Below are 112,138 nucleotides of genomic sequence, written 5' to 3' on the forward strand. Positions count from 1 at the left end.
TATCGCCCAGATAGGCGTTGCCGGCGACGATGACGAAGCGCGCCTTCACCTGGCCATTGGCGGTGCTGATGAGCGCCGGTTCGCCGTGGCGAATGTTCGTCACCGCCGATTGCTCGAAGATGCGCCCGCCCTGCAGGCGAATCGCCTCGGCCTCGCCCAGCGCCAGATTGAGCGGATGGATGTGGCCGCCGCTGTGATCGAGCAGCGCGCCGACGTAACGATCGCTGGCGATCTCCTGGCGCACCCGGTCCGCGTCGAGCAGCTCAAGCTGGGTATTGCCGTAGCGCTCCCAGTTGCGTTTTTGCTCGATCAGTGCATGGAACTGCTTGTTGTTCAGGGCGGCGAAGATGCCGCCGGGGCGGTAGTCGCAGTCGATGGCGTAGCGGCTGATGCGGCTGCGAATGATCTCCGCGCCTTCGAACATCATGCTGCCGAGCAGGCGGGCGCTTTCCGCGCCGTAACGCTCTTCAATCACATCGATGTCGCGGCTGTAAGAGTTGACCAACTGGCCGCCGTTGCGGCCGCTGGCGCCGAAACCGATGCGCGCCGCTTCCAACACCACCACGTCGTAACCGGCTTCCACCAGGAACAGCGCGGAGGAGAGGCCGGTATAGCCGCCGCCGATCACGCAGACGTCGCATTCGATCGATTCATTCAGTTGTGGATAGGGCTGATGTGCGTTGGCCGTGGCCGCATAATAGCTTTTTACGTGTTCAGTCATGATGTAAGCCCTTATTCCAGCGAGATCCAGGTGGTTTTTAATTCGGTGAATTTGTCCAGCGCATGCAGCGATTTGTCGCGGCCGTTGCCGCTTTGCTTGTAACCGCCGAACGGCACGGTCATATCGCCGTCGTTGTAGTTGTTGACGAACACCGTACCGGCCTTCAGTTGGCGCGCCATGCGGCGCGCGCGCGCCAGATCGCGGGTCCAGACCGCGGCACCGAGGCCGTAGTCGCTGTCGTTGGCCAGCTGCAGCGCCTGTTGCTCGTCGTCGAACGCCGTCACCGCCAGCACCGGGCCGAAGATTTCATCGCGCGCCACGCTCATGGCATTGTCCACCCGGGTGAGGATGGTCGGCCCCAGATAGCCGGCGTGGTCGCCCTGCGGATGGTCGCGCCCGTCGAGGAACAGCGCGGCGCCCTGGCTCAGCCCCCGATCGATATAGCCGGCCACTTTCTCGCAGTGGCCGCTGTCGATCAGCGTGCCCATCACCGTGTCGGGATCGAGCGGATCGCCGGGCACGAAAGCCGCCGCGTGTTTGCGCAGCGCCTGCAGGAACGCTTGCTCAATGCTCGCTTCGACCAGCAGGCGAGTGCCGGCGATGCACACCTGCCCCTGATTGTAGAAGATGCCGGCGGCGGCGCTGCGGGCGGCCTGATCCAGATCCGGGCAGTCGGCGAAGACGATGTTGGCGCTTTTGCCGCCGGCCTCCAGCCAGACACGCTTCATGTTCGATTCGCCGGCGCAAATCATCAGCTGTTTCGCCACCAGCGTAGAGCCGGTAAAGGTGAGGGCGTCGACGTCGCGGTGCAGCGCCAGCGCCTTGCCGGCGTCGTGGCCGTAGCCGGGCACCACGTTCAGTACGCCGTCCGGCAGCCCGGCCTGTTGCGCCAGTTTGCCGAGCAGGATGGCGCTCAGCGGTGACTTTTCGGAGGGTTTGAGCACCACGCTGTTGCCGGCGGCCAGCGCCGGGCCGAGCTTCCAGCAGGCCAGCAGCAACGGGAAGTTCCAGGGCACGATGGCGCCGACCACGCCGATCGGCTCGCGTTCGATCAGCGCCAGCGCCTCGCGACCGGTAGGGGCGATTTCGCCGTACACCTTATCGATCGCTTCGGCGTACCAGCGGATGCAGCGGATAGCGCCCGGCACGTCGTCGCGCAGGCTGTGACGAATCGGTTTGCCGGTGTCCAGCGTTTCCAGCAGCGCCAGCTCTTCGTGATGCTGTTCCATCAGCTCGGCGAAGCGCAGCAGCGTGGCTTTGCGCTGCGCCGGCGCGGCCTGGGCCCAGTCGCCGCGTTCAAAGGCGGCGCGCGCCGCGCTGACCGCCCGATCGATGTCGGCGGCTTCGCCGCGCGCGACCTGCGCCAGCTCACGGCGACCGGCGGGATCTTCGACGGCGAAACGTTTCCCCGCGGCGGCCGGCTGGTAGCGGCCGTCGATAAACAACTGGTGCTCAATCTTCAGGGCCTGCGCCCGTTGTTGCCAATACTGCAAATGGTGAAAGTTCATGCCTGGCTCCGTTGATCAGAATGTCGTCGGCGTATGGGCGCTGATAATCCGGCAAATGCGCGCCGACGTGTTGCTGAAACTGTGGGGAATGCCGGTATTGATGGCGTAGCTCTGCCCGGCCTGCAGGTGATAGCTCTGGCCGTTGACCTGCAGCACCACTTCGCCTTCCAGCAGCGTGCCGATCTCTTCCCCTTGGTGTTTGATGCGCTCGCCGGTGGTGGTGCCCGGTTCGTAGGTCTCGATCATCATTGCCAGCGTGCGATTCGGATCGCCGTTATGGATCAGCTTCATCGATACGCCCTGGCTGCCGATCTCGATCAGGTCGTCGCTGTCTATCACGATCTGCGGCTCAGCCGGTTTTTCCGGTTCGGCGAAAAACGCCGACAGCGACAGACCGTATACCGTCAGCAGCTTTTGCAGCGTGCTGATGGCCGGGCTGACCTTGTCTTGCTCGATAGTACTGATGGCGCTGTGGGTTAACCCAGACAGTTCGGCGACCCGGCGCTGCGACAACCCCAATTGTTGACGGATTTGCGACAGACGTTTTCCCGGTGCCAAGCTGACGTCGCTCATGGGCGTTTTTCCTTTTGATAGTTCCGACAGGCGGTAATGAAACCATCAAACAACAGGCGCGACAGGGCGTACTCGTCGCTGTTCCACTCCGGGTGCCACTGCACGCCGAGCGCGAAAGGCTGATCGCGCACGCTGATCGCCTCCACCAGCCCGTCGGCGGCGTGCGCCTCGATGCGAACGCTCGCGCCCAGGGTTTTGGCGCCCTGGCCGTGCAGCGAGTTCACCCAGAATCTGTTGCAATCCGGTATCAGTTGCGAAAGCAGCCCCCCTTCCTGAACGATGACCTCGTGGGCGGGGGCGTATTGCTGTTCCAGCGGCAGGTCGTGATCTTCACGATGCTCCAGCAGCTCGGGCAGTTCGTACAGGCGGCGATGCAGGGTGCCTTGAGTGGCGACCACCATTTCCTGCATGCCGCGGCAAATGGCGAAAAGGGGAATGCGCCTGTCGAATGCCTGGCGGATCAGCGCCAGGCTCAACGCGTCTCGGCCAGGATCGGCGTCAGGCTCATCGCCGTTTTCACCATAAAGGTGCGGCTGCACATTACTGGGGCTGCCGGGCAACAGAATGCCGTCGAGGCGCGGCAACAGTTCCGCCAGCATCTCAGGCTCCGCCAGCGCGTGCGGCAGGGCGATCGGTAAACCGCCGGCGGTGATAACGGCATTCAGGTACTTTTCTTGCAAGGTCTGCGTAAGGTGCCCGTTTAACCTATACCTGCACATGACGACGCCGATGACTGGTCTGTTAAATATATTGTCCATGCTATCCCCTTGGTACGTTCGAAATTATGAACGATAAGCTTCTCCACCGCCGATTTCGTTCAATATTCTATAAATCTAGCAGTCGATTGGCCAATATTCAAACCAAAAGTAACACTTGCAAAACAAATTTGTTTCATCTACGTTTCAATTGTGGGCATTATATTGAACAAGACGGTCAATAAACATCGACGACAGCAAAACACAAACGGCGGGTGAACCATGCAGACCAACATCGTAGAAGTGGAAAACTTTGTTCAGCACAGTGAAGAGAGACGAAGTAGCGCGTTCCAGCGCGAAGTGAAGAAGTACCTGGAACGTTATCCGTTAACCCAACATGTCGACGTCCTGTTGACCGATCTGAACGGCAGCTTCCGCGGCAAACGCATCCCGGTCGGCGGTCTGAATAAGCTGGAGAAAGGCTGTTACTTCCCGGCGTCGGTATTTGCGATGGATATTCTCGGCAACGTGGTGGAAGAAGCCGGGTTGGGGCAGGAGCTGGGCGAGCCGGATCACGTGTGCGTGCCGGTACCGGGCACGCTGACGCCGTCGGCGGCGGATCCGCAATATATCGCGCAGGTGCTGCTCACCATGTTGGATGAAGATGGCACTCCCTTTGACGTTGAACCGCGCAATGTGCTGAACCGAGTGTGGCAGCGTTTGCGTCAGCGCGGGCTCTCCCCCGTGGTAGCGGTAGAGTTGGAGTTCTATCTCATCGATCGTCAACGCGATGCGGAGGGGTATCTGCAGCCGCCGTGCGCACCGGGGACCCAGGAGCGCAACACCCAAAGCCAGGTGTACTCCGTCGATAACCTGAATCATTTCGCCGACGTGCTGAGCGAGATCGACGAACTGGCGCGCTTGCAGGGCATTCCGGCGGACGGCGCGGTGGCGGAGGCGTCGCCGGGGCAGTTCGAGGTCAACCTGCACCATACCGATGATGTGCTGCAGGCCTGCGACCATGCGCTGGCACTGAAGCGCTTGGTGCGCATGGTGGCCGAGAACCACAATATGCAGGCGACCTTTATGGCCAAGCCGTATGAAGAGCACGCCGGCAGCGGCATGCACGTGCACATCAGCATGCTGAATGCGCAAGGCGACAACGTGTTCGCCGATGACGACGGCGAAGATTCGGCGCTGCTGAAACAGGCGCTGGCGGGCATGATCGCCCTGATGCCGTCCTCGATGGCGCTGCTGGCGCCGAACGTCAACGCCTACCGCCGCTTCCAGCCCGGCATGTATGTGCCGACCCAGGCCTCCTGGGGGCATAACAACCGCACCGTGGCGCTGCGCATTCCCTGCGGCGATCGCGATAACCACCGGGTGGAGTATCGCGTGGCGGGCGCCGACGCCAACCCGTATCTGGTGATGGCGACCATTCTGGCCGGCATCGTCTACGGCCTGGAAACCGCATTGCCGCTGCCTGAGCCGGTGACCGGCAATGGGCTGGAGCAGGACGGGCTGCCGTTCCCGATCCGCCAGAGCGACGCGCTGTACGAGTTCGAACATCAGCCGGTGCTCAATGCATTGTTGGGCGAACGCTTCAGCCATGTCTACCTGGCCTGCAAAACCGATGAGCTGGTGCAGTTTGAGCGCCTGATCACCGAAACCGAGATCGAGTGGATGCTGAAAAACGCCTGAACCCGCTCACCCAACCATGACCGCGCGCGTCCGGCGCATTTCATCGGCTCTCCTGTGGCCGGTGAGGCTGCGCGCTGCGGTACAGAATTTCTTCTATCACGGCGTACAGGACGCCGACGAGGAAATAACCATGACTCAGTCATCTCCCTGCGCAGACGTTCGCCTGTGCCGCAGTGCCGACGGGCCGGTCGCCGGCCGCCCGACAGCGATCCCAACCCGTTTTTACCGCCGCCTGAGCAGCAGTTTCCCCGCGGCCTCTCTGAATGACGTTGCACGGTTGACAGCAGAGGACCAAAAGGGGAAATGCCATGACGACTAAAGCCATCGACGGCGGCCAGGCGGGCAAACCGCAGCTGCGCAAATCCCTCAAGCTGTGGCAAGTGGTGATGATGGGCCTGGCCTATCTGACGCCGATGACGGTGTTTGACACCTTCGGCATCGTCTCCGGCCTCACCGACGGCCATGTGCCGACCTCCTACCTGCTGGCGCTGGCCGGCGTGCTGTTCACCGCCATCAGCTACGGCAAACTGGTGCGCCAGTTTCCCACCGCCGGCTCTGCCTATACCTATGCGCAGAAGGCGATCAACCCGCACGTCGGTTTCCTGGTGGGGTGGTCGTCGCTGCTGGACTATCTGTTCTTGCCGATGATCAACACGCTGCTGGCCAAGATCTACCTGACCGCGCTGTTCCCGGAGGTGCCGCCCTGGGTATGGGTGGTGGGCTTCGTGATTCTGATCACCGCCATCAACCTGAAAAGCGTCAATCTGGTGGCCAACTTCAATACCCTGTTCGTACTGGCGCAGGTGGCGATCATTTTGGTGTTCATCTATCTGGTGGTGCGCGGCCTGCACAACGGCGAGGGGATGGGCACGGTGTGGAGCCTGCGGCCGTTCCTCAGCGAGAATGCGCATCTGCTGCCGATCATTACCGGCGCGACTATCCTGTGCTTCTCGTTCCTCGGCTTTGACGCAGTCACCACGCTGTGTGAAGAGACGCCCGACGCCGCCAAGGTGATCCCGCGCGCCATCTTCCTGACCGCGCTGTACGGCGGGGTGATCTTTATCAGTGTGTCGTTCTTCATTCAGCTGTTTTTCCCGTCCATTCAACGTTTTCACCAGCCCGACGCCGCGCTGCCGGAGATTGCGCTGTACGTCGGCGGCAAACTGTTCCAGTCGATCTTCCTGTGCGTGACCTTTATCAATACGCTGGCCTCCGGCCTGGCGTCGCACGCCAGCGTGTCGCGCTTGCTGTACGTGATGGGGCGCGACAACGTGTTCCCGGAGAAATTCTTCGGCTATATCCATCCCAAATGGCGCACGCCGGCGCTGAACGTGCTGATGGTTGGGCTGGTGGCGTTGTCGGCGCTGTCGTTCGATCTGGTGACCGCCACGGCGCTGATCAACTTTGGCGCGCTGGTGGCCTTTACCTTCGTTAACCTGTCGGTGATCAGCCACTTCTTTATTCGCGAAGGGCGCAACAAAAGCTGGAAGGATCGTTTCAACTTCCTGTTCCTGCCGTTGGTGGGGGCGCTGACGGTGGGCGTGCTGTGGCTGAATCTGGAGAAGAGCTCGCTGACCATGGGATTGATCTGGGCGACGCTGGGCTTCGGCTACTTGGCCTGGCTGACCCGGCGTTTTCGCCAGCCGCCGCCGCAGCTGGAGCGGCAACCGCAGCAATAAATTCACAGGCGGGAGTTTCCCGCCTTTCTTTTTGGCGCGTGCGGCAGTAGAGTGAAAAACCTGATAAAAAATAACCTATTGGACCTGCCTTATGCCCGCTTTGCCCTCGCGTACCCGCGCCACGCTGTTCGGTTTGTTGGCCATCGTGCTGTGGAGCAGCGTCGTCGGCCTGATCAGAAGCGTCAGCGAAGGGCTGGGGCCTGTCGGCGGCGCGGCGATGATCTACAGCGTCAGCGCGGCGTTCTTGCTGGTGGCGCTCGGCGTGCCGAAATGGCGCAGCTTTCCGCGGCCTTACCTGATCGTCGGCAGCCTGCTGTTCGTCAGCTACGAGATCTGCCTGTCGCTGTCGCTCGGCTACGCCAATACCCGCCTGCAGGCGATAGAAGTGGGCATGATCAACTACCTGTGGCCCTGTTTCACCGTGCTGATGGCGCTGGCGCTCAACGGCCAAAAGGCGAAATGGTGGCTGCTGCCGGGGCTGTTGCTGTCGCTGTTCGGCATCGGCTGGATCATGAGCGGCGAGGGCGGCTGGTCACCGGCGCAGATGCTGGCCAACGTGCGCAGCAATCCGCTCAGCTATACGCTGGCGTTCAGCGGCGCGGTGATCTGGGCGCTGTATTGCAACCTGACCAAGAAGATCGCCCAGGGCAGCAACGGCGTGGTGCTGTTTATCGCGCTGACCGCGCTGGCGCTGTGGCTGAAGTACGCCTTCAGCGCGGAAAGCGGCATGCAGTTCAGCGTCGGCGTGACCGTGACGCTGCTGTGCGCCGGGGTGGCGATGGGGGCGGGATATGCCGCCTGGAACGTCGGCATTCTGCACGGCAACATGACGCTGCTGGCGACCGTCTCCTATTTTACCCCGGTGCTGTCGGCGGTGTTCGCCGCGCTGGTGCTGCACACCTCGCTGACCGTCAATTTCTGGCAGGGCGTGGCGATGGTTACCCTGGGTTCGCTGATATGTTGGCGGGCAACTCGCGGAAATTAACGGAAAATATCCGCCATCGCCGCAATGTTGAACTAGAATTTAACTAGCCATGTTGCCTGAAGGAACGACGACAATGAGAAGTGACATTCAATTTATTCAGCAGCCTGAAATCGACGGGCATCATTATGAGCGCGGCGATACCGTGCGCCTGACCACGGCGAATTTGCGGCATGAATATCAGCTCGATGTTTATATTTTGCGCCGCGATGACAAGCTGATTTACGGTTCGGTCGTCGCGGCGGCGCCCAAAACCGATATTCCGGTCGCCAGCTGGGAGGTCAAAAACGGTGAAGAGGTGGCGTTCCGCCAGGAAAACATCGCCAAAGCGGTGCCGGCGGTAAGCTGATTTCACGTTCCGCACTTTCTCCTGATGCTGATGAAGGCCGACGCTCGCGCGTCGGCTTTTTCTTTTCCACCTCGTGATGACGCCCTGATGTCATTTGGCTTAAAAACTGCGCTAAAAAACGCGACACATGACAAAAATCACAGCGAATGTGAATTTGCATGAAACATAATTTGACAAATGTGAACGCAATCGATTACCTATTCGCGAAATGCGTAACTGGATCACAGATTCTTACAGTCAGTGGTTTCTATAATGCGCGCGTCATCCGAGTTTCTGTGTGAAGACAACGCCAGGTGTCGGCAGACTCATTGTCATCTTTTCTAAACGGGCAGGAAATGGCCCTTTAAGCATGTGGTAATAAAATGAAAAAAATAGCTCTCGCAGCAGGTGTACTGCTCGCAGCGTCTTACAGTGCATCATCAATGGCTGATAGCAAAGACAGTCAATATGTCTCCGACTGGTGGCACCAGAGCGTTAACGTGGTGGGCAGCTACCACACCCGTTTCGGGCCGCAACTGAATAACGACGTGTATCTCGAATACGAAGCCTTCGCCAAGAAAGACTGGTTCGATTTCTACGGCTACGTTGACGTGCCAAAGTTCTTCGGCGTGGGCAACACCCCGGACCGCGGCATCTGGGACAAAGGCTCCCCGCTGTTTATGGAGATTGAACCGCGCTTCTCCATCGACAAGCTGACCGGCACCGATCTGAGCTTCGGTCCGTTCAAAGAGTGGTACTTCGCCAACAACTACATCTATGACCTGGGCCACAACGCCGACGGCCGTCAGAACACCTGGTACATGGGCCTGGGTACCGATATCGACACCGGTCTACCGATGAGCCTGTCGATGAACATCTATGCCAAATACCAGTGGGAAAACTACCAGGCCGCCAACGAGAACAGCTGGGACGGTTACCGCTTCAAGGTGAAATACTTTGTGCCGCTGACCCAAGTGTGGGGCGGCAATCTGAGCTACATCGGCTTCACCAACTTCGACTTCGGTTCCGATCTGGGCAAGGACAGCCACTGGGTTGACGGCACCGGCAAACAGGTGCGCACCGGCAACTCGATCGCCTCTAGTCATATTTTGGCGCTGAACTACGATCACTGGCATTATTCTTTCGTGGCACGTTACTTCCATAACGGCGGCCAGTGGCAGGATGGCGCGGAGATCGGCACGCCGCAGGGCCCGATCAAGTCTACCGGTTGGGGTTACTACCTGGTGGTCGGCTATAACTTCTGATTTTCCGTGTTATCAGAAACAGAAAACCCCGCCTGGCGGGGTTTTTTTTCGTCATCACTGGGCTTGTTCTACCGGGAGATGCCTCACCGGCATAAACAGCCTGCCTTTGATCACGTGACATTCATTATTTATCCAACTAATGATTTGTTCACGGCTGACGCCTTCCGACTGCGCGTAACGATGAAGATCGCCGTTAAAGTGCCGAGTGATGTATTCCATGAGGGTCATTTGCACGTCTTTTGCTCCTGAACGCCCACCCGTTGCCAGCCTGGCCACCGCGGGAGGTTAAGGTTTCTCAGACAGCGAATGTAAATTATCGGCAACGAAATCTCAACATAAAGCACCAAATAGGGGCGACGTCGGTGGGAAAAAGAATCCCGCACGGAAAGGCGGGAAGTGTTCGATATTATCATTCTGGATGATAAGAATAAGATTTGAGGTGCGACGAAAAAGAGCACGCTAACTCTTTTTTGTTACCGTCCCACGCTAGCGGAAGGCTTATTTTTCTTCAAGAAAAATCGGGGGTAGATTTCGGAATTCTCGAGGCGTTTTGCGTTAAAACAAGAGAGTGGCGCGAATGCCGTAAAACCGCACTGTCATCTCGGAGTTTTCCTTATACTTTGCCCGGAAAAGGCCAACTATAGTAAACAGAGTCCCCCACGCAGGAATACACAAAATGAACAAACGTCGTACGACTCTCACGGTGTTGGCACTGATTGCATCGCTGGGGTTGTCATCCGCCCCGGCCATGGCCGACAAAGGCGGCAATGGTAACGGCAACGGCAACGGGCATGGCAACAGCGGCAATCACGGCAATAACGGTAACCACGGCAACAACGGCAATCACGGCAACAAAGATAAAGGCGACTATAGAGACTATAGAAACGACGACAATCTGGTTTCCGTCAGCCTCTCGCGCGACCGCGCCCGTTCGCTGGCGCACACCTACGGGCTGACCGGCTACCGCTCGTTGCCGCCGGGTATCGCCAAGAATCTGGCGCGCGGCAAACCGCTGCCGCCGGGCATCGCCAAAAAAATGGTGCCGTCTTCGATGCTGCGTGAACTGCCGCAGTATCCGGGTTATGAATGGCGCATCGCCGGCGACGATCTGGTGCTGGTCGCGCTCAGCACCGCGATTGTGGCTTCCGTCATCAACGGCGTGTTCGACTAACGCCGGTTGGGTCTCATCGGGCCTCGCTGCGGCGGGGCCTTTTTTATTTGCCGGCGCGGGGCTGACGTGGTGAACTTGGCGCCTGACCTTTTCACTGCATCATAAGGGAGGCGCCATGTTCAGGGCGTTATTGATAGCGTGTTGCCTGACCAGTTTTCCGGCGTTGGCGGACGGTGGCGCCGCTATCGGCGAGCTGGTGAACCAACGGCTGTCGTTGATGAAAGACGTGGCCGGTTACAAGGCGCAGCAGCATTTGCCGATCGAAGATCTGGCGCAGGAGGCGAAGGTGTTGGCCAACGCGCAGGCGGAAGCGGGGCGTTTGGGGCTGGAGCCGGCGTCGGTACGGCCTTTTATCACCGCGCAGATGAACGCCGCCAAGGCGATTCAGTACCGCTATCGCGCCGACTGGTTGGCGAGCCCGGAAAGCGATTGGCAGCCGCGTCCGCTGGCGCAGGTGCGGGTGCAGATCGGGCAATTGAGCAGCCGGATACTGCAGCGTTTGGCGGCGCGGCTGCGCGCCGGACCGCTCGACGCGGCGGATCGGGCGGCGTTTATGGCGTCCGTGGAACAGGTGAATCTCAGCGCCGCCGACAAACGGCGGCTGGCGGATGCGCTGCTGGCGGTCAAAGCCGACAGCGCGCGCTGATCGTCAGTCGCGGCCGACGGTGCTGCGGCGGAAGGTCAGCATCCGGCTGCGGTTGGCGATGAGATCCACGTTGTAACCGCGGAAATAGAGGCAAAAGCGTTTCAACCACGGGCCGTCCTGGCACTCCACCAGCATGCGGCCCTGGCCCAGCGGGCTGAGCGTGCCGGTCTGCGCCGCCGGGCCGACGCCGATATGCACCCGATTGCCGCTAATTTCAAAGGCGGTGCGATAGTGCGGGTGGTACCACAGCCCCTGCACATGCTTCAGGCAGTCGCCGTTGGCCGTGACCGGCAGGAAACGGCGCGCCACGTGTCCAACCTCGCCCTCTACCGCTTCGCCGGTCCACTTCAGCCTGATGGGCATATGAGCGGATAGCGACACCGCGTACCCGTCCTCCCCTTGATACAGCGGTTCATCGCAGCCCAGATAGGCCAGGTTGCCGTCTTTGACCTCCAGCCAGTGCGGCTCCGCCAGCGTGGCGTAGAGACCGTCGGGGATCGCCGTGCTGCGCTGCGGCAAAGGTTCGCCCAGCAGCGCTGCCATCACCTGCAAAGCCATGCCGAAACTGTCGCAATCTTCGCGGTTGGCCACCAGCGCGACGCCGGCCTGACGGTCGGGCGCCAGCAGGAAATAGGTTTTGTAACCGGCGTGGGAGCCGCCGTGGCCCAGCAGGCTGCGGCGGCCCAGCGGCGTGCGCGCCAGCCCCAGGCCATAGGCGCTGAGTTGGCCCTGATTGAGGCGGCGCGGTGCGCTGAGTTGCGCCAGCACGCCCTGACCGGGGCCGTGGTCTGCCAACAGCGTTTGCAGCCAGCGGGTGAGGGCGTTGACGCTGCCGGTCAGGCAGCCGGAGGCGGAAAGGTGCAGGCCGGCGCTGGCGTGTTGCCAGCCCTGCGGCGCCCGCCAGTAACCCGGCACCAACCCCGGCACCACGTCGAACCAGCTTTCCGGCGCCCGCATCTGCACCTGCAGCGGCTGGGCGATATGCCGTTGCACCAACTGGTCGAAATCATACCCTTTGCTGCGCAGCGCGGCCTCCAGCAGCCGATAACCGGTATTGCTGTAGGCGATCTCGCTGCCGGCCTCATAGTTCAACCTTTCCAGCCCCTCGACAAACTGCATCACCGGCTGCGCCTCGCTGACGGCGTGCAGCGATATGCCCAGCAAGCCGAGTGTTTCGCGCACGTCAGGCAGGCCGCCGGTCATGTCCAGCGCCTGGCCGACGGTAACGTCCGCCAACGCGGGCTGCAGGGCGGGAAGCAGTTCACCCAGGCGTTGCTCCAGCCGAACAGCGCGATCGGTGGCGTTCAGCGCCAGCGCGGCGAAGATATGCTTGGTCACTGAGGCGTAGCGCACCACGCTGTCGGCGGTGAAGGGGGTGTTCTGCGCCAGATCGGCCAGGCCGGCGCAGGCGGTGGCGCGGAGTTGTTCGGCGTCAAACAGGGTGATGGCGCCGCCGGGTTCGCCACGCCGTTGCCAGCCGGCCAGCAGTTGTTCGGCGACGGCGCCGGCAGCGCGCCAGTTTAACGGTGTTACAGACATAGGGCCTCCAGAGAGATATTCGAAACGGGCCAGTTGGCCACAGGCCGCCCGGTGCTGACGATGAACACGGGCTTTTGGGCTGATTGTGGCGCAGTGCGTTTTTCGTCGGCCGCTGTTTTGTGCGCTGTTTGGACCAGTTAGCGGGGAATCACGCGAAACTTTGATATAGCGCGCAGATTGCTGCTGGCGTTGCGGTTAAAGGCAGGAGAAAAACAGGCGCCCGGCGGCGCCTGTAAAGGGGGATCAGTTCAGCCTGGCGGCACCGTCCAACAGGCTTTCAACCATCTGCTTGAGCAGGCGCTGCAGCGAGGCGGCGCGCTGCGGTTCGAACGCGAAAGGATACTGTTCGGACATGTAGTTGACCTGCGCCAGCTCGAGCTGGATCGCATGCTGTTGCTGCTGCGGTTGACCGTAGGCGCGGGTGATGTAACCGCCCTTGAAGCGGCCGTTCAGCACGTGGGTGTACTGCTGTTGCTGCTCGCAGCAGGCGACCAGCCGATCGCTCAGCGCCTGGGCGCAGCTTTCGCCGCCGTTGGTGCCGAGGTTGAGATCCGGCAGTTTGCCGTCGAACAGCCGCGGGATCACCGAGGCGATGGAGTGCGCGTCGAACAGCAACGCATAGCCGTGCCGCGCTTTGAGGCGCGCCAGCTCGTTCTGCAGCTGCTGATGATAAGGTTGCCAAATCTGCTGCAGATAGCCGGCGCGTTCTGTGTCCGTCGGCGCTTTGCCCGGCAGGAAGCTAGGGCGGCCGTCGAACAGCACGTCGGGATACAGACCGGTGGTGGCGGTGGTGTACAGCGGTTTGTCATCCGCCGGGCGGTTCAGATCGATGACGAAGCGCGAATAGTTGCCGACCAGCACGCTGGCGCCCATCGCCCGGGCGAAGTCGTACAGCTGCGGAATGTGCCAGTCGGTATCGGGCAGCGGGCGGGCGTCGTCGGTCAGCCCGGCCTCGACCGCCGGCGTCAGTTGCGTGCCGGCGTGCGGGATGCTGATCAGCAGCGGCAGGCTGCCGGTCTGGAAGCTAAAAGGATCGCGAATGGTCATTGACGTACTTCTCCTCGGAAAATCACCGTACAGGGCAGCTGGCCGCCCAACCAATAAGCCAGTTCCGCCGGCCGCGACAGCGGCCAGTGAACGAAGTTCGCCACCTTGCCGGTTTCCAGCGTGCCGTGGCTGTGTTGCAGCCCCAACGCTTTGGCGGCGTGGGTCGTGACGCCCGCCAGCGCTTCTTCCGGCGTCAGGCGGAACAGCGTGCAGGCCATGTTGATCATCAGGCGCAGCGACAGCGCCGGCGACGTGCCGGGATTGGCGTCGCTGGCGAGCGCCATCGCCACGTTGTGTTTGCGGAACAGCTCTACCGGCGGGCATTGGGTTTCACGCAGCAGGTGGTAGGCGCCCGGCAGCAGCACCGCCACGGTGCCGGCGTCGCCCATGGCGCGGGCATCTTGCTCGGTGGCGTATTCGAGATGGTCGGCGGAGAGCGCGTGATGGCGCGCCGCCAGCGTGCTGCCGCCGAGGGCGGAGAGCTGTTCGGCGTGCAGTTTGACCGGCAAACCGGCGGCTTCGGCGGCGGCGAAGACTCGCTCCACCTGCGCCGGTGAGAACGCCAGATGTTCGCAGAAGGCGTCAACCGCATCCGCCAGGCCGGCGGCGGCGGCCTGCGGGATGATGGTATCGCAGACCAGATTGATGTAGTCGTCGGCGCGGTTGGCGTATTCCGGCGGCAGCGCATGGGCCGCCAGACAGGTGGTTTTCACCTCGACCGGCAGCAGCTCGCCCAGTTTGCGCGCCACCCGCAGCATTTTCAGCTCGCTTTCCGGGCTGAGACCGTAGCCGGATTTGATTTCCACGCAGGTGACGCCTTCCGCCAGCAGTGGACGCAGGCGGAACAGCGCCTGTTCCAGCAGCAGCGCTTCGTCGGCTTCGCGGGTGGCTTTCACGGTGGAGATGATGCCGCCGCCCTGCGCGGCGATGTCGGCATAGCTTACGCCGTTCAGCCGCTGTTCGAACTCGCCGCTGCGGTTGCCGCCGAACACCAGGTGCGTGTGGCAATCAACAAAGCCGGGGGTGATGATGCCGCCGTCGAATTTCACCGTTTCGTCCGCGATCAGGCCGGGCGGCAACGCCGCATGTTCGCCAATCCAGACGATCTTGCCGTCGCGTACGGCGATCGCGCCGTCGGTCAGGGTGTGATAGTTGCCGTCGCGCATGGTGACGATATCGGCGCCGTGCCACAGGCTGTCACAGTGAATTTCAGACGTCATTGCTTTCCTCCGCCGGAGCCGCAGCTCCCACATGGTTGTATATACAATTAAAAACAACCTAACGCATTCATCGGGATGTCACAAGAGGCGGGAGAGATTTTGTTATCAGGATGTGATCGACCGCGGAGATGCGGGCGCAGGGGCGCCCGCCGGGGATCAGACTTCGCTGGTGAAGCGGCCGAACAGCTGGTAACGGCTGCCGGGGTACAGCAGCCGGGCCGATGTCACCACGGTTTTGCCGGACCAGGTGCGACGGTGGATCAGCAGGCCGGGTTCGTGGTCCTCCAGCTGCAGCAGCTCGCGTTCGCGCCGGGTGGGGATCACCGCTTCGACGATGTGCTCGCCGGCGGTCAGCGGCGCGGCCTGTGTCAGATAGGCGTATGGCGTGACGCGGTCGAAATCCTGCTTCAGGTAATCCGGCGCCACCAGCGGGTTGACGCAGCGGTCTTCCACCTGCACCGGCACATCGTTTTCGTAATGCACGATCTGCGAATAGAACAGCCGTTGGCCGGGCTGAATGCCGAGCGCCGCCGCCTCTTCCTCGCTGGCCGGGCGGGCCTTCAGCTCGAGGATTTTGCTGCTGTGGCGATGACCGCGCGCGGCTATCTCATCGGCGATGTTGTGCACTTCCAGCAGCGCGGTGTGCGCCTTGGCTTCGGCGACGAAGGTGCCGACGCCTTGCATGCGGATCAGAAAACCTTCGCTGGTCAGCTCGCGCAGCGCGCGGTTGATGGTCATGCGGCTGACGCCCAGTTCCGCCACCAGTTCACTTTCGGAGGGCACGCGCTGGTGCGGTTGCCAGTGCCCCGCACGGATTTGATTCACGATCGCCTGTTTGACCCGTTGGTAGATCGGGGCGGGGGCATCGCTCATTGCAGCCGCCAGTTGTAACACGGTCTGTTGTTCAGCCACGACGTTAACCTCGTCAAATAAAAAAATAATAACACCAGTTTACTGTTGATGTCGGCGTATGTATATGTATATACAACTAGTGGCCGTCGCGCCAGAAACTTGCCGGCGACCGCCAAAAATTCCTGAAGACGCGCCATCGCCGCGCCTTATTCGCCGTTACATTAACCGTGGAATACTGCCATGCCTGCTTATTTTGCCCCACGCGCTTTGCTCCCTGAGGGCTGGGCGCATAACGTCCGGCTGGACGTCGATGCGCAAGGTTATCTGACTCAAGTTACCGCCAACGCTGAACCGCAAGGCTGCACCCGGCTGCACGGCGATGCGGTGCCGGGCATGCCGAACCTGCACTCCCACGCCTTTCAGCGCGCGATGGCCGGGTTGGCGGAAGTGGCGGGCAACCCGCAGGACAGCTTCTGGACCTGGCGCGATCTGATGTATCGGCTGGTGCAGCGCCTGACGCCGGAGCAGGTGGAGGTGGTCGCCCGTCAACTGTATATCGAAATGCTCAAGGGCGGATATACCCAGGTGGCCGAATTCCACTACCTGCATCACGACGCCGACGGCAAGCCTTACGCCGATCGCGGTGAGATGACCGGCCGCCTCAGCGAGGCCGCGCATCAGGCCGGCATCGGCATGACGATGCTGCCGGTACTGTACAGCTACGCCGGTTTCGGCGCCCAGCCGGCCCAGCCGGGGCAGAAACGGTTTATCCAGGATGCCGAAAGCTATCTGCAACAGCAGCAGGTGATTGCTCGCCAACTGGCGGATCGCCCGTTGCAGAATCACGGTCTGTGTTTCCATTCGCTGCGCGCGGTGGAACTTGGCCAGATGCAACAGATTTTGGCCGCGTCGGATCGCACCCTGCCGGTGCATATTCATATCGCCGAGCAGCAAAAAGAGGTGAACGACTGCCTGGCGTGGAGCGGGCAGCGACCGGTGGCCTGGCTGTATGACCATCTGCCGGTGGATCAGCGCTGGTGCCTGGTGCACGCCACCCATCTGGATCGCGATGAGCTGGAAGCGCTGGCGCGCAGTCGCGCGGTGGCCGGCCTGTGCCCGACCACCGAAGCCAACCTCGGCGACGGCATTTTCCCCGGCGACGCCTATCTGCAGCAGCAGGGGCGTTGGGGCATCGGCTCCGACAGCCACGTTTCGCTCAACGTGGTGGAAGAGCTGCGCTGGTTTGAATACGGCCAGCGGCTGCGCGATCAGCGCCGCAATCGCCTGACGACACCGCAGCAATCGGCGGTGGGCGATGTGCTGTATCACCAGGCGCTGCAAGGCGGCGCGCAGGCGTGCGGCGCGCCGATCGGCCGCTTGCAGAGCGGCTATCGCGCCGACTGGCTGGTGCTGGACGGCGACGATCCGTATTTGGCGGCGGCGCCGGATGCCTCGATCCTCAACCGCTGGCTGTTCGCCGGCGGCAAAGAGCAAATTCGCGACGTGTTCGTCGGCGGCCGACAGGTGATCGAGCAGGGGCGGCACGCGCTGCAGCAGCAGAGCAGCGCCGAGTTCCTGCAGGTGCTGAAAACCTTTCAGCAGGAGGCGTGATGAGCCTGACCCGTTTTAATTTCGCTGGGTTGCCGGTCAGCCCGTGGCGCAACGGCGGCGGGGAAACCCGTGAAATCGTCAGTTGGCCGCCGGGCGAGCCGGATTTCGACTGGCGCGCCAGCATCGCCACCATCGCACAGGACGGGCCGTTTTCCGCCTTCGCGGGCATCGATCGTTCGATCACGCTGCTGGAAGGCGACGGCGTGCGGCTGTTCAGCGCCGGGCATATCGACCATCAGTTGGCGCGTATCGGGGAGCCGTTCGCCTTTTCCGGCGACGTGGCGCTGGAAGCGACGCTGCTGGGCGGCGCCAGTCAGGATTTCAACATCATGACGCGCCGCGGCCGGCTAGCGGCGCAGGTGCAACGCAGCGCCGAGCCGCTAACCTTGCCGCCGGGGCGGGCGGGGGTGCTGTATGTGCTGAGCGGGCTCTGGTCGCTGCCGGGGGGCGGCGAACTGAGCGCGCGCGAGGGCGTCTGGTGGACGGCATCGGCGGCGGGGGGCGACGTGGCACCGTTAAGGGCCGGCAGCGCTATCCTGTGGGCGGACATCACACCCCGTTAACGCAGAGTAGAGTCCTGCGCCCGGTTATGGGATTATTCACTTTTTCCCATTAATCATAAAGAAGGGCGCATGGCTTCGCTGAAAGACGTCGCAAAACTTGCCGGAGTCTCGTTAATGACGGTGTCCCGCGCCATCAATGATCCCGGCAAGCTGCGGCCGGAAACCTACCGCCGCGTCAAACAAGCTATCGATCGGTTGGACTATGTGCCGGATCTGTCGGCGCGGCGTATTCGCGGTGACGGAAATCGCGTGCAGACGCTCGGCGTGCTGGCGCTGGACACCGCCACGACGCCGTTCTCGGTGGAAATGATCCTGTCGATTGAGAAAACCGCGCGCGAGCGCGGCTGGAACAGCTTCGTCGTCAACCTGTTCGCCGACGACAACGCCGAACAGACCGTCGATCTGCTGCTGGCGCATCGGCCGGATGGGGTGATCTTCACCACGATGGGACTGCGTGAGGTGACGCTGCCGGCCAAACTGCTGGACAAAAAGCTGGTGTTGGCCAACTGCGTCAGCCCGGCGCATTCGATCGCCAGCTACATTCCTGATGATGAGCAAGGGCAGTATGACGCGGCGCGCACGCTGATCGCCAAAGGCTATCGCGCGCCTTTGTGCATTCATTTACCGGCGGATACGCTGGCGGCGGGGCTGCGCCGCCGCGGTCTGGAACGCGCCTGGCGCGAAGCGGGGCGCGATGTTGAACAGCTGCGGCAGTATCATCTCGATCTGAGCGCCGGCGATCAAAGCTATCGCGACTGCGTAGCGTTGCTGGAGCGGCATTTTTCCGCCGGCCGGCGCGATTGCGATGTCGTGGTGTGTGGGAACGATCGGATAGCGTTTCTGGCGTATCAGGTATTGCTGGCGCAAGGTTGGCGGATACCGCAGCAGGTGGCGGTGCTGGGCTACGACAATATGGTCGGCACCGGCGAGCTGTTCCTGCCGGCATTGACGACGGTGCAGCTGCCGCATTATGAACTGGGTCGCCTTGCGGCGCTGCATGTGATTGAGCGGCGGGAACAGCGTGATACGGTGAAAGTGCCTTGCCCGCTGCTGGAACGTGGTTCGCTGTAAACGCACCGGGGGCGTCGCTGCGCGCCCGGTGCTCATTCCCATTACCCCCAGATGCTTGCCAACTGCCATCCCGTGATGGGCTCGAACAGCGCCTGGCCGCCTTCGGCGAACAGGCTGAGGCGGCGATCGCCCGCCGTCGGATAGATGCGGCTGGTCAGGCAGGCCTGCCCCTGATTAACGAAGATCTCCAGCGAGGAGCGATCGATAAAGATCCGCAGCGACAGAATGTCACCCTCCGGCAGCGGCACACTGCGGCAGGTGCACAGCGCCGGGTGTTCATTAAAACGCTCCAGCACCAATCGGTGTGACTGATTGTCGACGAACAGCCGCGCCGCACTCCCAATGGCCAGCCCGTACCGCTCGGCGTCGCTGTCGGCCGGTCTCAACGTCATGATGAGCTCCTGCATATCGTTCGCCAGCGGCAAATGCTGATTGGTCAGCGTCTGCGCCGACAACGTCTGCGATCCTCGGCGCAACGCCGCCAGTTCACGCGCCGGATTCATGCGGACGCTGCCGTCGGCGGCCAGCGTCAGCTCGCGTGGCAGGGTGAGGGCGCCGGCCCAGCGGTGCGCTTTGCTGGGCATCGGTGATTCCCACATATCCATCCAGGCAAACAGCAGCCGACGGCCGTCGGCGGCGGTGAAGGTCTGCGGCGCATAGAAATCGTGGCCGGCATCCAGCTCGCAGAAGGGCTGCGTTACCGTAAAGTCGCCGTCCGGCCGCCAATGGCCGAGCAGATAGCCGCTCTGGAAGCGATTGCGGTAGCGGTAGCCCTGCGCCGCCAGCCCCTGCGGCGAAAACAGCAGCAGGTGTTGCTCCCCCAGCGGAAAGAAATCCGGGCATTCCCACATATAGCCCTGATGCGCCGTTTGCGCGCCGGCCAGCACCCGATCGAAGCGCCAGGCGCGCAGGTCGGCAGAGCGGTACAGGCGCACCTGGCCCAGGCCGTTTTCTTTGGCGCCGACCACCAGCCACCATTCGCCGTTCTCGCACCAGACTTTCGGATCGCGAAAATGTTGAATGCCGTCCGGCGGGGCCAGCACCGGCCCGTGTTTGACGAAGCGTATGCCGTCTTCGCTGGTGGCCAGACATTGCACTTCCCGCACCTGGCTGTCGTCACCGGGTTCGCCCAACCACACGTGGCCGGTGTAAAGCAGCGTCAGCACGCCGTTGTCATCCACGGCGCAGCCGGAAAAACAACCGTCTTTGTCATAGGGCGCATCGGGCGCCAGGGCGATGGGCTGGTGCTGCCAGCGTATCAGATCGCGGCTGGTCGCATGCCCCCAGTGCATGGGCCCCCAGTGCTCGCTATGGGGATGATGTTGGAAGAACGCATGATAGACGCCGTCAATACAGATCAGGCCGTTGGGATCGTTGATCCAGCCGGCGGCCGGTGCGAGATGGAACTGCGGATAATAATCGTCTCGGCGCTCTGCGCACAGGGCTTCGACCGCATGGTCGGCTTGAGCTAAAGCAGTGTTCATTGGACAGACTCACTTGATTTAATGGCGGATGGAAAGGGCGTTGCCGTGGCGGAGCGTTCGCCGCGCAGCAAGAAACAGGAGACAAGCGTGGTGGCGGCGACCGCGCAGCCCATCAGCAGATAGGTGTCGGCAAAGCCGATGCGGTCATAACCGTAGCCCGCCAGCGGCGACAGGAAGCTGGCCATCACCTGGGTGATGAACTGGAAGCCTACCAGGTACAGCGTGGAGGAGAGTCGGCTGTCGAAGCGGCTGGCGATGTATTTGAAGATAGCGATCAGCAGGATTGGCAACTCTACGGCGTGCAGCAGTTTCATGGCGGAGATCATCAGGGCGCCGGTGACCAACCCGGAACCGAACATGCGCAGCGCCATCACGCTGCCCGCCAGCAACAGCCCCTGCTTGGCGCCGATACGGTTCACCAGCAGCGGGGCCAGGAACATGCCGCCGGCTTCGAGGAAGACCTGCAGCGAGTTGAGAAAACCGTACATCTCGTTGCCCTGTGCGCGAGAAGCGAACTGTGAAGCGAAGTAGACAGAAAATTGCTGATCGAAAACGTTGTATACGCTGATCCCCAGCACAAACACTACCAGCGCCCAGAAGCCCGGCATGCGCAGCAGCGCCAGCGCGTCCTGCAGCCGCAGGTTCTCCGGTTTGCCGAACGCCAGGCCGGCCATGGCGTTCGGCTTCAGCTCGCGTACCTGACTGAGCAGCAACAGGAACACCACGGCGGCGGCGGAGGCCAGCCAGAAATTGATGTTCGGATTGATATTGAAGATAAAACCGGCCACAAAGGTGGCGCTGGCCCAGCCGAGCGAGCCCCACATGCGGGCGCGGCCGAACTCGAAACCGCTGATGCGGCTGACGCGCTCGGTATAAGACTCCAGCGCGCCGATGCCGGCGAAGAAGGTCGCGCCGATGAACACCCCGCCGACCAAAGCGCCGAGCGGCAGGCTGCTCGCCAGCAGCGGGGCATAAACGTAGATAAAGAACGGGCCGGTCAGCAGCAGCATCACGCCGAGAAACTGCAGCAGGTGTTTGCGCAGCCCAAGTTTGTCCTGAATAAAGCCGTACAACGGCTGTGCGCACAGCGCCACCAGCGAGATGGCGGAGAAGATCAGGCCGGTCTCGGCGCCTTTCAGCCCGATCTTTTGATTCAGCCACAGCGAGATCAGCGAAAAGCTGGAAGACCAGGTGAAGAAAAAGAAGAACAGCAGGCCGCTGAGCAGCACGTAATATTTTTTAGTTTCGCGGTTCATGGGTAGGGCCCCGGTGAGTGAAGTTAGCTCTATTGTTAACGTTAACTCGCGGATGGATGAAGCTGTCAGTTATCACTCATGCGATGTTAATCACAAAAGTTAACGTTAACATTATTGCGTTGTGATCATTATCACGAGTTGGAATGGGGGCGCCGTCGCCCCTGTGGCGAGATTAACGTTCGTTCAGCGAGCGCAGATGATCGTCGCGGCGCAGCGTCATCAGCGCAAACAGGCTGACCACCGACGTGGCGACCACATAGTAGGCGGGAATGTCGATATTGCCGGTCTGTTTGATGAGGCCGGTGATAATCAGCCCGGCCGAGCCGGAAAACACCGCATTGGACAGCGAGTAAGCCAGCCCCAGGCCGGTATAGCGCACCCGGGTCGGGAACATCTCCGCCAGCATCGCCGGGCCGGGACCGGCCAGCAGGCCGACCACGGCGCCGGCGATCATGACTGCCAGCCCTTTGATCCACAGTAAGCTCTGCGCATCCTGCAACAGGTGCAGCAGCGGGAAGGTGAACAGGATCACCGCCGCCACCGCCGTCAGCATCACCGTTTTTCGTCCCAGCCTGTCGCTGATGATGCCCGCCGGCAGGATGGTCAGGGCGAAACCGACGTTGGCCAGCACCGTCGCCACTAGCGCTTGCTGGAAGGTGGCGTGCAGCGAGGTTTGCAAATAGGAAGGCATCACCACCAGGAAGGTATAGCCGGCGGCCGACCAGCCCATCATGCGGCCGATGCCGACCAGAATGGTTTTCACCACGCCGCCCAGCTTCACTTCCGGTGGGGTGATAGCGTGTTCCGCATGTTGCTGCGCCTGAGTAAACGTCGGCGTTTCCTCAAGCTTGAGCCGCAGCCACAGCGCCACGGCGCCCATCGGCAGCGCCAGCAGGAAGGGAATGCGCCAGCCCCAGTCATGCAACTGCTGCACGCTCAGCAGCGCGGCCAGCAGCGCCACCAGCCCGGCGCCGGCCAACAGGCCGAGCGCGACGGTCAGCGATTGCCATGCGCCGAACAGCCCACGCTTGCCCTTTGGGGCGAACTCGGTCATCAGCGACACGGCGCCGCCGAATTCGCCGCCGGCGAACAGCCCCTGGAACATACGCAGCAGCGTCAGCAGCAGCGGGGCGGCGACGCCGATCGAGGCATAAGTCGGCATGACGCCGATCAACGCCGTCGCCAGCGTCATCAGCAGCAGGACCGCAATCAGCGTCGGACGACGGCCGATGCGATCGCCGATACGGCCGAAGATCACCGCGCCGATCGGCCGGCAGAAAAACGCCAGCGCGAAGGCGGCGTAGGTGAGGATCAGGCTGGTGATTTCATTTTCACCCTGCAGCGTGAAAAAATTGGCGGCGATGACGGTGGCCAGAAAACCGTATACCCCGAACTCATACCATTCGATAAAGTTGCCGACCGAGCCGGCCAGCAACGCCTGACGCGACCGGCGCGCGTCGAAAGTCTGTTGATTCATCCCCGTTCCCATACATTTGAATTATTGTTCGTCAGTTCTAAATTTATACGACAAAACAATCAATTGATTTCAGCGGGAACTGTGAGGCGCTCAGCGCATGCCGTCGATACGCCACCATTCGGGGCAAACATCGGCGAACGCATGTGAGGTCGGGCGCAGCTCCGGCAGATTGGCCCGATCGAAGCTGCCGGTGGCCAGCGCCACCGCCGGCTCGTCGTCGATCGCCCCCAGCGTGCTGCCGCAGCGCGGGCAAAAGGCGCGGCTGGAATAGGGTGAAGAACGGTAGAGTGTGGGCATGCCGCCCGGGCCGTTCCACTCGATGGCCTGACGCGGAAATTCGACCCAGCAGAGCGTCGGCGCGCCGGAGTGGCGGCGGCAAAAATCGCAGGAACAGCTGTGCGGATTGCCAGGCAGGCCGCGTGCCTGAAAGCGAATATGCCCGCACAGGCAGCCGCCGCTATAGCAGGGATTTTCCATGATGTCTCCGTCATGAGCGCAGGGGAAAACGATGAAAATCACTATAGCGATATCGCGAAAAATTAACAGGTCCCCGCTGATGCATTACCAGAGCAACGGCGCCCGCTCGCGGCCGTTTTCGGCGTAGTACAGCGACGGCAGGAACTGCGCCAGATAGCTGAACTCGTTGTAGCAGTGGCGCATCAGGTTAAACCCAATGTCGTCCGACAGTTCGTCGTGGGCGTTGGCGCAGGCTTTACCCAGCAGGAAACGGCTGCGCAGCACGCACCCGTAGGGCGTATCGCGCGCCAGATGCAGCATCTCGCCGTCGCAGGGATCGCCGTTGTCATCCAACGCCACCTGGTCGCCGAAGCCGATGCGCGCGCACACGGCGGCGGAGAGCGCCTGCGCGTCACGCGCCTGGCGCAGCGGTTGCGGCGCGAAGAAGTCCTCGGCGGCGTGGAATTTGAGGCGCGCCGCGACCGGTGGCAGCTCCGCCAGCCATTCGACCGCTTCGATGCTGGCGCCGACGTAGCTTTCCCCTTTTTTCCAATGGCGGTCCCAGCCGCGATGTTCAACGTGATCGTGCGGGTGCCACCAGTTGATGTGCTGCGTGTTCTCAAAGAAGGTGAACCACCAGTCCAGCATGCGCCCCTTGCAGCCGTGCAGATCGGTACGGACCGCGACGGTCAGCAAACCGTCGGCGCTGCGACTCAGCCCCATCTCCAGCCGCAGCGGTTCAGGTTTGAGCAACTCGTTGATATCGTTAACGCCCCACGGCGCCAGCAGGGAAGGATGTGTCATAATGGGTTCCTGTTTTATTTTGGAAACGAATTGTGTTTCCAAAATAAAACTATGCCGTTATGCTGAGTCTGTCAATGCTTGTGAGGAATAAATATGGCGAACCCGAATGAAGAACCGCTGCGTGCTCGCGGCCGGCCGGCCACGCCGGAAACGGCGCTGCGCGCCGCGTTGGCGCAGGCGACGCTGGCGCTGTTGCTCGACGGCGGCTATGCCGCAGCAACGGTGGATGCGGTGGCGAAACGCGCCGGGGTGGCTAAAAAAACCCTGTATCGCTTTGCGGCCAATCGCGACGAACTGGTGGCGCAGGCGGTGAGCGGCTGGACCGAGGCGTTTCAGCCGGCCTTCGCCCAGGATGCCGGGCGGCGGGAGGCGGTGGCGCCGCTGTTGGAAAAAGGGCTGACGGCGGTGGCGCAGCAGGTATTGAGCGCCGAAGCGGTGGGGATATTTCGGCTGCTGCAAAGCGAGTTTCCGGGGCGCGAGGCGCTGCTGGACAGCTATCAGCGCAACGGCATTCTGCGCGGACGGGCGACGTTGGCGAACTGGCTGCGGCGCCAGCAGCAGTACGGCTGGCTGCGTGAGCGTGACTGGGCGCAAACCAGCGATCTGCTGTTGGCGATGACCATCGCCGAACCGCTGCGGCAGATGACGCTGGGGCTGTTGCCGCCCGGCAGCGCGATCGACGAGCGCATCGCGGCGGCGGTGGCGCTGGTGATGCCGGGTTTGCTGGCGGAAGGATGAAAACAAGAAAGGGCCGAAAGTTCGGCCCTTAAACAGCAGGATGCAAAACGTCTGCGTTACAGCTTCGGCCCGGCGTTCACCAGCTTTTCGCCCGCCTGGGTGACGGTATATTTGGCGAAGTTATCGATAAAGCGCTGCGCCAGATCCTGCGCTTTCTCCTGCCACAGCGATTCGTCGGCGTAGGTTTTGCGCGGATCGAGGATCGACGGATCGACGCCCGGCAGCGCGGTCGGCACTGCCAGCCCGAAGATCGGCAGCGTGAAGGTGTCGGCCTGCTCAATGTCGCCATTCAAGATGGCGTCGATGATGCCGCGCGTATCTTTGATCGAGATACGCTTGCCGCTGCCGTTCCAGCCGGTGTTGACCAGGTAAGCCTGGGCGCCGGCGGCCTCCATGCGTTTCACCAGCACTTCAGCGTATTGCGTCGGGTGCAGCGTCAGGAACGCGGCGCCGAAGCAGGCGGAGAAGGTCGGCGTCGGCGCGGTGATGCCGCGCTCGGTGCCGGCCAGCTTGGCGGTGAAGCCGGACAGGAAGTGGTATTGGGTCTGCTCCGGCGTCAGGCGCGACACCGGCGGCAGCACGCCGAAGGCGTCGGCGGTCAAGAAGATGATCTTGCGCGCGTGGCCGGCTTTGGACACCGGTTTGACGATGTTCTCGATGTGATAAATCGGGTAAGAGACGCGGGTGTTCTCGGTTTTGCTGGCGTCGTCGAAGTCGATGCTGCCGTCGGCCCGCACGGTGACGTTTTCGAGCAGCGCATCGCGGCGGATCGCCTGATAGATTTCCGGCTCCGCCTGCGGCGACAGCTTGATGGTTTTGGCGTAGCAGCCGCCTTCGAAGTTGAACACGCCGTCGTCGTCCCAGCCGTGCTCGTCATCGCCGATCAGCTGGCGTTTCGGATCGGTGGAGAGGGTAGTTTTGCCGGTGCCGGACAGGCCAAAGAACACCGCGACGTCGCCTTGCTCGCCGACGTTGGCCGAGCAGTGCATCGAGGCGATGCCCTTCAGCGGCAGCAGATAGTTCATGATCGAGAACAGGCCTTTCTTCATCTCGCCGCCGTACCAGGTGCCGCCGATCAGCTGCATGCGCTCGGTCAGGTTGAAAGCGACGAAGTTTTCCGAGTGCAGCCCTTGCTGCTGCCAGTCCGGGTTGGTGCATTTGGCGCCGTTCAACACCACGAAGTCCGGCTCAAAGTCCGCCAGCTCGGCGTCGCTTGGGCGGATGAACATGTTTTTCACGAAGTGCGCCTGCCAGGCCACCTCGGTGATGAAGCGCACCTTCAGGCGCGTATCGGCGTTGGCGCCGCAGAAGGCATCCACCACGAACAGACGCTTGCCGGAGAGCTGGTTGCCCACCAGCGTCTTCAGATGCTGCCAGACTTCCGGTGACAGCGGCTGGTTGTCGTTCTTGCCGGTACCGTTGTCGGACCACCAGACGGTGTCGCGCGTGGTGTCGTCGCGCACGATGTATTTGTCTTTCGGCGAACGGCCGGTAAATTCGCCGGTCGCGACGTTGACCGCCCCCAGTTGGGTGAGGGTGCCGCGTTCCAGCGGCGGCAGGTCGGCGCGGGTCTCTTCGGCGAACAGCAATTCATAGCTGGGGTTATAGACGATGTCGGCGGCCTGATGGATGCCGTAGCGAGCGAGGGTTTGTGGGGTAACAGCGCGTGAAGACATATTCTACTTCCTTATGAGTCATATTATGCCTTTTTCCCGTGCGGTGCCGCGCGCAGGATTAAGGTTCGGATCAAGCTGACCGGATTCAGCTAATGGCGTTTCCGGTTCTTTATTAATAAAGCAGGGGGCTTTTTCGCCCTCCTATAGCATAGCAGCGAATTTAAGCCTGATTACTTTAATTACAAAATGCTGACGATAATTAATTAAAACCAACCTTGGCGGAGGGTCACAATATTGAATTCCCTCAGCGTAATTTAGTTTTGCATTTTTATTTTTTATCATATTGTCAGTGCTGTCTACTGTTTTATTTCTTATTAGAAAAAGCGAAATCCGCAATAGGATTTTTGTAATTAGTTGTTTTCACTTGGCTATGGCGGGATTGTTGCGCCAGGTGGATCTAACCGTACTGTACGCTTGTCAGCAGGGTGAATAATGAAACAGATAAATGCAGAAATAGCCTGTGATAAAAATACGGCATCGTCCGAATCATCAGGATTAATTAATCAACTTCGTCAAATAGATATCGGTGCGGTGCCGATCGCGTTGTTTATCACGATTTGCGCCATCGTGGCGATTTCCGCCTATGCTAACTTCCTGCCGAAGAATATGATCGGCGGCCTGGCGGTGATAATGACGCTGGGCTTTGCGTTGGCGCAGTTGGGTAAAAGCATTCCCGTGCTGCGCGATATCGGCGGGCCGGCCATTCTGTGTTTGATGGTGCCGTCGGTGCTGGTCTACTTCAACGTGTTCCAGCCCAACGTCATGGGCACCGTCCATCTGTTGATGAAAGACGCCAACCTGCTTTATTTCGTCATCGCCAGTCTGGTGGTCGGCAGCATTCTCGGCATGAACCGGGTGATCCTGATCCAGGGGATGATTCGCATGTTCGTGCCGCTGGTGGTGGGCACGGTCACGGCGGTGATCACCGGGCTACTGGTGGGGAAACTGTTCGGCTTCACCTTCTATCACACCTTCTTCTTTATCATCGTGCCGATCATCGGCGGCGGCATCGGCGAGGGCATTTTACCGCTGTCGCTGGCCTATTCGGCGATCCTGGGATCGACGCCGGACGTCTACGTCGCGCAGCTGGCGCCGGCGGCGGTGCTGGGTAATATCTTCGCCATCGTGACCGCCGGGGTGCTGGCGCGCATCGGCATGCAGCGCAAGGCGCTGAGCGGCGACGGCATGCTGATCCGTTCGGCGCAGGAGAACGCGATGTTCGCCATCAAGGAACAAAGCGGCAACGTCGATTTCCAACTGATGGGCGGCGGGCTGCTGGTGATCTGCGCCTTCTTTATCGTCGGCGGCCTGTTCGAGCATATCGTGCATATCCCTGGCCCGGTGCTGATGATCCTGTTCGCGGTGCTGTGCAAATACTGCCGGGTGATCCCGGCTTCGATGGAGACCGGCGCGCACAGTTTTTATAAGTTCGTCTCCACCGCGTTGGTATGGCCGCTGATGATCGGTCTGGGCATGCTGTACGTGCCGCTGGAAAGCGTGGTTGCGGTGTTCTCGGTCGGCTATGTGGTGGTCTGCGGCTCGGTGGTGCTGTCGATGGGGTTGGTCAGTTTCCTGATTGCGCCTTACCTGAAGATGTTCCCGGTGGAAGCGGCGATCGTCACCTGCTGTCACAGCGGCCTGGGCGGCACCGGCGACGTGGCGATCCTGTCGGCGTCCAACCGCATGGGGCTGATGCCGTTCGCCCAAATCGCTACGCGCATCGGCGGCGCTTCCACGGTCATTGGCGCGACGCTGTTGCTCGGTTGGTTAGTCTGAGTCCAGAGTGTGTTATGGATAGCCGGGGTTGGATTGCCCCGGTTTTTTTATACTTTTTTCGACATCGTGATAATGCTGATTATTACCTTGAAAATCATTCGCATGGCGGAAAATCCCTGTCACACTTTTGATAAGAAAAATCTGTTCTCGGTAAAATGTGTCTATTCTCTTCTCTTAAGGGATTATCGTTCTCATTCAGAGTGCCGATGGAAGGCGCCAGCGCATTACCGATATCCCCGTATTGATTCAACACCGGGCCGCTGCCGTTCAGGCAATCCGCCAGTTGGGGCATCACCCCGATTGAATTGACGAATATGGAGATAAGGTTATGTCATCAAGCAATGCTTCCGTTAAGGCCGAAGGCGTATTAGCCCTGCTGGGCGCTTATAAACCCGATGAAGACGACACCATTACCGTGCTTCATCCGTCGAAAACGTTCGAGAATGCCGGCCTGGAACTGGTGCGCGGCGATCGCAGTTGGCACGACAAGGGCGTGACCGAAAAGCCGGTCTCCCTGACCTACAGCTTCTGGGAAAAGGCGCCGGGCAATATGTCGAGCATGAGCATCAGCGGCTTCAGCAGCTTTAACGCGGAACAGCGCGAGCAGGCCAAACTGTCGCTGCAGTCATGGTCCGACGTGGCCAACATCACCTTCACCGAGACCAGCAACACCGCCGCCGCCAATATCAAATTCGGTCTGTTCGATTACAGCTCGCGCGGCTCCTATGCCTTTGCATATAACCCGGATTCATCGCCTTCGGTCGCCGGTCAAACCTGGTATAACGCCAAGAACCACACCTTCGTCAACAACCAGATCCATGAAAACGAGTACGGCCGCCAGACCTTCACCCATGAGATCGGTCATGCGCTGGGGTTGCAGCACCCGGGCGACTATAACGCCGCGCCGGGCGTCAGTATCACCTACGCTAAAGACGCGACCTACTTCGAAGACAGCCGCGCCCACAGCCTGATGAGCTATTTCAGCGAAAGCAACACCGGGCAGGACTTTAAAGGCGCGTACTCTTCCGGACCGTTGCTCAATGACATCACGGCGATCCAGCATTTCTACGGCGCCAACATGAACACCCGCACCGGCGACACGGTTTACGGTTTCAATTCCAACACCGATCGCGACTTCCTCACCGCCACCGGCGCGCAGGACAAGATAATCTTCACCGCCTGGGATGCCGGCGGCAACGACACCTTCGACTTCTCCGGCTTTGGCCAAAATCAGCGCATCAACCTGAATGAAAAGGCGTTCTCGGACGTCGGCGGCCTGAAAGGCAACGTGTCGATCGCGGCGGGCGTAACGATTGAAAACGCCATCGGCGGGTCGGGTAACGATGTGCTGGTCGGGAACGCCGCCGATAACGTGCTCAAGGGCGGCGCGGGCGATGATGTGTTGTACGGCGGCAAAGGGGCGGATCAGCTGTGGGGCGGCGCCGGCAAGGACACCTTCGTCTACTTCGCGGCGGATGAGTCGACGGCGGCGGCGCCGGATTGGATCCGCGACTTCGTGCGCGGCGAGGACAAGATCGATCTGACGCTGTTCAACACCGGCAGCGCCGACGGCATCCGCTTCGTCGATCAGTTCAGCGGCAAGGCGGGCGAGGCGAAGCTGAGCTACGATGCGCAAAATCACGTCAGCGATGTGGCGATCAACCTGGGCGGCGCCTTTGACGGCAACGATTTCCTGGTGAAAGTGGTGGGGCAGCCGCTGGATGCCGGCGATTTCGTGTTGGCGTAATGCAGGCAACAAAAATAGGGCGTTTTGGGCAAAAACCCGACAATTCCTATTAATTACGTCATATTAGCGTGACATAGTAGCGCGCAGAAGGCCGGGCTTGCATACCTCGGGCTTCTGTCGGATCGCCAACCTTTTCGGTTGGCGATTCATTTTCCGCCTTTCAGCATGTTGATGGCGGCGCCGAGCAGGATACGCCGTTCGATGTCGTTGCTCTCGGCCAGCTGCCGCGCCAGATGTTTCTCCAGCGTTTCCACCGACAGCGCCTCGCCGCGATGGCGCAGCTGCATCACGCTGTCGCCGATCAGGCGCGCGACTTCATCCCATACGGGTTTAATCTCCTGTTCCGAGAACGTCATGGCCTACACCTCGGTGGGTTGATTTTCGCCCAATGTAGCAGTTGAACTGCGGCTTCGCTACCGACGGCAAAAAACAGGAAGCATAAAAAACAAGCCATCAGTATTTCTTCTGGTTTTTGCGCTCAATACTGGCAATGTCGAAAAGCAGGAGAACACATCATGAACTGGGTCGAAACCTTCGCGGAGTACTACCGCCTCAGCCGCACGGGTGAAACGCAACATTGGCTGTGCCGTCGCTGGTTGCCACAGGGGGAAGCGCGTCTGGCCTATTTGCGCGAGTTACTGGAGCCGACCGCGGCGCCGCGGCGGTGAGCAGGGCGCCGGCGGTTGGCCGGCGTCGTTTTATGGGATTAACCGAACGCTATCGCCGCCCAACGCAACAGCAGCAACGCCAGGCAGATCAGCAGCAGCACCACCACCATTTTACTGAGCTTGTTGCCCATGCGTTTTGTCGCCACGTCGCCCTCTCTTAACTGAAATACCATCCGCCGGCGATGGCGATGAGCAACAGCGTCGCCAACGCGACGCTGTTGAGTAAATCGCTGAAGGTATCGTCAGCATCGAAATCGTCTTGCCGCATGTTGCCGCCTGGCGTTGCCATTGAGTGAATAATGTTCACAGTATGCGCCCCGTAGCGCTGAAGGCACAGCGAAGAACGGTAAAAACTCGTAAAGACGGCGCTGGCATAACGCGCAGTCGCGCTTGTGACGGATGCAGACGGCCGCCAATACGTTGTACTATCCTGTCTGCATTGAGGCATTTTTCCAAAAGGTATAATCATGGCGACGGCAATTCCACAGAAATACGAGCACCTTGAGCGCTGGGCGTTCGGCGATACCGAACAGCAGGCCGATGAAGTGGTGCAATTGATTTTGAACGGCACCAAAACGGCGACCTGCTCCAACCTGGACGGCGAGGGCATCCCACAGGCCGGCGATCGGTTCCTGGTGGTGGACGGCAAGGGAGAGCCGGTCTGCGCGGTTGAGCTGACCGCGGTGGAAATGAAAACGTACGATCAGGTCGATGAAGCGCACGCCTTTGCCGAAGGCGAGGGCGATCGTTCGCTGGCGCATTGGCGCAAAGAGCTGCAACGCTTCTTCGAAGAGTACGATCTGTTCTCGCCGGACATGACGCTGGTGCTGATGAATTTCAAAGTCGTCGACAAGTTCTAAACGGATGCGCGCCGTTCCCTACGAGTGCCAGTGGGCGAGCCCGGAGATGGCCGCCGATCTGATCGCCGGCCGCGCGACGCTGGCGCAAGACGAGAATTGGGCGCGCAGCGGCGCCCGCGATCGGGCGGAGTACGTCGAGTGGGCCAACCACGTGTGCGGCATGGCCTGCCTGAAAATGGTGCTGGGCCACCGCGATGGCGCAGCGCCGCCGCTGTTGGAACTGGCGCGCCGCAGCCTGCCTTATGGTGCCTATGTGCGTGAGAACGAGCGGATAAAAGGGCTGATTTACGCGCCGTTCGTCGAGTATGTGCGCGAGCAGTTCGCGCTGCAGGCGGAGGTGAAGGTGGGGTTGGCGGCCGCCGATGTGCCGGCGCTGCTTCATGAATGCCGCTACTTTATCGCCTCGGTGCATCCCGCCATTCGCCGGCCCGAGAGCATACCGCCGCAGCGGGGCGGGCATCTGGTGTTGATCACCGCCGCCGATGCGCAAAGCGTGACCTTCCATAATCCTTCGGGCGACAGCCCGGCGACGCGCGAGCGAGTACAGCTGTCACTCAACCGCTTCGCCCACTTCTTTGCCGGCCGCGGCATCGCCATCGCATAAAAAACGCGCTGTTTCTGATGAAAGCAGCGCGTCGTCAACCTACTGGATATATTTTCATGCCACCCGCATCACCCAGGCGTCCGTCTGTCGGTCGTAGTGTTGCTTGTACAGCAGCGACTGCTTGCCGTTGAGGATGGCCGGAATGCTGGTGTGTTCATCCCAGCCGTCGAGCTGCATGCACAGATCCGGATCGGACTTGCAGGGGATGCTCAGGGTGCCTGCACGGTCGGCGGTGGCGTGAAGATGCGCGTCATCGACCTCGAAGCTGCCAATTTTTACGACGGTTTTGCTCATGGGAACTCCTTGCTCAATGATGTGGTAGGAGGTTAGACCAGTCAGGTCATCGGTATGAGCATAGCCAAATGAGCAAAAAATGCCACATAAAAAATACACTCTGGCAACATTCGGCCGGGCGGCTAGCGGCTGCGCTAGTAAGTCACGACATAGCTGACGTTATCCTGATAGGTGCCGACCGGCACTTCGGTCTGCGCCGGATTGACGGCGGCGGTAAAGGGGATGCTTTGCGCCAGGCCAGTGCCGGTGCCGCTTTGCGCGTTGGTGCTGCTCCACACGGTGCTGGTATTGGGCAAATAGATCTGATACTGCAGGAAGTTGCTGGTGCCGCTGAGCATTCGCCGCCAGCCGGTGATCGGGTTGTTGCCGTTGGTGAAGTAGGAGCTGTAAGACTGGGATTTGGTGCAGGTCAGCGTGATGCTTTGGTTGATCGGATTGAATTGCCCCACTAAGGCCATGCTGCCGAAGTTGACGTTGTTGGCGGTGTTGATCAGGCAACTCTTGGTGATGACCGCGGTGACGGTCACGGTGCTGGGTTGATTGGTGCCGTCCCACCAGATGCAAAGCCCTATCAGGCCCAGGCCGCAGATATGGTAGTTCCACACCAGGTTGATGGTATCGGTATAGGTGCCGGCGCTGACGTTCGCGCCGACGACGGTTTTGATATACACCGGAAAGTTGACGTTGGAAGAGATCAGGATCAGCGACAGCAGATTCAGCGAGCTGTAATCGATGGTCTGGCCGACGCTATACGGGTACTGGTAGTTCGAATCCGGGTAGATCAAATAAGAAATTTTATCGCCTGAGCCGTTGCCGTTCAGCAGAGCCATGTTGTTGGTGGTGGAAGCGATCTTGACCGTGACGGTGTTTTGCGTCAGCAAATTGAGCCCGAGCCCGGTGCAGTTCAGCCCCGCAGTGCCCTGGGCGCTTATCTGGCCGTTGTAGACGGCGAAGGAGTTGCTGCTGGGCAGGGTAACCGTGCCGTTGGTGGTGGCGCAGTCCGCCAGCGCGTGTTGTCCACACATCAACAGCAGCGCCGCCAAAAAGATTTTCACTTGCCGAGACATCATTCTTCTTCTCCGTGTGTTACTGGCAGACGAGAGGGCCGACGCGTTGCAGCCCCTGCGGGTTGGCCAGGCTGAAACTGACCTGGCACGGCGGGCCGCCGTCGGCCGGGATTACGCTTAATCGGTTGTATTGCTGCACCGGATCGATATAGGTCATGCCATCCCACCCGACGTAGCTTTGTTGATTGCCGCCGAGCACCGCCACCTGGCTGCCGTTGGCCAGCGGTTTGCCTTGCGCATCGACCAGCTCCACGTCGGCGGCGGACAGGCGCTGGACGGGGAATTCGACCAGGTAGCCGCTGTGATCGCGGATGGCGACGGTTTTTTCGACCGCCGGCAGGTTAACGTCCGCCGGTAAATTGAGCGGGTCGATTTGGAACTTGGCGTGGTAATACGAGGTGACGGTGGGCACCAGCAGATAACCTTTGTCGTTGGTGACGCCGATGCGCTGGTTCTCGTAGCTGACCGGAATGCCGGCGTAGCCGTCGGTCGATACCAGCGCGAAGGCATCGTTGATGGTGTTGGTGGCATAAACGCCGCCGTTCATCGCCACCAGAGAACCGCTGACTTCGCCCCAGCGGGTGTAGTCGTTACGGTTGCCATACAGCCCGGCGCGGGTTTCCAACAGCGAGGTGCGCCAGGTCACATCCGCCTGACGATAATCGCTGTTGCTGCCCTGGCCGCCGGCATAGGCCAGATTCCAACCGAAACCGCCGTCGGTCGGCGCGGCGCGGCTGTAAGCCACGCGTTCGCTCCAGCGGTTGCCGGCGTCGCGGGCGGTGCTGACGTTGGCGGTGCCCCAGGTATCGAACGGAATGCTGATCTGCAGCTGAGAGCTGTAACCGTCACCGCCAATCTCGCGGTTTGCCGAGGCGTACAGGCTGATGTTGCGCCACAGCGTCAGGCTGTACGACAGGTTGACCAGGCGAGTGCGCTGGCCGATGGAGTCGCGCACGTCGAAATAACCGGCGCCCAGGCTGCCGAAGCGGCTTAGGCCGATGCTGCCGGTCAGCTGATCGGTGCGGCGGCTCAGCCGATAGCTGCTCTTGTAGGTGGAAAGATCGCCAAAGTCCGCGCTGCGCAGCACCCGTTGAGCGTTGAGGCTGAAATACTGATTGCTGTAGGTGTAACTCAGGCTGGTTTGATCGCCGTGGCGGCCGGCGTACTGATACACCGGACCGGCATCCGGTTGCTGCACCGGTTGGCCGGTGACCGGATCGTAATACCGCGGCGTGACCGGAGGGGCGTTGAAAGCGTCGCGGCCCGCCTGGCTGTAGCTGTAGGAGGCGTTGAGCACCCCTAGCTGCCCGATGCGCACGCCGGCGCCGGCGCCGGTGACCGCCAACTCCGCCGCACCTTCCGCCCGCCCTTCGATCGTGAGCCAGTCCGTGACGCCGTAACGCCCGCTGCCGCTGGCCACCCACTGGCCGTAGTCCGCGGATCGGTAACCGTAGTTTTGGCGCAGCGCGCCTGCCGACAGGCTGAAATCGCTCAACCCGGCCTGCAGCAGCGAACTGGCGACATAGAACGGCACCGTCGTGCTGATCTGGCGGCCGAGCGCATCGGTCGTCACCACCGTCGCCTGACCGGCGCCGTTGATGTAGGGCACGGTATTCAGGGTGAACGGGCCGGGATTCACGTTGGCGGAGGTGTTTTTATAGCTGTTGATGTACAGATCGACGCTGCTCGGCACGGCGGCCTGGCCGGAGAACTGCGGCAGCGGGTAGGTAATGAGATCCGGCCGCGTGGCGAAATTACGCGCTACCTGCAGACCGCCGATGCGCACCGAACTGGTCCAGGGCAGCGAGCCGGTCGTGAGATCGCCGGCGGTATAGCTGAGCATGGTGTCGTCGTCGCTGTAGCGCCAGCTGCTGTCGTAGCGGATATAGCGATTGTTCTGCTGCGTGGCGGTCTCGCCGTTGAAGCTGCTGCGGAAAATGCCGGTGTTGGCGATAACGCCGAAGCCGTCGAACAGGCGCTGTTCGCTCCAGGCGGAAAAATAGCCCGGATTGCCGCGCCCACCGCTTTGGCTGATGTAGGCGTCGTAATTCAGCAAGAAGCCCAGGCTGCTTTGCGCCGGCAGCCGCTGCTCCGGGTTGGCGTCGCCGAGGGTTTGCCTGGGGAGCCAATCGTTGGGCACCGAGATCAGCAACTGCTGCGTTTCGCCGCTGTAGGTGACGTCGACCTTATCCAGTTGATCGACGGCGATCTCTTTCACCTGTTTGTCCGTCACCGGCAGGCCGGCATCGATCAGCTGCTGAGGCGTTAAATAGTAATGGCCGCCGCGGTAGGCGACCGGCACGACTTTGCCGGTCGGGCGGCCATTCACCACCGGCTCCAGATACAGCGTGGTATCCGGCATGCTGACGGCGCGGGGCGGCGGTGGCAAATCGTCGGCGGCGGCAGGCGGCGGGCACAGTTCTACCGCCATACAGAGTACGGCCAGGGCCAGCGGCTTGAGCTGCATGCCGCGTGAGGGCGATGGCGACATCCGCATCACCTGCGCCTCGGGCTCAGTAAGACGGGAGGGTTACGGGCTGTTTATTGTCGTTGACCATCGCCTGCAGCTTGCCGGCGGCAAAACTGCCCGACGGCGGCAGGGCGAAACGCATTTGCGAACCCGGCAGCACATAGCCCAGCAGCCCGTTGTTGAGCGGCTTGCCCTGAATGCTGACCTGCGACAGACGAGCATGCACGATGCCGTCATTGCGCACGTCGAGCCAGCGCTGGCTGTTTTGTTGCAGCAGCCGGTAGCTGAGCTTCGGCTGGTTGGCGGTGGCGTAGTCGCGCGGGTGTTCGAAGTCTTGCTTGGTCCAGACGCCTTTGCCGCTGACGAACAGCGGCACCGAATAACGCATCTGGAATTTCAGCCCCATCTGCGCGCCTTTGTCGGGCGCTGCGCCATCTTTATCTTTGATCGGCACTTCATCGACCAGGATGCGGTAAGCCCGCTCTTGTCCGGCGGCGGCCGGCGTCTGCTTGATCAGGCGAATCAGTTGGCGTTTGCCGGGGAGAATGGTGGCGACCGGCGGGCTGGCGAGCACCTCGCTCTGGTTGCGGTAATCGTCCTTACCGCCGGTTTGTTGCCAGCCCAGCACGCGAATTTGCATGTAAACCGGCTTGCTGTCGCGGTTTTCCAGCCACAGGGCTGTCGCCTGCTGGTTGTCTTCAATAACCGGATCGATGGGCCAAATCAGAATGGAGGCGGCGGCGAAGGCCTGCGGCTGGCCGGCTAACAACAATCCTGCCAGCAGAGGCAGGCGAAGCAGAGTAGTACGCATAATGTGATCCTTTTAAAAGCTCAATAACTCACCGTCACTAAGACCGTATCGTTGTAGGTGCCGCTGGTGGGCAAGGTGCTGCTCGCCATTAAACTGGCGTAGATTTTTATTTCCTGCGTACTGCCGGTGGAGGAGACGGTTTGGGCGGCGCCGCCGTTGCCGCCGTCTCCCCACAAAACGGCGTAGTTGGCATCCTGGTAGAGCTGGTAAATCAGCGTTTCCGAGGTGACCGAGTTCAACAGCTTGCGCCCGCCGGCGATGGAGCCGGACACGTTATTGCCGACGTTCAATCCCAGGGTGACGCTGAGCCCGGGGTTGCAGCGGATCAGGATCGAGCCGGCGCCGGCGCTCGAGACAATTTTTATCGGGCTGCTTAAAGACGCCACCTGGCCGAAGCTCATGCTGCCGAACGAGGTAACGTTGGTGACGCCGCTGCCGAGCACGCAGCCTTTGATGATCGAAGCATTGACCGTGAAGCCCTGGCTGACGGTATCGGCATGTGCCGCCGGAGCGCCAAGCAGCGCCGTCAGCAGCAGGGTGCGCAGCGTTCCGTTAATCACCAATTTATCGTCACCTGTACCGTGTCCGTATAAGTGCCCGTCGCCGGCGTCGCCTGCACCGGGATCATGCCGTACACCGGCAGCCAGACGCTTTGACCGGTGGCGGTCTGCGTCACGCCGGTGACGTTATCCCAGACGGTGGCGTAGCTGGCGCTGGTATACAGGTTGTAGTTCACGCGGGCGCCCGCCGCGCTTTGCAGATAGCGCGAAGCGGTATTGCCGCTCTGTCCGCCGCTGAGCAGCACCGTGTAACTGGTGCCGTTGTTGCAGTTGATCTGCAGTGCGCCGGCGTTCGCCTGGCCGGTCACTTTTATCGCCGTATTGAGGAAATAGACCGTGCCGAAGTTAAAGGTGCCGAACGTGGTGTTGCCGCCGCTGGTGGTGCCTGCGACACAGGATTTGACCAAGGTGGCGCTGACGCCGACCGTCGCAGTGCTGACGTCGGCGCGGCAAGCGCCTGCCAACGACAGCAGCATGCAGGTGACGGCCAGGCGCGTCATGCTTACCAGGTGACGGTCATGGTGACGGTATCGCTGTACGCGCCTGCCGCCGGGGTGGTGCCCGCGGCGGGCACCAGACCATAGACGATCAACGGGACCGCCGAGCCGGTGCCGGTGCCGGTCAGCACACCGGTGGTGCTGTTCCACGGCACGGCGTGGGCGCTGTCCTGGTAGAGGTTATAGCTGATGTAAGCGGGCACGCTGCTGGCCATGCGCCGCTGGCTGCCGGAGGCGTTGAGGCCGTTGTCCAGCGCCACGGTGTAGTTGGTGCCGGTGGTGCAGTTCAGCCCCAAGGTGCCGGTGCCGCCGCTGCCGGTGGCGCTGGCGGTGATGACGTTAGCCAGCGACGAGTAGGTGCCGAAGCTGATGGAGCCGAAGTTGTTGGTGGTGCCGGAGCTGTTGCCGCCGGTAACGACGCAGCCGGCGCCGATGGTTAAAGTGACGCCCAGCGTGCCCTGAATGGTGCCTGCCGCAAAGGCGGCGCCAGAGGTGCACAGCAGGGCCGCTGCCGAGGTTAATGCCGCCAGAGTCTTTTTCATCATGGTTCCTTGCCGTAGTAGAGAAGCCTGCCAAAAAGCCCGAAAAATGAGTCAAATGCATTAATCTATTTACAGATTAATTAATTAATAGAATAAGAACGGGAGAATGTCTTGCCGAAAGATTAAAAACTTTATTTATTTTTAAGCGAGATCGCAGGTTGAGTGCAGCGTAAACACATCAGGGGGAATTGTGTTTGAGATAACGAAAGGGTGGATAGGAATATTATTATATTGATGAATAACGGAGCGCCGTGGTGGCGCCCCGTGTCGGCAGGCATCACCAGGTCACGGTCATGGTGACGGTATCGTTGTACACGCCGGCGGCCGGGGTGGTGCCCGCGGCGGGCACCAGACCGTAGACGATCAGCGGGACCGCCGAGCCGGTGCCGGTGCCGGTCAGCACGCCGGTAGTGCTGTTCCACGGCACGGCGTGGGCGCTGTCCTGGTAGAGATTATAGCTGATGTAGGCGGGCACGCCGCTGGCCATGCGCCGCTGGCTGCCGGAGGCGTTGAGGCCGTTGTCCAGCGCCACGGTGTAGTTGGTGCCGGTGGTGCAGTTCAGCCCCAAGGTGCCGGTGCCGCCGCTGCCGGTGGCGCTGGCGGTGATGACGTTAGCCAGCGACGAGTAGGTGCCGAAACTGATGGAACCAAAGTCGTTAGTGGTGCCGGAACTGTTGCCGCCGGTGACCACGCACCCGGCGCCGATGGTCATTGTCACGCCCAGCGTGCCCTGAATGGTGCCCGCTGCGTTGGCTGCGCCACTGATGCACAGCAGAGGTGTTAACGAGAGCAAAACCAGCAGAGTTTTTTTCATCATGATTCCTTGCCATGTCAGAGAAAGTCCGCAAAAACGCCACCCAGAGCTGAGTTGCACGCATTTATTTACTTACATTTAAATTAATAGGATAAGAACGTGAAATTGTCTTTATCAAAGGTCAAAACTTTTTAATTGGCACAGGGCAAGCGTGCGCGGGTGAAATAACGTGATGGTGAAATGATTAGAATAATAACGAATGGCGATGGGAATATTGTTATCTTTATTTATCGCCGGGGAAAGCGGCTCCCCGGCGCCAGGGTGATTACAGGTGAAAATCCAGCGCGCCGTCGCGCACCAGCTCGCGCGGCAGGTTGTTCTTGATGCGGCTGCCGATGCGTTTGGCGATGCCCAGCGGTTGCCCCTGATAGGTGACGATGCACTCGTCACCCGCCGGCGGCTGCTCAGGGTAGAGATCGCGGCCGTGATACCACTCCTGGGCCAGCGCGGCGTCCAGCTCGAAATGCTGTTTGCCGTCGGCGCCCGCGAGGGCGATCGCCGCTTCGTGCTGCCAACGGAAACCTTTCGGGAAGCGCTCCGCCAGCTTGAGGCCGATACGCGAGAAGCGCACTTTGCCGAACAGCGGCTCCAGCTCGGCCGGGAAGAGCCAGATTTCCTTGTCGCGCTCCCACAGCCGGCTGTCATCGCCCCAGGTTAAGCCGGATGCGGCGGCGGCTTGGGCGATCAGCGCCGCCTCTTTGCCGGACAGCGGGCTGAACGGGAATTTACCGACTTTATAGGTCGGCTTCGCCAACGGCGCCACGGCGTGTTTTTTACGCAGGCGGGCGACGAAAAACCCTTCGCTGTCGTAAATCTGCGGGAAGACGTGCAGAAAGCCCTCGGCGGTCAACGCCTTGTCGGCGCCGGGGAACAGCTCACCCAGCGGCTCGATGCTGACCGCGTCGCCATAGGTGTCCAGCAGCCAGCGCACCACCTGCTGATTTTCCTGCGCATTGAGGGTGCAGGTGGAATAAACCATCACGCCGCCCGGCGCCAGCGCATGAAACGCGCTGTCGATCAGCTCGCGCTGGGTGGCGGCGATCTCGGCGACGCTTTCCGGCGACCAGTTGCTCATGGCGTCCGGATCTTTGCGCACCACGCCTTCGCCGGAGCAGGGGGCGTCGAGCAGAATGGCGTCAAAACTCTCCGGCAGCGCGGCGCCGAACACCCGGCCATCGAAGTGGGTCAGCGCCGTATTCTTCACGCCGCAGCGGCTGATATTGGCGTGCAGCACTTTCACCCGGCTGGCGGAGTATTCGTTGGCGACGATGCCGCCCTGATTATCCATCAACGCGGCTATCTGGGTGGTTTTGGAACCCGGCGCGGCCGCCACGTCCAGCACCCGATGGGGCGCTGCGCCGCCGGCGAACAGCGCGCTGACCGGCAGCATCGAGCTGGCCTCCTGAATGTAGAACAGGCCGCTCAAATGTTCGGCGGCGCTGCCCAATCGCAGCTCTTCATCGTCGCGCTCGATCCAGAAACCTTCCGCGCACCAGGGAATGGGTTCCAATCGCCAGTCGTAGTCCCGCACCAGCGCCAGGAAGTCGGTGACGCTGATTTTCAGCGTGTTGACGCGCAGGCTGCGGCGCAGCGGGCGTTGACAGGCGGCGATAAAATCGTCCATCGCCAGCTCGGCGGGCATGATGGCGCGGGTGGCGTCAAGGAAAGCGGGGGGCAGAAAAACGGCGGTGGATTTGGCCACGGGGCGAACTCTCAGGGTGCAATAAAGACAAGGGCGAGAGTTTATCACAAAGCGAAAAAAAACAGGGCCCGGCATTGCCGGGCCCTGAGGAAAACGCGAAAGTTAATCGCGCGGAATGGCGGTGCCCCAGGTTTTCCAGTCCTTCGGCTCTTCCGGATTCAGCAGAAAGTGCTTGTTCGGCGTCGCTTTCGGCGCCAGCGGAATAGTCGGCGGGGTGGCGAAGGCGATACCGCCGCGAATGAACTGCTGGAAGGTGCCGCTCTTGATCACGCCGCCGGTCAGGCCGAACTGCAGGTTGTAACCCGACGCCAGCCAGAACACGCTGTTGTTGCGCACCAGATGCTGGTACTTCTTGCTGATGCGCAGCGCGACGTGCACCCGATCGGACATGGCGCCGAGGTAGAAACCGGTGATGGTGCCGACCTCCACGCCGCGGAACAGCACCGGCGTGCCGATCTGCAGCGAGCCGGTTTCGGCCGCGTCGAGCACGACGCTCAGGCCATCGAGATAGCGCGAGTCGGTGATGCTGGCCTGCTGCAGCTCGAAGGTGCGCAGCTCGCGGCCGCGCCCCGGCTCCACGTTGATATAAGGTTGAAGCAGGGTATCGAGATTGCTGACGCCGGCGGCGGAGATCTCCGGCGACACGATCGAGAAGCGGCTGCCGAGGCGCGCGAAGGTCTGCACGTATTCCGGATACAGCACCGCTTTGGCCAACACTTCGTTGCGCTCCGGCGCCAGCTGCAGCGACTCTACCTGTCCGACGTCGATGCCGAGGTAGCGCAGCGGCATACCCGCCGACAGCTTGCTGGCGTCATAGGTTTTCAGCGTGATTTGGCTGCCCACCGCGCGGGCGGCGGTTTCGCTGGCGTACAGTACGCGGTTGGCGCCTTTGTTCAGCGTCACGCCCTGCAGGTTGTCGAAGCTGATGGCGCCTTTCAGCGCGCGGTTGAGCGGTGAAGCCTGCACCGTCAGGCCGCTGCCGTTGAGCTGCACCTTGGCGCCGCCTTCGGCCCAGAAGATGCTTTCACGGGTCAGCAACTTACGGTATTCCGGGCTGATGTAGACGTCCACCTCAAACTCGTTGGCCTTCGGCCGAACGTTAACGATCTCGCCCACCTGGAATTTACGATACAGCACCACTGAGCCGGCCTGCACGTCCGGCAGGCTGGTGGCGCTGAGGGTCAGGGTGGTGGAAGGGGCGTTGCCGACGATGCCTTCCTCGGCTTTTTCGCTGTTGGCGTACAGCGGGTACTGGCTGCCAGGCTCCCCTTTGCTGCCGGGGATAATGCGCACGCCGCCGTCTACCCACTCCTGCGCGCTGGCGCCGAGCACTTCCATGCCGTCTATCCCCAGCTTGACGTCGAGGCGGCTGTTGACCACGAATTTGCTGTCTTTGTGCAGCAGGCCGCGATATTGCGCATCAATGGCGGCGGTGAACACCACGCCGCTGGCGGTCAAGGTGCGGCTCAGGATTTGGCCGACTTTCACGCCGTGCACCACCAGCGGTTGCCCGACGTCGATGCCGTAGCTTTGCGGCGCCGTCAGCGTGACGGTCAACACGCCCGGCTGTTGCAACAGCGTTTCGCTGCTGTCCAGCACGTTGAAGCGCTGCTGCGGTTCGCCTTCACCCGGCACCAGTTCCAGCGTGGTGCCGGTCAGCAGTTGGCTGAGCTTGGCGTCGTTGAGGCTGATGCGCGGGCTGCGCATCACGATGCGGGTGCCGCTGCGCATCAGATCGACCACCGAAGGATCGATGGTCAGTTCACCGATGACTTTGCTGTCCTGTTGCAACGTCAGCTTGGTCAGGGTGCCGACCTGCAGCCCCTGGTACATCAGCGGCGTGCGGTTTTCACTCAAATTGTTGCCGCTCGGCAGATCCAGCAGAATATTGACGCCGCGCTGGCTGTGGGCCAGGTCCGGGTAAAGGGTATAGTTCTGATCGCCCTTGGCCTGCTGGCCATCGGCCGGCGAATCGAAGGCGATGGCGCCGTTGACCAGCGCCGCCAGGCTCTCCATCTGCACCGTGGCGCCGGACAGGCTGAAATCGCCCTTGAAGCCGGAGACATTCCAGAAGCGGCTGTTGCTCTTCACCAGGTTGGCGAAGCGGCGGTCGATCAGCACGTCGATGGTTACGCCCTTGTTGCCTTCGCTGATGGTGTAGTCATACACCTTGCCGACCGGGATTTTACGGTAATAGACCAGCGAGCCGCTGTTGAGCGAACCCAGGTCGTCGGCGTGCAGGTGAATCATCAGCTCGCCGGTGTTCAGGCGGTACTTCGGCTGGGTATCGAGCGCGGTGAAGTGGGTTTGCTCCTTGCCGCTGCCGGGCATCATGCCGATATAGTTGCCGCCGACCAGCGCATCGAGCCCGGATACCCCGGCCAGCGAGGCCTTGGGCGTCACCAGCCAGAACTGGGTGCCTTCGCGCAGCGAGTCTTCCAGATCGCTTTTGATGCTGGCTTCCACCACGATGCTGCGCAGATCTTTGCTCAGGCTGATTTTTTGCACCGTGCCGACCTCAACGCCCTGGTAGCGCACCGGCGTGCGGCCGGCGACGATGCCCGCCGCCGATTGGAAATCGATGGTGACGGTGGTGCCGCGCTCCTGGAAATTGTTATAGACCAGCCACCCGGCGATCAGCAGGGCGATGAACGGCAGTAACCAGAACGGTGAAATGCGGCGTTTGTTCTTGACCCGCGCTTCAGTCGGTGTAGTCGGCGTTTCCTGTTGCATGTGCATCCCAAATCAATCGGCTATCGAGCCATTCAACGGCAAGAATAGTCAAAATGACCGCCGAGCCAAAGTAAAACGCGGCCGGTCCCATAGTAAAAGATAACAGTTGATCGCGATTTACCAGCGACATCATCAAGGCGATAACGAACAGATCGAGCATCGACCAACGGCCGATCCAGGTGACCAGGCGCAGCAGACGGATGCGCGTCTTCAGGCTGTGCGAGGTTTTGAAGTGGATGCTCAGCAACAGCACGATCAGCACGATCACCTTGGTGAAGGGCACCAGTACGCTGGCGATGAACACGATGGCGGCGATCGGCACGTTGCCGGAGGTGGCCAATGAGACCACGCCGGAGAAAATGGTGTCTTCCAGCCGTGTGCCGTTGGCGTAAATGATGGAAATCGGCAGCAGGTTGGCCGGTATCAGCAGGATCATCGCGGCGATCAGCGCCGCCCAGGTTTTCTGCAGGCTGTAGGGCTGGCGATGGCACATCGGCACATGGCAACGCGGGCAGCGGCCGCGCGCGTCGGGATAGCCGGTATAGTGGCAGGACAGACAAATGTGCAGCGCCGTCGGCGGGCCTTCCGGCTGTTCCTGCGGATAGTAGCGCTCCCACAGCTGCTCCAGGTTGACGTGGATCAGCGTCAGGATGCTCAGCACCGTGAGTGACAGGTAAGCGATCAGCGCGCTGCCGGGCTGGATGTCGGCGTAATCCTGCACTTTGATCGCCGCCACCGCCATGCCGATCAGATAAATGTCCAGCATCACCCACTCTTTGAGTCGCTCCAGCATCAGCAGCACCGGGCGCAGGTTCATGCCGAGCGCATGGCCGAAACGCAGGTACAGCAGCGACAGCACCAGCGTCAGCGGGGCGCCGATGGTGCAAAACGCCACCATGCTGGCGGTGAGCGGATCGCCCTGGCGGCTCATCTGCCAGATGCCCTCCAGCAAACTGGCGTCGATGCGCGTGCCGAGCAGGCGGATGCTGATCAGCGGCTCGGTGAAGGCGAACGGCATCAGCAGCAGCATGGCGATCGCCATGGCGGTCAGGCGCGTCATCGACCAGTCGCGGCCGCTCACCACCTTGGCGTTGCAGCGCGGGCAATAGGCGGCCTGATTGCCGCTGAGCGGCGGCAGCACGAACAGCAGGTCGCACTCGCAGCAGCGTTGGTGGCGCGCTTTGGAAAGGGGGGCGGTGATCGCGTGTATTTTCATTTTTGACAAGTAGCTGCCCTTGAGCCCGCCGGAACTGTCAGCGTAGCTGAAAAATAAACCGGCCGCGTCACCGGCGATCGGGCGCCGGACGGTAAAACGAGGTAAACCGGGATTCTGAGCGGCAAACATACCCCGAGCGACGGGGTTTTGTGAAGCAACAGATGATTAACCTTGTGGCTATACGCATTTAATGCTTATTTTATAGGGCCTAAGCTTTGGGCTTCTGGCCATCTTCACTGTTTTAATGGTTAACACATGACAAAAGAACAATTCTACGCGGAATTAAAACGTGACCTGAGCGCGTTGCTCGGCGGGGAAACCAACTTTATCGCGGCGCTGTCCAACGCCAGCGCGTTGCTCAACGAGCGTCTGGATGACGTGAACTGGGTCGGTTTCTATCTGATGGATGGCGACCAACTGGTGCTGGGGCCGTTCCAGGGCAAGATCGCCTGTGTGCGCATTCCGGTGGGCAAGGGCGTGTGCGGCACGGCGGTGGCGGAAAATCGCGTGCAGCGCGTCGGTGACGTGCATGCGTTTCCGGGCCATATCGCCTGCGATGCGGCCAGCAACGCGGAAATCGTGCTGCCGCTGGCGGTTGGCGGCCGAGCGATCGGCGTTTTGGATATCGATAGCACGGTTTATCAACGCTTCGACGAACAGGACGAAGTGGGCCTGAAAGCAGTGGTGGCGGGGCTTTGTGAGCAACTGGAACAGTGTGACAGTGCGAAATATGTGACTGTGGCGGCAAGTTGATCGACGGTTAACGTGGCAATTACCGATGGCGTCATTATAATGACGCCTGTTCATGCCTGTGGCTTGTTGGCAATACCGTTGTAATCAGGAAATTTCATGGAAAATCAACCTAAGTTGAACTCTAGTAAAGAAGTCATTGCTTTTCTTGCCGAGCGTTTTCCGCTCTGCTTTAGCGCCGAAGGCGAAGCTCGTCCGCTGAAAATCGGTATTTTTCAGGATTTGGTAGAGCGCGTGCAGGGGGAAGAGAATCTCAGCAAAACGCAATTGCGTTCTGCCCTGCGCCTATACACCTCAAGCTGGCGTTACCTGTACGGCGTCAAGGTTGGCGCGCAGCGCGTCGATCTGGACGGCAATCCGTGCGGTGAACTGGAGCAGCAGCATGTCGATCATGCTCGCCAGCAGCTTGAAGAAGCCAAAGCGCGCGTTCAGGCACAGCGTGCCGAACAAAACGCCAAAAAACGTGAAGCCGCCGGCGAATCCGCCGATGCCGCTCCGCGCCGTCCGCGTCCAGCCGGTAAAAAGCCCGCTGCGCGTCGCGAAGGCGGAGCCGCGCCGGAAAACCGCAAGCCGCGCCCACAAACTCGCCCACAGCCCGCTCGCCAACCTCGTGCAGCCAAAGAGGAAAGCCAGCCGCGTTATGCGCCAGTCACGGATATCTCTAAACTGCAAATTGGCCAGGAAATCAAAGTCAGAGCAGGCAAGAGCGCGATGAATGCTACCGTACTCGAAATCGCTAAAGATGGCGTACGTGTGCAGCTCTCTTCCGGTCTGGCGATGATTGTGCGCGCAGAACACTTGCAGTTCTGATACGGAGGCCAACCCAGGCATGAACAAATTCGTCAGATTAACAGCGATTGCAGGGCTGCTGTGGGCGGGTGTCAGTTACGGCGCGGAAACAGCCAACATCCGCATCGGCCAACTGCCCCAACTGCAACAGGAACCCCAGCACGCTACGGTGAGTGAGCGCGTCACCTCGCGCTTCACTCGCTCTCATTACCGCCAGTTCGCCCTCGATGCGGAATTTTCAGGCAAGATCTTCGATCGCTACCTGAACATGCTGGACTACAACCATAACGTGTTGCTGGCCTCCGACGTGGCGCAGTTCGCCGGCAAACGCAATCAGGTTGGCGAAGAGCTGAAAACCGGCAAGCTGGACACCTTCTACGCGCTGTTCAATCTGGCGCAGAAACGCCGCTTTGAGCGTTATACCTATGCGTTGTCGTTGCTGGACAAGCCGATGAACTTCACCGGCAACGGCACTATCGATCTCGACCGCAGCAAAGCGCCGTGGCCGAAAGACAAGGCCGAGCTGGATAGCCTGTGGGATGCGAAAGTCACGTATGACGAGCTGAACCTCAAGCTGACCGGCAAGACCGACAAAGAAATCCGCGACACGCTGACCAAGCGCTATCAGTTCGCCATCAAGCGGCTGACGCAAAGCAACAGCGAAGACGTCTTCCAGCTGGCGATGAATGCCTTTGCGCATGAAATCGACCCGCACACCAACTATCTGTCTCCGCGCAACACCGAGCAATTCAACACCGAGATGAGTCTGTCGCTGGAAGGCATCGGCGCGGTGCTGCAGATGGATGACGACTACACCCTGATCAACTCGATGGTGCCGGGCGGTCCGGCGGCGAAGAGCAAGGCGATCACCGTGGGCGATCGCATCGTCGGCGTCGGCCAGGCCGGCAAACCGATGGTGGACGTGATCGGCTGGCGCCTGGACGACGTAGTGTCGTTGATCAAAGGGCCGAAGGGCAGCAAGGTGCGTCTTGAGATCCTGCCGGCCGGCAAGGGCACCAAAACCCGCGTGGTCACCTTGACCCGCGAGCGCATCCGTCTGGAAGACCGCGCGGTGAAAATGACCATCAAGACCGTCGGCAAAGAGAAGGTGGCGGTGTTCGACATCCCCGGGTTCTATGTCGGTCTGACCGATGACGTGAAAGTGCAGCTGCAGAAGATGGCCAAGCAGAACGTCAAGAGCGTGGTCATCGATCTGCGCACCAACGGCGGCGGCGCGCTGACCGAAGCGGTGTCGCTGTCCGGCCTGTTCATTCCGAGCGGCCCGGTGGTGCAGGTGCGCGACAACAACGGCAAAGTGCGCGAAGACGCCGACACCGACGGCGTGACCTACTATAAAGGCCCGCTGGTGGTGCTGGTCGATCGCTTCAGCGCCTCCGCCTCCGAAATTTTCGCGGCGGCGATGCAGGATTACGGCCGCGCGCTGATTGTCGGCGAGCCGACCTTCGGTAAAGGCACCGTGCAGCAGTACCGTTCGCTGAACCGTATCTACGATCAGATGCTGCGCCCTGAGTGGCCGGCGCTCGGTTCCGTGCAGTACACCATTCAGAAGTTCTACCGCGTCAATGGCGGCAGCACCCAGCGCAAGGGCGTGACGCCGGACATTCTGATGCCGACCGGCGTCGATCCGGCGGAAACCGGCGAAGCGTTTGAAGACAACGCCATGCCGTGGGACAGCATCAATGCGGCGACCTACAGCAAGACCGGCGATATGGCGCCGTTCGAGCCGGAGCTGCTGAAAGATCACCAGCAGCGCATCGCGCAAAATCCGGAGTTCCAGTACATCGCGCAGGATATCGCGCATTACAAGGCGCTGAAGGATAAACGCAACATCGTGTCCCTCAATCTGGCGGTACGCGAGAAAGAGAATCACGATGACGACGCGACCCGTTTGAAACGCATCAACGAGCGTCTGGAACGTGCGGGCAAGAAGCCGCTGAAATCGCTCGACGATCTGCCGAAGGATTACCAGGAGCCGGATCCGTACCTGGATGAAACCGTGCATATCGCGCTGGACCTGGCTCATCTGGAAAAGGATCAGCCCGCTCAGCAGCCGACGCCGGCCAAATAAGGCCACGGCTTTGCCTGTGAAAAACGCACCCTTGGGTGCGTTTTTTTTTGGTTGCGGCAAGCCCGGCTTAAGCCGGTTTCTTGCGGTGACGCAGCCCGAGCTGAATGCAGGAAACCACCACCAGCAGACAGCCGAACAGCGACAGCAGCAGCGGGATCTCATGCCAGAACAGCCAACCCCAGGCGATGTTGAACACGATGCCGATATAGCGCACCACCGAGACCACGATCAGGTTATCGGAAGAGAAGGCCTGGGTTAAGACGACCTGCCCCAACAGCGACACCAGGGCGATGGCGAGCAGAATGGCGAACTGATAGGCGTTGGGCCAAACGAACGCGTTCCACATCAGCGGCAGCGAGATCAGCGTTGCGATGAACAGGAAGTAGAACACGATCTCGTAGTTGTGGTGGCGCTTGCTGAGTTTGTTGACCGACAGATAGGCGATCGAGGCGAACACCGCGCTCATCACGCCGACCAGCGACGCCAGGGTATAGGCCGAGAAGTGCCACGGCCGCACCAGCAGCACGGCGCCGATGATGACCATCGCCAGCCAAAACGCGGTGCAGGCGCTGACCCGTTCACGCAGCACCAGCAAGGAGAGCAAAATGGAGAAAAACGGCGACAGATAGGCCAGCATGCTGGCGTCGGCCAGCGTCAGATGGGCGATGCTGTAAAAATAACAAATGAGATACAGCCCGCCCATGGTGCCGCGCAACACCAGCAGCGGCCGGTCTACGCGGCTGAAGGCGATGCGGTGGCGGTACATCAGCAGCAGAACCAGCACACAGCCGATGCTGCTGCGAAAGAACACGATTTCACCGGTGGGAATAGCATCGGAGATGGTTTTAACCAGCGCGTTCATGACGCTGAAAATCAATGAGGCAAAAATGGCCAGTAGCGCACCCTGATTCATGCTTGCCTCCGCCATTGTCGGTAAATGATGTCCGCCTGCTCGTCGCAGGTATCGTCCAGCAACGAGCGATGGCAATGCTCGGCGCCGATCCGGGTGACGAAGCGCTGCAGCGCCTGCTGAAAGCGGGCCAACAGACGCTGGGCGGCGGGCATCTCGACGTCAAGCCGCTGCGCCAGCAAGACCAGGACGCGCAGTTTGCGCACGTCCTCTTGCGGCACGCGCGGCAGGCGCCAGCGCCCCTGGACATCCTGGAAGACGCGGGCGACCCTGACGGCGGAAAAATCATAGTAGCGGCCCTGCGCATCCGGCTCGGAATAGGGGTCGACCAGCAGCGCGGTATAACGCGTAAACAGCGCATAGCATTGCTCCGTCGGCGCGAGCTGCGGGAATTGGTCAATCCAGCGGCGGCTCACCATACGGGGCGGAACCGGGTAGTTGTCGTCATTCAAAAAGCGCAGCAGGTTAATGGCCTCGATGCCGAGCCGGTTGAGCAACTGCTGGTAATCCTGCGAGAGCGCCAGCATGTCGGCGATCGCCTCGGGACAGATGGGGCCCTCGGGGTGGGTTTTATACAGGTACTGGATCGGCGCCTGCGGCTGGAATATCGCCTGCAGCGTGGTTTCGGCCAGCGCCAGCGGAGGATGAACATAATTGGTGATGCTGAAGCGCTCGGCGGCGAGCAGGCTGTTGCAGCGTTGGGCGTCAATGCCGTGACGCGCCAGCAGCGAGCAAAGCCAGTCGAGTTCGGCGCAGTCTGACCTTGCGCCTGCGCCGGCTAGATAAATCCGCTGCTTGAACGCCTTGGTGTAGGCGCGGTAAGGCTGTTCGGCGTTCTGGTATTTGGTGTCGGCGTAGTAGCTCGACAGGCTGATAACCTCGACGTGGGATTGCCCGGCCTCCTGCAGCAGGCTTTGCGCCATCAAGCCGGAGCCGATGGAGGGAGAGAGCAGGATCAGTGAGCGCAGTTGGGGCAACGCCGCCCATGGCACCTGTCGCAGCACGTCATGGTATTGATCGGCGGGGACGGCAAGGATCAGTCTGCGCCAGTCGCCGCCGACGAGCGCCAGATCATCGCAATAGCGGTCAATCGTCACCTGCGCATCGTCTTGGGTGCGCTGCGCCTTACCGGCGCCCGTCAGCCACAGGCTGGGTGTGTGCGCCAGATGTTGCTTCAGGCGGCGCCCTTTTTCGCTGGTGCGGTTGTACAGGCCGATGCGCGCATTGCCCGCGGTCTTGATGTCCGCAGCCAGTTGGATCGCCGCCGGGCCGGCGCCGAGGATCAGGGTGGGAAAGGCATTATTCATGGCGGTGAGGCTCCAAAATCAACAGATCGTACAGTGGGGTGGTGAGCGGTTTACCGCTGACGCGCCAGGGCGAGCCGGCGGCCTGGTGGTGGTAAGGGCAGTTGAAGATCGACTTGAGGCCATTGCCATAGCGCACCAGCAATTTGCCGCACTGGGGCAGCAAAGGCCGCAGCGCCTTCAGCAAACCCTGCTTGTCCGCCACCAGGGAGGCGATGATGATGTGATCGATATCGTTGCGCGTCAGGCCGTTCAGATTGTCGATGCAGGGCATCTGCTGCACCAGCCCCAGGTGGCGCGTGAGCCGGCGGGCAAAACGCTGGGCCGCCGGATCGCAATCGTAGCAAATGACGGTGGCGGAGAGCCTGGCGACCAGCGCCAGCGCCGTGGTGGGCAATGCGCCGCTGCCCACCAGCAGCACCCGTTCGCCGGGTTTAATGTCGGCGGCCGCGATCTCCAGCTGCAGCGCGCGGTCGAAACTGTTCAGGTAGGCGTTGGTTTGCGCCGGTTCCCGGCACAGCGCCGAGACGCGATGCTTTTCGTAGTCGCACAACGCGGCGTTGGCCGTCGCCCGCAGTTGGGTGATCTGCGCCGTTATCAAACGGTCGTTTTCCAGCTTTTGACGATAGGCCTGCAGCTGCGGTTCGTCGTTAAAGGCCTGCAGGCGGCTGAAACGACGTTCCAGCAGGGAAAAATGGCGCCGATCTTGCCGGGCGGAACGGTGAAGCTGGTGAATTTCCTGTTGCAAGCCGGCGAGTTGCGCCAGCATGTCCGCCTTGGTCAGAGTGTACATGGGGATTCTCCGTGTGCGTGTAACAGCTGTGTCGGCAGCAGATAGGGGTAGCCCTGCGGGCTGACGCCGTTTTCGATGCCGACGCCAAATACGCGAGACACCATCGGATGTCCCATCATCTGATGGGTATCGCCGTGGCAAACGACGCGTCCGTGCGCGAGCAGCGTGAGTGAGTGGCAATAGCGCAGCGCCAATCCCAGATCGTGGATCACCAGCAGCGTGATGCAGCGGTGGCGCCGGCCGTAGTCGGCGATCTGATTGAGCACGCGCAGCTGGTGGTGGATATCCAGCGCGCTGGTGGGTTCGTCGAGCAAAATGATCTGCGGCTGAGAGACGAAGGCCTGAGCCAGCATCACCAACTGTCGCTGGCCGCCGCTGAGACGGTTGAAGGGGCGATCGGCGAGCGCGGAAATGCCGCATTCCGTAAGCGCCTGCTCGACCGCATCGGTCTGGGCGGCGCTGATGCGCCAGCTCAACTGGCGTACCTTGCCCAGCAGCACCATGTCAAAAGCGGTCAATGCCGAATCGCAGCGATTAAGCTGCGGCACATAGGCGATACGGCTGGTTTTCGGATCGAGAGGGCGCTCGCGGTAAGCGATCTCGCCGCTGCACGGCACCATGCGGTTAATCGCTTTCAGCAGCGTCGATTTGCCGGCGCCGTTGGGGCCGATGATGCCGCCGAGCTGCGCCTCCGGCCAGCTCAATGAAACGTCTGCCAATAGCGAGCGGCGATGCAGCGAGACGCCGACGCGGGTGAGGGTCAGTTGAGTCATGGGCGTTTAACCTGTCGAGTGACGAAGTAAAACAGCACCGGCACGCCGATCAGTGCGATAACGATGCCGATGGGCACCACGCCGTTCGGCATCACCAGCTTGGCGACGATCGAGGCGCACAGCAGCAGCAGGCTGCCGCAGAGGGCGGAAATGCAGATCAGGTAGCGCTGATCCTCACCCACCAGAAAGCGGGCGAAATGCGGGGCGATCAGCCCGACGAACCCGATGGTGCCGACAAACGAGACCGAGGCGGCCGTCAGCAAGGTCGCCAGCAGAAAGGCCAGCTTGCGCAAGGCGCTGACATTGATGCCCAGCCCCTGGGCCTGCTCTTCGCCGGCGGACAGCGCCGTCAGCCGCCAGGCGAGCCGCAGACTGACGAACAGCGCGCACAGCAACACGACGCCGGTGATCGCCACGCCGTGCATATTGGCTTTGAGCAGGCTGCCGAACAGCCAAAAGACAATTTGCTGCATGGCTTCCGGCGAGGCCAGAAACAGCAGCAGCGATTGCAGCGACTGAAAGAAAAACAGCACCACGATGCCGCTCAACACTAATATTTGCGGCGTCATGCCGCGGCGTTGTCCCAGCAGATAGACAGGCACGCAAGCCAACAGCGCCATCAGCGAAGCCAGCAGCGGCGTGCCCAGCGCCAACGCGCCGCCCAGGCTGAAGCCGGTGAGGATCGCCAGCGCCGCGCCGAACCCCGCCGCGGCAGAGATCCCCAGCGTATAGGGGCTGGCGAGGGGATTGGCCAGCACGGTCTGCATCAGCAGGCCCGCCAGCGCCAGGCTGGCGCCGACCACCAAGGCGGTGAGCGTCATCGGCAAGCGAATCGACCAGAAAACCGCCTGATGCAGTGCGTTGCCAGGCGCAGAGCCGGGCCAAAGCATCCGCACGATATCCGTGAGGCCAAGTTGCGCGGCGCCGACGGTGAGATCGATGGCGGTCGCCGCCAGCAGCGCGCCGAGCAGCGCCAGCGTCAATAGCCCGCGGCGCAGCCTGCGCCGTCGCAAAAACGCACGTCCTGTGTGGGCCACGGTTATTCTCCTTGCCAGCGTTGCAAGAAGACGCCGTCCGCCTCTATCGGCAAATATTGATGGTAGAACTGCGCCAGATTGCGCGCGGGATCAACATCGGTAAACGCGGCGGGATAGAGCGCTTTTGCCAGATACTGGACAAAGATAAAATCGTAAATCGTGCGCGCGCCGCCATGGTAAAGCGCATAAAGACGCTGATTTTTTACCGCCGGCAGTTGCGGCCATCCCGCCCGCCGGGCGTATTGCGTCAGGCGCGTCTGTAGGGGGGCTGCCTGCGTGCCGTAGCCCATCGGCACGGCGTTCGGCATGTTTTCCCAGTCGCCACCGGCGAGAAAAATCACCTCGGGCCGTTGGGTCAGGACATAGTCGGCGCGCAAGGGGGAAGGGCTGCCGACGACGCCGGCGGCGATATTGTCGGCGCCGGCCAGCTGCAGCAGCGGCCCCCAGATCGATGCGCCATAGCTGCTGCCGTACTCGCCGGGGCCCTTGTCCCCCAGCTCAATGTAGGTGACCGGCGGCGGCAGCTGCGCCTGGCGGATGCGCCGCCGGGTATCCTCGAGACTTTGGCGATATTCGTCGGCCAGCCGTTCCGCTCGCTCGGCGTGGCCCATCGCCTGGCCCATTAACCGGATGCTGGCGAGCTTGACTTCAACGCCCTGATTGAAGTCGACGACGATGTAAGGAATGTTGAGCTGTTGCAGCACCGGCAGGTAGTTGGCGAAGCCGTCGAGCTGCCACTTCGCCAGGATCAGCAGGTCTGGCCGCGTGGTCAGCAGGCGTTCAAAATCGAAGCTCTGGTTATAGAGCGAACCGACATCGACCAGCTGAGCGAGCCGTGGCAGCGCCGCCTGATAGCGCGTCCATTGGCTGGCGCGCAACGCCCAGTCGCTTTTGGAGAAGGCGACGACCTGTTGATAACTCTCCGGGCCGTTCACCGCCAGAAAGTCTTCGTAGTAAAAGCCGATATAGGCGCGCTGTGCGGGGGCGGCCAGGGTAACCTGGCGTCCTTCAACGTCGGTGAGGTGAATTTCAGCGTGCGCGACCTGGCAGAAAAGCAGCCACGTCGCCAGCATCCAGACGATACGCGATAACATGATTGACATCCCTTTACGATTAATTGTGATGTTATAATGTAACAATTAATCGCGAGATTCAAACTTTCGTCGCCGCTGAATCAGGCGGGGCATGATGAAACGCGCTGAGCGGATATTGGCCTATAAAGCGTGAGGATAACGGTTCTCGTTGTCATGGCGTGCGGGCAAAGAAATTTTTCTGCAAAATCCCTCCGCCTTGCGCAACAATCGTTTACAATTTGCCAAATCCCGGTCGCGCGTCGTTTTTGTAAAGTTTCGTATTTTTAGTAGGTTAATGGCGCGCAACTCTTGAAACTGTGACGAATGCCCATACGATCCAGGGTATCTGGACAGTGTTTTGTTAACATTTATGAGGAAGTAAACATTTTATGATGCGTATAGCTCTGTTCCTGCTCACCAACCTGGCGGTGATGTTGGTTTTCGGGCTGGTGCTCAGCCTGACAGGAATCCAATCCAGTAGCGTTCAGGGCCTGATGATCATGGCCGGTCTGTTCGGCTTCGGCGGCGCTTTCGTGTCGTTGCTGATGTCCAAATGGATGGCGCTGCGCTCCGTGGGCGGGGAAGTGATTGAACAGCCGCGTAACGAAACCGAAAACTGGCTGCTGGAAACGGTGCGCCGTCAATCGCAGCAGGCGGGCATCGCCATGCCGCAGGTCGCTATCTACCACGCGCCGGACATCAACGCCTTCGCCACCGGCGCACGGCGCGACGCTTCGCTGGTCGCCGTCAGCACCGGCCTGCTGCAGAGCATGAGCCGCGACGAAGCGGAAGCGGTTATCGCGCACGAAATCAGCCACGTCGCCAACGGCGATATGGTGACCATGACCCTGATCCAGGGGATCGTGAACACCTTCGTCATCTTCATTTCGCGCCTGATCGCACAGGTTGCCGCCGGCTTCCTGGGCAACCGCGACGGTGAAGGGGAAGGCAACGGCAACCCGATGATTTACTTCGCCGTGTCGATGGTGCTGGAACTGGTGTTCGGCATCCTGGCGAGCATCATCACCATGTGGTTCTCGCGTCACCGCGAATTCTATGCCGACGCCGGTTCCGCCAAACTGGTGGGCCGCGAGAAGATGATCGCCGCCTTGCAGCGTCTGAAAACCAGCTATGAACCGCAGGAAGCGGGCAGCATGATGGCGTTCTGCATCAACGGCAAATCCAAGTCGTTCAGCGAGCTGTTCATGTCGCACCCGCCGCTCGACAAGCGCATCGAAGCGCTGCGCACCGGTCAGTACCTGAAGTAATCGGCTGAATGAAATGAAAAACCCCGGCTTGCCGGGGTTTTTTTATGGCATGCCTGAACCGCTATTTCAGCGGCGGCGACGGATTCAACAATGAAATTCGGCAATGAATGGGGTGAGCGCTTCACCGAAGTTTGCGGGCGTTAATGCCGTGCAGCAGCGCCCGAAGTCCCTGAAGCCCACCTGCAAACCGCGTCTTTCGGCCTCTCAGCCTGGGCAGGCGCGGTGCCAGATCACCCGGTGAGAGGGCAAGCCGCATCGGGCCCGGTCACGACCGCCTGTTTGGCTTTGTAAGCGCATGTTATATGCTTTGGCACAATGACATTTGTCCCTGAGGCCCTATGAAAATCAACCACCTTCCCTTACTCAACGGTGATGAGGTGTCGGCGCGCCTGGCCGCATTGGCTGGCGGTGTCGCCGATGCGGTTGCGGAATTGTTGAACCGGCATGATGACGATGATGAGCCGCCGGCTATTCGCTGGCATTCAGGCGATCTGCGCCAGCCGGCGTTTTTCCCCGACGAGCACGACGGCCACGATTACGATTACCTGATCGTGGACGGCGATGTGATCGTGGAGGGATGCCTGGCGGTGTCACCGCAGCGAGAGGACGGCGGCATTGTCGTGCTGGGGCGGCTGCAGGCGGATACGCTGATTTGCTGGGGCGGGCTGGTCGTGCGTGACGATGTCCGCATACGCCATGCCTATTGCAGCTCAGGAAACGACGGCGCGTTCGTGGTGGGGGGAGACCTGACCGCGCTCACCCTGGTAGAAACGGGGGAGTTTATCCATGTTCATGGCGATCTCGACGCGCGATGTCTCGCTTCGTTGCAGAACTTCGTTCAGGTTGACGGAGAAACGCGCTGCGACTGCCGCATCGACAGCGCGCAGTCCGAAGATCTGATAAAGCGCATGTTCGCCCCCGGCCTGCTCAAGGCCTTCGAGGGGATGGATAACGACGGCCAACGCCTTGTTGGCTGGTATCCGGATGACGACGCCTATTTAGCCTGTTTACGACAAGGCCGCAGCCCGTTGAGGTGCGGCGACTGACGCCTGGCCTGCCATGCTCCCGGTACCGCACCCGACGCGGCCCGGCCGCCAGTGCTGGCCCCGTCGGTTTTACAATCGATGAGGGCTCGGCTCTTTTATGTGCGCTATTTCACCTCGCGGCTGGGCTGCGCCGTTTGCGTCGTCGGTTGAGTGATGCGCAGGCTGCTGACGGCCGCCGCCAGGGTGGCGAACACCCCAGCCAGGATCAGTGAAGCGTGGGTGCCGGAGGCTGGGAACAGGTTGAACATCAGCGCCACCAGCGCGGCTCCCGAGGTTTGTCCCAGCAGACGGGCAGTGCCCAGCATGCCGCTGGCGCCGCCGCTGCGGTTGCGCGGCGCGGCGGAGATGATGGTGTGGTTGTTGGGCGACTGGAACAGGCCGAAACCGGCGCCGCACAGCACCATGCGCCAGATGATGTCCATATTCGACGGCGCCGCGGGCAGCAGCGCCAGCGAGAACAGCCCGAGCGCGAACACCGCCAGCCCGATGCAGCCCAGCAGGCCGGCATGCACGCGTTCCACCAACCGGCCGGCGATCGGGGCCATCACCACGATCGCCAGCGGCCACGGCGTCAGCAGCAGCCCGGTCGCCACCTCGTCGCGGCCCAATGCGCTTTGCAAGAAGAACGGCAGCGACACCATCGCCAGCATTTGCGCGGCAAACGAGCAGATTGAGGTGCCCATCGACAGGGCGAAGATCGGAATGCGCAGCAGATCGACCGGCAGCAACGGAAATTCCTGGCGCAGCTGGCGGCGCACGAACAGCGCGCCAATCGCCAGCAGCGCGGCGATCTCGCTGAAGATCAGCGTCAGGCTCTGGCCCTGGGCGAAGCCGCTGATGGCGGTGATCAGCAGGCCGAAGGTCAGCGCATTCAGCACGGCGCTGGTGGGATCGAAACGGCGGTTATCGCTTTTTTGGCCGTTGGCCGGCAGGAATTTCATCCCCAGCAGCAGCGCGACGATGCCGATCGGCAGGTTGATGGCGAACAGCCATTGCCAGGACGCGACCGACAGGATAGCGGCCGCCACCGTCGGCCCGGCCGCCGAGGAGCAGGCGACGATCAGCGAGTTGATGCCCATGCCGCGGCCGAGAAAACGCTGCGGGTAGATGATGCGGATCAGCGCGGTGTTGACGCTCATGATGGCGGCGGCGCCAAAGCCCTGCAGCACGCGGGCGATGGTCAGGGTGAGCAGCGAGTCGGACAGGGCGCAGAACAGTGAGGTGATGCTGAACACCAGCAATCCAGCCTGATAGATGCGGCGATAGCCGACCAGATCGCCGAGCGACGCCAGCGACAGCAAAGAGACGGTGATCGCCAGTTGATAGGCGTTAACCACCCAGATGGAACTGGCCGGACTGGCGTTGAGATCGCGCGCGATGGTGGGCAGCGCCACGTTGGCTATCGCGCCGTCGAGCACGGATACGGTAATGCCGAGGGCGATGGCGAGGATCGCCCCATAGCGTTGCGGGACGGGGAGGCCGTCGGAACAAGGACGCATGCAGGTCTCAGCGGTATTTATTCAGGAGAGTATTATCATGCTAATCATATTCGCCTGCGATTGCATGCCCCTTGTCCGCTTAATTGTAAACGGCGGTGAGCGGCAGGCGGTTATTCATTTGGCTTCAATCGCTTAGCCTTCAGCTGCGTTGCGCGTCGCGATCTGTTCCGATTATACTGAAACCCTTGTTTAAATTTCCTGAAACAAAACCGTTAAGTAGGGTATTCGCCATGGCTAACGCAGATTCAGACAAGCAACCGGATGCCGTCTCATCCGTGATGAAAGTGTTCGGCATTTTGCAGGCGCTCGGCGATGAGCGCGAGATAGGCATTACCGAACTGTCCCAGCGGGTGATGATGTCTAAAAGCACCGTCTACCGGTTTCTGCAGACCATGAAAGCGCTGGGTTACGTTTCACAGGAGGGCGAGACGGAAAAGTATGCGCTGACGCTCAAGCTGTTCGAACTGGGCGCCAAATCGTTGCAGAACGTCGATCTGATCCGCAGCGCCGACGTGCAGATGCGCGAGCTGTCGAATCATACCCGTGAAACCATCCACCTCGGCGCCCTGGACGAGGATGGCATCGTCTACATCCACAAGATCGACGCGATGTACAACCTGCGCATGTATTCGCGCATCGGCCGCCGCAACCCGCTGCACAGCACCGCCATCGGCAAGGTGCTGCTGGCCTGGCGCGAGCGGGATGAGGTGGCGCAGATCCTGTCGCAGATTGAATTTACCCGCAGCACCGAGCATACCCTGACCAGCGCCGCCGAACTGTTGCCGGTGCTGGATCGGGTGCGTGCGCAGGGATACGGCGAAGATGCCGAAGAGCAAGAAGCGGGGATCCGCTGCATCGCGGTACCGGTCTTTGACAGGTTCGGGGTGGCGATCGCCGGGCTGAGCATCTCTTTCCCGACGCTGCGCTTTTCCGAAGCGGCGCGGGAGGAGTATGTGGCGTTGCTGCACGTCGCCGCCCGACGCATTTCTGAACAGCAGGGCTATCACGATTACCCGTTCTGACCTGCGTTTCGATGAACAAGGCGCCTTGCTGTTATTTCGCGCTGGGCGTCAGCCGCTGAGAAATCCGCTCCAGCACCAACATCAGCAACAGCGTGGCCGCCACCAGGATCATGGTCAGCGTTGCGCCATTGGCGATGCTGCCGCGATCGGTCAGGCTGAAGATCGTGACCGGCAGCGTCGCCCAGCTCGGCGGGTAGATCATCATGGTCGCGCCCAGCTCCCCCATCGACAGCGACAGGCTGAGCGCGAAGGCGGAGATCATGTAGGGGGCGATCATCGGCAGGGTGACGTGGCGCAGGCGAAACAGCGGCGAAGCGCCCAGGCTGGCGGCGACGTTCTCGTAGTCGTCAGGCAGCCGGGTCAGCCCGGCCATGACGTTGCCGAAGGTAAAGGCGGAAATCAGCACGAAGTGGGCGGCGGGCACGATCAGGAAGGTGCCGTTCATCTGCAGCGGCCCCTGGCTGAACGCCACCAGCATCCCCAAACCGATAGAGACCGAAGGCACCGCGCTGGGAATGAAAAACAGCGTGCCGAGCAGCCGTCGGCCGCGTTCAGGCACGTGGCGCAGCGCCAACGCCGCCCAGGTGCCGCACAACAACGCGAACAGGCTGGCGCTGAAACCGATAGCCAGACTGGCGATCAGCGCGTCCCAGGAGGCGCCGCTGAACGCCTGGCGGAAGTGGCTGAGGGTGAAGCCGCTCGGCAGCACGCCGCTCCACTGTTCACTGAGGCTGGACATCAGGATCACCGCCAGCGGCAGGCAGAAGAACAGGGCGAACAGCGTGACCGCCAGTGTGCAGGTCAGGGTGCGTCCGGTGCGAGACCAAATCAACATCGTCAGTTCCTCAGCCCGGCGCGCGCCGCGGCGTAGCGGTAAAGGGAGAACAGCCCGAGCGACAGCGCGATATTCACGACGGCGATCGCGCAGGCGACGGCGTAGTCCGATTCCAAAATCGCTTTGGCGTAGACCATCATCGGCAGCGTGGTGACGCCCTTGGCGCCGATAAACAGCACGATGCCGAACTCATTGGTGGTCAACAACAAACACAGGCTGCCGCCGGCCAGCAAGGCCGGCAGCGCGGCCGGTAAAATCACCTGGCGCACCACCCGTCCCGGCCGGGCGCCGAGGATGCTGGCGGCCTCGAGCTGGCTGCGGTCGATCTGTGACAGCGCCGCCATCAGTGGGCGCATCACCAGCGGGGTAAACACGGTGATTTCCGCCAGGATCACCCCCCAAATGGAGTAAAGAAAATCCACCGGCGGCAGGGTGAAACCAAAGGTCGCCATCAGCGTGCCGTTCAGCAGGCCGGCGGAACCGTAGATGAACGTGAAGGCCAGCGTGATGAGGAAGGTCGGCATGGCGATAAAGGTATCGATCACCCGGGCGATCAGTCGGCTGCCGGGGAACGGCGTGAACACCAGCAGCAGCGACAGCAGGGTGCCGAGCACCAGGCAGCCCAGCGTCGCCAGCAGCGCGATCTGCAGCGTGTTGAGAAGGGCGCCGACAAAGCGGCGTGATTCGAACGCCTGTTGCAGCGCGGCGGCGCTGAACAGCCCCTGGTCGTCGGTAAATGCCTGTTTGATGATCAACGCCAGCGGGTAGAAAAACAACGTCGCCAGCGCCAGCAGCGGCAACAGGATCCACAGGCGGCGCGGCAAACGCAGCCGCTGGGCCGGGCGAGTAAGCGTAGAGTCGGTCATGTCAGTCCTCGATCAGTACTGCATCGTCGGGGGCGAAATAGAGCGGCACGCATTCGCCGATCTGCGGCATCCGGCTGCGATGGGTGGTGACCACGCGCAGAGGATGGCCTTGAACGTCGAACTGCAGGTGCGTCAGTTCACCCTGCCAATGAATATCGCGCAGCGTGCCGATAAGGCAGTTGCTACGCTGGGCGTCGGCATCGAGCGCAATATGCTGCGGCCGGATGCACAGCAGCTTGTCGAAGCCGCGTTGTGCGCCGTAGGTGAAACAGCCGATCACTTTGCCGGCGCAGCTGACGGTGGTCATGCCTTGCCCGGTGGTGGTCTCCAGCGCGGTGGCCGGCAGCAGGTTGGCGCGGCCGAGAAACTCGGCGGCGAAGCGGTTCGTCGGATGGTGGTACAACGCGCGGGTTTCGCCGTGGGCGATCAGGTGGCCGTCGCGCATGATGCCGATCTTGTCCGCCAGCGTCAGCGCTTCGCCCTGATCGTGGGTGACGTACAGGATGGTCAGATCCGGCAGCTCGCGGTGCAGGCGGGCGATCTCTTCCACCATGCTGTGGCGGATTTGCGCGTCCAGCGCCGACAGCGGTTCATCCAGCAACAGCACTTTGGGGCGCACCGCAATGGCGCGGGCGATCGCCACCCGCTGTTGCTGGCCGCCGGAAAGCTGGCTGGGATAGCGCCTGGCGTAGGCGGACATGCCGACGATGGCCAACGCTTCTTCGACGCGCTCGGCGGTCAGGCCGCGCGGCTTGCCCTGGGCGCGCAGGCCGAACGCCACATTGTCTTCGACGCGCATATGCGGAAACAGCGCATAGTTCTGCACCACCATGCCCAGGCCGCGTTCATAGGGCGGCACGTCGGTGACATCGATATCGCCGATGGCGATGCGTCCGGCGGACGGCTGCACGAAACCGGCAATCGCTCGCAGTACGGTGGTTTTGCCCGAGCCGGAGGGGCCGATCAGCGCCAGCACTTCGCCGGGCGCGATGGTGAGCGTCAGGGGTTTCAGCACTTCGGTGCCGCGGTACGACACGCTGACGCGGTCGAGCTGAATGCCCGACGGCCCGGCGATGTCCCGGCTGTTATCCCGCGCCTCAGCGCGGGAAGCGAGAAGAGAAGGCATGGTCAGCGTCATTCTGTCACCTTGTGCCAGCGGGAAATGTCGGCGGACAGGCTGCTCACCACCTGATTCCAGTCCGGCGCCCAGATATCCACGCCCTGCAGCGCAGCCTGCGACTGCCTGAAGTTATCGTCGGTCGGGGTCACGTCTTTACGCACCGGTATGCCGTAGGAAATGGCGCTGACGCTGCTCTGCGCCTCTTTGCTCAGCAGGAAATCGATCAGCTTTTTGCCGTTGGCGCTTTGCGGCGCGCCTTGCACCAGGCCGATGTAGTAAGGCAGCACCAGCGTGCTGCGCTTGCCGTCCGGCCCGGCCGGCCAGAACACCTTCACGTTCGGGTTGCTGCGCATCTGCGCCAGGTTCATCTGCAGATCGCCGTTGGCCACCAGCAGCTCCCCTTTATTGACCAGCGCGGTCAGCTTGCCGGTGGAGGCGGAAGGGCCGACGTTGTTGCTTTGCAGCTTGCCGAGGTAGTCGAAACCGGCGTCTTTGCCGCCGAAGCTGTGGAACGCCTGCAGCATCACCGCAGTGCCGTCGCCCGCCTGGCCCGGCGTGGAGTACTGCAGCTTATTGCGGAACTGCGCGTCCAGCAGCTGTTGGTAGCTGGCGGGCGCCTGCGGCAGCAGTTTGGCGTTATAGATGAAGCTCAGGTAGTTGTTCACCAGCGGCACGAACTGCGGCTGCGCATCGGCGATTTGCGCGGCAGCCTGCGGGGTAAAGTCCTGCAGCAGTTTTTCCGCCGCCGCGCGTTGAATGAACGGCGGCAGCGTCACGAGCACGTCGGCCTGCGGGTTGCTGCGCTCTTTCGACAGGCGTTCCACGATGGCGCCGGAGCCGCCTTCGACGTACTGCACCTTGACGCCGGTCGCCTGGGTGAAGGCGTCGAACTGCGTTTGATACCAGCTGTGATCGCCGTCGTGCAGACCATCGGCGGAGTAGACGGTCACCACCGCCTCGGCGGCCCAGAGCGGCGCGGAGCCGAGTGCGATGGCGGTCATCACGACCAGTCGAGAAAGTTTCATAGCTTCAGCCTCACTGTTACGGGTTAATGCGAAACTGGTATACACCAGATATGCGGCCACGCTAATCGGCGAATATGACAAACAAATGAAATCAGCAAAATATCATTGCCGGGAACGGGGAGGACGACGCGGGAGAGAAAGGCGGGCCTGCGTGCGCAGGCCCCGTTGGGCAGGGGGTTAAAGCGTATCGACTTCGATGCGCAGGCTGTCGTGGCGCCAGTATTCGATATCGAAATCGAGAATGCGGCCGTGCTGATCGTAATTCAAGCGGCGCAGCAGCAACGCGGGCAGGCCGACCATGGCACCCAGCGCGTTGGCGGCGCGATAAGGCAGGGCGGTCGGGTAGAACGACAGGTGCATGTTGCTGTAAATCAAATCGTAATGCTGCTGATAAACCTCGGTCAGGCTGCCGTTGAGATCGTGGCTGAGCAGTGCCGGCACCCGTTGCGGCAGGCAGTGGTTCTCGCAATAGCAGATGGCGCGGCCGTCGGCATAGCGCACCCGGCGCAGCAGATACACCTGATCGAACGGTTCGAGCGCCAGCGGCTGCATCACGTCGAGCGGCACCGTGGTTTTTTCGCCGGACAGCAGCGCGGTGCGTGGCGTGCGCCCTTGCTCCTGACAGAGACGGTGGAAGTTGGTGTTTTGCGTCGGATCCAGCCACAGCCGCTCCGGCGTGACGAACCAGCCGCGACGATCGGCGCGGTAGATGGCGCCGGTGGCTTCCAACTGCGCCAGGCTCTCGCGGATGGTGACGCGGGTGGTGGAGAAGATGGCGCACAGCTCGCGCTCCGAAGGCAGCTTGTCGCCGGCCTGCAGCGCGCCGCGGGTGATGCGCGCCTGAAGCTGATCCTTGATCTGCAGATAGTGGGGCATATCGCCCGGATGTTCTTTCATTTCATCTCGCTATGGCATCGGCCTGGCATTCCGGCCCGCTTATTATACATAGCCAGATGAATTTTTTGTTTCACCGCGCTTTGCCGTTTGACCTGGGAAGGAATTTGCCGCCACAATCAGCGCAATCTGGTATAGACCAATAGGTGAATAACATGTCCGACCGTAACTACCTGCTGTTGACCCCCGGCCCGTTGACCACGTCGAAAACGGTGAAAGAGGCGATGCTGTATGACAGCTGCACCTGGGATGAAGATTACAACCTCGGCGTAGTGCAGCGCATTCGCCAACGGTTGGTGGCGCTGGCGACGCCGTCCGCCGGCTATACCTCGGTGCTGTTGCAGGGCAGCGGCAGCTTTGCGGTAGAGGGCGTGCTGGGCACGGTCATCGGCCCGCACGACAAGCTGCTGATCGTCAACAACGGTGCCTACGGGGCGCGGATGATCGAAATGGCGCGGCTGATGGATATCGACCACCACGCGTTCGACTGCGGCGAGGTGAACGAACCGGACGTGGCGGCGATGGAGGCGGTGCTGAAAAGCGATGCGCGCATCAGCCATATCGCCATGGTGCACTGTGAAACGACCACCGGCATGCTCAACCCGCTGCAGAAGGTCGCCGGTCTGGCGGCGCGCAACGGCAAGACCTTTATCGTCGATGCGATGAGCAGCTTCGGCGGTATCCCGCTGGATGTGGACGCGCTGGGCATCGATTTTCTGATCAGCTCCGCCAACAAATGCATTCAGGGCGTGCCGGGCTTTGCTTTCGTCATCGCCCGCCGCAGCGAACTGGAGAAATGCGCCGGCCGTTCGCGCTCGCTGTCGCTGGATTTGTATGCCCAGTGGCGCTGTATGGAAGACCAGGCCGGCAAATGGCGCTTTACGTCGCCGACCCACACCGTGCTGGCCTTCGCGCAGGCGCTGAAAGAGCTGGAACAAGAGGGCGGCATTGCCGCGCGCCACCACCGCTATCACGCCAATCAGCGTCGGCTGGTGGCGGGCATGCGTGAACTGGGCTTTGAGACCCTGCTGGACGATGCGCTGCATTCGCCGATCATCACGGCGTTCTATTCGCCGAAGGCCGACACTTACCGCTTCGCCGAGTTTTATCAGCGCCTGAAGCAGCAGGGCTTCGTGATTTATCCCGGCAAAGTGTCGCAGAGCGACTGCTTCCGCATCGGCAACATCGGCGAAATTTATCCGCAGGATATCGAACGTTTGCTGGCGGCCGTCGGGCAGGCGATGTACTGGAATCAATAAGGATTGACCATGAAACAGATCAAGGCAGTGATCCTCGACTGGGCCGGCACCACGGTGGACTTCGGCTCCTTTGCGCCGACGCAGATTTTCGTCGAGGCGTTCAAACGCACTTTCGATATCGACATCAGCCTGGCGGAAGCGCGCATTCCGATGGGGCTCGGCAAATGGCAACACATTGAGGCGCTGGGCAAGTTGCCGGCGGTTGACGCGCGCTGGCGGCAGAAGCTGGGCCGCTCGATGAGCCACCAGGATATCGACGCGCTGTATCAAGCGTTTATGCCGCTGCAAATCGCCAAAGTGGTCGACTTCGCCGATCCCATCGAGGGCGTGCCGCAGGTGATTGCCGCTCTGCGTGAACAGGGCATCAAAATCGGCTCCTGCTCCGGTTATCCGCGCGCGGTGATGGCGGTGCTGGCGCCTGCCGCGGCGCAGCGCGGCTACGCGCCGGATTACTGGGTCGCCACCGACGATCTCGCGGCCGGCGGGCGACCGGGGCCGTGGATGGCGTTGCAAAACGTGATTGCGCTGGGCATCGATGCGGTGACGCATTGCGTGAAGGTGGATGACGCGGTGCCGGGCATTGCCGAAGGGCTGAACGCCGGGATGTGGAGCGTCGGGCTGGCGCTGTCCGGCAACGAGTTTGGCGCGACCTGGCAGGAGTATCGCCAAATGCCGCAAGGGGAGATCGAGCGCCGCCGCACGGCCGCCGCCGATAAGCTGTACGCGGCGGGCGCGCACTATGTGATAGACACGCTGGCGCAATTGCCGGGTGTGATCGCCGATATCAACCGGCGGCTGGCGAACGGCGAGCGGCCGTAACGACCGAACGCAGGGCATAAAAAAACCGGGGATCATCCCCGGTTTTTTCGTTCGCGGAAGGCGTTAACGGTGAGCCAATTCGACTTCGTCTTCGCTGTCCATCACGGCTTTGTCGGTTTGCTTCATCAGTTGGCTGGTGATGGTGCCCGCCGCCATGGAACCGTTGACGTTCAGCGCGGTACGGCCCATGTCGATCAGCGGTTCGACCGAGATCAGCAGCGCGACCAGCGTCACCGGCAGGCCCATCGCCGGCAGCACGATCAGCGCGGCGAAGGTGGCGCCGCCGCCCACGCCCGCCACACCGGCGGAGCTGAGGGTGACGATGCCGACCAGGGTGGCGATCCACACCGGATCCAGCGGGTTGATGCCGACGGTCGGCGCAACCATCACCGCCAGCATCGCCGGGTAGAGGCCCGCACAGCCGTTCTGGCCGATGGTGGCGCCGAACGACGCCGAGAAGCTGGCGATGGATTCCGGCACGCCCAGGCGGCGAGTCTGCGCTTCCACGTTCAATGGAATGCTGGCGGCGCTCGAGCGGCTGGTGAAGGCGAAGGTGATTACCGGCCACACCTTGCGGAAGAACTTCAGCGGGTTCACGCCGGTGAAGGCCAGCAGGATGGCATGTACCACGAACATGATGGCCAGGCCGATGTAGGAGGCCACCACGAAGCTGCCGAGCTTGACGATGTCGTGAATGTTGGAGCCGGCGACCACTTTGGTCATCAGCGCCAGCACGCCGTACGGCGTCAGCTTCATGACCAGACGCACCAGCTTCATCACCCAGGCCTGCAGGGTATCGATAGCCACCAGCACGCGCTCGCCTTTCGGCTTGTCGTCTTTCAGCAGCTGCAGCGCCGCCACGCCGAGGAAGGTGGCGAAAATCACCACGCTGATGATCGAGGTCGGGCTGGCGCCGGTCAGATCGGCGAACGGGTTTTTCGGGATGAACGACAGCACCATCTGCGGCACGGTCAGATCGGCCAGTTTACCCACGTAGTTGGTCTGGATCGCCGTCAGGCGCGCGCTTTCCTGCGCCCCCTGCACCAGGCCTTCGGCGGTCAGGCCGAACAGGTTGGTGACCAGCACGCCCACCAGCGCCGAGATCAGCGTGGTGAACAGCAATGTGCCGATAGTCAGAACGCTGATTTTGCCCAGCGAAGAGGCGTTATGCAATTTGGCGACCGCGCTCAGGATAGAGGCGAAGACCAGCGGCATGACGATCATTTGCAGCAGTTGCACATAGCCGTTGCCGACAATGTTGAACCAACTGATGGATTCTTTCAGTACCGGGTTGTCGGCGCCGTACACCAGCTGCAGCCCCAGACCGAACACCACGCCGACCACCAGGCCGACCAGCACTTTTTTCGCCAGGCTCCATTGCTTGTGGCGGGTTTGCGCCAGCAGCAAAAGGAGCGCGACAAACACCAGCACGTTAATCACGAGCGGAAGATTCATCCCCAATATCTCCAATAATCTTTCTTATATAAAAACGACTACGCACCATTAGGTGTGTCGCGATGTAAATATCGTAACAGTTTGCCGAGGGGCTCACTTATATCCAAATGGAATTTAATATAGCTTTTTGTGTGATTTTGTTCGTTTTATATACGCATGGGTGATGAGTTGAGCGATTTTTTGTGATCAGAGTCTAATATTTCTGATTTGCTCTACGTAGGATTGCACCGGGAGGGTGAAATCACCTTGCCAGCAGATGGCAAACGCCACCAGGCAGAGGCACAGCACGCGCTCCAACTGATTGCCTTTTTGCGAGTTGAGCAGCGGCAGGCGAAAACGCCAGCGGCACGGCCACAGCAGCGGCACACCGGCGGGGGTGAGCATGTCGGCCAGCAGATGGCTGAAGTAACCGATGATCATGGCGTGCAGCGCGTCGGCCGGGATCGGCCAACTGCGCGGCACATCAAGCTGAAACAGCGCCATGCCGCCGGCGATCGCCAGCAGGCTGTGGGTGAAACCGCGGTGGCCGAAGGCGCGGGCGATGGGAATGGCGATCCAGCGCAGACGCTGGCCCAGCACCGACTTGGGGTGATCGATGTCCGGCAGCAGTGAGGTCAGCAGCGCGGCGGGTATGATGTGCCACCAGTCGCCGGTAGCCAGCTCTGGCGTCACTTCCGCCTTCTTGGCGAAGATCGCGCAAGCGACAGAGAATATAAGGTGTCCTTCCGCGGTCATGCTGTTGCGATTCCGACTGGTAAACTGTTAATTTATCCAGTATATGGGAAAATTCCCAGTAGTGGAAGCAGTTACCCTGTAACCAATTGTTTATTTTTCCCTGTTTTACAACGGCTTGTTACGGCAATGGGTAACAAAGCATCGATTTTGACGGGCGAGAACAAAAAGCGGGCGATGGGGGGCGTATGGCGGTGAGAAAAAAGGACGGTTGCTCGGCGTGTGGCGGGAGGAAGCGGCGGCCTTGAACCGCGCTGCGTGGCAGTGACAACGCGCCGCGGGCCGTCGCTTTCCCTGCCATGCAGCATAATGAGAACGTCATGCTAATTCAATAAAATGAAACGGTGTTTCGTTTATTTTGCGGTGCGGATCCCTTTTATGACGCAGAGCGGCAAACCCAGGGCGCCGATGGCCGGCGCCGCAGGTCAGGCAAAGTGGGCGGGGGTGAGCTGTTCCAGGGTGTCCAGTTTGTGGTCCGCCAGCGCCCAGCGCGGATCGTGACGGTATTCGGCTGCCGGGATCACGATGGAACGCATGCGTGCGGCCTTGGTGGCGATCATGCCGTTAAACGAGTCTTCCAGCGTGATGCAGCGCAGCGGATCGCTGCCCAGGCGTTCGGCGGCGATCAGGTAGACCTCCGGATGCGGCTTGCTGTACGGCAGGTATTCGGCGGAAACCAGCTGATCGAAGTAATCCTCAAGCTCGAACATCTTCAGCACCTGCCGTTGCATGTGCAGCGGCGAGGCGGAGGCGAGACCGATGTTCAGCCCCTGGCGGCGGCACAGCTCCAGCGCCTGCTGAACGCCCGGCAGCAGCGGGCGCGTCTCGTGCACCAGCTCGATGGCGCGCTCGATAATCCGCGCCGACACCTCATCAAGCGAAACCCCTTGCCACGGCATCGCCTGATACCACATCTTCACCACCAGATCGATGCGCAGCCCCAGCGTGTCCGGCAGCTTGTGACGGTCGGACAGATCCAAACCCAGCGCGCCGAAGATATCCAACTCAGCCTGCAGCCACAGCGGTTCCGAGTCGATCAACAAGCCGTCCATATCAAAAATTGCGGTTTCAATGCGTTGCGAATAAGCCATTAACGGTTAACTCCTGCCGGCGCGGGTGAATGTGCCCGACACTTTATCATCGCCGGTGACGAGACTAAAACCTTTGCCTGCGCGTTTGGCTTTTGCCAAAACGCAGGATATTCCACACCTCGCGCAATTTTAGCCACCAGCGCTGGTGTTGACGCTCGGTGACCTGTTGCAACATGCGTGCGTAGTCCAGCACCAAACCCGGCGTCCAGGTCATGCTTTCGCCGCGGCTGCGCAGTACCGCCAGCATCCACAGGTTGGGATCGAGCACCAGCAACAGAAAGCGGCGCCACAGATGTTTATCGCCCAGCACGCCTTCCAACGCGCTGTCGAGCGCGCCGATGACCGTGGTGGAGCAGTTGCGCCGGGTCAGATTGTAGGTGGCGTCCTGCCGATAACGCAGCCAGAATGCGCGCAGCGCCGCCGGGTTATAGCGGTAGAATTGAATTTTCTTGTCCGGGGGGCACCAGGTGGCGATCTCGCCCGCCAGGTCGGGCAGGAAACGCCCGTCGACGTTGTTCTGTTCGCCGGCATGCAACAACTGGCGGAAATCCTGAACGGAATGGCTGATGTCGTTGAGCGGGTAGTGACTGATATACACATCCGGCGCGAGCGCCAGGGCGGCGTGACCGGTGGAGATATTGCCGCCGCCGTCAACCGCCGCGATGTATCGGTCGACGATATAACGCCGGCGCGGATCTTTAGCCGCACCAATCGGTGTCCAGACATACACCGTGAGCGGCGCAGTCTTATCCTCCGGGTGCGGTGGCTGCCGCGCGGGGTGCTGATTCAGAGAGAAGCTTGTCAGTCTCCGGGCGATACGCAATAAGGCCCAGCCGGAAAGCACCATCATCACGCCGAGGCAAAAGGGCACCGTCATCCGATGCGGCGCCGGCCAGCCGACAAAAATCATCAACGAAAGCAGGATCTCGCCGCTGCCCGCCAGCGCCACGCCTTTCCATCGACTGTGTTGAATCACCGTGGAGGAGGCGATGCGCACGGCGCCGTCAAGCAGCAGCGCGCTGCCAAACACCACGGTGGCGACGATGTTATCGTCTGCGGGCACGTCCAGCATTAAAAAGGCCATAAAGACAAAACCCAATCCTTTCAGCAGCACTGGCCTGCTGGCCGAAGAGCCGATCACCAGCGCGGCGGATACCGCCACCAACCCCTCCAGCGCCAGGATGACCGCCAGCGCATCCAGCGCCAGCACCGACCGGCCATCCTGCAGTATGTCGAACAGCATCAGCGCCCCTGCGGCTATCCACAGCCAACCGAACAGCACCAGCAGACGGCGCTGACCGTGCAGCGCCTGCGCGCCCAGCAATAAGATAATCAGTCGAATCATGGCGGCCTCTGCCCGAATGGATAACGTTATCTCTTCAATGATAGTGTGCCGGCGCGGTTAAGTTTTTGATTTCGACTAATTCGGCTAAGCTTGTAGCACAGCGGGAGTGAAGAAAACGGTGGGCGAGTTTCGCCAACAGCAGGTAGACTTAGCCGATTCGGTTACGTCGCTAACAAGGGGAACACATGACGTATCAACAGGCCGGGCGTCTCGCCATTTTGAAACGCATTCTCGGATGGGTGGTTTTTATCCCGGCGTTGCTGTCGACGCTGATTTCCGTGCTGGGTTTTATCTATCAGCACAGTGAAAAAACCAAGGGCATCAACGCGGTGATGCTGGATTTCGTTCACGTGATGGTGGACATGGTGCGTTTCAACACGCCGTTCCTGAACCTTTTCTGGTACAACTCACCGGTGCCCGACGTGGATAAAAGCCTGTTCAGCGGCGCCAATCTGATGTTCATCATCATCTATATTCTGATCTTCGTCGGGCTGGCGCTGCAGGCTTCCGGCGCGCGCATGTCGCGTCAGGTCAAGTTCATCCGCGAAGGGTTGGAAGACCAGATGATCCTGGAGCAGGCCAAGGGCAGCGAAGGGCACACGCGCCAACAGCTTGAGGAGCGCATTACGCTGCCGCACCACACCATCTTCCTGCAGTACTTCCCGCTGTACATCCTGCCGATCGTGATTGCGGTGATCGCCTGGTTCGTGATCCGCCTGTTGGGGCAGTTGGCCGGCGCGGCCTGAACCATGAACGGGGCGCCGCTCGGCGCCCCGGAACGTTATGACGCTTCGGGCTGCAACAGCGCCTCCACCGCGCGTTGGGCAGCCACCAAATGCTGGCCGCCGAACAGATTGCTGCGGTTGAGCAGGTAGTACAGCTGATACAGCGGCTGGCGTTCGATAAATCCGGCCCCCAGCGGCCACACGCTCTGATAGCCGTCGTAGATCTGCGGCGGCAGCTCCGGATACAGCGGCAGCATCGCCAAATCGCACTCTCTGTCGCCCCAGTAGCTGGCCGGATCGAACAGTATCGGTCCGTTGGCGGTCATCGCGCAGTTGCCCGGCCACAGGTTGCCGTGCAGCAGGGAAGGCTGCGGCTGGTGGTGCTGCAAGCGCAGATACACCCGATCGACGATGTCGTCGATGTCGCCGAAGGTCATGCCTTTTTCCGCCGCCAGCTGCAGCTGCCAGCCGATGCGTTGCTCGGCGAAGAATTCCGACCAGCGGCGTTGCCAGGCGTTGGGTTGCGGGGTGGTGGTCAGATCGCTGTCGAAGTCGAGACCGAACTGCGGTTGCTCGCTCCATTGGTGCAGATGTGCCAGTTGTTGCCCCAGGCAGTAGGCGCCATGGGCGTCGAGGGGTTTCAACTGCTGATACTCCAGCAGCAGGAAGCTGTAGTCGCGATCGCTGCCGACGCCGTACACTTCCGGCACCCGCACGCTTTTGCTGCGCGCCAGCAGCGCCAGCTGATCGGCCTCGGCGGTGAATATCGGCAGTTGTTCACGGGCGTCGCATTTCACGAACACCTCGTTGTCACCGTAACTCACGCGCCACGCCGGGTGAATGTCGCCCCCGGGCAGTTCAATCCTTTCGCGTATCTCTGCGCTGCCAAGATGTTCACTTAACAGACGGCTAACGGCTTGCCACATGGTATTTCCCCCTCTGTGCTGCCTGATAATTCATTAGGTTAGCGTCTTTCCCGTGGTGAAAACACGACGCGGCGCACAGCCGGCGTCAAAGGCGGCGATTTTTTCAGCATCCCGCCAGCTCACAGTATATACCCTATTGATTAATTTAAGCGCAATACCGGTTGCAACTTGATGACAACGGATAAGGGGGCAGAGGAAACAGGATGCGGCGGAGAGCGCCGCCGCATCAGAGGAGGGCGTTTAACTGTCGCCCAGGGCGGTTTGGTTACGCTGTAACGGACGCAGTTTACCGTACAGTAAGGCGATAACGAACAGCACGGCCTGTACAATGACGATGCAGGGCCCGGTTGCGCCGTCGATGTGGAAACTGATCAGCGTGCCGAGCACGCAAGAGAACACCGACACCACCGTCGCCACCATCAGCATGCGATCGAAGCGGCGGCACAGCATAAAGGCGATGATGCCGGGGGCGATCAGCATGGCGATCACCAGGATCACCCCCACAGCCTGCAGCGAGGCGACGATGGTCATCGCCAGCAGACACAGCAGCCCGTAGTGCAGCAGCTTGACCGGCAGGCCAATCACCCGCGCATGGTGCGGATCGAAACAGTAGAGCATGAAGTCTTTGCGTTTAAGCAACACCACCGCCAGGGTGAAGCCGGCGATCAGCAGGGTTTGCTTCAGCTCGCCGTCGGTGATGCCCAGCATGTTGCCGAACAGAATGTGGCTCAGGTGCTGGTCGGTGTCGATGCGCGAGAACAGCACCAGGCCGAAGGCGAACATGCCGGAGAAAACGATGCCCATCACCGTGTCTTCTTTCACCCGGCTGTTCTCTTTCAGGTAGCCGGTGGCCACCGCGCAGAAGATGCCGGAGAGGAAGGCGCCGATCGCCAGCGGAATGCCGATGACGAACGCCACTACGATGCCGGGCAAGACGGCGTGCGAGATGGCGTCGCCCATCAGCGACCAGCCCTTGAGCACCAGATAGCAGGAGAGCACGGCGCATACCACGCCGGTGACGATGGCGGCGACGATCGCCCGCTGCATGAACGGGTAGGCGAAGGGTTCGCTGAGCAGTTGGTAGAGCGTGTCCATCAGCGGCCTCCGGTTGGTGACTGTGCTACGCGACGTTTTGCCGCCAGCAGGCCGTGTTTCGGCGCGAAGCAGAACGCCGCCAGGAACACCAGCGTTTGCAGGGTGACGATCACCCCGCCGGTGGCGCCGTCGAGGAAGAAACTCAGGTAGGCGCCGATGCCGCTGGTCAATGCGCCGATGATGATGGCGATGATCACCAGCCGGCTGAAGCGGTCGGTCAGCAGATAGGCGGTGGCGCCCGGCGTGATCACCATGGCGATCACCAAAATGGCGCCGACGGTTTGCAGTGCGGCGACGGTGCAGGCGCTGAGCAGGGTGAAGAACAGGATCTTCAGCTTCAGCGGCGACAGGCCGATCGACACCGCGTGGCTTTCGTCAAAGAACACCGCCAGCAGATCTTTCCACACCAGGCACAGGATCAGCAGCGAAACGCCGATGATGATTTCCACTTGCAGCACGTCTTCGTCGGCGATGCCGAGGATATTGCCGAAGATGATCGACTGTACGTTGACCGAGGTGGGGTTGAGCGACACGATCAGCAGGCCGACGGCAAAGAAGGTGGAGAAGATAAAGCCGATGATGGCGTCTTCGCGCAGCCGGGTGATGTGGCGCACCAGCGTCATCGCCAGCGCCGCCAGCATGCCGGTGAAGAAGGCGCCGGCGGCGTAGGGCAGGCCGAGGGCATAGGCGCCGGCCACGCCGGGCACCACCGAGTGCGACAGCGCATCGCCCATCAGCGACCACCCTTTCAGCATCAGGTAGGCGGACAGAAACGCGCAGGCGGCGCCGACGATGGCGCTGACCCAGATGGCCTTCACCATGTAGTTATAACTGAAAGGTTGCAGCAGAAGGTCCAGCATCAGGATTGTTTCTCCCTGGCCTGACTGTTGGCAGGCGGATCGCTCTTGGTGTGGCCATAGAACACCGCCGGGCGTTCATCGTCGGTCAACACCGTGACGGTGCGCGGATCGTTGTCGTCGTGCAGATCCGGGCCGGAGAGGTTGATATGGCGCAGCACGCCGCCGAACGCCAGCTCCAGATTGCTCTGGGTGAAGGTGGTTTCGGTCGGGCCGGCGGCCAACACCGTGCGGTTGATGAGGATCACCCGATCGCAGAACTCCGGCACGCTGCCGAGGTTATGGGTGGAAACCAGGATTAAATGCCCCTCGTCGCGCAGCGAGCGCAGCAGATCGATAATGGCATTCTCGGTTTTCACATCCACGCCGGTGAAAGGCTCATCCAGCAGCAGCACCGTGCCCTGCTGCGCCAGGGCGCGCGCCAGAAACACGCGCTTCTTCTGACCGCCGGAGAGTTCGCCGATCTGCCGGCCGCGCAGCTCGCTGAGGCCGACGCGCTCCAGCGCCTTGTCGACCCGTAAGCGATCCTCGCGCGACGGAATGCGCAGGAAATTCATCTTGCCGTAGCGGCCCATCATCACCACGTCTTCCACCAGCACCGGGAAGTTCCAGTCGACGTCTTCGGTTTGCGGCACGTAGGCGATCAGGTTCTTTTTCAGCGCGTCCGCCACCGGTTTGTCGCTCAGCGACACCCGGCCGCTGGTGGGCTTGACCAGCCCCATGATGCTTTTGAACAGCGTCGATTTACCGCTGCCGTTAACGCCCACCAGCGCGCAGATAGAACCGCCGCTCAGGGTAAAACTGGCGTTATGAATGGCGGTGTGCCCGTTGTTGTAGGTCACGGTGACGTCGTCCACGCTCAATTCAGGGCGGACAAACAGCTCATGGGTCATTGATCGAATCCTTTGGCGATGGTTTGCACGGTGGTGTTAAGCAGATCGATATAGGTCGGCACCGGGCCATCGCGGGTGGACAGCGAGTCCACGTACAACACGCCGCCGTATTTGGCGCCGGTCTCTTTCGCCACCTGCCTGGCCGGCTTGTCGGAAATGGTGCTCTCGCTGAACACCACCGGAATATGGTGGGCGCGCACCGCGTCGATCACCCGGCGGACCTGTTGCGGCGAGCCTTGCTCATCGGCGTTGATCGGCCACAGATAGACTTCTTTCAGCTGATAGTCCTGCGCCAGGTAGCTGAAGGCGCCTTCACTGGTCACCAGCCAACGCTGCGCGGCCGGAATGCGCGCCAGGCGTTCGCGCAGCGGGGCGTCCAGCGCGCCGATTTTCTCTGCGTAGGCCTTGGCGTTGCGGTTGTAGGTTTCCGCATTGGCCGGATCGTGCGCCACCAGCGCTTTGCGGATGTTTTCGATATATACCAGCGCGTTGCTCGGTGACATCCAGGCATGCGGGTTCGGGTTGCCGTTATAGGGCCCTTCACGGATTGGCAGCGGGGTGATGCCTTCGGTCACGACCGCCGCCGGCACCTGCTTGATGTTCTCGAAGAAGCGCTGGAACCAGCGTTCCAGGTTCATGCCGTTCCACAGGATCAGGTCGGCGTGCTGCGCTTTGACGATATCGCGCGGGGTGGGCTGGTAATCGTGGATCTCGGCGCCCGGTTTGGTGATGGATTCCACGACGGCGGCGTCACCCGCCACGTTCTGGGCGATATCCTGAATGATGGTGAAAGTGGTCACCACGCGCAGCTTTTTTTCCGCCAGCGCGGGTTGGCTGACCAGAGCGGCGCCGAGCAGCAAACAGGCGAGCGTGAAGGGGCGTAACAGTGCGGCAGCGCGGGGAGGGCGACTGCGACGAAAAGCGCAAGTTATCAATGGCATGATGACGTCTCCTGGTTCAAATGAAAATGATTATCAATATCAATTGAAGCGAAGTCAAGCGTCACTTGCCCACCGCCGGCGGGGCTATTTCTCCAACTGAAAAATAATACCGTCCGGGGAGTTATAGCATTTTATGTATCAGTATGTAACCGCTGAAGGTAGTCCTTACAGGTGCAGATCGCCACCTCCGGCTGTTTTCCCAACGCCAACTGCCCGAACCCCTGCGCCAGTCGCTGCACATCCTCTTGATCCAGAACGGTTATGAACGCAAAACTGTTGCTGCCGAGCTCATGATGAACGCCATTTTCGTCTGTCACCGACGTGACAAAACCTTCACGGGTCAATTGCCCGGTCAGCTTGGCCAGGTCGGTCAGTCCCGCTTCCTGATAGCGAAAAGTCACCACAAAGCAGCTTGTTGCAGATTGACTCATAAATCACCTCTTGGTATATGGATAGCTTGAGATTAGTCCAAAAAATTACTGCAGGTGTCCTTACAAGTTGTATATGCTACGCAACTCATTGAAAGGAGTGAGGGATTCTGTGAAAACAAAAATAGGTTGCCTTACGGCAATTTTGCTTTTGTCGGGGTGCGCCAAAGACCCGCAAACGGCGAGCAATATTTCAGGCAGTGGCACAACGCGCGGCGGTTGGTTAAAACCCCCTCCGCAGGCACCGGTAAACCGCACAGGCACCCCGGTTGCTTATAACGATTACATTCGTCAGGCCGCCAGCAACTACGGCGTCGACGAAACGCTGATTAAAGCGATTATTCAGGTGGAGTCCGGGTTTAACCCGAACGTGGTCAGCACCTCGAACGCAGTGGGATTGATGCAGCTGAAGGCTTCTACCGCCGGCCGCGACGCCTATCGCATGAAAGGACGAAGCGGGCAACCCAGCTCGCGTGAGCTGAAGGATCCGGCGGTCAATATTGATCTGGGAACGGCCTATATCAATATTCTTCAAAGCCAGCAGCTAGCCGGGATCAACAACCCACAGACTTTGCGTTACGCCACCATCGTTTCGTATGTGAACGGGGCGGGCGCCATGTTGCGCACTTTCTCCTCGGACAAGCGCGTGGCGGTTAATCGCATCAATCAGATGAGTCCGGATGAGTTTTATCAGCACATCCAGAAAAAGCACCCGGCACCGCAGGCGCCGCGCTATTTATGGAAAGTGACCACCGCTTATCAGGCGATGTCGCAGTAATCCCATCCTTTGAATCGGCCGCCGAACGCGGCCGATTTTGTTTTCGGCGTCAGTTTTTAGCGCGACCCGCCTCTCATTTTTCGTTATTTCCTCATCGCTTATCAGAAAAACCGCACAAAAAGTTAAATTTACGTTAGCAGATAAATCTTTACGTTCATTCAATAAGTTACCGGTAACATTTTTGCTTTTGCTCGCATTCTGACCTTCAATAAATAGACAAATAAGTAACAAATTATTTTAAAAACCCGTATCGATCGCAAGGTTGCGGTTAAATAGTTGTGACTATCTTTGGATGGAATGTGACATGTCGAATCATAAAACCAACAATTCGCGGCGCGATTTCTTGTTGAAATCGATGACCTTAATTCCTGCGGCGGTAATTGGTGGCAGCGGCGTTGGCGCGCTGACGGCTCCAGCACCAGCGGTCGCTGCCTCGAACACTTCAACGCAGAACGATTACCAACCGACCTTTTTCACCCCGGAAGAGTGGGCCTTCATCAAGGCCGCCGTCGCGCGCCTGATCCCGGCCGACGAACGCGGCCCTGGCGCGCTGGAAGCCGGCGTGCCGGAGTTTATCGATCGCCAGATGAACACGCCGTACGCCACCGGTTCCATCTGGTACATGCAGGGGCCGTTCAACCCCGATGTGCCGAAGGAAATGGGCTACCAGCTGCCGCTGGTGCCCAAGCAAATCTACAACCTCGGCATCGCAGACGCCGACGCCTACAGCAAGAAAACCGCCGGCAAGCCTTTCGCCGAACTGGATGGCGCGCAGCAAGACGCCCTGCTGCAAAAGTTTGAGTCCGGCGAGGCGGAGTTCCAGCAACTGCCGTCGAAACTGTTCTTCTCCTATCTGCTGCAAAACACCCGTGAAGGTTTCTTCAGCGATCCGATCCATGGCGGCAACAAAGACATGGTTGGCTGGAAGCTGATTAATTTTCCGGGCGCGCGCGCCGATTTTATGGACTGGGTTGAGCGAGGGGAGCGTTATCCCTTCCCGCCGGTCTCGATTCGTGGGGAGAGGGGCTAACCATGGCAACGGTAATGAAAAAAGTAGACGCGGTGATCGTCGGCTTCGGCTGGGTGGGCGCGATCATGGCCAAAGAGCTGACCGAGGCCGGCCTCAACGTGGTGGCGCTGGAGCGCGGCCCGATGCGCGACACCTACCCGGACGGGTCTTATCCGCAGGTGATCGACGAGCTGACCTATAACATTCGACGCAAGCTGTTCCAGGATCTGTCGAAAAGCACCGTCACCATTCGCCACAACAGCAGCCAGACCGCGGTGCCTTACCGCCAGCTGGCGGCGTTCCTGCCGGGCACCGGCGTCGGCGGCGCCGGTCTGCACTGGTCGGGCGTACATTTCCGCGTCGATCCGATTGAACTGCGCATGCGCAGCCATTATGAAGAACGCTACGGCAAAAACTTCATTCCGAAGGACATGACCATCCAGGACTTCGGCGTGACCTACGACGAGCTGGAACCGTTCTTCGACAAAGCGGAGAAAGTGTTCGGCACTTCCGGCACCGCCTGGACCATCAAAGGGCAGAAAGTGGCGCAGAAGGGCGGTAACCGCTTTGCGCCGGATCGCTCCGACGACTTCCCGCTGCCGGCGCAGAAAAACACCTACTCCGCCCAGCTGTTCGAGAAAGCGGCGCTGGAGGTGGGTTACCACCCTTACAACCTGCCGTCCGCCAACACCTCGGACTCTTACACCAACCCGTACGGCGCGCAGATGGGCCCATGCAACTTCTGCGGTTTCTGCAGCGGCTACGCCTGCTACATGTATTCCAAAGCCTCGCCGAACGTCAACATCTTGCCGGCGCTGCGCATGGAGAAACGCTTCGAGCTGCGCACCAACGCCAACGTGCTGAAGGTCAACCTGACCGATGACAAGTCCCGCGCCACCGGCGTGAACTACGTCGATGCGCAGGGCCGTGAGATTGAACAGCCGGCCGACCTGGTGATCCTGGGCGCGTTCCAGTTCCACAACGTGCACCTGATGCTGCTGTCCGGCATCGGCAAGCCTTACGATCCGGTGACCGGCGAAGGCGTGGTCGGGCGCAACTTCGCCTACCAGAACATGACCACCATCAAGGCGTTCTTTGATAAAGACGTCTTCACCAACCCGTTCATCGGCGCCGGCGGCAACGGCGTGGGCGTGGATGACTTCAACGCCGACAACTTCGATCACGCCAAAGAAGGCTTCGTCGGCGGTTCGCCGTTCTGGGTCAACCAGGCGGGCACCAAGCCGATCTCCGGCCTGCCGACCCCGCCGGGTACCCCGGCCTGGGGCAGCAAGTGGAAAGCGGCGGTGGCGGATGCCTACACCCACCACGTCTCGATGGATGCCCACGGCGCGCACCAGTCGTACCGCAACAACTATCTGGATCTCGATCCCAACTACAAGAACGTGTTCGGCCAGCCGCTGCTGCGCATGACGTTCGACTGGCAGGAAAACGACATCAAGATGGCGCAGTTCATGTACGACAAGATGGCGCCGATCGCCAAGGCGATGAACCCGAAACTGATCGCCGGCAGCCCGAAAAACGCCAACAGCCACTTCGATACCACCAGCTACCAGACTACCCACATGAACGGCGGTGCGGTGATGGGGGAAGATCCGAAGACCAGCGCGGTCAACCGCTATCTGCAGAGCTGGGATGTGCACAACGTGTTCTCGATCGGCGCATCTGCCTTCCCGCAAGGGCTGGGCTACAACCCGACCGGCACCGTGGCGGCGCTGGCTTATTGGTCTGCCCGCGCCATTCGCGAGCAGTATCTGAAAAACCCAGGCCCATTGGTGCAGGCATAAGGACGGCGAACGATGAAAGCATTTGTACCGGCACTGGTTCTCAGTGCAGTGAGTTTCTCCGTTTGGGCGCAGGACGCCACCGTCAGCAGCGAGCTGATCAAGCGCGGCGAGTACCTGGCGCGCGCCGGTGACTGCGTGGCCTGCCATACCGATGGCAAGAACGGCAAGACCTTCGCCGGCGGCCTGGCGATGGAGACGCCGATCGGCACCATCTACTCGACCAACATTACGCCGGACAAGAAAACCGGCATCGGCGATTACAGCTTCGAGGATTTCGACAACGCGGTGCGTAAGGGCGTAGCCAAAAACGGCAGCACCCTGTACCCGGCGATGCCGTACCCGTCGTTCGCGCTGGTGAAAGAGGACGACATGCGTGCCATGTATGCCTATTTCATGCACGGCGTGCAGCCGGTGGAGCAGGCCAACAAGGACTCCGACATCCCGTGGCCGCTGTCGATGCGCTGGCCGCTGAGCATCTGGCGCGGCATGTTTGCGCCGTCGCCGGCGGACTTCGTCGCTGACGCCAAGGCCGATCCGGTGATTGAGCGCGGCCGCTACCTGGTGGAAGGCCTGGGCCACTGCGGCGCCTGCCATACCCCGCGCAGCATCACCATGCAGGAGAAAGCGTTGAGCAACAGCGAAAGCGACGACTACCTGTCCGGGAGCAACGCGCCGATCGATGGGTGGGTGGCTTCCAGCCTGCGCGGCGACCGCAAGGACGGCCTGGGCAGCTGGAGCGAAGCCGAGCTGACCGAGTTCCTGAAAACCGGCCGTAACGACAAAGCCATCGTGTTCGGCGGCATGAGCGACGTCGTGGAGCACAGCCTGCAATACCTGAGCGACGACGATCTGACCGCCATCGCGCGCTACCTGAAATCGCTGCCGCCGAAAGACGGCAAGCAGCAGGCGGCGCCGGTCGAAGACAGCGTGGCCAAGGATCTGTGGCGCGGGAATGACAGCAAGCCCGGCGCGGCCCTGTATGTTGATAACTGCGCGGCCTGCCACCGCACCGACGGCGTGGGCTACAAGCGCGCCTTCCCGTCGCTGAAGGGCAATCCGGTGGTGCAGACCGAGGACGCGACCTCGCTGATCCATATCGTGCTGACCGGCAACACCACGCCGGCGGTGCAGGGCGCGGTGTCCAACATCACCATGCCGCCGTTTGGCTGGCGTTTGAACGATCAGCAGGTGGCGGACGTGGTGAACTTCATCCGCTCCAGCTGGGGCAACAGCGCCAAACCGGTGAGCGCCTCCGACGTGGCCGACGTGCGTAAAGACCGATCGATGATCCGCGATGAGAAGGAGATGGGCAGCGCCGAGGTGCCGGACCATCCGGACGCGAAGAAGTAAACCGTTTAAGGGCTCCGCAAGGGGCCCTTAGTTTTTACTATCATTCACTATTTTTTTATCAGTAAAACAATGGTTAACTTTTTCCGTTATAAATAAAATTCTCTCAACTTCTTTTTTACTTAGTCCGTATTTCCAGCTTGGTTTTCTCTTGATTATACTTAACAGTGAGACCAAGTCGGTTCTGTTTTCCAACAAGGTTTTGCTGTTTTTTTCTAATTCATTTTGATATAAAATATTCCATTCCGATTTGGTGTTGACTTCATCTTCCAGTGCGCTGATTTTACCTCTATAAATTGCACCACTCTGATTTGCGTACGTCATGTCCTTACTTTCTTGCATTGCAATAAGTAGCTCACTTCTTGCTTGGACTTCTGAGTGTTGTAATTCTTCTAATTTCTCCTGTAGATTGGTTATCTCGGTGAGCAGGTTCTGCCTTTGCTTCTTCAAATCTTCAATGTTTGCTATCTTTGTTGTCGCTTCATGATGTTTATTGGCAAGCGTTAACTTCTTATCTGCTGCGTATTCATCTGCGAAACTTTTTGCGTCACTATCTGCTTTCTTTATAATTATCTCTGCTTTATATGTGATTAGTCTGAAAGCCGCAAGAATAAATGGCATGGTAATAGCCATTGCAATTCCGAATGCAACAGGATATCCAACTCCAGAATATATGGGAAATGAATGAATTACGGTTGATATTTTAAATTCTGCAGGTTTATTGCTGAATATAAGATAGTAAAACCAAGACCAGTTATAAGCAAGAAATGATATGGATATATATCCTAAAGGACCACTCATGCGTTCTTTGGCTACATTTATAGCCTCATTTAACGTGTCATTCATGCTATCTCCTTATTAGATGTAATGCTTTTTATTCTGCTTATCTATGTGTTTCAGTTCTATTAATATATTAATCTAAGGATGTTGTTGCAGGAAGTTTTTGTTAGGTGCATTTTCTTAGAAACTAAATCACTTTTTTACATGTCACCATCTCCTTGGTTACATCATAAGTAAGGGATGTTTATAGATTTCATCATCAGTTTTTTGGTTATAAATCGTCCGTTCAGCCGATAAAACATAGACCCGCAGCGGATTTTTCATTATCCTTTGCCGTCCTTTCATCAGGCGTAAGTATGAAATATCGCTTTAATTCACTGATTATTATTAAAAAACTCGCGGAGAAGGATATCCCGTTAGGCGCAATCGTTGTCGCCGCAGATTAAGGTAGACTGTCTCATGAGTACGATTTCTCCCGATTCAGGCACGCTGACGGCCGCTCAGACTGCCAAATGGAACAAAACCGACACCGTCTGGATGTTCGGTCTCTATGCGACTGCGGTGGGCGCAGGTACGTTGTTCTTGCCGATCAACGCCGGCCTGAACGGCCCGCTGGTGCTGCTGTTGATGGCGCTGTTCGCTTTCCCGCTGACCTATTTGCCGCACCGCGCGCTCAGCCGCTTCGTGCTTTCCGGCTCCAGCCGCGACGGTAACATTCACGATGTGGTGGTGGAACACTTCGGCGTGCTGGCCGGCAAAATCATCATGGTGCTGTATCTGATGGCGTTCTTCCCGATCGTGCTGGTGTACAGCATTTCGATCACCAACGCGCTGGACAGCTTCCTGATCCATCAGTTTCACGTGGCGCCGCTGCCGCGCCTGTGGCTGAGCCTGGCCGTGGTGGTGGTGCTCAATCTGGTGCTGCTGCGCGGCAAAGACAGCATCGTGGCGGCGATGGGCATGCTGGTGTTCCCACTGCTGGTGTTCCTGATGGGCATTTCGCTCTATCTGATGCCGAGCTGGAATACCGCCAACTTCGTGCATGGCCTGGCCGCCACCCGCTTCGACACGCCGGGGTTGTGGCATTCTCTGTGGCTGGCCGTGCCGGTGATGGTGTTTTCCTTCAGTCATGCGCCGATCATCTCTTCCTTCGCCTCGACCCAGAAGAGCCTGTACGGCGACAAGGCGGAACGCCGCTGTGCGCGCATCATGCGCTACAGCTATGTGCTGATCTGCGTTACCGTGCTGTTCTTCGTGTTCAGCTGCGTGCTGAGCCTGTCTCATGAAGACATGCTGCAGGCGAAAGAGCAGAACATCACGGTGCTGACCACGCTGGCCAACAAGTTCTCCAACCCGCTGATCGCCTACCTTGGCCCGGTGATGGCGATGCTGGCGATGGCCAAATCCTATCTCGGCACCTCGCTGGGGGTGACGGAAGGGGCGACCAGCCTGATCGACGGCGTCACGCGCGCGGTCGGCAAGCCGCTCAGCTCGCGCATGACGCACCGTATCTCGGCGGTGTCGCTGTTCCTGCTCACCTGGGCGGCGACGGTGTGGAACCCCAGCGCGCTGCATATCATCGAAACCATCAGCGGCCCGCTGATTGCGGCGATCCTGTTCATCCTGCCGATGTACGCCGTGCGTGCGGTGCCGGCCATGCGCCAATATCGCGCGGCGAGCAACGTCTTCGTGCTGGTGATGGGGCTGATCGCGCTCTCGGCGCTAATCTACGGCCTGATGTGATCCCCTGGGCGCGCCGGCTCCGGCGCGCCTCTTATCCTTCCTTTACACATCCCTTTGCAATTAATCGTCGGCATGCCGGGCGTTATCTTTGATAATGCAAGCCATTCTCATTAGTATTTCCTGAATGTATTCATGACTAAGGAGTCTTTCGTGCACCGTCGAATCACTTTGCCGGCGCTGGTTTGCGCCGCCTTACTCGCCTCTCCGGCGATGGCCACTACCTATCCGTTGACCCTGACCGACACCTCCGGCCAGACGGTCACCCTCCCGCAGGAGCCGAAACGCATCGTGGTGCAGGACGGGCGCGACATTCTTACGCTGGCGCTGCTCGATCGCGCCAACCCGTTCGGCCGGCTGGTGGCCTGGAATAACCTGCTGAAGAAAAGCGACGCGGCGACCTGGGAAATCTTGCAGAGCAAATGGCCGGCGGCGAAAAACATCATCGACATGGGATTCAGCGATAAAGGCGAAGTGAATCTGGAGAGCGTGATCGCCAAGCGGCCCGATCTGATGATCGCCCAGCTGCGCTCCAAACCTTCCCTGAGCCAAACCGGCGTGCTGGATAAGCTGAAGGCGCTGAACGTGCCGGTGTTGTTTATCGATACCATGCTCAAGCCGGTGGAAAACACGCCGAAAAGCGTGACGCTGTTGGGGGAAACCCTCAACCGCGAAAGCGAAGCCAAGCAATATACCGATTATTATCAGCAGCATTATCAGGCCATTCTGGCCAAAACGCAGGCGGTGGAACCCAAACCGTTGGTGTTCTTCGAAGCCAAGGCCGGTCTGAATGGCCTGGAATCCTGCTGCTTCACCCATGCGCACGTCGGCTGGGGCGCGTTGGTCGAAGCGGTCGGCGCGCGCAACATCGGTTCTGCGCTGCTGCCGGGTGCGACCGGCGACGTGGCGCTGGAAAAAGTGATCAGCATGAAACCGGATGCCTACATCGTTTCCGGCTCGCAGTGGGCCAGCAAGACCAACGCCGCGGTGCCGTTCGGCTATGGCGTGACGCAGCAGCAGGTGGATGAGGCCTTCAACCGCATGAAGCAGCGCCCGGGGTTCTCGCAGGTGTCGGCGGTGAAGGAAGGGCGGTTCTACGGCATCTACCATAACTTCTACAACCACCCGTACAACATCGTCGGGCTGGAGTATCTGGCGAAGTTTATCTATCCGGCGCAGTTCCCGGATTTGGATCCGGCCAAGACCTACAGCGAGATCCTCAGTCGCTTTACCGAAGTGCCGGAAGGCAAGGGCATTTTGGGCGCGCAGGCGCCAGCGGGGAAATAACGGCAACGGGCGCGATGTCGCGCCCGTTTTTCATGGTCAGGCGGCGGCCGGTGTATAGGTGGAGATGATCTCCAGCACGCCGTTGATGATGAACTGAACGCCCATGCACACCAGCAGGAACCCCATCAGGCGCGAGATCGCCTCGATGCCGCTTTTCCCGACCAACCGCATGATGGCGCCGGAACTGAGCAGGCAGGCCCACAGGATCACCGCGACCGTCAGGAAGATGGCGACCGGCGCCACGGCCAACACCCAGGGTTCAAAGCCCAGCGAGTTCGCTTTGACGCTCGACGCCGAGCTGATGATCATCGCGATGGTGCCCGGCCCGGCGGTGCTCGGCATGGCCAGCGGCACGAAGGCGATGTTGGCCGACGTCTTGTGGCGCAGCTCGTGCGACTTGCTCTCCACCTCCGGCGCGTCTTCGGGGCTCTGCTGCGGGAACAGCATGCGAAAACCGATGAAGGCGACGATCAGGCCGCCGGCGATGCGCAGGCCGGGGATCGAAATGCCGAAGGTGTTCATCACCACCTGCCCGGCGTAAAACGCCACCGTCATGATGCAGAACACATAAACCGAGGCCATCAGCGACTGCTGATTACGCTCTTCGCGCGTCATATTGCCGGACAACCCGAGCAGCAACGCCACCGTGGTCAGCGGGTTGGCCAGCGGCAACAGCAGCACCAAACCCAGTCCGATGGCCTGGAATAACTGCAAAATACCCGTCATAAAATAGACTCCCTGTGCAACGTTCAAGCCGCCAAACGGCGGCCCATGAGCTGAACAGCCTAGCCTGCCGTACGCCTGGCGGCAATGGGGATAGCTCGTAACGTTAATTAACCGTCGGCCCGGGCGTTCAGCGTCGCCGGCCGGCGAGCTCAGGTTCATCCTCACACCCCAGCGGCGCCTCGTTGACCGCAATCGCGCGCGGCACCGAACGTGCGCCAAAATGCACCAGCCCATATAACGTCGCCAATGCCGCGCACGCCACGATGAGGGCTGCGAGTAACCGGTTCATGTTGTGCGCTAAGACCTTGTTCATTGGTGGATAGCGTAAGAATAGTGACGCTAAGGCGGTCTGTCAGCGTAGCGCCGCTGAAAGTAAACGCACGTCTGAAGTCATTATCATTAATTATTTTTAACTGTTTTCACCCTTTAACCGCCTGATTGATGAAGCGAGTCTATAATGGTAAGGCTTTCTGGCATTTCTTTATAATCGAAAACTTAAAAGGAGTTTTACTATGGAAGTGGCAAAAGAATGGGTAGCGGCGAAAAAAATCTCCTGGGGCAGCGTCATCGGCGGCGTGATCACCGTATTGGCTGTTTCACTGTTGCTGTCGACGTTAGGCACCAGTCTTGGATTCTCCATCGTGGATCCGACATCAGACGATCCGATAAACGGCGCCGGTACCACCGTAGTGATTTGGTCCGCTGTTTCAATCATTATTAGTTTGGCTGCCGGCGCTTTTATTGCCGGGCGTTTGGCTGCTAATGACGGACTTATTCATGGCTTCCTGGTATGGGCGACGTCACTGATTGTGGCGGCGGTGCTGGGTGGGATGCTGGTCGGGTCTGCCGTGAAGGCGACCGGCAATGCGCTGGGCGCTATCGCTTCGACCTCCGGCAGCTTGCTCTCCGGCGCCGGTTCAGCGATTGGCAAAGGGGCATCCGGATTGGCGGACGCCGGCGGTAAAGTGTTTGACAAGTTGGGCATTGACACAACCTTGGAACCTGAACAGCTGCAAGGCGATGTGGTTACGGCGCTCAAAAAAAGCGGTATCCCGTCATTGCAGCCTGAATTCATGCAACAGCAGTTGAATGCGGCCAAAACTGATTTGGCGGACGCAGTAAAAGCTCTGGCACTTCAGCCTGACAATAGCGACGCCATTATTAATCAACTGGTCGCCAAGCTTAAAAAACAGGGTGAGGCCATCTCGCAAGATGTGGATCAAGACGCCCTGAAAAAGGCCTTGGCGGAAAATACCGATATGACGCCGCAGGAAGTGGACCAGACGGTGAAGAATTTGGTCGAAGCCAAAAATAAAACTGCGCAGCTGGTTAATCAGCGTTTGGATGACGCCGAAGCAAAAATCAATCAGGCAAAACAGGAGTATGTGGAGCTGAAACAGAAGGCGCGCGAACAGGCTGCCGCTGCTGCGGACGAATTGTCGCGGGCCGCATTGTGGTCGTTCTTTGCGCTGTTGATTGGCGCAGTGGTCAGTGCGTTGGCCGGCTTGTGGGGCGTTAACACCAATGTCCGCCGTATCGCGGTATCACCTGCGCAGGCGTAATCTTCAGGCTCCTTTGCGCGTCTCGATGATATAGGGATGAGAGCCTGGAATACTGACGACGATGAAGTGACTGCCAGGAAAGACTGGCCTTACCCCGGCCCAGGTGCCGGGGTTTTTTATTGTTTCGGCGTAATTAACGACCACCTTTCGTGCGGCGCAGGGCATTAGGCATCAATTGCCACGATCCCTGAGAACAGGTGGATACCATAGATGCGCTGTAAATAATAATGAGTGTGATTATGAAACAAGAACTGCATATTTTACTGGGGAAAATCGGCGCATTCGCGCTTTCCGCCGCCTTCATGGCGGCATTGGTCGGCCTGGTGTTTATCGATGTGCACTGGCTGCATAACTTCGTGCATGAAACCTCGTTGACCGAAGCGGCGCAGGAGCTGTTGCTGCTCGCCATCTCCGGCGGTTTCTTCGCCGCGGCTCGGCGACAGGCCGAGCGTCGTTCCGCCTGGCTGCTGGTTGGCGGCTTCTTTCTCTGCATGCTGATCCGCGAGATGGACTTCGCTTTCGATGCGTTGTGGCACGGCGCCTGGGTGTGGTTCGCGCTGGCGGTCGCCTTGGCCTGTCTGTGGCATGCCGCAAGGCATATTGCGGCTACGGCGCGCGGCCTGGTCTATATCGTGTCGCACCCCGGCTACGGCATGATGTGCGCCGGCCTGCTGTGTATCCTGGTGTTTTCACGCCTGTTCGGCATGAGCGCGCTGTGGCAAACGCTGATGCTGGACGGTTACAACCGGGTGGTGAAAAACATGGTGGAAGAGGGATGCGAACTGCTGGGCTACGGCCTGTGCCTGCTAGCCACCCTTAGCTATCTGAAAGGCGTGTTTGCGCCGGATAGAGCGAAAGCGTGAGGGCGGCGGCGCTTTATTTATCCGGAACAATTTTAGTGATACTATTCGCTTAGCCGAATGCGGCTGAGAAGGTATGCGTTCCATTCTGTATACCCAGTGAGGTTTCAATCTGGCAATTGTGGGCGAGATCTGAAACCTGGCTGACCAAACCCAAAATCCAATTTTCGTACTGCATGTGATCTGTCGTGTGGGTCACCACTGTAGATAAGGAATTATTAATGCCTGTTATTACCCTTCCTGACGGAAGTCAGCGTCATTTCGACCACCCCGTTTCCCCGATGGATGTCGCGCGCGATATCGGCCCTGGCCTGGCGAAAGCCTGTATCGCCGGCCGTGTCAACGGCGAGCTGGTCGACGCCGGCGATCTGATCGAATCAGATGCGCAGCTGGCCATCATCACCATCAAAGACGAAGACGGTCTGGAAATCATGCGCCACTCCTGCGCGCACCTGCTGGGTCATGCGATCAAGCAGCTGTGGCCGGATACCAAAATGGCGATCGGTCCGGTGATCGACAACGGTTTCTATTATGACGTGGATATCGACCGCACCCTGACGCAGGAAGACTTGGATCTGCTGGAAAAGCGGATGCACGAGTTGGCCGATAAGGATTACGACGTCATCAAGAAGAAGGTCAGCTGGCAAGAAGCCCGCGACATCTTCGCTGAGCGCGGCGAAATCTATAAAGTGGCGATCCTGGATGAGAACATCAGCCATGACGATCGTCCGGGCCTGTATCACCACGAAGAATACGTCGACATGTGCCGCGGTCCGCACGTGCCGAACATGCGTTTCTGCCACCATTTCAAACTGCAGAAAACCTCCGGCGCTTACTGGCGCGGCGACAGCAAAAACAAAATGCTGCAGCGTATCTACGGTACCGCCTGGGCAGACAAGAAGCAGCTGAACGCCTACCTGCAACGCCTGGAAGAAGCGGCCAAGCGCGATCACCGCAAGATCGGCAAACAGCTCGACCTGTATCATATGCAGGAAGAAGCGCCGGGCATGGTGTTCTGGCACAACGACGGTTGGACTATCTTCCGCGAGCTGGAAGCCTTCGTGCGCATGAAGCTCAAAGAGTACCAGTACCAGGAAGTGAAAGGTCCGTTCATGATGGACCGCTTGCTGTGGGAAAAAACCGGCCACTGGGAAAACTACAAAGACGCCATGTTCACCACCGCGTCGGAAAATCGCGAATACTGCATCAAGCCGATGAACTGCCCGGGTCACGTGCAGATCTTCAACCAGGGCCTGAAGTCGTACCGCGATTTGCCGCTGCGCATGGGCGAATTCGGCAGCTGCCACCGCAACGAGCCTTCGGGTTCCCTGCACGGCCTGATGCGCGTGCGCGGCTTCACGCAGGATGACGCCCACATCTTCTGTACCGAAGAGCAGGTGCGCGCCGAAGTGAACGAATGCATTCGCATGGTCTATGACGTGTACGGCACTTTCGGCTTCGACAAGATCGCCGTCAAGCTGTCCACGCGCCCGGAAAAACGCATCGGCACCGACGACATGTGGACCCGTGCGGAAGAAGACCTGGCCGCCGCGCTGACCGAGAACGGCATTCCGTTCGAGTACCAGCCGGGCGAGGGCGCCTTCTACGGACCGAAAATTGAATTTACCCTGCATGATTGTTTGGATCGCGCATGGCAATGTGGTACCGTGCAGCTCGATTTCTTCTTGCCGGGCCGTTTGGGCGCATCGTACGTTGGCGAAAACAACGATCGCGTCGTGCCGGTAATGATTCACCGCGCCATTTTGGGCTCCATGGAACGCTTCATCGGTATCCTTACCGAAGAATATGCCGGGTTCTACCCGACCTGGATCGCTCCGGTGCAGGTGGTGGTGATGAATATCACCGACAGCCAGTCTGATTACGTCCAGCAATTGACCAAAAAACTGCAGGATGCAGGTATTCGCGTGAAAGCGGACTTGAGAAATGAGAAGATTGGCTTTAAAATTCGCGAACATACTTTACGTCGAGTCCCTTACATGTTGGTGTGCGGTGACAAAGAGGTCGAAGCAGGCAAAGTTGCCGTTCGTACCCGCCGTGGCAAAGACTTGGGAAGCCTGGACGTAAACGAAGTCGTAGACAAGCTGCTGAAAGAGATTCGCAGCCGTAGTCTTCATCAACTGGAGGAATAAAGTATTAAAGGCGGAAAACGAGTTCAACCGGCGCGTCCTAATCGCATTAACAGAGAAATTCGCGCGCAAGAAGTTCGCCTAACCGGCGTCGATGGCGAGCAGATTGGTATTGTCAGTCTGAATGAAGCTCTTGAAAAAGCTGAGGAAGCGGGCGTTGATTTAGTAGAAATCAGCCCAAATGCCGAACCGCCAGTTTGCCGAATCATGGATTACGGCAAATTCCTCTACGAGAAGAGCAAGTCGACGAAAGAACAGAAGAAGAAGCAAAAAGTTATCCAGGTTAAGGAAATCAAATTCCGTCCTGGCACCGATGATGGCGACTATCAGGTCAAACTACGCAACCTGATTCGCTTTCTGGAAGATGGCGATAAAGCCAAAATCACCCTGCGTTTCCGCGGGCGTGAGATGGCGCACCAGCAGATCGGCATGGAAGTGCTTAACCGCGTCCGTAAAGACCTGTGTGAAGATATGGATCTGGCAGTGGTCGAGTCCTTCCCTACGAAGATCGAAGGCCGTCAGATGATTATGGTGCTCGCTCCTAAGAAGAAACAGTAAGGCTTACAAGTAATGGAACCCGCGCGGCGCTTGCGCTGTGTGGGTTTTATTCGCCCAACTGATTCGTTGTTTAACAATGCGAAGTGGATTTAATTAAAATGCCAAAGATTAAAACTGTACGTGGTGCAGCCAAGCGCTTCAAAAAAACCGGCAGCGGTGGTTTTAAGCGTAAACATGCCAACCTGCGTCATATTCTGACCAAAAAAGCAACCAAGCGTAAACGTCACCTGCGTCCGAAAGGCATGGTGTCTAAAAACGATCTGGTCCTGGTTACCGCGTGCCTGCCGTACGCATAAGCCATTTTTTTTGAATTTAGAATAAGACTTTAGGAGAGAGCATATGGCTCGCGTAAAACGTGGTGTAATTGCACGCGCACGTCACAAGAAAATCATGAAGCAGGCGAAAGGTTACTACGGTGCCCGTTCGCGCGTATATCGTGTTGCCTTCCAGGCAGTAATCAAAGCAGGTCAGTATGCTTACCGTGACCGTCGTCAACGTAAGCGTCAGTTCCGTCAGCTGTGGATTGCACGTATCAACGCAGCTGCTCGTCAGAACGGTCTGTCTTACAGCAAGTTCATCAACGGCCTGAAAAAAGCCTCGATCGAAATTGACCGTAAGATCCTGGCTGACATCGCAGTCTTCGACAAAGTGGCCTTCGGCGCACTGGTTGAGAAAGCGAAAGCAGCTCTGGCGTAAGTCAGTAGAAGAGGGAGCTTGCTCCCTCTTTTAATCTTTGTTTTCAGCGACAAATATTGACTTTCATTGCCCGCCGCTATATCACTGGTGGACAATCATCGACAAGGTACCGCAATCATGCACGCAGCTATTTTTCGTTTCTTTTTTTACTTTAGCGCCTGATTTCAGGAGGCTTTGCGCGTAAGAAAAGAAACGAAAAGTAGCGCCTAAGCCTCCCTCGTGGAGGCTTTTTTGTTTTTGGCCATCGTCCCGCCTTGCAAAGCGTTGCGGTGAGAACGGCGGGTACTCAGCTGGCCCTGCGCCGCGCAGGCGAGCCGCCTGGCCGGCAACGCATTGAAAAGTCTTTGAAGATTGCTCAAAGGCGTGTTCGAATAATAGATAACAATTACTTAGGGCCATCCCGGCCAGAGGAAGAGGAAAGCAATGCCACATCTCGCAGAGCTGGTTGCCAATGCCAAGGCAGCCGTAGAAGATGCCCAGGATGTTGCCGCGTTAGATTTGGTGCGCGTCGAATATTTTGGCAAGAAAGGTCATTTCACCTTGCAGATGCAGTCTCTGCGCGACGTACCGGCGGAAGACCGTCCGGCGGCCGGCGCGGTGATCAACCAGGCCAAGCAAGAGGTGCAAGACGCCCTGAACGCGCGCAAGAACGCGCTGGAAAGCGCCGCGCTGAACGCGCGCCTGGCGGCTGAAACCATCGACGTCTCCCTGCCGGGCCGTCGCATGGAAAACGGCGGCCTGCACCCGGTGACCCGCACCATCGACCGCATCGAAACCTTCTTCGGCGAGCTGGGCTTCTCCGTCGCTACTGGCCCGGAGATTGAAGACGATTACCATAACTTCGACGCGCTGAACATTCCAGGGCATCACCCGGCGCGCGCCGACCACGATACTTTCTGGTTCGACGCTACGCGCCTGCTGCGCACTCAGACCTCCGGCGTGCAGATCCGCACCATGAAGAACCAGCAACCGCCGATCCGCATCATTGCGCCGGGCCGCGTTTATCGTAACGACTACGATCAGACTCACACCCCGATGTTCCACCAGATGGAAGGGCTGATCGTCGATAAAGACATCAGTTTCACCAACCTGAAGGGCACGCTGCACGATTTCCTGAATAACTTCTTTGAAGAAGACCTGCAGGTTCGTTTCCGTCCGTCCTACTTCCCGTTCACCGAGCCGTCCGCCGAAGTGGACGTGATGGGTAAAAACGGTAAATGGCTGGAAGTGCTGGGCTGCGGCATGGTGCATCCGAACGTGCTGCGCAACGTGGGCATCGATCCGGAAGTTTACTCCGGCTTCGCCTTCGGTATGGGCATGGAGCGCCTGACGATGCTGCGTTACGGCGTCACCGACCTGCGCGCATTCTTCGAAAACGATCTGCGTTTCCTCAAACAGTTTAAGTAAGGCGGGAATATCACATGAAATTCAGTGAACTCTGGTTGCGCGAGTGGGTAAACCCGGCCATCAGCAGCGAAGCATTATCCGATCAAATCACCATGGCCGGTTTGGAAGTGGACGGCGTGGATCCGGTTGCCGGCGCGTTTAACGGCGTCGTGGTGGGTGAGGTTGTCGAGTGCGGTCAGCACCCGAACGCCGATAAACTGCGCGTCACTAAAGTTAACGTGGGCGGCGATCGCTTGCTCGACATCGTCTGCGGCGCGCCGAACTGCCGCACCGGCCTGAAAGTGGCGGTCGCCACCGTGGGCGCGGTGCTGCCGGGCGATTTCAAAATCAAGGCCGCCAAACTGCGCGGCGAACCTTCGGAAGGCATGCTGTGTTCGTTCTCCGAACTGGGCATTTCTGACGATCATGACGGCATTATCGAGCTGCCGCTGGATGCGCCGATTGGCACCGACATCCGTGACTATCTGAAACTGAACGACAACACCATCGAGATCAGCGTCACCCCGAACCGCGCCGACTGCCTGGGCATCATCGGCGTCGCGCGTGACGTGGGCGTACTGAACCAGGTTGCGCTGACCGAGCCGGACATGAGCCCGGTGCCCGCGACGATTGACGCCACGCTGCCGATCCGCGTTGATGCGCCGCAGGCGTGCCCGCGTTATCTGGGCCGCGTGGTCAAAGGCATCAACGTGAAGGCGCCAAGCCCGCTGTGGATGCGTGAAAAACTGCGTCGTTGCGGTATCCGTTCTATCGATGCCGTCGTCGACGTCACCAACTATGTGCTGTTGGAACTTGGCCAGCCGATGCACGCTTTCGATCTGAGTCGCATCGACGGCGGCATCGTGGTGCGCATGGCGGAAGAAGGGGAAACCTTGACGCTGCTGGACGGCAACGAAGCCAAACTGAACGCCGACACCTTAGTGATCGCCGATCACCAAAAAGCATTGGCGATGGGCGGTATCTTCGGCGGCGAGCATTCCGGCGTCAACGGCGAAACCCAGGACGTGCTGCTGGAGTGCGCTTTCTTCAGCCCGCTGTCGATCACCGGTCGCGCGCGCCGTCACGGCCTGCACACCGATGCTTCTCACCGCTATGAGCGCGGCGTCGATCCGGCACTGCAGTACAAAGCCATGGAGCGCGCCACGCGCCTGCTGCTCGACATCTGCGGCGGCCAGGCCGGCCCGATTATCGACGTGACTCACGAGAATGAACTGCCGAAGCGCGCCACCATCACGCTGCGCCGCGAGAAGCTGGATCGCCTGATCGGCCACGTGGTGCCGAGCGAGCAGGTCAGCGACATTCTGCGCCGCCTGGGTTGCCAGGTGACCGAACAGGGCGACAGTTGGCAAGCGGTCGCGCCGAGCTGGCGTTTCGATATGGAGATCGAAGAGGATCTGGTGGAAGAAGTGGCGCGCGTTTACGGCTACGACAACATTCCGGATGTGCCGGTGCGCGCCGATTTGGTGATGACCCAGCATCGCGAAGCCGATCTGACGCTCAAGCGCGTGAAGACCATGCTGGTCGATCACGGTTATCAGGAAGCGATCACCTACAGTTTCGTCGATCCGAAAGTGCAGGCGCTGCTGCACCCGAATGAAGAAGCGCTGATCCTGCCGAGCCCGATTTCGGTCGAAATGTCGGCGATGCGTCTGTCGCTGTGGACCGGTTTGCTGTCCGCGGTGGTGTATAACCAGAACCGCCAGCAGACGCGCCTTCGCCTGTTCGAAAGCGGCCTGCGCTTTGTGCCTGATAGTGCGGCAGATCTGGGTATCCGTCAGGACGTCATGCTGGCGGGCGTGATCGCCGGCCATACGCACGATGAACATTGGGATCTGGCGCGCAAGCCCGTCGACTTCTATGATTTAAAAGGGGATCTGGAGTCTGTCCTCGAGCTGACCGGTAAATTATCCGAAATTCAGTTCCGGGCGGAAGCCAATCCGGCCCTGCATCCAGGGCAAAGTGCGGCGATTTATTTGCACGGCGAACGCGTTGGTTTCATCGGTGTGGTTCACCCGGAACTTGAACGTAAACTGGATCTTAACGGCCGCACCGTGGTGTTTGAACTGGAGTGGAACAAGCTTGCGAGCCGCGCCGTGCCTCAGGCGCGGGAGATTTCGCGCTTCCCGGCAAACCGCCGTGATATCGCCATTGTGGTGGCTGAAAACGTCCCCGCAGAAGATATTTTGGCCGAGTGTAAGAAAGTTGGCGCAAATCAGGTAGTTGGCGTAAACTTGTTTGACGTGTACCGTGGCAAGGGCGTGGCAGAAGGTGACAAGAGCCTGGCTATCAGTCTGGTATTGCAGGATACCGCTCGTACACTGGAAGAAGAGGAGATAGCCGCTACCGTTGCAAAATGCGTAGAGGCTCTAAAACAGCGATTCCAAGCATCCTTGAGGGATTGAACCTATGGCGCTTACTAAAGCTGAAATGTCAGAACACCTGTTTGAGAAGCTTGGGCTTAGCAAACGGGACGCCAAAGACCTGGTGGAACTGTTCTTTGAAGAGGTCCGTCGGGCCCTTGAGAATGGCGAACAGGTAAAACTGTCGGGTTTTGGCAACTTTGATCTGCGTGACAAGAACCAACGTCCGGGGCGTAACCCGAAGACCGGCGAAGACATTCCGATTACGGCGCGCCGCGTGGTGACCTTCCGTCCGGGGCAGAAGCTGAAAAGCCGGGTAGAAAACGCCAGCCCGAAAGGGTGAGTGACGTGACATCAAAAAAGGCCGCTTGCGCGGCCTTTTTCTTTTCTGGGACAAAATTCAGTTTATTCCTAATCGATAGACATGACTTCATTGAGCCGTTAAGTTGGCACGGCGAAAATCATTGCCCTTAATTGCGGAATATTCTTATATCTTATTTTATGTAATGCGTGGCTTTTATTTCTCACTTCAATAACGGCCGTAATAATGGCCAGGGCCATCGCCACGGTGGCCTCCGCCTCCGTGAGGACCCCAGCAACAGGCGCTAAGGGTTGAGGCCAGGGCGACCACGGCCAGCAGCATACCGAGTCGTTTAATCATCTTATTATCCTCCGGTGGGGATCCGTTTAATTATCATTGTCGCGCCGCTTAGGCGATGTCAGTTATTCGTTAAGCCTTGGCAGAGGCAATAATAATTAAAGACGTCGGCAAACAGTGTCGGGATTGTGTAAGGCCGTCGAAAACGATCTGAAAATAGGCACCGGTGAGATAGTCGCTAAATAAGCGCACTGATATAACCACTGCAGCAAGAAAAATAGAGTGAGAAGGCAAAATGAAAAAGATCCTGTTGCTGGTGTGTTTTCCGCTGTTGCTGCCGCTGGCGGCACAGGCCGATGTCTCTGTCGATATCAACGTGCCGGGCGTTTCCCTACATTTGGGGGATCAGGACCGCCGCGGCTACTACTGGGATGGCTACGACTGGCGTCCCCCGCAATGGTGGCATGCACACCAGGGCCGCGGTTTGGGGGAGCGCAATGCGCGCGGCCTGTACTGGGACGGCGGGCGCTGGCAGCCTTCGCCGCCGCGCGGCTATGAGCATCGCGAGCCGGCGCGCAGCGGCAATCCTTTCCACGGCGATCGCGATAATCGTGATCATGATGGCCGCCATGACGATCGCGGCGACCATGACCGGCGCGATGACGGCCGCGGCCGGCCCTATCCGCAGGGCAACCCCGGTCAGCATCGTTAACCCCTGAGTTTATCGGCGGCTGGTTTTGCCATCATCCTGGCGATGACGGGCAGGGCCAGCCGCTGCTTTCCTGCGCCATCGCTTACGCAAGGCTTCCCCTTGCGGCGTTAACCCCCTAATATTTGACTCAGACGTCAATTATCCGGCCACGACAGCGGCCGGCAGGGAATCGCCGCGCCATGCCAACCAGCCGTACCTTCACCTTACTGTTGCAACATCAACGTTACCGCGATAAACGCCAGGTCATTCTGTTGGCGCTGGGTGTGGTGCTGGCATTGCTGTTTAGCCTTTGCGCCGGCGATCGATGGATATGGCCGTCAGAATGGTTCAGCGATCGGGCGCAGCTGTTCGTCTGGCAACTGCGATTGCCGCGTGCGCTGGCGGTGATGTTGGTCGGCGCCGCCCTGGCGGTAGCCGGGGCGGTGATGCAGGCGCTGTTTGAAAACCCGTTGGCGGAACCTGGCCTGCTGGGGGTGGCGAACGGCGCCGGCGTTGCGCTGGTGCTGACGGTGCTGCTGGGCCACGGTCTGCTGCCGGTAGCGCTGATGAGCGCCGCCGCGATAGCAGGCGCGCTGGCGATGACGTTCTTGCTGCTGGGCTTCGCTCGCCGGCGCCGCTTGACCAATGCGCGGCTGTTGCTGGTGGGAGTGGCGCTGGGCATCGTGTGCAGCGCGCTGATGACCTGGGCGGTCTATTTCAGCACCAGCCTCGATCTGCGGCAGTTGATGTACTGGATGATGGGGGGCTTCGGCGGCGTCGACTGGCGCCAAAAGTGGCTGGTGTTGGCGCTGCTGCCGGTGCTGCTGTGGCTGTGCGGCCAGGGGCGAGCGCTTAACCTGATGGCGCTGGGCGAGGTGCAGGCGCGGCAGCTCGGGCTGTCGCTGCATCTGTGGCGCAACCTGCTGGTGCTGGCGATCGGCTGGCTGGTGGGCGTCAGCGTGGCGCTCGCCGGGGTGATCGGCTTCGTCGGGCTGGTGATCCCGCATATTTTGCGGCTCACCGGCCTGACCGACCAACGCTATCTGTTGCCGGCCTGCGCACTGGCGGGGGCCGGCGTGTTGCTGGTGGCCGATGTGATTGCCCGCGTTGCGCTGCTGGCGGCCGAACTGCCGATCGGCGTGGTGACCGCTACGCTGGGAGCGCCGCTATTTATCTGGTTACTGACCCGGGCAAAAGGCGTAAGGTAGTTTTCTTCATTCACCTGCCATTAAAAAACTACAGGATGACAACCGATGAGCAATCCAATTTATAACCTGCCGTTACAGACCATCGAAAATCAGGCTACCACGCTGGGGGCCTATCAGGGCAAGGTGCTGCTGGTGGTCAACGTGGCCTCGGAGTGCGGCCTGACGAAGCAATATGAAGGGCTGGAAGCGCTGTACGAAACCTATCGCGATCGGGGGCTGGAAGTGCTGGGGTTCCCGTCCAATGAATTCCTGGGGCAGGAGCCGGGCAGCAACGAAGAGATCCTGGCGTTTTGCCGCGGCACTTTCGGCGTGCAATTCCCGATGTTCGCCAAGATTGAGGTGAACGGCGAACACCGTCATCCGCTGTATCAGGCGCTGATTGCCGCGCAGCCGGCTGCTGTCGCGCCGCAGGGCAGCGAATTCCTGGCGCGGATGACCAGCAAAGGTCGTGCGCCGAAGCACGCCGGCGATATTTTGTGGAACTTCGAGAAATTCCTCATCGCGCGCGACGGCACGGTGATCCAGCGCTTCTCGCCTGACACCACGCCGGAAGATCCGGCGCTGGTGGCGGCGGTGAAACAAGCGCTGGCAGGGTAAGACGGATGCTGCAACTCGTTGAGGTTGGGGGGGCGGGGCGCCTGGCGCCTTTTTCGGCACAGATTGACGGCGGGTTGCAGGTTCACCTGATCGGCCCAAACGGCGCCGGGAAGAGCACTCTGCTGGCGCGGGTGGCGGGCATGCTGCCGGGGCTGGGCGAGGTTCGTCTGGACGGACGCGCGCTCTCCGATTATCCGGGGAGCGAACTGGCATCCCGGCGCGGTTACCTCAGCCAGCAACAGCCGCCGGTGTCGCTGATGCCGGTGTTTCAGTATTTGGCGCTGCACCGGCCTGCGGTGGCGACGCAAACCGATGTGGAGCATGCCATCCTCTATCTGTGCCGGCGGTTGAAGCTGGTGGATAAGCTGTCACGCATGCTGACGCAGCTTTCTGGAGGCGAATGGCAACGGGTGCGGCTGGCGGCGGTCTTGCTGCAGGTGTGGCCCAGCGTCAATCCGCACAGCCGCCTGTTGTTGCTGGATGAGCCGACCAACAGCCTGGATGTGGCGCAGAAAGTTGCGCTGGATCGCCTGCTGCGCGAATTCTGCCAGAGCGGGCGCAGCGCGCTGGTATGCGCGCACGATCTGAATCACACCCTGCAGCAGGCCGATCGGGTTTGGTTGCTGCATGCCGGCCGGCTGGTGGCGCAGGGCGTCACGCGTGAGGTGATGGCGCCCGCGATGCTGTCGCAGATTTATGAAGTGGATTTCCAGCTGCAATGGGTAGGGGACCAGCGTTGGATCATGACCCGCACGGCTTAATTAACCCAGTCGGCGGGGCGCAACGTAAACGGAAACTAAACGCAGTGAATATAAATAGCGGGGTAAGGATTGGCGAATATTGTGCGGTCTCTCATTTTCTTATCGATTTTCTTGAAAAACGTCGATGACGTGCTACGCTTGATTCGGCAAAAATAAAATACGTAAGTAATTATTAAAAAACATAAGAAATTGATTTACATAATAAAATTAAATTAATGATGACGGCGCCTTCCTATCAGTTCTCCCACTGATGACAAGTCTCGTCTTAAGGTTTAGTTAAGCTTGCGGCCTTACATTGGCAGTTAATCCACGGAAACGATTCTTCTCTGGCGTTTAATATTCGTTAAACGAAAGGGATTTACAGTGTCATCAAAAGCAGTTCGATACGTTTGGGGTTAACTATGGATCAATTTTTACCTTTCTCTCGTCCAGCCATCGGCGATGAAGAAATCGCCGCGGTAGAGAAAGTGTTGCGTTCCGGTTGGATCACCACCGGCCCGCAAAATCAGCAACTGGAAAGCGACTTCTGTTCCACCTTCGGCTGTAAGCACGCCATCGCCGTCAGTTCCGCCACAGCGGGCATGCACATCACTTTGATGGCGCTGGGCGTGGGGCCCGGCGATGAAGTCATCACCCCTTCGCAAACCTGGGTTTCCACCCTCAACATGATCGAACTGCTGGGCGCTGCGCCGGTAATGATCGACGTTGACCGTGAGACCTTGATGGTCAGCGCCGCCGACGTTGAGGCTGCCATCACCCCGAAAACCAAAGCGATTGTTCCGGTGCATTATGCCGGCGCCCCCCTGCAGATGGACGCTTTGCGCGCCGTGGCCGAACGCCATCGTCTGCCGTTAATCGAAGACGCCGCCCATGCGGTCGGCACGCGTTACAACGGCGAATGGGTCGGCGCGCGCGGCACGGCGATTTTCTCGTTCCACGCGATTAAGAACGTGACCTGCGCCGAAGGCGGCCTGATCGCCACCGACGACGATGCGCTGGCGGATCGCCTGCGTTGCCTGAAGTTCCACGGCCTGGCCGTCGATGCCTTCGATCGCCAGCAGCTTGGCCGCAAACCGCAGGCCGAAGTGGTGGAGCCGGGGTACAAATACAACCTGTCCGACATTCACGCGGCGATCGCCGTGGTGCAACTGTCGCGCTTCGCCGAGCTGAACGCGCGCCGTAAGGCGCTGGCGCAGCGCTACCTGAGCGCGCTGGAAGGCTCGCCGTTCCAGCCGTTGGGCGTGCCGGATTATCCGCATGATCACGCTTGGCACCTGTTTATGGTGCGCGTCGATCCCGAGCGCTGCGGCCTCGATCGCGACCAGCTGATGGAGCGCCTGAAAGAGGTTGGCATCGGCACCGGGCTGCATTTCCGTGCCGCGCACACCCAGAAATTCTACCGTGAGCGCTATCCGCAGCTGTCGTTGCCGAATACCGAATGGAACTCGGCGCGGCTGTGCACCTTACCGCTATTCCCTGATATGACCGACGCCGATGTGGATCGCGTGGTCAATGCCTTGTCTTCTGTTGTGGAGTCTTTACGTGTCTCGCGTTGAACCGATCAAAAAAGTGTCGATAGTCATCCCGGTATACAACGAGCAGGAAAGCCTGCCTGCGTTGCTGGAGCGCACTACCGCCGCCTGTAAGCAGTTATCCCAACCTTATGAAATCATTCTCGTCGACGATGGCAGCAGCGACAACTCCGCTGACATGCTGACCGCGGCGGCCGAAAAGCCGGACAGTCACGTGATTGCCGTCCTGCTTAACCGCAACTATGGCCAGCATTCGGCGATCATGGCCGGTTTCAATCAGGTGACCGGCGATCTGGTGATTACCCTTGACGCCGATCTGCAGAACCCGCCGGAGGAAATCCCTCGGCTGGTCAGCGTGGCGGAAGAGGGCTATGACGTGGTGGGCACCGTGCGCGCCAACCGTCAGGACTCCTGGTTCCGCAAAAGCGCTTCGCGCGTAATCAACATGATGATTCAACGCGCCACCGGCAAATCGATGGGGGACTACGGCTGCATGCTGCGCGCCTACCGTCGTCATATCGTTGAGGCGATGCTGCACTGTCATGAGCGCAGCACCTTCATCCCGATCCTGGCGAATACCTTCGCCCGTCGCACGACCGAGATCGACGTGCGTCACGCCGAGCGCGAGTTCGGCGACTCCAAATACAGCCTGATGAAGCTGATCAACCTGATGTATGACCTGATCACCTGTCTGACCACTACGCCGCTGCGTTTGCTCAGCGTGGTCGGCAGCATCGTGGCGCTGTCCGGGTTCGTGTTGGCGCTGGTGCTGATCGCGCTGCGTCTGCTGCTCGGTCCTGAATGGGCCGCCGGCGGCGTGTTCACGCTTTTCGCCGTCCTGTTCACCTTTATCGGCGCCCAGTTTGTCGGCATGGGGCTACTGGGTGAATACATCGGCCGCATCTATACCGACGTGCGCGCACGTCCTCGCTATTTTGTTCAGAAAGTGGTCGGCGTACAGCAAGACCACAATACTCAGGAAGAAGAATGATGAAAGCTATTGTATTTGCTTACCATGATATTGGCTGCGCAGGTCTGAAAGCGCTGACTGAGGCGGGTTATGACGTGCAGGCTGTGTTCACGCACACCGACGACCCAGGTGAGAACAACTTCTTCTCCTCCGTGGCCCGTTTGGGCGCCGAATTGGATCTGCCGGTCTATGCGCCGGAAGACGTGAACCACCCGCTGTGGGTTGATCGCATTCGCGAACTGCAGCCGGACGTGATCTTCTCGTTCTACTATCGTCACATGCTGAGCGACGAGATCTTGTCGCTGGCCCCGTTGGGCGGTTTCAACCTGCATGGTTCGCTGCTGCCGCGCTACCGTGGCCGCGCGCCGGTGAACTGGGCGTTGGTGAATGGCGAAACCGAAACCGGCGCCACCCTGCACAAAATGGTGAAACGCCCTGACGCCGGCGACATTGTGGGCCAGCAGAAAGTGGCTATCGCCGACAACGACACCGCGCTGACGCTGCACAAAAAAGTGCTGGAAGCCGCGCAGGCCGTGTTGAAAGAGCAGCTGCCGAAGCTGAAGAACGGCACCGCCACTTTTACCAAGCAGGATGAGTCTCAGGCCAGCTACTTCGGGCGCCGCACCGCGGCGGACGGCGAGATCTTGTGGCACAAATCCGCCAAAGAGATCAACAACCTGGTGCGCGCCGTCACTGAACCGTACCCGGGGGCATTCAGCTACCTCGGCCAGCGCAAGCTGATCGTCTGGCGTTCCCGCGTGCTGGATACCCAACACGATAAACAACCGGGCACCGTGCTGAGCACCGCCCCGCTGGTCATCGCCTGTGGCGAAGGCGCGCTGGAAATCGTCGCCGGGCAGAACGAAAGTGGCCTGTACGTGCAGGGCAGCCGCCTGGCGCAGGAAATGGGCATCGTCACCGACGTGCGTCTGGCCGCCAAGCCTAACGCCGTGATGAAACGCCGCACCCGCGTGCTGATCCTCGGGGTCAACGGTTTCATCGGCAACCACCTGACCGAGCGTCTGCTGCGCGACGATCGTTACGACATCTACGGTCTGGATATCGGCTCTGACGCCATCAGCCGCTTCCTCGACAACCCGCGCTTCCACTTCGTGGAAGGCGACATCAGCATCCACTCCGAGTGGATCGAGTATCACATCAAGAAATGCGACGTGGTGCTGCCGCTGGTGGCGATCGCGACGCCGATCGAATACACCCGTAACCCGCTGCGCGTGTTCGAGCTGGACTTCGAAGAGAACCTGAAGATCGTTCGCGACTGCGTGAAATACAACAAGCGCATCATCTTCCCGTCCACCTCCGAAGTGTACGGCATGTGCGACGACAAAGAGTTCGATGAAGACCATTCGCGTCTGATCGTCGGGCCAATCAACAAACAACGCTGGATCTACTCGGTCTCCAAACAGCTGCTGGATCGGGTGATCTGGGCTTACGGCGCCAAAGAAGGCCTGAAGTTCACGCTGTTCCGTCCGTTCAACTGGATGGGGCCGCGTCTGGATAACCTGGACGCCGCGCGCATCGGTTCTTCCCGCGCCATCACCCAGCTGATCCTCAACCTGGTAGAAGGTTCGCCGATCAAACTGATGGACGGCGGCGCACAGAAGCGTTGCTTCACCGACATCAACGACGGCATCGAAGCGCTGTTCCGCATCATTGAGAACCGTGACGGCCTGTGTGACGGCCAGATCGTCAACATCGGCAACCCGACCAACGAAGCGAGCATTCGTGAGCTGGCGGAAATGCTGCTGGAAAGCTTCAACAACCACCCGCTGCGCGACCGCTTCCCGCCGTTTGCCGGCTTCAAGGACGTGGAGAGCAGCAGCTACTACGGTAAAGGTTACCAGGACGTCGAGCACCGCACGCCGAGCATCAAGAACGCGCGCCGCCTGCTGGGCTGGCAGCCGACCATCGAGATGAAGCAAACCGTCGCCGATACGCTGGACTACTTCCTGCGCACTACCGTTCAGGAAGGGAACGATGCATGAAGAAAGTCGGTCTGCGGGTTGATGTAGATACCTTCAGCGGCACCCGTGAAGGGGTGCCGCAGTTGCTGGACCTGTTCGAAAAGTACGACATTCAGGCCAGCTTCTTCTTCAGCGTGGGACCGGACAACATGGGGCGCCATCTTTGGCGCCTTTTGCGTCCGAAATTTCTGTGGAAAATGCTGCGCTCGAACGCCGCTTCGCTGTACGGTCTGGATATTCTGCTGGCCGGCACCGCGTGGCCGGGGCGCAACATTTCACGCGCGCTGGGGCCGCTGATGAAGCGCACCGCCGAAGCCGGCCATGAAGTCGGGCTGCATGCCTGGGATCACCAGGGATGGCAGGCCAACGTCGGCAAGTGGAGCGAGGCGCAACTGACCGAACAGGTGCAGCGGGGCGTCGATGCCCTGAGCGCCAGCACCGGCCAGCCGGTGAAATGCTCCGCCGTAGCAGGGTGGCGTGCCGACACGCGCGTGCTGGAGGTCAAGCAGCGCTTCGGCTTCCATTACAACAGCGATTGCCGCGGCACCCATCCGTTCCGTCCGGTGCTGAGCGACGGGCGTCACGGTACGGTGCAGATCCCGGTGACGTTGCCGACCTTCGACGAAGTGATCGGCAGCGAAGTCAGCATGGCCGACTTCAACGACTACATTCTGCGCGCCATCGAGAACGATCGCGGCGTACCGGTGTACACCATTCACACCGAAGTGGAAGGCATGTCGCAAGCGGCGATGTTCGAACAGTTATTGCAACGCGCACGGCAGCAGGGCATCGAATTCTGTCCGCTGAGCGCGCTGTTACCGCAAGATTTGGCGTCACTGCCGTTGGGCCGCATCAAGCGCGCTCCTTTCCCCGGCCGCGAAGGTTGGCTGGGCTGTCAAACCGATGTGAAGGACGTTACATGAAGGCGCTAAAAGGATCCTGGGCCATTCTGCTGGCCGTTTTTTTTGCTCTGGTCTATCTGATCCCGCTTAACGGTCGCCTGCTGTGGCAGCCGGATGAAACACGTTATGCCGAGATCAGCCGTGAAATGCTGCAACGCGGCGATTGGGTGGTGCCGCACCTGCTGGGGCTGCGCTATTTCGAGAAGCCGGTAGCGGGATACTGGTTCAATAACATCAGCCAGTGGCTGTTCGGGGAAAACAACTTTGCGGTGCGGTTCGGCTCGGTGTTCAGCACCGGCATGACCGCGCTGCTGGTGTTCGCGCTGGCGATGCTGATGTGGCGTAATGCGCGTCGCGCCAGCCTGGCGATGCTGATGTTCCTGTCGATGGTGCTGGTGTTCAGCATCGGCACTTACAGCGTGCTGGATCCGATGATTTCGTTGTGGCTGGCGGCGGCAATGGTCAGCTATTACCTGACGCTGAAAGCCACCTCGGTCAAAGGCAAGCTGGGCGCCTACGCCTTGCTGGGCTTGGCCTGCGGCATGGGCTTTATGACCAAGGGCTTCCTGGCGCTGGCGGTGCCGGTGATTGCGGTGATCCCGATTGTCATTCAGCAACGTCGCATCAAGGATCTGCTGTGCTACGGCCCGGTGGCGATCGTGACCGCCACGTTGCTCAGCCTGCCGTGGGCGCTGGCGATCGCGCAACGTGAGCCCGATTTCTGGAATTACTTCTTCTGGGTCGAACACATTCAGCGCTTCGCCGAAGATAACGCCCAGCACAAGGCGCCATTCTGGTATTACCTGCCGATCCTGCTGGCGGCGGTGTTGCCGTGGCTGGCGCTGCTGCCCGGCGCGCTGCTCAAAGGTTGGCGCGAACGCGTGCAGCGCCCGGAGCTGTTCTTCCTGCTGAGCTGGGCGATGATGCCGCTGATCTTCTTCAGCATCGCCAAAGGCAAGCTGCCGACCTATATTCTGCCGTGCATGGCGCCGCTGGCGCTGCTGATGACCGCCTATGCGGAAGACTATGCCGCCACGCTGCGCGCCAGGCTGTTTAAGGCCAACGCCTGGCTGAACGGCCTGTTCGGGCTGATTGGCATCGTGGCGCTGGTGGTGTTGAGCTCCGGTTTGCTGCCGAAAGCGCATCTGTTTACTCCGCAGGAGTGGCCGAAAGTGGTACTCGGCCTGATCGCGTTCGGCGGTTGGCTGCTGTTCGCGCTGGTCTCCGCGCGCGATAACGGCCGCCAATGGCGTTGGGCGGCCGCTTGCCCGGTGCTGCTGTGCCTGGTGATCGGTTACGCGATTCCGCAGCAGGTGACCGATTCCAAACTGCCGCAGAACTTCGCCCGCGCCACGATGGCCGAACTGGGCGACAGCCGTTACGTGCTGACCGACAGCGTCGGGGTGGCGGCCGGCCTGGCCTGGGAACTCAAGCGCAGCGACGTGCTGATGTACAGCCAGAAAGGCGAGGTGGCCTATGGTCTGGAGTATCCGGACGCCAAAGGGCACCTGATCAGCGACGCCGACTTCCCGCAGTGGCTGGCGCAGGCGCGCAAGCAGGGGAATGTGTCGCTGGTGTTGCAGCTCTCCCGCGGCGAAGCGCTGCCGCAGGAACTGCCTGCCGCAGACAAGGTGGATCGCATGAACCGTCTGGTGCTGATGTGGTATAAACAGCAACCATGATCGGTTTTCTGTTGGTGATAGTGGTCAGTCTGCTCACCTGTGGTGGGCAGCTGTGCCAGAAGCAGGCGGCGCACTGCTGGGAACGGGCGGACGAGGCGCGGCTCAAGCAGACGCTGCGTTGGCTGGCGCTGGCGGTGCTGTTGCTGGGGCTGGGCATGGCGGTGTGGCTCAATGTGCTGCAACGCCTGCCGCTCAGCCTGGCTTACCCGATGCTCAGCCTTAACTTCGTGATGGTGACGCTGGCCGCGCGCTGGCTGTTTCACGAGCCGACGACCGCGCGCCATTGGTGTGGCGTGGCGTCGATTATGCTGGGGATCCTGCTGATGAGCGTGCATTCATGAAGGGCTATGCCTGGGGCGCCGCCAGCGTACTGCTGGTGACGCTGGCGCAGTTGCTGATGAAGTGGGGCATGGTTCAGATCCCGCTGATGTCGTTCGCCGACGTCTCGCTGACGCTGATCGGCGACTACTGGCTGCCGCTGCTGGCGGTGGGCGGCGGCATCTTTGGCTATGCGCTGTCGATGCTGTGTTGGTTCTTTGCGCTGCGCCATCTGCCGTTAAACCGCGCTTATCCTCTGCTGAGCGTCAGCTATGCGCTGGTTTACCTGGCGGCGGTGATCCTGCCGTGGTTTAACGAATCCGCTACGCTGCTGAAAACGTTGGGCACGCTGTTTATTCTGTTCGGCGTCTGGCTGATTAACAGCAAATCCGAGACCAAATCGCCGCAATAGGGCCAAAACCGGCGATCCTGCTATTATCTCCCTCATGGCGCTTGCCTTTTTCCCCGTGCGGGAGATAAATTAACGCGAAATAGCGCTTTCCTTACGTGGTGCCGGCTTTGCCTCGCAGGCAGTGTAGTGGTGTACCGAATGGCATAATGCGGCAACGTGTTCAATGAAGGGATATTATGCGGATGCGTGTGTGGTTTTTATTAGCCAGTTTAATCCTCGCCGGTTGCAGCAGCCATGCGCCGCCACCCAGCGGCCGCCTGGCGGATTCTATCGTGGTGGTGGCTCAGCTCAATGAACAACTGCGCCAGTGGTACGGCACGCCATACCGTTACGGCGGCCTGGATCGCGGCGGCGTGGATTGCTCCGGCTTTGTTTACCGCACGTTCCGCGATCGCTTCGATATGCAGCTGCCCCGTTCGACCGAAGAGCAAACCTCGCTGGGCACCAAGGTCTCGCGCGACGAACTGATGCCGGGCGATCTGGTGTTTTTCAAAACCGGCGGCGGTGAGAACGGTCTGCACGTCGGCATTTACGATACCAACGACCAATTTATCCACGCTTCGACCAGCCGCGGGGTGATCCGCTCCTCGCTCGATAACGTTTACTGGAAACGGGTGTACTGGCAGGCGCGGCGCATTTAGCCTTAACCCGTTGATTTGGTGTATCATGGCGGCATCACGTGTTTTGAACGGTGCCTGCCATGAACAGTTTGCGTTTACTGATCTCCGACTCCTACGATCCCTGGTTCAACCTGGCGGTGGAAGAGTGCATCTTCCGCGAAATGACCACGCAAAAAATCCTCTTCCTGTGGCGCAATGCCGAAACGGTGGTGATCGGCCAGTCGCAGAACCCCTGGAAAGAGTGCAACACCCGGCGTATGGAACAGGATGGCATTCGGCTGGCGCGGCGCAGCAGCGGCGGCGGGGCGGTATTCCACGATTTGGGCAACACCTGTTTCACCTTTATGGCCGGCAAGCCGGGGTACGATAAAAGCGTCTCCACGAACATCATTCTGCAAGCGCTGCGGCAGTTGGGCGTAACGGCCGGCGCATCGGGGCGCAATGACCTGGTGATGGAAACTGCCGATGGGCCGCGCAAAATATCCGGCTCCGCCTATCGCGAAACGCAGGATCGCGGTTTCCACCACGGCACGCTGTTGCTGAATGCCGATCTGGAGCGGCTGGCGGACTACCTCAATCCGGATCCCAAAAAACTGCAGGCCAAGGGCATCACCTCGGTGCGTTCGCGCGTCGCCAACCTGGCGGAGTTTTTGCCGGGCATCAACCATGAGCAGGTGTGTGAGGCGATCGTGCAGGCCTTCTTCGCCCACTATGGCGAGACGGCCGAGCCGGAGATCATTTCGCCGGATGTATTCCCCGATCTGCCCGATTTTGCCGCGCAGTTCGCCAAACAGAGCAGTTGGGAATGGAATTTCGGCAAGGCGCCGGCGTTCAGCCATCTGCTAAATGAACGCTTCGTCTGGGGCGGCGTGGACCTGTTCTTCGATGTCGAGAAGGGGACAATTGTTCGTGCGCAGGTATTCACCGACAGCCTGAATCCGGCTCCGCTACAGCGGTTGGCGGACATGCTGGTGGGCTGCGCGTACCGCAGTGAGCCCGTCGCCGCCTGCTGCGACCGCCTGGTGGCGGCCTATCCGCAACAGGCGGCTGAATTGACCGAGCTGCGGCAATGGCTGAGCGATACCATCCGCTAGCCGGGCGGTCTGGCTGCGAGGGGATGAGCGTGCTCATCCCTTTTTTTATCGCTGAAAGCGACGTTTCGCTGGGCGTAGCGCAGATTTTCTGAAAATCAAGGTGGGCATTTTTTCAGGTTTTCAATGCTGCGAATAACGGGCGGAATTGATGCGTTATTAAATTTAATCAGTCATCGTTAACGGCCGGAAAAATTGGCGTTAAGTCAGAAAGATTATTTTACTTTATTTAGGATTTTTCTTAATTAAAACAAAGGAGATAAGTCAAATTTGACCTCAAATCCATTCCACTTAAGCCAAATATCTTTTCGCATCACGCGCCGAACGAGAAAACTGGCATAAGTGCGGCTGCTTTTCTTTGCGCCGTTCGCGATTGTCGTATAGCTTTAATCTATCAATTAAATGATATTTTACGAGCATTTGCATTGATATTTCCGATTAATCCCAGAAGGATTGATCGATAAAATATATTGATATACGATGATACGCTAGCCATTCATCCTGTGGCATTAAAATGAACATCCAACTCGAAGCTGACTTTATTAGTAGCTATGTTTTTCAACCTGTTTACTCAATGGAGGGCGGGCTGTTGGCGGTGGAAATGTTGAGCCGTTTCAACAGTCTCGACGGTGATTTAGCCATGCCGGCCGAAATTGGGATTAATTTATTGGCGCCTGAACAAAGGATTGAGTTATTTAATGAGCAATTGAGACTGGCGGAGCAGCATGCTGCCTGGTTTACCGGTAACAGCGTGCAGTTGACCATCAATATCGAAGAAACCATCGTCGAGCTTATTCTTTCCGATCCGGCCTTGTGCCAGAGGATCCGGCAATATCCTTTTATTGCATTTGAAATGAGTGAGAGTTTTCCGAATCTTTCTGCCGGAAAGAACAATACGAGCGTGCGGCGATTAAGCGAATTGTTTACGCTGTGGCTCGATGATTTCGGTTCCGGTAAAGCCACGCTGACCGCGTTGTACGATGGTTTGTTTGACTACGTAAAGATAGACAAGCGTTTTTACTGGCAGCTGTTTACCCATCAGGGGTATGACGTGGTCATCGACTCGTTGTTAAAGAATATCAACCTGTTGTGTAAAGGCGTGATCGTCGGAGGAATAGAGAAAAAAGAGTACTTTAATAAACTCAGATACGCCGGTGTTTTAGGCCTGCAAGGTTTTTTATGGCCCAGCGTTGGTGTGGATAATCTGCAAGCTTTGCTGGCGATGCCCAGCGAGTTCAATAATTAAGAAGTGATACAAAAAAACTACACACAATGAGGTAAATAAGCGACGGGGTGATGTTTAGCGTGATTCAGTCGCCGTTATTCACCCACGTTTTTGCTGATAACCGCGTTTGTCAGCCGACGTTCAGCGCGTTTCCTCACGCGAAACCTCCCGCATCCGTTCTGGCGACAGGCGGATGCGTTCTCCCTGCATTCCTTCGGTGTTAATCCTCCCGTTCAGGCTCTACACTACGCTGAAACGGAGGGCCTATGCCGCAATTCGATAACGCTTACTACCAACAATTACCCGGTTTTTACACCGCCCTGAACCCGACGCCGCTCAAGGATGCGCGCCTGCTGTACCACAGTGAGCCGCTGGCGCGCGAGCTGGGGCTGGATGACAGTTGGTTTACTCAGGATAAAACCCCGATTTGGGCGGGGGAAACGCTGCTACCGGGCATGCAGCCGTTGGCGCAGGTGTACAGTGGCCACCAGTTCGGCGTCTGGGCCGGGCAACTGGGCGATGGCCGCGGCATTTTGCTGGGCGAACAAGTCCTGGCGGACGGCAGTCACCGCGACTGGCACCTGAAGGGCGCCGGGCTGACGCCGTATTCACGCATGGGGGATGGCCGCGCGGTGCTGCGTTCGGTTGTCCGCGAGTTTCTGGCCTCTGAGGCGTTGCACCATCTGGGGATCCCCACCACGCGTGCGTTAACTATTGTCACCAGTCAACAACCGGTATACCGCGAGCAGCCGGAACGCGGCGCGATGCTGCTGCGGGTGGCGGAAAGCCATGTGCGTTTCGGTCACTTCGAACACTTTTATTACCGCAAACAGCCGGAGCAGGTGCGGCAGCTGGCGGATTTCGTCATCGCCCGTCACTGGCCGCAGTTGCAGGATCAGGCCGATCGTTACCTGTTGTGGTTTACCGACGTGGTCGAACGCACGGCGCGCCTGATCGCCCATTGGCAAACCGTCGGATTCGCCCACGGCGTGATGAACACCGACAACATGTCGATTCTCGGCATCACCATCGATTACGGCCCTTACGGCTTCCTCGATGACTATCAGCCCGGCTATATCTGTAACCATTCCGACCATCAAGGGCGTTACGCCTTTGATAATCAGCCGGCGGTGGCGTTATGGAACCTGCATCGCCTGGCGCAAACTTTGTCGGGGCTGATGACTGCCGAACAGCTGCAGCAGGCGTTGGCGGCATATGAACCGGCGTTGATGCGCGCCTATGGCGAACAGATGCGCGCCAAACTGGGCTTCTTCACGCCGACGGCGCAGGATAACGACGTGCTGACCGGCCTGTTGAGCCTGATGGCCCAGGAAGGGCGGGACTATACCCGCACGTTCCGCCTGTTGAGCGAAACAGAACAGCAACAGGCGCAGTCGCCGCTGC

Annotated in this window: 108 protein-coding genes and 1 other annotated feature (2 of these 109 cut by a window edge); of the genes, 56 read left to right on the top strand and 52 right to left on the bottom strand. The window is 60.0% G+C overall.

Annotation, left to right across the window (positions count from 1 at the left end; all coding sequences use genetic code 11):
* The 4 genes in view from ACJ8IP_RS01980 to puuD are tightly spaced (at most 15 nt apart) and all read right to left on the bottom strand, a layout consistent with a single transcriptional unit that may run on beyond the window.
* A protein-coding gene (locus tag ACJ8IP_RS01980; RefSeq protein WP_016928043.1) for an NAD(P)/FAD-dependent oxidoreductase crosses the window boundary here: on the bottom strand, window positions 1-721 show its 5' portion. It extends 560 nt beyond the left edge of the window; the window shows 721 of its 1,281 coding nt (coding positions 1-721); it begins with the start codon at window positions 719-721; the stop codon falls past the left edge of the window.
* Between the two features lie 11 nt (window positions 722-732).
* Window positions 733-2,229: an aldehyde dehydrogenase PuuC gene (puuC, locus tag ACJ8IP_RS01985; RefSeq protein WP_164106059.1), complete on the bottom strand. Its 1,497-nt coding sequence runs from the start codon at window positions 2,227-2,229 to the stop codon at window positions 733-735.
* Between the two features lie 15 nt (window positions 2,230-2,244).
* On the bottom strand, window positions 2,245-2,802 hold the full coding sequence (puuR, locus tag ACJ8IP_RS01990; protein ID WP_033642801.1) for an HTH-type transcriptional regulator PuuR: 558 nt from the start codon (window positions 2,800-2,802) through the stop codon (window positions 2,245-2,247).
* Window positions 2,799-3,560 (bottom strand): gamma-glutamyl-gamma-aminobutyrate hydrolase, encoded by a 762-nt coding sequence (gene puuD / locus ACJ8IP_RS01995; protein ID WP_025302552.1) that lies wholly within the window; start codon window positions 3,558-3,560, stop codon window positions 2,799-2,801. Before puuD ends, puuR begins: the two co-directional genes overlap by 4 nt.
* Before the next feature lie 219 nt (window positions 3,561-3,779).
* Between puuD and ACJ8IP_RS02000 the strand changes: the two genes are divergently transcribed.
* The 5 genes from ACJ8IP_RS02000 (at window position 3,780) to ACJ8IP_RS02020 (ending at window position 9,452) form a co-directional block, all read left to right on the top strand.
* The gene (locus tag ACJ8IP_RS02000; RefSeq protein WP_015377637.1) at window positions 3,780-5,198 is read left to right on the top strand and encodes a glutamine synthetase family protein; all 1,419 of its coding nucleotides are present in this window, start codon (window positions 3,780-3,782) and stop codon (window positions 5,196-5,198) included.
* Window positions 5,199-5,506: 308 nt separating this feature from the next.
* The gene (locus tag ACJ8IP_RS02005) at window positions 5,507-6,877 is read left to right on the top strand and encodes an APC family permease (RefSeq protein WP_033642803.1); all 1,371 of its coding nucleotides are present in this window, start codon (window positions 5,507-5,509) and stop codon (window positions 6,875-6,877) included.
* A gap of 91 nt (window positions 6,878-6,968) precedes the next feature.
* Complete coding sequence (gene yddG, locus ACJ8IP_RS02010) at window positions 6,969-7,862, top strand: aromatic amino acid DMT transporter YddG (protein ID WP_042784303.1); 894 nt, start codon at window positions 6,969-6,971, stop codon at window positions 7,860-7,862.
* A 73-nt stretch (window positions 7,863-7,935) separates the two neighbouring features.
* Complete coding sequence (locus ACJ8IP_RS02015) at window positions 7,936-8,208, top strand: hypothetical protein (protein WP_042784304.1); 273 nt, start codon at window positions 7,936-7,938, stop codon at window positions 8,206-8,208.
* A gap of 362 nt (window positions 8,209-8,570) precedes the next feature.
* On the top strand, window positions 8,571-9,452 hold the full coding sequence (locus ACJ8IP_RS02020; RefSeq protein WP_033642808.1) for a nucleoside-specific channel-forming protein Tsx: 882 nt from the start codon (window positions 8,571-8,573) through the stop codon (window positions 9,450-9,452).
* Window positions 9,453-9,506: 54 nt separating this feature from the next.
* Here the strand turns inward: ACJ8IP_RS02020 and ACJ8IP_RS02025 are convergent, their stop codons facing one another.
* Window positions 9,507-9,686: a hypothetical protein gene (locus ACJ8IP_RS02025; RefSeq protein ID WP_033642811.1), complete on the bottom strand. Its 180-nt coding sequence runs from the start codon at window positions 9,684-9,686 to the stop codon at window positions 9,507-9,509.
* A 442-nt stretch (window positions 9,687-10,128) separates the two neighbouring features.
* Between ACJ8IP_RS02025 and ACJ8IP_RS02030 the strand changes: the two genes are divergently transcribed.
* Window positions 10,129-10,623 (top strand): anti-virulence regulator CigR family protein, encoded by a 495-nt coding sequence (locus tag ACJ8IP_RS02030; protein ID WP_033642812.1) that lies wholly within the window; start codon window positions 10,129-10,131, stop codon window positions 10,621-10,623.
* Window positions 10,624-10,738: 115 nt separating this feature from the next.
* On the top strand, window positions 10,739-11,269 hold the full coding sequence (locus ACJ8IP_RS02035; RefSeq protein ID WP_042784307.1) for a chorismate mutase: 531 nt from the start codon (window positions 10,739-10,741) through the stop codon (window positions 11,267-11,269).
* A 3-nt stretch (window positions 11,270-11,272) separates the two neighbouring features.
* On the opposite strand, the gene ACJ8IP_RS02040 is transcribed toward ACJ8IP_RS02035, so the two are convergent.
* The 4 genes from ACJ8IP_RS02040 to hutC form a co-directional block, all read right to left on the bottom strand.
* Window positions 11,273-12,808, bottom strand: a complete 1,536-nt coding sequence (locus ACJ8IP_RS02040; RefSeq protein ID WP_198793175.1) for a serine hydrolase domain-containing protein — start codon at window positions 12,806-12,808, stop codon at window positions 11,273-11,275.
* A 243-nt stretch (window positions 12,809-13,051) separates the two neighbouring features.
* Window positions 13,052-13,855, bottom strand: coding sequence for an N-formylglutamate deformylase (gene hutG / locus ACJ8IP_RS02045; RefSeq protein WP_108680572.1), 804 nt, complete (start codon window positions 13,853-13,855; stop codon window positions 13,052-13,054).
* Entirely contained in the window at window positions 13,852-15,075 is a 1,224-nt protein-coding gene (hutI, locus tag ACJ8IP_RS02050; RefSeq protein ID WP_442524288.1) for an imidazolonepropionase, read from the bottom strand. Before hutI ends, hutG begins: the two co-directional genes overlap by 4 nt.
* Window positions 15,076-15,231: 156 nt before the next feature.
* A complete protein-coding gene (gene hutC, locus ACJ8IP_RS02055) occupies window positions 15,232-15,987 on the bottom strand; it encodes a histidine utilization repressor (protein ID WP_049204077.1) in 756 nt (251 codons plus the stop codon).
* Between the two features lie 180 nt (window positions 15,988-16,167).
* Between hutC and ACJ8IP_RS02060 the strand changes: the two genes are divergently transcribed.
* The 3 genes from ACJ8IP_RS02060 (at window position 16,168) to ACJ8IP_RS02070 (ending at window position 19,172) form a co-directional block, all read left to right on the top strand.
* Window positions 16,168-17,538, top strand: coding sequence for a formimidoylglutamate deiminase (locus ACJ8IP_RS02060; RefSeq protein ID WP_103101238.1), 1,371 nt, complete (start codon window positions 16,168-16,170; stop codon window positions 17,536-17,538).
* On the top strand, window positions 17,538-18,101 hold the full coding sequence (locus ACJ8IP_RS02065) for a HutD/Ves family protein (protein WP_033652099.1): 564 nt from the start codon (window positions 17,538-17,540) through the stop codon (window positions 18,099-18,101). The genes ACJ8IP_RS02060 and ACJ8IP_RS02065 overlap by 1 nt, the downstream gene beginning before the upstream one ends.
* A 69-nt stretch (window positions 18,102-18,170) precedes the next feature.
* A complete protein-coding gene (locus ACJ8IP_RS02070) occupies window positions 18,171-19,172 on the top strand; it encodes a LacI family DNA-binding transcriptional regulator (RefSeq protein WP_033642823.1) in 1,002 nt (333 codons plus the stop codon).
* A gap of 41 nt (window positions 19,173-19,213) precedes the next feature.
* Here the strand turns inward: ACJ8IP_RS02070 and ACJ8IP_RS02075 are convergent, their stop codons facing one another.
* The 5 genes from ACJ8IP_RS02075 to ACJ8IP_RS02095 all read right to left on the bottom strand — a co-directional run bounded on the left by ACJ8IP_RS02075 (window position 19,214) and on the right by ACJ8IP_RS02095 (window position 24,649).
* Window positions 19,214-20,656 carry a glycoside hydrolase family 32 protein gene (locus ACJ8IP_RS02075; RefSeq protein ID WP_164106056.1) on the bottom strand — a complete coding sequence of 481 codons (1,443 nt, stop codon included), beginning with the start codon at window positions 20,654-20,656 and terminating at the stop codon, window positions 19,214-19,216.
* Window positions 20,653-21,912, bottom strand: coding sequence for an MFS transporter (locus ACJ8IP_RS02080; protein ID WP_047576088.1), 1,260 nt, complete (start codon window positions 21,910-21,912; stop codon window positions 20,653-20,655). Before ACJ8IP_RS02080 ends, ACJ8IP_RS02075 begins: the two co-directional genes overlap by 4 nt.
* 172 nt (window positions 21,913-22,084) lie before the next feature.
* On the bottom strand, window positions 22,085-23,389 hold the full coding sequence (locus ACJ8IP_RS02085) for an MFS transporter (protein WP_164106055.1): 1,305 nt from the start codon (window positions 23,387-23,389) through the stop codon (window positions 22,085-22,087).
* Between the two features lie 90 nt (window positions 23,390-23,479).
* Window positions 23,480-23,866 (bottom strand): GFA family protein, encoded by a 387-nt coding sequence (locus ACJ8IP_RS02090; protein ID WP_072627735.1) that lies wholly within the window; start codon window positions 23,864-23,866, stop codon window positions 23,480-23,482.
* 84 nt (window positions 23,867-23,950) lie between these two features.
* Window positions 23,951-24,649 (bottom strand): DAPG hydrolase family protein, encoded by a 699-nt coding sequence (locus tag ACJ8IP_RS02095; protein WP_164106054.1) that lies wholly within the window; start codon window positions 24,647-24,649, stop codon window positions 23,951-23,953.
* 93 nt (window positions 24,650-24,742) lie between these two features.
* On the opposite strand from ACJ8IP_RS02095, the gene ACJ8IP_RS02100 reads away from it, so the two are divergent.
* Window positions 24,743-25,387, top strand: a complete 645-nt coding sequence (locus tag ACJ8IP_RS02100) for a TetR/AcrR family transcriptional regulator (protein ID WP_164106053.1) — start codon at window positions 24,743-24,745, stop codon at window positions 25,385-25,387.
* Between the two features lie 56 nt (window positions 25,388-25,443).
* Here ACJ8IP_RS02100 and pckA read toward each other — a convergent pair whose 3' ends face one another.
* Window positions 25,444-27,063 (bottom strand): phosphoenolpyruvate carboxykinase (ATP), encoded by a 1,620-nt coding sequence (gene pckA / locus ACJ8IP_RS02105; RefSeq protein ID WP_033642831.1) that lies wholly within the window; start codon window positions 27,061-27,063, stop codon window positions 25,444-25,446.
* Window positions 27,064-27,495: 432 nt separating this feature from the next.
* Between pckA and ACJ8IP_RS02110 the strand changes: the two genes are divergently transcribed.
* Together ACJ8IP_RS02110 and ACJ8IP_RS02115 are read left to right on the top strand one after the other, a co-directional pair.
* Window positions 27,496-28,839: a 2-hydroxycarboxylate transporter family protein gene (locus ACJ8IP_RS02110; protein ID WP_033642832.1), complete on the top strand. Its 1,344-nt coding sequence runs from the start codon at window positions 27,496-27,498 to the stop codon at window positions 28,837-28,839.
* Between the two features lie 328 nt (window positions 28,840-29,167).
* On the top strand, window positions 29,168-30,586 hold the full coding sequence (locus tag ACJ8IP_RS02115) for a serralysin family metalloprotease (RefSeq protein WP_033652108.1): 1,419 nt from the start codon (window positions 29,168-29,170) through the stop codon (window positions 30,584-30,586).
* Window positions 30,587-30,732: 146 nt separating this feature from the next.
* Here the strand turns inward: ACJ8IP_RS02115 and ACJ8IP_RS02120 are convergent, their stop codons facing one another.
* On the bottom strand, window positions 30,733-30,942 hold the full coding sequence (locus ACJ8IP_RS02120) for a hypothetical protein (protein ID WP_033642834.1): 210 nt from the start codon (window positions 30,940-30,942) through the stop codon (window positions 30,733-30,735).
* A 159-nt stretch (window positions 30,943-31,101) separates the two neighbouring features.
* Here ACJ8IP_RS02120 and ACJ8IP_RS02125 point away from each other — a divergent pair, with 159 nt between their 5' ends.
* Window positions 31,102-31,254: a hypothetical protein gene (locus tag ACJ8IP_RS02125; RefSeq protein WP_162997461.1), complete on the top strand. Its 153-nt coding sequence runs from the start codon at window positions 31,102-31,104 to the stop codon at window positions 31,252-31,254.
* Between the two features lie 38 nt (window positions 31,255-31,292).
* Here the strand turns inward: ACJ8IP_RS02125 and yniD are convergent, their stop codons facing one another.
* Window positions 31,293-31,385: a small membrane protein YniD gene (gene yniD / locus ACJ8IP_RS02130; protein WP_016928013.1), complete on the bottom strand. Its 93-nt coding sequence runs from the start codon at window positions 31,383-31,385 to the stop codon at window positions 31,293-31,295.
* 336 nt (window positions 31,386-31,721) lie between these two features.
* On the opposite strand from yniD, the gene ACJ8IP_RS02135 reads away from it, so the two are divergent.
* Window positions 31,722-32,114 (top strand): ASCH domain-containing protein, encoded by a 393-nt coding sequence (locus ACJ8IP_RS02135; protein WP_033638276.1) that lies wholly within the window; start codon window positions 31,722-31,724, stop codon window positions 32,112-32,114.
* Between the two features lie 4 nt (window positions 32,115-32,118).
* Complete coding sequence (locus ACJ8IP_RS02140) at window positions 32,119-32,718, top strand: C39 family peptidase (RefSeq protein ID WP_042784320.1); 600 nt, start codon at window positions 32,119-32,121, stop codon at window positions 32,716-32,718.
* A gap of 54 nt (window positions 32,719-32,772) precedes the next feature.
* Here ACJ8IP_RS02140 and ACJ8IP_RS02145 read toward each other — a convergent pair whose 3' ends face one another.
* From ACJ8IP_RS02145 to yebS, 11 genes are all read right to left on the bottom strand, one after another.
* The gene (locus tag ACJ8IP_RS02145) at window positions 32,773-33,012 is read right to left on the bottom strand and encodes a YebV family protein (protein WP_033652110.1); all 240 of its coding nucleotides are present in this window, start codon (window positions 33,010-33,012) and stop codon (window positions 32,773-32,775) included.
* Window positions 33,013-33,146: 134 nt separating this feature from the next.
* Window positions 33,147-34,082 (bottom strand): Csu type fimbrial protein, encoded by a 936-nt coding sequence (locus tag ACJ8IP_RS02150; protein WP_198793173.1) that lies wholly within the window; start codon window positions 34,080-34,082, stop codon window positions 33,147-33,149.
* Between the two features lie 16 nt (window positions 34,083-34,098).
* Complete coding sequence (locus ACJ8IP_RS02155; protein ID WP_442524289.1) at window positions 34,099-36,570, bottom strand: fimbria/pilus outer membrane usher protein; 2,472 nt, start codon at window positions 36,568-36,570, stop codon at window positions 34,099-34,101.
* Between the two features lie 22 nt (window positions 36,571-36,592).
* The gene (locus tag ACJ8IP_RS02160; RefSeq protein WP_046686936.1) at window positions 36,593-37,360 is read right to left on the bottom strand and encodes a fimbrial biogenesis chaperone; all 768 of its coding nucleotides are present in this window, start codon (window positions 37,358-37,360) and stop codon (window positions 36,593-36,595) included.
* A 20-nt stretch (window positions 37,361-37,380) separates the two neighbouring features.
* Complete coding sequence (locus ACJ8IP_RS02165) at window positions 37,381-37,923, bottom strand: Csu type fimbrial protein (RefSeq protein WP_149542652.1); 543 nt, start codon at window positions 37,921-37,923, stop codon at window positions 37,381-37,383.
* Window positions 37,917-38,420 (bottom strand): Csu type fimbrial protein, encoded by a 504-nt coding sequence (locus tag ACJ8IP_RS02170; RefSeq protein WP_033642839.1) that lies wholly within the window; start codon window positions 38,418-38,420, stop codon window positions 37,917-37,919. Before ACJ8IP_RS02170 ends, ACJ8IP_RS02165 begins: the two co-directional genes overlap by 7 nt.
* A gap of 2 nt (window positions 38,421-38,422) precedes the next feature.
* Window positions 38,423-38,959, bottom strand: coding sequence for a Csu type fimbrial protein (locus ACJ8IP_RS02175; protein WP_046686938.1), 537 nt, complete (start codon window positions 38,957-38,959; stop codon window positions 38,423-38,425).
* A gap of 277 nt (window positions 38,960-39,236) precedes the next feature.
* Entirely contained in the window at window positions 39,237-39,773 is a 537-nt protein-coding gene (locus ACJ8IP_RS02180; protein ID WP_033642841.1) for a Csu type fimbrial protein, read from the bottom strand.
* Window positions 39,774-40,038: 265 nt separating this feature from the next.
* Window positions 40,039-41,475 carry a 16S rRNA (cytosine(1407)-C(5))-methyltransferase RsmF gene (gene rsmF, locus ACJ8IP_RS02185; protein ID WP_060660801.1) on the bottom strand — a complete coding sequence of 479 codons (1,437 nt, stop codon included), beginning with the start codon at window positions 41,473-41,475 and terminating at the stop codon, window positions 40,039-40,041.
* A gap of 102 nt (window positions 41,476-41,577) precedes the next feature.
* Window positions 41,578-44,208 (bottom strand): MlaD family protein, encoded by a 2,631-nt coding sequence (locus tag ACJ8IP_RS02190; RefSeq protein ID WP_442524290.1) that lies wholly within the window; start codon window positions 44,206-44,208, stop codon window positions 41,578-41,580.
* Window positions 44,177-45,424, bottom strand: a complete 1,248-nt coding sequence (gene yebS / locus ACJ8IP_RS02195) for a membrane integrity lipid transport subunit YebS (protein ID WP_033644263.1) — start codon at window positions 45,422-45,424, stop codon at window positions 44,177-44,179. Before yebS ends, ACJ8IP_RS02190 begins: the two co-directional genes overlap by 32 nt.
* 255 nt (window positions 45,425-45,679) lie before the next feature.
* Here yebS and ACJ8IP_RS02200 point away from each other — a divergent pair, with 255 nt between their 5' ends.
* The 3 genes from ACJ8IP_RS02200 to prc all read left to right on the top strand — a co-directional run bounded on the left by ACJ8IP_RS02200 (window position 45,680) and on the right by prc (window position 49,052).
* Entirely contained in the window at window positions 45,680-46,177 is a 498-nt protein-coding gene (locus ACJ8IP_RS02200) for a GAF domain-containing protein (protein ID WP_033642843.1), read from the top strand.
* 96 nt (window positions 46,178-46,273) lie between these two features.
* The gene (gene proQ / locus ACJ8IP_RS02205) at window positions 46,274-46,984 is read left to right on the top strand and encodes an RNA chaperone ProQ (RefSeq protein WP_164106052.1); all 711 of its coding nucleotides are present in this window, start codon (window positions 46,274-46,276) and stop codon (window positions 46,982-46,984) included.
* Between the two features lie 19 nt (window positions 46,985-47,003).
* Window positions 47,004-49,052, top strand: a complete 2,049-nt coding sequence (gene prc / locus ACJ8IP_RS02210; RefSeq protein WP_042784328.1) for a carboxy terminal-processing peptidase — start codon at window positions 47,004-47,006, stop codon at window positions 49,050-49,052.
* A 67-nt stretch (window positions 49,053-49,119) separates the two neighbouring features.
* On the opposite strand, the gene ACJ8IP_RS02215 is transcribed toward prc, so the two are convergent.
* From ACJ8IP_RS02215 to ACJ8IP_RS02240, 6 genes are read right to left on the bottom strand one after another with little or no spacing between them, the layout of a single operon-like run.
* Window positions 49,120-49,965, bottom strand: a complete 846-nt coding sequence (locus tag ACJ8IP_RS02215; RefSeq protein ID WP_033642846.1) for a DMT family transporter — start codon at window positions 49,963-49,965, stop codon at window positions 49,120-49,122.
* Window positions 49,962-51,269, bottom strand: coding sequence for an opine metallophore biosynthesis dehydrogenase (locus tag ACJ8IP_RS02220; RefSeq protein ID WP_208060531.1), 1,308 nt, complete (start codon window positions 51,267-51,269; stop codon window positions 49,962-49,964). Before ACJ8IP_RS02220 ends, ACJ8IP_RS02215 begins: the two co-directional genes overlap by 4 nt.
* Window positions 51,262-52,059, bottom strand: a complete 798-nt coding sequence (locus ACJ8IP_RS02225; RefSeq protein ID WP_072627726.1) for a nicotianamine synthase family protein — start codon at window positions 52,057-52,059, stop codon at window positions 51,262-51,264. The genes ACJ8IP_RS02220 and ACJ8IP_RS02225 overlap by 8 nt, the downstream gene beginning before the upstream one ends.
* The gene (locus ACJ8IP_RS02230; protein WP_047026224.1) at window positions 52,047-52,832 is read right to left on the bottom strand and encodes an ABC transporter ATP-binding protein; all 786 of its coding nucleotides are present in this window, start codon (window positions 52,830-52,832) and stop codon (window positions 52,047-52,049) included. Before ACJ8IP_RS02230 ends, ACJ8IP_RS02225 begins: the two co-directional genes overlap by 13 nt.
* Window positions 52,829-53,869, bottom strand: coding sequence for a FecCD family ABC transporter permease (locus tag ACJ8IP_RS02235; protein WP_033652483.1), 1,041 nt, complete (start codon window positions 53,867-53,869; stop codon window positions 52,829-52,831). Before ACJ8IP_RS02235 ends, ACJ8IP_RS02230 begins: the two co-directional genes overlap by 4 nt.
* A 2-nt stretch (window positions 53,870-53,871) precedes the next feature.
* Window positions 53,872-54,963 carry an ABC transporter substrate-binding protein gene (locus ACJ8IP_RS02240; RefSeq protein WP_042784331.1) on the bottom strand — a complete coding sequence of 364 codons (1,092 nt, stop codon included), beginning with the start codon at window positions 54,961-54,963 and terminating at the stop codon, window positions 53,872-53,874.
* Between the two features lie 368 nt (window positions 54,964-55,331).
* On the opposite strand from ACJ8IP_RS02240, the gene htpX reads away from it, so the two are divergent.
* Together htpX and ACJ8IP_RS02250 are read left to right on the top strand one after the other, a co-directional pair.
* On the top strand, window positions 55,332-56,210 hold the full coding sequence (htpX, locus tag ACJ8IP_RS02245) for a protease HtpX (protein WP_033652481.1): 879 nt from the start codon (window positions 55,332-55,334) through the stop codon (window positions 56,208-56,210).
* A 338-nt stretch (window positions 56,211-56,548) separates the two neighbouring features.
* Window positions 56,549-57,256: a hypothetical protein gene (locus ACJ8IP_RS02250; RefSeq protein WP_164106050.1), complete on the top strand. Its 708-nt coding sequence runs from the start codon at window positions 56,549-56,551 to the stop codon at window positions 57,254-57,256.
* A gap of 104 nt (window positions 57,257-57,360) precedes the next feature.
* Here the strand turns inward: ACJ8IP_RS02250 and ACJ8IP_RS02255 are convergent, their stop codons facing one another.
* Window positions 57,361-58,755: an MFS transporter gene (locus ACJ8IP_RS02255; protein ID WP_033642854.1), complete on the bottom strand. Its 1,395-nt coding sequence runs from the start codon at window positions 58,753-58,755 to the stop codon at window positions 57,361-57,363.
* Window positions 58,756-58,985: 230 nt separating this feature from the next.
* On the opposite strand from ACJ8IP_RS02255, the gene kdgR reads away from it, so the two are divergent.
* Window positions 58,986-59,777, top strand: a complete 792-nt coding sequence (kdgR, locus tag ACJ8IP_RS02260) for a DNA-binding transcriptional regulator KdgR (RefSeq protein WP_033642855.1) — start codon at window positions 58,986-58,988, stop codon at window positions 59,775-59,777.
* Window positions 59,778-59,808: 31 nt separating this feature from the next.
* Here kdgR and ACJ8IP_RS02265 read toward each other — a convergent pair whose 3' ends face one another.
* From ACJ8IP_RS02265 to phnR, 5 genes are all read right to left on the bottom strand, one after another.
* Window positions 59,809-60,612, bottom strand: coding sequence for an ABC transporter permease (locus ACJ8IP_RS02265; RefSeq protein ID WP_164106042.1), 804 nt, complete (start codon window positions 60,610-60,612; stop codon window positions 59,809-59,811).
* A gap of 2 nt (window positions 60,613-60,614) precedes the next feature.
* Window positions 60,615-61,478 carry a 2-aminoethylphosphonate ABC transporter permease subunit gene (gene phnU, locus ACJ8IP_RS02270; protein ID WP_164057537.1) on the bottom strand — a complete coding sequence of 288 codons (864 nt, stop codon included), beginning with the start codon at window positions 61,476-61,478 and terminating at the stop codon, window positions 60,615-60,617.
* A 1-nt stretch (window position 61,479) separates the two neighbouring features.
* On the bottom strand, window positions 61,480-62,604 hold the full coding sequence (phnT, locus tag ACJ8IP_RS02275) for a 2-aminoethylphosphonate ABC transport system ATP-binding subunit PhnT (protein WP_442524380.1): 1,125 nt from the start codon (window positions 62,602-62,604) through the stop codon (window positions 61,480-61,482).
* Between the two features lie 8 nt (window positions 62,605-62,612).
* A complete protein-coding gene (locus tag ACJ8IP_RS02280; RefSeq protein ID WP_442524291.1) occupies window positions 62,613-63,623 on the bottom strand; it encodes a 2-aminoethylphosphonate ABC transporter substrate-binding protein in 1,011 nt (336 codons plus the stop codon).
* Window positions 63,624-63,800: 177 nt separating this feature from the next.
* Window positions 63,801-64,520, bottom strand: coding sequence for a phosphonate utilization transcriptional regulator PhnR (gene phnR, locus ACJ8IP_RS02285; RefSeq protein ID WP_047026219.1), 720 nt, complete (start codon window positions 64,518-64,520; stop codon window positions 63,801-63,803).
* Between the two features lie 152 nt (window positions 64,521-64,672).
* Here phnR and phnW point away from each other — a divergent pair, with 152 nt between their 5' ends.
* Both phnW and phnX read left to right on the top strand, forming a co-directional pair.
* Window positions 64,673-65,776, top strand: coding sequence for a 2-aminoethylphosphonate--pyruvate transaminase (gene phnW, locus ACJ8IP_RS02290; protein WP_072627722.1), 1,104 nt, complete (start codon window positions 64,673-64,675; stop codon window positions 65,774-65,776).
* A gap of 9 nt (window positions 65,777-65,785) precedes the next feature.
* Window positions 65,786-66,595, top strand: coding sequence for a phosphonoacetaldehyde hydrolase (gene phnX, locus ACJ8IP_RS02295; RefSeq protein ID WP_116286383.1), 810 nt, complete (start codon window positions 65,786-65,788; stop codon window positions 66,593-66,595).
* Window positions 66,596-66,658: 63 nt separating this feature from the next.
* On the opposite strand, the gene ACJ8IP_RS02300 is transcribed toward phnX, so the two are convergent.
* From ACJ8IP_RS02300 to ACJ8IP_RS02315, 4 genes are all read right to left on the bottom strand, one after another.
* Entirely contained in the window at window positions 66,659-68,050 is a 1,392-nt protein-coding gene (locus ACJ8IP_RS02300; protein WP_033652470.1) for an L-cystine transporter, read from the bottom strand.
* Between the two features lie 186 nt (window positions 68,051-68,236).
* Window positions 68,237-68,785: a metal-dependent hydrolase gene (locus ACJ8IP_RS02305; RefSeq protein WP_033642861.1), complete on the bottom strand. Its 549-nt coding sequence runs from the start codon at window positions 68,783-68,785 to the stop codon at window positions 68,237-68,239.
* 422 nt (window positions 68,786-69,207) lie between these two features.
* On the bottom strand, window positions 69,208-69,873 hold the full coding sequence (gene hxpB, locus ACJ8IP_RS02310; protein WP_033652469.1) for a hexitol phosphatase HxpB: 666 nt from the start codon (window positions 69,871-69,873) through the stop codon (window positions 69,208-69,210).
* A gap of 64 nt (window positions 69,874-69,937) precedes the next feature.
* Window positions 69,938-71,218, bottom strand: coding sequence for an HdeD family acid-resistance protein (locus ACJ8IP_RS02315; RefSeq protein ID WP_164106037.1), 1,281 nt, complete (start codon window positions 71,216-71,218; stop codon window positions 69,938-69,940).
* A gap of 185 nt (window positions 71,219-71,403) precedes the next feature.
* Here ACJ8IP_RS02315 and ACJ8IP_RS02320 point away from each other — a divergent pair, with 185 nt between their 5' ends.
* Window positions 71,404-71,964: a YniB family protein gene (locus ACJ8IP_RS02320; protein WP_025302601.1), complete on the top strand. Its 561-nt coding sequence runs from the start codon at window positions 71,404-71,406 to the stop codon at window positions 71,962-71,964.
* Window positions 71,965-71,999: 35 nt separating this feature from the next.
* Here the strand turns inward: ACJ8IP_RS02320 and ACJ8IP_RS02325 are convergent, their stop codons facing one another.
* The 6 genes from ACJ8IP_RS02325 to ghoS all read right to left on the bottom strand — a co-directional run bounded on the left by ACJ8IP_RS02325 (window position 72,000) and on the right by ghoS (window position 77,086).
* Window positions 72,000-72,869 (bottom strand): fructosamine kinase family protein, encoded by an 870-nt coding sequence (locus ACJ8IP_RS02325; RefSeq protein WP_033642864.1) that lies wholly within the window; start codon window positions 72,867-72,869, stop codon window positions 72,000-72,002.
* A gap of 240 nt (window positions 72,870-73,109) precedes the next feature.
* Window positions 73,110-73,964, bottom strand: coding sequence for a metal ABC transporter permease (locus tag ACJ8IP_RS02330; protein WP_033642865.1), 855 nt, complete (start codon window positions 73,962-73,964; stop codon window positions 73,110-73,112).
* Window positions 73,964-74,824 carry an iron/manganese ABC transporter permease subunit YfeC gene (yfeC, locus tag ACJ8IP_RS02335; protein WP_016927980.1) on the bottom strand — a complete coding sequence of 287 codons (861 nt, stop codon included), beginning with the start codon at window positions 74,822-74,824 and terminating at the stop codon, window positions 73,964-73,966. The genes ACJ8IP_RS02330 and yfeC overlap by 1 nt, the downstream gene beginning before the upstream one ends.
* Window positions 74,824-75,714 (bottom strand): manganese/iron ABC transporter ATP-binding protein, encoded by an 891-nt coding sequence (locus ACJ8IP_RS02340; RefSeq protein ID WP_033642866.1) that lies wholly within the window; start codon window positions 75,712-75,714, stop codon window positions 74,824-74,826. The genes yfeC and ACJ8IP_RS02340 overlap by 1 nt, the downstream gene beginning before the upstream one ends.
* Window positions 75,711-76,655 carry a metal ABC transporter substrate-binding protein gene (locus tag ACJ8IP_RS02345; protein WP_033642867.1) on the bottom strand — a complete coding sequence of 315 codons (945 nt, stop codon included), beginning with the start codon at window positions 76,653-76,655 and terminating at the stop codon, window positions 75,711-75,713. The genes ACJ8IP_RS02340 and ACJ8IP_RS02345 overlap by 4 nt, the downstream gene beginning before the upstream one ends.
* Window positions 76,656-76,786: 131 nt before the next feature.
* Window positions 76,787-77,086 (bottom strand): type V toxin-antitoxin system endoribonuclease antitoxin GhoS, encoded by a 300-nt coding sequence (gene ghoS, locus ACJ8IP_RS02350; RefSeq protein ID WP_033642868.1) that lies wholly within the window; start codon window positions 77,084-77,086, stop codon window positions 76,787-76,789.
* A 109-nt stretch (window positions 77,087-77,195) separates the two neighbouring features.
* Between ghoS and ACJ8IP_RS02355 the strand changes: the two genes are divergently transcribed.
* The 4 genes from ACJ8IP_RS02355 (at window position 77,196) to ACJ8IP_RS02370 (ending at window position 82,025) form a co-directional block, all read left to right on the top strand.
* The gene (locus ACJ8IP_RS02355) at window positions 77,196-77,861 is read left to right on the top strand and encodes a transglycosylase SLT domain-containing protein (protein ID WP_004931439.1); all 666 of its coding nucleotides are present in this window, start codon (window positions 77,196-77,198) and stop codon (window positions 77,859-77,861) included.
* 304 nt (window positions 77,862-78,165) lie between these two features.
* Complete coding sequence (locus ACJ8IP_RS02360) at window positions 78,166-78,891, top strand: gluconate 2-dehydrogenase subunit 3 family protein (RefSeq protein ID WP_033652465.1); 726 nt, start codon at window positions 78,166-78,168, stop codon at window positions 78,889-78,891.
* A 2-nt stretch (window positions 78,892-78,893) separates the two neighbouring features.
* Window positions 78,894-80,675 (top strand): GMC family oxidoreductase, encoded by a 1,782-nt coding sequence (locus ACJ8IP_RS02365; protein ID WP_004931432.1) that lies wholly within the window; start codon window positions 78,894-78,896, stop codon window positions 80,673-80,675.
* A 12-nt stretch (window positions 80,676-80,687) separates the two neighbouring features.
* Window positions 80,688-82,025 carry a c-type cytochrome gene (locus ACJ8IP_RS02370; RefSeq protein WP_033642870.1) on the top strand — a complete coding sequence of 446 codons (1,338 nt, stop codon included), beginning with the start codon at window positions 80,688-80,690 and terminating at the stop codon, window positions 82,023-82,025.
* A 27-nt stretch (window positions 82,026-82,052) separates the two neighbouring features.
* On the opposite strand, the gene ACJ8IP_RS02375 is transcribed toward ACJ8IP_RS02370, so the two are convergent.
* The gene (locus tag ACJ8IP_RS02375) at window positions 82,053-82,868 is read right to left on the bottom strand and encodes a hypothetical protein (protein WP_154231733.1); all 816 of its coding nucleotides are present in this window, start codon (window positions 82,866-82,868) and stop codon (window positions 82,053-82,055) included.
* 393 nt (window positions 82,869-83,261) lie between these two features.
* Here ACJ8IP_RS02375 and ACJ8IP_RS02380 point away from each other — a divergent pair, with 393 nt between their 5' ends.
* Window positions 83,262-84,545 (top strand): HAAAP family serine/threonine permease, encoded by a 1,284-nt coding sequence (locus tag ACJ8IP_RS02380; protein ID WP_089191618.1) that lies wholly within the window; start codon window positions 83,262-83,264, stop codon window positions 84,543-84,545.
* Window positions 84,546-84,695: 150 nt separating this feature from the next.
* Window positions 84,696-85,829 (top strand): ABC transporter substrate-binding protein, encoded by a 1,134-nt coding sequence (locus ACJ8IP_RS02385; RefSeq protein WP_116286382.1) that lies wholly within the window; start codon window positions 84,696-84,698, stop codon window positions 85,827-85,829.
* Between the two features lie 36 nt (window positions 85,830-85,865).
* Here ACJ8IP_RS02385 and ACJ8IP_RS02390 read toward each other — a convergent pair whose 3' ends face one another.
* Window positions 85,866-86,555 carry a MarC family NAAT transporter gene (locus ACJ8IP_RS02390; protein WP_033652461.1) on the bottom strand — a complete coding sequence of 230 codons (690 nt, stop codon included), beginning with the start codon at window positions 86,553-86,555 and terminating at the stop codon, window positions 85,866-85,868.
* Between the two features lie 512 nt (window positions 86,556-87,067).
* On the opposite strand from ACJ8IP_RS02390, the gene ACJ8IP_RS02395 reads away from it, so the two are divergent.
* From ACJ8IP_RS02395 to ACJ8IP_RS02515, 25 genes are all read left to right on the top strand, one after another.
* Window positions 87,068-88,117: a YrzE family protein gene (locus ACJ8IP_RS02395; protein WP_033642876.1), complete on the top strand. Its 1,050-nt coding sequence runs from the start codon at window positions 87,068-87,070 to the stop codon at window positions 88,115-88,117.
* A gap of 239 nt (window positions 88,118-88,356) precedes the next feature.
* Window positions 88,357-88,980 (top strand): hypothetical protein, encoded by a 624-nt coding sequence (locus ACJ8IP_RS02400; RefSeq protein ID WP_047576017.1) that lies wholly within the window; start codon window positions 88,357-88,359, stop codon window positions 88,978-88,980.
* Between the two features lie 218 nt (window positions 88,981-89,198).
* Entirely contained in the window at window positions 89,199-91,127 is a 1,929-nt protein-coding gene (gene thrS / locus ACJ8IP_RS02405; protein ID WP_442524292.1) for a threonine--tRNA ligase, read from the top strand.
* Between the two features lie 3 nt (window positions 91,128-91,130).
* Window positions 91,131-91,682, top strand: coding sequence for a translation initiation factor IF-3 (infC, locus tag ACJ8IP_RS02410; protein WP_048233542.1), 552 nt, complete (start codon window positions 91,131-91,133; stop codon window positions 91,680-91,682).
* A gap of 98 nt (window positions 91,683-91,780) precedes the next feature.
* Window positions 91,781-91,978: a 50S ribosomal protein L35 gene (rpmI, locus tag ACJ8IP_RS02415; RefSeq protein ID WP_004931418.1), complete on the top strand. Its 198-nt coding sequence runs from the start codon at window positions 91,781-91,783 to the stop codon at window positions 91,976-91,978.
* Between the two features lie 43 nt (window positions 91,979-92,021).
* Entirely contained in the window at window positions 92,022-92,378 is a 357-nt protein-coding gene (gene rplT, locus ACJ8IP_RS02420; protein WP_004931417.1) for a 50S ribosomal protein L20, read from the top strand.
* A 113-nt stretch (window positions 92,379-92,491) separates the two neighbouring features.
* Window positions 92,492-92,614, top strand: a sequence feature (Phe leader region).
* On the top strand, window positions 92,496-92,540 hold the full coding sequence (pheM, locus tag ACJ8IP_RS02425; RefSeq protein ID WP_121626058.1) for a pheST operon leader peptide PheM: 45 nt from the start codon (window positions 92,496-92,498) through the stop codon (window positions 92,538-92,540). Its footprint overlaps the feature before it by 45 nt.
* Window positions 92,615-92,801: 187 nt before the next feature.
* Complete coding sequence (pheS, locus tag ACJ8IP_RS02430; protein ID WP_004931416.1) at window positions 92,802-93,785, top strand: phenylalanine--tRNA ligase subunit alpha; 984 nt, start codon at window positions 92,802-92,804, stop codon at window positions 93,783-93,785.
* 14 nt (window positions 93,786-93,799) lie between these two features.
* Window positions 93,800-96,187: a phenylalanine--tRNA ligase subunit beta gene (gene pheT, locus ACJ8IP_RS02435; protein ID WP_033642878.1), complete on the top strand. Its 2,388-nt coding sequence runs from the start codon at window positions 93,800-93,802 to the stop codon at window positions 96,185-96,187.
* 4 nt (window positions 96,188-96,191) lie between these two features.
* Window positions 96,192-96,488 carry an integration host factor subunit alpha gene (gene ihfA / locus ACJ8IP_RS02440; protein WP_004931414.1) on the top strand — a complete coding sequence of 99 codons (297 nt, stop codon included), beginning with the start codon at window positions 96,192-96,194 and terminating at the stop codon, window positions 96,486-96,488.
* A 550-nt stretch (window positions 96,489-97,038) separates the two neighbouring features.
* Window positions 97,039-97,455: a DUF2502 domain-containing protein gene (locus tag ACJ8IP_RS02445; RefSeq protein WP_047026211.1), complete on the top strand. Its 417-nt coding sequence runs from the start codon at window positions 97,039-97,041 to the stop codon at window positions 97,453-97,455.
* A 179-nt stretch (window positions 97,456-97,634) separates the two neighbouring features.
* On the top strand, window positions 97,635-98,642 hold the full coding sequence (gene btuC, locus ACJ8IP_RS02450; RefSeq protein ID WP_033652456.1) for a vitamin B12 ABC transporter permease BtuC: 1,008 nt from the start codon (window positions 97,635-97,637) through the stop codon (window positions 98,640-98,642).
* A 45-nt stretch (window positions 98,643-98,687) separates the two neighbouring features.
* Window positions 98,688-99,239 carry a glutathione peroxidase gene (locus tag ACJ8IP_RS02455; RefSeq protein ID WP_033642881.1) on the top strand — a complete coding sequence of 184 codons (552 nt, stop codon included), beginning with the start codon at window positions 98,688-98,690 and terminating at the stop codon, window positions 99,237-99,239.
* Window positions 99,240-99,244: 5 nt separating this feature from the next.
* Window positions 99,245-100,000: a vitamin B12 ABC transporter ATP-binding protein BtuD gene (gene btuD, locus ACJ8IP_RS02460; protein ID WP_164106029.1), complete on the top strand. Its 756-nt coding sequence runs from the start codon at window positions 99,245-99,247 to the stop codon at window positions 99,998-100,000.
* A 401-nt stretch (window positions 100,001-100,401) separates the two neighbouring features.
* Window positions 100,402-101,556 carry a UDP-4-amino-4-deoxy-L-arabinose aminotransferase gene (gene arnB, locus ACJ8IP_RS02465; protein WP_089194680.1) on the top strand — a complete coding sequence of 385 codons (1,155 nt, stop codon included), beginning with the start codon at window positions 100,402-100,404 and terminating at the stop codon, window positions 101,554-101,556.
* The gene (arnC, locus tag ACJ8IP_RS02470) at window positions 101,543-102,523 is read left to right on the top strand and encodes an undecaprenyl-phosphate 4-deoxy-4-formamido-L-arabinose transferase (protein ID WP_033642884.1); all 981 of its coding nucleotides are present in this window, start codon (window positions 101,543-101,545) and stop codon (window positions 102,521-102,523) included. The genes arnB and arnC overlap by 14 nt, the downstream gene beginning before the upstream one ends.
* Window positions 102,523-104,505: a bifunctional UDP-4-amino-4-deoxy-L-arabinose formyltransferase/UDP-glucuronic acid oxidase ArnA gene (gene arnA / locus ACJ8IP_RS02475; RefSeq protein ID WP_033644264.1), complete on the top strand. Its 1,983-nt coding sequence runs from the start codon at window positions 102,523-102,525 to the stop codon at window positions 104,503-104,505. The genes arnC and arnA overlap by 1 nt, the downstream gene beginning before the upstream one ends.
* Window positions 104,502-105,407, top strand: coding sequence for a 4-deoxy-4-formamido-L-arabinose-phosphoundecaprenol deformylase (arnD, locus tag ACJ8IP_RS02480; protein WP_033652453.1), 906 nt, complete (start codon window positions 104,502-104,504; stop codon window positions 105,405-105,407). Before arnA ends, arnD begins: the two co-directional genes overlap by 4 nt.
* A complete protein-coding gene (gene arnT, locus ACJ8IP_RS02485) occupies window positions 105,404-107,068 on the top strand; it encodes a lipid IV(A) 4-amino-4-deoxy-L-arabinosyltransferase (RefSeq protein ID WP_033652452.1) in 1,665 nt (554 codons plus the stop codon). The genes arnD and arnT overlap by 4 nt, the downstream gene beginning before the upstream one ends.
* Window positions 107,065-107,409, top strand: a complete 345-nt coding sequence (gene arnE / locus ACJ8IP_RS02490; RefSeq protein WP_033642887.1) for a 4-amino-4-deoxy-L-arabinose-phosphoundecaprenol flippase subunit ArnE — start codon at window positions 107,065-107,067, stop codon at window positions 107,407-107,409. Before arnT ends, arnE begins: the two co-directional genes overlap by 4 nt.
* Entirely contained in the window at window positions 107,406-107,798 is a 393-nt protein-coding gene (gene arnF, locus ACJ8IP_RS02495; RefSeq protein WP_033642888.1) for a 4-amino-4-deoxy-L-arabinose-phosphoundecaprenol flippase subunit ArnF, read from the top strand. The genes arnE and arnF overlap by 4 nt, the downstream gene beginning before the upstream one ends.
* A 176-nt stretch (window positions 107,799-107,974) precedes the next feature.
* Window positions 107,975-108,439, top strand: coding sequence for an NlpC/P60 family protein (locus ACJ8IP_RS02500; RefSeq protein ID WP_016927954.1), 465 nt, complete (start codon window positions 107,975-107,977; stop codon window positions 108,437-108,439).
* Window positions 108,440-108,498: 59 nt separating this feature from the next.
* Window positions 108,499-109,512: a lipoate--protein ligase A gene (locus ACJ8IP_RS02505; protein ID WP_072627704.1), complete on the top strand. Its 1,014-nt coding sequence runs from the start codon at window positions 108,499-108,501 to the stop codon at window positions 109,510-109,512.
* A gap of 511 nt (window positions 109,513-110,023) precedes the next feature.
* Entirely contained in the window at window positions 110,024-110,755 is a 732-nt protein-coding gene (locus ACJ8IP_RS02510) for an EAL domain-containing protein (RefSeq protein WP_033642891.1), read from the top strand.
* Window positions 110,756-111,000: 245 nt separating this feature from the next.
* Window positions 111,001-112,138, top strand: the 5' portion of a protein-coding gene (locus tag ACJ8IP_RS02515) for a protein adenylyltransferase SelO (protein ID WP_033642892.1). The gene runs 305 nt beyond the window's last position; only the first 1,138 of its 1,443 coding nucleotides appear in the window; it begins with the start codon at window positions 111,001-111,003; its stop codon lies off the right edge, out of view.

Source organism: Serratia sp. CY52157 (assembly GCF_052168495.1).
GTDB lineage: Bacteria > Pseudomonadota > Gammaproteobacteria > Enterobacterales > Enterobacteriaceae > Serratia > Serratia ureilytica.

Excerpts from the sequence above, each read along its gene's own strand:
- puuC (WP_164106059.1), bottom strand. The coding sequence starts at position 2,229 with ATGAACTTTCACCATTTGCAGTATTGGCAACAACGGGCGCAGGCCCTG.
- puuR (WP_033642801.1), bottom strand. The coding sequence starts at position 2,802 with ATGAGCGACGTCAGCTTGGCACCGGGAAAACGTCTGTCGCAAATCCGT.
- puuD (WP_025302552.1), bottom strand. The coding sequence starts at position 3,560 with ATGGACAATATATTTAACAGACCAGTCATCGGCGTCGTCATGTGCAGG.
- ACJ8IP_RS02000 (WP_015377637.1), top strand. The coding sequence starts at position 3,780 with ATGCAGACCAACATCGTAGAAGTGGAAAACTTTGTTCAGCACAGTGAA.
- ACJ8IP_RS02005 (WP_033642803.1), top strand. The coding sequence starts at position 5,507 with ATGACGACTAAAGCCATCGACGGCGGCCAGGCGGGCAAACCGCAGCTG.
- yddG (WP_042784303.1), top strand. The coding sequence starts at position 6,969 with ATGCCCGCTTTGCCCTCGCGTACCCGCGCCACGCTGTTCGGTTTGTTG.
- ACJ8IP_RS02015 (WP_042784304.1), top strand. The coding sequence starts at position 7,936 with ATGAGAAGTGACATTCAATTTATTCAGCAGCCTGAAATCGACGGGCAT.
- ACJ8IP_RS02020 (WP_033642808.1), top strand. The coding sequence starts at position 8,571 with ATGAAAAAAATAGCTCTCGCAGCAGGTGTACTGCTCGCAGCGTCTTAC.
- ACJ8IP_RS02030 (WP_033642812.1), top strand. The coding sequence starts at position 10,129 with ATGAACAAACGTCGTACGACTCTCACGGTGTTGGCACTGATTGCATCG.
- ACJ8IP_RS02035 (WP_042784307.1), top strand. The coding sequence starts at position 10,739 with ATGTTCAGGGCGTTATTGATAGCGTGTTGCCTGACCAGTTTTCCGGCG.
- ACJ8IP_RS02040 (WP_198793175.1), bottom strand. The coding sequence starts at position 12,808 with ATGTCTGTAACACCGTTAAACTGGCGCGCTGCCGGCGCCGTCGCCGAA.
- hutG (WP_108680572.1), bottom strand. The coding sequence starts at position 13,855 with ATGACCATTCGCGATCCTTTTAGCTTCCAGACCGGCAGCCTGCCGCTG.
- hutI (WP_442524288.1), bottom strand. The coding sequence starts at position 15,075 with ATGACGTCTGAAATTCACTGTGACAGCCTGTGGCACGGCGCCGATATC.
- ACJ8IP_RS02060 (WP_103101238.1), top strand. The coding sequence starts at position 16,168 with ATGCCTGCTTATTTTGCCCCACGCGCTTTGCTCCCTGAGGGCTGGGCG.
- ACJ8IP_RS02065 (WP_033652099.1), top strand. The coding sequence starts at position 17,538 with ATGAGCCTGACCCGTTTTAATTTCGCTGGGTTGCCGGTCAGCCCGTGG.
- ACJ8IP_RS02070 (WP_033642823.1), top strand. The coding sequence starts at position 18,171 with ATGGCTTCGCTGAAAGACGTCGCAAAACTTGCCGGAGTCTCGTTAATG.
- ACJ8IP_RS02075 (WP_164106056.1), bottom strand. The coding sequence starts at position 20,656 with ATGAACACTGCTTTAGCTCAAGCCGACCATGCGGTCGAAGCCCTGTGC.
- ACJ8IP_RS02080 (WP_047576088.1), bottom strand. The coding sequence starts at position 21,912 with ATGAACCGCGAAACTAAAAAATATTACGTGCTGCTCAGCGGCCTGCTG.
- ACJ8IP_RS02085 (WP_164106055.1), bottom strand. The coding sequence starts at position 23,389 with ATGAATCAACAGACTTTCGACGCGCGCCGGTCGCGTCAGGCGTTGCTG.
- ACJ8IP_RS02090 (WP_072627735.1), bottom strand. The coding sequence starts at position 23,866 with ATGGAAAATCCCTGCTATAGCGGCGGCTGCCTGTGCGGGCATATTCGC.
- ACJ8IP_RS02095 (WP_164106054.1), bottom strand. The coding sequence starts at position 24,649 with ATGACACATCCTTCCCTGCTGGCGCCGTGGGGCGTTAACGATATCAAC.
- ACJ8IP_RS02100 (WP_164106053.1), top strand. The coding sequence starts at position 24,743 with ATGGCGAACCCGAATGAAGAACCGCTGCGTGCTCGCGGCCGGCCGGCC.
- pckA (WP_033642831.1), bottom strand. The coding sequence starts at position 27,063 with ATGTCTTCACGCGCTGTTACCCCACAAACCCTCGCTCGCTACGGCATC.
- ACJ8IP_RS02110 (WP_033642832.1), top strand. The coding sequence starts at position 27,496 with ATGAAACAGATAAATGCAGAAATAGCCTGTGATAAAAATACGGCATCG.
- ACJ8IP_RS02115 (WP_033652108.1), top strand. The coding sequence starts at position 29,168 with ATGTCATCAAGCAATGCTTCCGTTAAGGCCGAAGGCGTATTAGCCCTG.
- ACJ8IP_RS02120 (WP_033642834.1), bottom strand. The coding sequence starts at position 30,942 with ATGACGTTCTCGGAACAGGAGATTAAACCCGTATGGGATGAAGTCGCG.
- ACJ8IP_RS02125 (WP_162997461.1), top strand. The coding sequence starts at position 31,102 with ATGAACTGGGTCGAAACCTTCGCGGAGTACTACCGCCTCAGCCGCACG.
- yniD (WP_016928013.1), bottom strand. The coding sequence starts at position 31,385 with ATGGGCAACAAGCTCAGTAAAATGGTGGTGGTGCTGCTGCTGATCTGC.
- ACJ8IP_RS02135 (WP_033638276.1), top strand. The coding sequence starts at position 31,722 with ATGGCGACGGCAATTCCACAGAAATACGAGCACCTTGAGCGCTGGGCG.
- ACJ8IP_RS02140 (WP_042784320.1), top strand. The coding sequence starts at position 32,119 with ATGCGCGCCGTTCCCTACGAGTGCCAGTGGGCGAGCCCGGAGATGGCC.
- ACJ8IP_RS02145 (WP_033652110.1), bottom strand. The coding sequence starts at position 33,012 with ATGAGCAAAACCGTCGTAAAAATTGGCAGCTTCGAGGTCGATGACGCG.
- ACJ8IP_RS02150 (WP_198793173.1), bottom strand. The coding sequence starts at position 34,082 with ATGATGTCTCGGCAAGTGAAAATCTTTTTGGCGGCGCTGCTGTTGATG.
- ACJ8IP_RS02155 (WP_442524289.1), bottom strand. The coding sequence starts at position 36,570 with ATGTCGCCATCGCCCTCACGCGGCATGCAGCTCAAGCCGCTGGCCCTG.
- ACJ8IP_RS02160 (WP_046686936.1), bottom strand. The coding sequence starts at position 37,360 with ATGCGTACTACTCTGCTTCGCCTGCCTCTGCTGGCAGGATTGTTGTTA.
- ACJ8IP_RS02170 (WP_033642839.1), bottom strand. The coding sequence starts at position 38,420 with ATGACGCGCCTGGCCGTCACCTGCATGCTGCTGTCGTTGGCAGGCGCT.
- ACJ8IP_RS02175 (WP_046686938.1), bottom strand. The coding sequence starts at position 38,959 with ATGAAAAAGACTCTGGCGGCATTAACCTCGGCAGCGGCCCTGCTGTGC.
- ACJ8IP_RS02180 (WP_033642841.1), bottom strand. The coding sequence starts at position 39,773 with ATGAAAAAAACTCTGCTGGTTTTGCTCTCGTTAACACCTCTGCTGTGC.
- ACJ8IP_RS02190 (WP_442524290.1), bottom strand. The coding sequence starts at position 44,208 with ATGCAACAGGAAACGCCGACTACACCGACTGAAGCGCGGGTCAAGAAC.
- yebS (WP_033644263.1), bottom strand. The coding sequence starts at position 45,424 with ATGAAAATACACGCGATCACCGCCCCCCTTTCCAAAGCGCGCCACCAA.
- ACJ8IP_RS02200 (WP_033642843.1), top strand. The coding sequence starts at position 45,680 with ATGACAAAAGAACAATTCTACGCGGAATTAAAACGTGACCTGAGCGCG.
- proQ (WP_164106052.1), top strand. The coding sequence starts at position 46,274 with ATGGAAAATCAACCTAAGTTGAACTCTAGTAAAGAAGTCATTGCTTTT.
- prc (WP_042784328.1), top strand. The coding sequence starts at position 47,004 with ATGAACAAATTCGTCAGATTAACAGCGATTGCAGGGCTGCTGTGGGCG.
- ACJ8IP_RS02215 (WP_033642846.1), bottom strand. The coding sequence starts at position 49,965 with ATGAATCAGGGTGCGCTACTGGCCATTTTTGCCTCATTGATTTTCAGC.
- ACJ8IP_RS02220 (WP_208060531.1), bottom strand. The coding sequence starts at position 51,269 with ATGAATAATGCCTTTCCCACCCTGATCCTCGGCGCCGGCCCGGCGGCG.
- ACJ8IP_RS02225 (WP_072627726.1), bottom strand. The coding sequence starts at position 52,059 with ATGTACACTCTGACCAAGGCGGACATGCTGGCGCAACTCGCCGGCTTG.
- ACJ8IP_RS02230 (WP_047026224.1), bottom strand. The coding sequence starts at position 52,832 with ATGACTCAACTGACCCTCACCCGCGTCGGCGTCTCGCTGCATCGCCGC.
- ACJ8IP_RS02240 (WP_042784331.1), bottom strand. The coding sequence starts at position 54,963 with ATGTTATCGCGTATCGTCTGGATGCTGGCGACGTGGCTGCTTTTCTGC.
- htpX (WP_033652481.1), top strand. The coding sequence starts at position 55,332 with ATGATGCGTATAGCTCTGTTCCTGCTCACCAACCTGGCGGTGATGTTG.
- ACJ8IP_RS02250 (WP_164106050.1), top strand. The coding sequence starts at position 56,549 with ATGAAAATCAACCACCTTCCCTTACTCAACGGTGATGAGGTGTCGGCG.
- ACJ8IP_RS02255 (WP_033642854.1), bottom strand. The coding sequence starts at position 58,755 with ATGCGTCCTTGTTCCGACGGCCTCCCCGTCCCGCAACGCTATGGGGCG.
- kdgR (WP_033642855.1), top strand. The coding sequence starts at position 58,986 with ATGGCTAACGCAGATTCAGACAAGCAACCGGATGCCGTCTCATCCGTG.
- ACJ8IP_RS02265 (WP_164106042.1), bottom strand. The coding sequence starts at position 60,612 with ATGTTGATTTGGTCTCGCACCGGACGCACCCTGACCTGCACACTGGCG.
- phnU (WP_164057537.1), bottom strand. The coding sequence starts at position 61,478 with ATGACCGACTCTACGCTTACTCGCCCGGCCCAGCGGCTGCGTTTGCCG.
- phnT (WP_442524380.1), bottom strand. The coding sequence starts at position 62,604 with ATGCCTTCTCTTCTCGCTTCCCGCGCTGAGGCGCGGGATAACAGCCGG.
- ACJ8IP_RS02280 (WP_442524291.1), bottom strand. The coding sequence starts at position 63,623 with ATGAAACTTTCTCGACTGGTCGTGATGACCGCCATCGCACTCGGCTCC.
- phnR (WP_047026219.1), bottom strand. The coding sequence starts at position 64,520 with ATGAAAGAACATCCGGGCGATATGCCCCACTATCTGCAGATCAAGGAT.
- phnW (WP_072627722.1), top strand. The coding sequence starts at position 64,673 with ATGTCCGACCGTAACTACCTGCTGTTGACCCCCGGCCCGTTGACCACG.
- phnX (WP_116286383.1), top strand. The coding sequence starts at position 65,786 with ATGAAACAGATCAAGGCAGTGATCCTCGACTGGGCCGGCACCACGGTG.
- ACJ8IP_RS02300 (WP_033652470.1), bottom strand. The coding sequence starts at position 68,050 with ATGAATCTTCCGCTCGTGATTAACGTGCTGGTGTTTGTCGCGCTCCTT.
- ACJ8IP_RS02305 (WP_033642861.1), bottom strand. The coding sequence starts at position 68,785 with ATGACCGCGGAAGGACACCTTATATTCTCTGTCGCTTGCGCGATCTTC.
- hxpB (WP_033652469.1), bottom strand. The coding sequence starts at position 69,873 with ATGGCTTATTCGCAACGCATTGAAACCGCAATTTTTGATATGGACGGC.
- ACJ8IP_RS02315 (WP_164106037.1), bottom strand. The coding sequence starts at position 71,218 with ATGATTCGACTGATTATCTTATTGCTGGGCGCGCAGGCGCTGCACGGT.
- ACJ8IP_RS02320 (WP_025302601.1), top strand. The coding sequence starts at position 71,404 with ATGACGTATCAACAGGCCGGGCGTCTCGCCATTTTGAAACGCATTCTC.
- ACJ8IP_RS02325 (WP_033642864.1), bottom strand. The coding sequence starts at position 72,869 with ATGTGGCAAGCCGTTAGCCGTCTGTTAAGTGAACATCTTGGCAGCGCA.
- ACJ8IP_RS02330 (WP_033642865.1), bottom strand. The coding sequence starts at position 73,964 with ATGGACACGCTCTACCAACTGCTCAGCGAACCCTTCGCCTACCCGTTC.
- yfeC (WP_016927980.1), bottom strand. The coding sequence starts at position 74,824 with ATGCTGGACCTTCTGCTGCAACCTTTCAGTTATAACTACATGGTGAAG.
- ACJ8IP_RS02340 (WP_033642866.1), bottom strand. The coding sequence starts at position 75,714 with ATGACCCATGAGCTGTTTGTCCGCCCTGAATTGAGCGTGGACGACGTC.
- ACJ8IP_RS02345 (WP_033642867.1), bottom strand. The coding sequence starts at position 76,655 with ATGCCATTGATAACTTGCGCTTTTCGTCGCAGTCGCCCTCCCCGCGCT.
- ghoS (WP_033642868.1), bottom strand. The coding sequence starts at position 77,086 with ATGAGTCAATCTGCAACAAGCTGCTTTGTGGTGACTTTTCGCTATCAG.
- ACJ8IP_RS02360 (WP_033652465.1), top strand. The coding sequence starts at position 78,166 with ATGTCGAATCATAAAACCAACAATTCGCGGCGCGATTTCTTGTTGAAA.
- ACJ8IP_RS02365 (WP_004931432.1), top strand. The coding sequence starts at position 78,894 with ATGGCAACGGTAATGAAAAAAGTAGACGCGGTGATCGTCGGCTTCGGC.
- ACJ8IP_RS02370 (WP_033642870.1), top strand. The coding sequence starts at position 80,688 with ATGAAAGCATTTGTACCGGCACTGGTTCTCAGTGCAGTGAGTTTCTCC.
- ACJ8IP_RS02375 (WP_154231733.1), bottom strand. The coding sequence starts at position 82,868 with ATGAATGACACGTTAAATGAGGCTATAAATGTAGCCAAAGAACGCATG.
- ACJ8IP_RS02380 (WP_089191618.1), top strand. The coding sequence starts at position 83,262 with ATGAGTACGATTTCTCCCGATTCAGGCACGCTGACGGCCGCTCAGACT.
- ACJ8IP_RS02390 (WP_033652461.1), bottom strand. The coding sequence starts at position 86,555 with ATGACGGGTATTTTGCAGTTATTCCAGGCCATCGGACTGGGTTTGGTG.
- ACJ8IP_RS02395 (WP_033642876.1), top strand. The coding sequence starts at position 87,068 with ATGGAAGTGGCAAAAGAATGGGTAGCGGCGAAAAAAATCTCCTGGGGC.
- ACJ8IP_RS02400 (WP_047576017.1), top strand. The coding sequence starts at position 88,357 with ATGAAACAAGAACTGCATATTTTACTGGGGAAAATCGGCGCATTCGCG.
- thrS (WP_442524292.1), top strand. The coding sequence starts at position 89,199 with ATGCCTGTTATTACCCTTCCTGACGGAAGTCAGCGTCATTTCGACCAC.
- rpmI (WP_004931418.1), top strand. The coding sequence starts at position 91,781 with ATGCCAAAGATTAAAACTGTACGTGGTGCAGCCAAGCGCTTCAAAAAA.
- rplT (WP_004931417.1), top strand. The coding sequence starts at position 92,022 with ATGGCTCGCGTAAAACGTGGTGTAATTGCACGCGCACGTCACAAGAAA.
- pheS (WP_004931416.1), top strand. The coding sequence starts at position 92,802 with ATGCCACATCTCGCAGAGCTGGTTGCCAATGCCAAGGCAGCCGTAGAA.
- pheT (WP_033642878.1), top strand. The coding sequence starts at position 93,800 with ATGAAATTCAGTGAACTCTGGTTGCGCGAGTGGGTAAACCCGGCCATC.
- ihfA (WP_004931414.1), top strand. The coding sequence starts at position 96,192 with ATGGCGCTTACTAAAGCTGAAATGTCAGAACACCTGTTTGAGAAGCTT.
- ACJ8IP_RS02445 (WP_047026211.1), top strand. The coding sequence starts at position 97,039 with ATGAAAAAGATCCTGTTGCTGGTGTGTTTTCCGCTGTTGCTGCCGCTG.
- btuC (WP_033652456.1), top strand. The coding sequence starts at position 97,635 with ATGCCAACCAGCCGTACCTTCACCTTACTGTTGCAACATCAACGTTAC.
- ACJ8IP_RS02455 (WP_033642881.1), top strand. The coding sequence starts at position 98,688 with ATGAGCAATCCAATTTATAACCTGCCGTTACAGACCATCGAAAATCAG.
- btuD (WP_164106029.1), top strand. The coding sequence starts at position 99,245 with ATGCTGCAACTCGTTGAGGTTGGGGGGGCGGGGCGCCTGGCGCCTTTT.
- arnB (WP_089194680.1), top strand. The coding sequence starts at position 100,402 with ATGGATCAATTTTTACCTTTCTCTCGTCCAGCCATCGGCGATGAAGAA.
- arnA (WP_033644264.1), top strand. The coding sequence starts at position 102,523 with ATGAAAGCTATTGTATTTGCTTACCATGATATTGGCTGCGCAGGTCTG.
- arnD (WP_033652453.1), top strand. The coding sequence starts at position 104,502 with ATGAAGAAAGTCGGTCTGCGGGTTGATGTAGATACCTTCAGCGGCACC.
- arnT (WP_033652452.1), top strand. The coding sequence starts at position 105,404 with ATGAAGGCGCTAAAAGGATCCTGGGCCATTCTGCTGGCCGTTTTTTTT.
- arnE (WP_033642887.1), top strand. The coding sequence starts at position 107,065 with ATGATCGGTTTTCTGTTGGTGATAGTGGTCAGTCTGCTCACCTGTGGT.
- arnF (WP_033642888.1), top strand. The coding sequence starts at position 107,406 with ATGAAGGGCTATGCCTGGGGCGCCGCCAGCGTACTGCTGGTGACGCTG.
- ACJ8IP_RS02500 (WP_016927954.1), top strand. The coding sequence starts at position 107,975 with ATGCGGATGCGTGTGTGGTTTTTATTAGCCAGTTTAATCCTCGCCGGT.
- ACJ8IP_RS02505 (WP_072627704.1), top strand. The coding sequence starts at position 108,499 with ATGAACAGTTTGCGTTTACTGATCTCCGACTCCTACGATCCCTGGTTC.
- ACJ8IP_RS02510 (WP_033642891.1), top strand. The coding sequence starts at position 110,024 with ATGAACATCCAACTCGAAGCTGACTTTATTAGTAGCTATGTTTTTCAA.